This window comes from Roseovarius aestuarii (assembly GCF_019966515.1).
In the GTDB taxonomy this organism is placed as follows: domain Bacteria; phylum Pseudomonadota; class Alphaproteobacteria; order Rhodobacterales; family Rhodobacteraceae; genus Roseovarius; species Roseovarius aestuarii.
This window is the reverse complement of the sequence record NZ_JAIMIB010000001.1, coordinates 172005-285449: the sequence shown is the minus strand read 5'-3', so window position 1 is coordinate 285449 and position 113445 is coordinate 172005. Positions and strand designations below refer to the sequence as shown.

Annotated in this window: 110 protein-coding genes and 1 tRNA gene (2 of these 111 running past the window's edge); 65 read left to right on the top strand and 46 right to left on the bottom strand. The window is 58.6% G+C overall.

The genetic code is table 11. The features are described from left to right. A protein-coding gene (locus LC334_RS01370) for a TRAP transporter large permease (protein WP_085798431.1) crosses the window boundary here: on the bottom strand, positions 1-672 show its 5' portion. Its footprint begins 618 nt before the window's first position; only the first 672 of its 1290 coding nucleotides appear in the window; it begins with the start codon at positions 670-672; its stop codon lies off the left edge, out of view. 107 nt (positions 673-779) lie between these two features. Continuing rightward, positions 780-1820 carry a TRAP transporter substrate-binding protein gene (locus LC334_RS01365; protein ID WP_085798430.1) on the bottom strand — a complete coding sequence of 347 codons (1041 nt, stop codon included), beginning with the start codon at positions 1818-1820 and terminating at the stop codon, positions 780-782. A 174-nt stretch (positions 1821-1994) separates the two neighbouring features. On the opposite strand from LC334_RS01365, the gene pdxR reads away from it, so the two are divergent. Further along, positions 1995-3458 carry a MocR-like pyridoxine biosynthesis transcription factor PdxR gene (gene pdxR / locus LC334_RS01360; RefSeq protein WP_085798429.1) on the top strand — a complete coding sequence of 488 codons (1464 nt, stop codon included), beginning with the start codon at positions 1995-1997 and terminating at the stop codon, positions 3456-3458. Between the two features lie 186 nt (positions 3459-3644). Here pdxR and LC334_RS01355 read toward each other — a convergent pair whose 3' ends face one another. After that, a complete protein-coding gene (locus LC334_RS01355) occupies positions 3645-4427 on the bottom strand; it encodes a Crp/Fnr family transcriptional regulator (RefSeq protein ID WP_085798428.1) in 783 nt (260 codons plus the stop codon). Between the two features lie 61 nt (positions 4428-4488). Further along, positions 4489-4755 (bottom strand): hypothetical protein, encoded by a 267-nt coding sequence (locus LC334_RS01350; protein ID WP_085798427.1) that lies wholly within the window; start codon positions 4753-4755, stop codon positions 4489-4491. A 78-nt stretch (positions 4756-4833) separates the two neighbouring features. Between LC334_RS01350 and LC334_RS01345 the strand changes: the two genes are divergently transcribed. Continuing rightward, positions 4834-5934, top strand: coding sequence for a DUF2254 domain-containing protein (locus tag LC334_RS01345; RefSeq protein WP_176237590.1), 1101 nt, complete (start codon positions 4834-4836; stop codon positions 5932-5934). Between the two features lie 43 nt (positions 5935-5977). Here the strand turns inward: LC334_RS01345 and LC334_RS01340 are convergent, their stop codons facing one another. Both LC334_RS01340 and LC334_RS01335 read right to left on the bottom strand, forming a co-directional pair. Beyond that, entirely contained in the window at positions 5978-6379 is a 402-nt protein-coding gene (locus tag LC334_RS01340; protein WP_223412840.1) for a YidH family protein, read from the bottom strand. Between the two features lie 93 nt (positions 6380-6472). Then, positions 6473-6661: a PLD nuclease N-terminal domain-containing protein gene (locus LC334_RS01335; RefSeq protein ID WP_085798424.1), complete on the bottom strand. Its 189-nt coding sequence runs from the start codon at positions 6659-6661 to the stop codon at positions 6473-6475. A 482-nt stretch (positions 6662-7143) separates the two neighbouring features. On the opposite strand from LC334_RS01335, the gene LC334_RS01330 reads away from it, so the two are divergent. After that, on the top strand, positions 7144-8316 hold the full coding sequence (locus tag LC334_RS01330) for an epoxide hydrolase family protein (RefSeq protein WP_085798423.1): 1173 nt from the start codon (positions 7144-7146) through the stop codon (positions 8314-8316). 129 nt (positions 8317-8445) lie between these two features. Here LC334_RS01330 and metG read toward each other — a convergent pair whose 3' ends face one another. The 3 genes from metG to LC334_RS01315 form a co-directional block, all read right to left on the bottom strand. After that, positions 8446-10158 carry a methionine--tRNA ligase gene (gene metG, locus LC334_RS01325; protein WP_085798422.1) on the bottom strand — a complete coding sequence of 571 codons (1713 nt, stop codon included), beginning with the start codon at positions 10156-10158 and terminating at the stop codon, positions 8446-8448. A 59-nt stretch (positions 10159-10217) separates the two neighbouring features. Next, positions 10218-11456, bottom strand: a complete 1239-nt coding sequence (locus LC334_RS01320; RefSeq protein ID WP_085798421.1) for an MFS transporter — start codon at positions 11454-11456, stop codon at positions 10218-10220. Positions 11457-11520: 64 nt separating this feature from the next. Next, a complete protein-coding gene (locus tag LC334_RS01315) occupies positions 11521-12087 on the bottom strand; it encodes a YceI family protein (RefSeq protein ID WP_085798420.1) in 567 nt (188 codons plus the stop codon). Between the two features lie 483 nt (positions 12088-12570). Between LC334_RS01315 and LC334_RS01310 the strand changes: the two genes are divergently transcribed. The 6 genes from LC334_RS01310 to LC334_RS01285 all read left to right on the top strand — a co-directional run bounded on the left by LC334_RS01310 (position 12571) and on the right by LC334_RS01285 (position 17954). After that, complete coding sequence (locus LC334_RS01310; RefSeq protein WP_085798772.1) at positions 12571-13131, top strand: F0F1 ATP synthase subunit delta; 561 nt, start codon at positions 12571-12573, stop codon at positions 13129-13131. Beyond that, complete coding sequence (gene atpA, locus LC334_RS01305; RefSeq protein ID WP_085798419.1) at positions 13132-14670, top strand: F0F1 ATP synthase subunit alpha; 1539 nt, start codon at positions 13132-13134, stop codon at positions 14668-14670. Between the two features lie 18 nt (positions 14671-14688). Beyond that, positions 14689-15564 (top strand): F0F1 ATP synthase subunit gamma, encoded by an 876-nt coding sequence (locus LC334_RS01300; RefSeq protein ID WP_085798418.1) that lies wholly within the window; start codon positions 14689-14691, stop codon positions 15562-15564. Positions 15565-15584: 20 nt separating this feature from the next. Continuing rightward, positions 15585-17009 carry a F0F1 ATP synthase subunit beta gene (gene atpD, locus LC334_RS01295; protein ID WP_085798417.1) on the top strand — a complete coding sequence of 475 codons (1425 nt, stop codon included), beginning with the start codon at positions 15585-15587 and terminating at the stop codon, positions 17007-17009. Between the two features lie 53 nt (positions 17010-17062). Next, entirely contained in the window at positions 17063-17488 is a 426-nt protein-coding gene (locus LC334_RS01290; RefSeq protein WP_085798416.1) for a F0F1 ATP synthase subunit epsilon, read from the top strand. A gap of 115 nt (positions 17489-17603) precedes the next feature. Then, positions 17604-17954, top strand: a complete 351-nt coding sequence (locus tag LC334_RS01285) for an H-type lectin domain-containing protein (RefSeq protein WP_085798415.1) — start codon at positions 17604-17606, stop codon at positions 17952-17954. A 15-nt stretch (positions 17955-17969) separates the two neighbouring features. Here the strand turns inward: LC334_RS01285 and polA are convergent, their stop codons facing one another. Beyond that, a complete protein-coding gene (gene polA / locus LC334_RS01280; RefSeq protein ID WP_085798771.1) occupies positions 17970-20774 on the bottom strand; it encodes a DNA polymerase I in 2805 nt (934 codons plus the stop codon). Positions 20775-20947: 173 nt separating this feature from the next. Beyond that, complete coding sequence (locus LC334_RS01275; protein WP_085798414.1) at positions 20948-21685, bottom strand: FadR/GntR family transcriptional regulator; 738 nt, start codon at positions 21683-21685, stop codon at positions 20948-20950. An 84-nt stretch (positions 21686-21769) separates the two neighbouring features. On the opposite strand from LC334_RS01275, the gene LC334_RS01270 reads away from it, so the two are divergent. The 5 genes from LC334_RS01270 (at position 21770) to LC334_RS01250 (ending at position 26135) form a co-directional block, all read left to right on the top strand. Next, on the top strand, positions 21770-22546 hold the full coding sequence (locus tag LC334_RS01270) for a DUF2182 domain-containing protein (protein WP_085798770.1): 777 nt from the start codon (positions 21770-21772) through the stop codon (positions 22544-22546). A gap of 3 nt (positions 22547-22549) precedes the next feature. Beyond that, a complete protein-coding gene (locus LC334_RS01265) occupies positions 22550-23254 on the top strand; it encodes a DUF1326 domain-containing protein (protein ID WP_085798413.1) in 705 nt (234 codons plus the stop codon). A gap of 1 nt (position 23255) precedes the next feature. After that, a complete protein-coding gene (locus LC334_RS01260) occupies positions 23256-24359 on the top strand; it encodes a dimethylsulfoniopropionate demethylase (RefSeq protein ID WP_085798412.1) in 1104 nt (367 codons plus the stop codon). Between the two features lie 64 nt (positions 24360-24423). Next, entirely contained in the window at positions 24424-25416 is a 993-nt protein-coding gene (gene acuI / locus LC334_RS01255) for an acryloyl-CoA reductase (RefSeq protein ID WP_085798411.1), read from the top strand. Positions 25417-25622: 206 nt separating this feature from the next. Continuing rightward, on the top strand, positions 25623-26135 hold the full coding sequence (locus tag LC334_RS01250; RefSeq protein ID WP_223412839.1) for a GNAT family N-acetyltransferase: 513 nt from the start codon (positions 25623-25625) through the stop codon (positions 26133-26135). A gap of 1 nt (position 26136) precedes the next feature. Here the strand turns inward: LC334_RS01250 and LC334_RS01245 are convergent, their stop codons facing one another. Beyond that, the gene (locus LC334_RS01245; protein ID WP_085798410.1) at positions 26137-27732 is read right to left on the bottom strand and encodes a GMC family oxidoreductase; all 1596 of its coding nucleotides are present in this window, start codon (positions 27730-27732) and stop codon (positions 26137-26139) included. Positions 27733-27846: 114 nt separating this feature from the next. On the opposite strand from LC334_RS01245, the gene LC334_RS01240 reads away from it, so the two are divergent. From LC334_RS01240 to murD, 13 genes are all read left to right on the top strand, one after another. After that, positions 27847-29079: a TRAP transporter substrate-binding protein gene (locus tag LC334_RS01240; RefSeq protein ID WP_085798409.1), complete on the top strand. Its 1233-nt coding sequence runs from the start codon at positions 27847-27849 to the stop codon at positions 29077-29079. A 192-nt stretch (positions 29080-29271) separates the two neighbouring features. Beyond that, positions 29272-29943 (top strand): TRAP transporter small permease, encoded by a 672-nt coding sequence (locus LC334_RS01235; RefSeq protein WP_085798408.1) that lies wholly within the window; start codon positions 29272-29274, stop codon positions 29941-29943. Further along, complete coding sequence (locus LC334_RS01230) at positions 29943-31301, top strand: TRAP transporter large permease (protein WP_085798407.1); 1359 nt, start codon at positions 29943-29945, stop codon at positions 31299-31301. Before LC334_RS01235 ends, LC334_RS01230 begins: the two co-directional genes overlap by 1 nt. A gap of 10 nt (positions 31302-31311) precedes the next feature. Next, the gene (locus LC334_RS01225; protein WP_085798406.1) at positions 31312-32091 is read left to right on the top strand and encodes an IclR family transcriptional regulator; all 780 of its coding nucleotides are present in this window, start codon (positions 31312-31314) and stop codon (positions 32089-32091) included. Between the two features lie 630 nt (positions 32092-32721). Beyond that, on the top strand, positions 32722-33225 hold the full coding sequence (locus tag LC334_RS23175) for a division/cell wall cluster transcriptional repressor MraZ (protein ID WP_085798405.1): 504 nt from the start codon (positions 32722-32724) through the stop codon (positions 33223-33225). 3 nt (positions 33226-33228) lie between these two features. Beyond that, entirely contained in the window at positions 33229-34212 is a 984-nt protein-coding gene (gene rsmH / locus LC334_RS01215) for a 16S rRNA (cytosine(1402)-N(4))-methyltransferase RsmH (protein ID WP_085798404.1), read from the top strand. Further along, positions 34212-34556 (top strand): cell division protein FtsL, encoded by a 345-nt coding sequence (ftsL, locus tag LC334_RS01210; protein WP_085798403.1) that lies wholly within the window; start codon positions 34212-34214, stop codon positions 34554-34556. Before rsmH ends, ftsL begins: the two co-directional genes overlap by 1 nt. Then, on the top strand, positions 34553-36337 hold the full coding sequence (locus tag LC334_RS01205; RefSeq protein ID WP_085798402.1) for a peptidoglycan D,D-transpeptidase FtsI family protein: 1785 nt from the start codon (positions 34553-34555) through the stop codon (positions 36335-36337). The genes ftsL and LC334_RS01205 overlap by 4 nt, the downstream gene beginning before the upstream one ends. A gap of 21 nt (positions 36338-36358) precedes the next feature. Continuing rightward, positions 36359-37843, top strand: a complete 1485-nt coding sequence (locus LC334_RS01200; RefSeq protein WP_223412838.1) for a UDP-N-acetylmuramoyl-L-alanyl-D-glutamate--2,6-diaminopimelate ligase — start codon at positions 36359-36361, stop codon at positions 37841-37843. Beyond that, complete coding sequence (locus LC334_RS01195; RefSeq protein ID WP_085798401.1) at positions 37840-39279, top strand: UDP-N-acetylmuramoyl-tripeptide--D-alanyl-D-alanine ligase; 1440 nt, start codon at positions 37840-37842, stop codon at positions 39277-39279. Before LC334_RS01200 ends, LC334_RS01195 begins: the two co-directional genes overlap by 4 nt. Further along, the gene (gene mraY / locus LC334_RS01190; RefSeq protein WP_085798400.1) at positions 39280-40362 is read left to right on the top strand and encodes a phospho-N-acetylmuramoyl-pentapeptide-transferase; all 1083 of its coding nucleotides are present in this window, start codon (positions 39280-39282) and stop codon (positions 40360-40362) included. A gap of 253 nt (positions 40363-40615) precedes the next feature. Next, positions 40616-41932 carry a tetratricopeptide repeat protein gene (locus LC334_RS01185; RefSeq protein WP_085798399.1) on the top strand — a complete coding sequence of 439 codons (1317 nt, stop codon included), beginning with the start codon at positions 40616-40618 and terminating at the stop codon, positions 41930-41932. Positions 41933-42206: 274 nt separating this feature from the next. After that, positions 42207-43604 carry a UDP-N-acetylmuramoyl-L-alanine--D-glutamate ligase gene (murD, locus tag LC334_RS01180; RefSeq protein ID WP_085798398.1) on the top strand — a complete coding sequence of 466 codons (1398 nt, stop codon included), beginning with the start codon at positions 42207-42209 and terminating at the stop codon, positions 43602-43604. Here the strand turns inward: murD and LC334_RS01175 are convergent. After that, positions 43599-44129 (bottom strand): gamma-glutamylcyclotransferase, encoded by a 531-nt coding sequence (locus tag LC334_RS01175; protein WP_244900021.1) that lies wholly within the window; start codon positions 44127-44129, stop codon positions 43599-43601. The two genes, murD and LC334_RS01175, sit on opposite strands and share 6 nt — an antisense overlap. A gap of 130 nt (positions 44130-44259) precedes the next feature. On the opposite strand from LC334_RS01175, the gene LC334_RS01170 reads away from it, so the two are divergent. The 3 genes from LC334_RS01170 to LC334_RS01160 are packed head-to-tail and all read left to right on the top strand — an operon-like array spanning position 44260 to position 45779. Next, entirely contained in the window at positions 44260-44718 is a 459-nt protein-coding gene (locus LC334_RS01170) for an RrF2 family transcriptional regulator (protein WP_085798767.1), read from the top strand. Positions 44719-44739: 21 nt separating this feature from the next. Further along, positions 44740-44883 (top strand): hypothetical protein, encoded by a 144-nt coding sequence (locus tag LC334_RS01165; protein WP_223412837.1) that lies wholly within the window; start codon positions 44740-44742, stop codon positions 44881-44883. Positions 44884-44930: 47 nt separating this feature from the next. Further along, the gene (locus LC334_RS01160; RefSeq protein WP_085798396.1) at positions 44931-45779 is read left to right on the top strand and encodes an MBL fold metallo-hydrolase; all 849 of its coding nucleotides are present in this window, start codon (positions 44931-44933) and stop codon (positions 45777-45779) included. A 98-nt stretch (positions 45780-45877) separates the two neighbouring features. Here the strand turns inward: LC334_RS01160 and LC334_RS01155 are convergent, their stop codons facing one another. Further along, entirely contained in the window at positions 45878-47443 is a 1566-nt protein-coding gene (locus LC334_RS01155; protein ID WP_085798395.1) for a 2-isopropylmalate synthase, read from the bottom strand. Between the two features lie 15 nt (positions 47444-47458). Then, on the bottom strand, positions 47459-47815 hold the full coding sequence (locus tag LC334_RS01150) for a cupin domain-containing protein (protein WP_085798394.1): 357 nt from the start codon (positions 47813-47815) through the stop codon (positions 47459-47461). A gap of 244 nt (positions 47816-48059) precedes the next feature. On the opposite strand from LC334_RS01150, the gene LC334_RS01145 reads away from it, so the two are divergent. Continuing rightward, positions 48060-48725 carry an SDR family NAD(P)-dependent oxidoreductase gene (locus LC334_RS01145; RefSeq protein WP_085798393.1) on the top strand — a complete coding sequence of 222 codons (666 nt, stop codon included), beginning with the start codon at positions 48060-48062 and terminating at the stop codon, positions 48723-48725. A gap of 66 nt (positions 48726-48791) precedes the next feature. Here LC334_RS01145 and LC334_RS01140 read toward each other — a convergent pair whose 3' ends face one another. After that, positions 48792-50210 (bottom strand): MORN repeat-containing protein, encoded by a 1419-nt coding sequence (locus LC334_RS01140; protein ID WP_085798392.1) that lies wholly within the window; start codon positions 50208-50210, stop codon positions 48792-48794. A 154-nt stretch (positions 50211-50364) separates the two neighbouring features. Between LC334_RS01140 and LC334_RS01135 the strand changes: the two genes are divergently transcribed. Next, positions 50365-52023 carry an NAD+ synthase gene (locus LC334_RS01135; RefSeq protein WP_085798391.1) on the top strand — a complete coding sequence of 553 codons (1659 nt, stop codon included), beginning with the start codon at positions 50365-50367 and terminating at the stop codon, positions 52021-52023. Between the two features lie 2 nt (positions 52024-52025). On the opposite strand, the gene LC334_RS01130 is transcribed toward LC334_RS01135, so the two are convergent. After that, a complete protein-coding gene (locus tag LC334_RS01130) occupies positions 52026-53519 on the bottom strand; it encodes a diguanylate cyclase (RefSeq protein ID WP_223412836.1) in 1494 nt (497 codons plus the stop codon). Between the two features lie 66 nt (positions 53520-53585). Beyond that, positions 53586-54509: an MBL fold metallo-hydrolase gene (locus tag LC334_RS01125; protein ID WP_442475976.1), complete on the bottom strand. Its 924-nt coding sequence runs from the start codon at positions 54507-54509 to the stop codon at positions 53586-53588. Between the two features lie 97 nt (positions 54510-54606). Here LC334_RS01125 and LC334_RS01120 point away from each other — a divergent pair, with 97 nt between their 5' ends. Both LC334_RS01120 and LC334_RS01115 read left to right on the top strand, forming a co-directional pair. Further along, positions 54607-55035, top strand: coding sequence for a DUF1801 domain-containing protein (locus tag LC334_RS01120; protein ID WP_085798390.1), 429 nt, complete (start codon positions 54607-54609; stop codon positions 55033-55035). Between the two features lie 251 nt (positions 55036-55286). Further along, positions 55287-55763 carry a hypothetical protein gene (locus LC334_RS01115; protein WP_085798389.1) on the top strand — a complete coding sequence of 159 codons (477 nt, stop codon included), beginning with the start codon at positions 55287-55289 and terminating at the stop codon, positions 55761-55763. A gap of 117 nt (positions 55764-55880) precedes the next feature. On the opposite strand, the gene LC334_RS01110 is transcribed toward LC334_RS01115, so the two are convergent. Then, positions 55881-57590, bottom strand: a complete 1710-nt coding sequence (locus tag LC334_RS01110; RefSeq protein WP_085798388.1) for a winged helix-turn-helix domain-containing tetratricopeptide repeat protein — start codon at positions 57588-57590, stop codon at positions 55881-55883. A gap of 118 nt (positions 57591-57708) precedes the next feature. Between LC334_RS01110 and LC334_RS01105 the strand changes: the two genes are divergently transcribed. Further along, on the top strand, positions 57709-58206 hold the full coding sequence (locus LC334_RS01105) for a DUF6647 family protein (RefSeq protein WP_085798387.1): 498 nt from the start codon (positions 57709-57711) through the stop codon (positions 58204-58206). 177 nt (positions 58207-58383) lie between these two features. On the opposite strand, the gene LC334_RS01100 is transcribed toward LC334_RS01105, so the two are convergent. Next, the gene (locus LC334_RS01100; protein WP_085798386.1) at positions 58384-59613 is read right to left on the bottom strand and encodes a helix-turn-helix transcriptional regulator; all 1230 of its coding nucleotides are present in this window, start codon (positions 59611-59613) and stop codon (positions 58384-58386) included. Positions 59614-59749: 136 nt separating this feature from the next. Between LC334_RS01100 and gltX the strand changes: the two genes are divergently transcribed. Then, positions 59750-61075 carry a glutamate--tRNA ligase gene (gltX, locus tag LC334_RS01095; RefSeq protein ID WP_085798385.1) on the top strand — a complete coding sequence of 442 codons (1326 nt, stop codon included), beginning with the start codon at positions 59750-59752 and terminating at the stop codon, positions 61073-61075. A 204-nt stretch (positions 61076-61279) separates the two neighbouring features. On the opposite strand, the gene LC334_RS01090 is transcribed toward gltX, so the two are convergent. Continuing rightward, positions 61280-62458 (bottom strand): BaiN/RdsA family NAD(P)/FAD-dependent oxidoreductase, encoded by a 1179-nt coding sequence (locus LC334_RS01090; protein ID WP_085798384.1) that lies wholly within the window; start codon positions 62456-62458, stop codon positions 61280-61282. Between the two features lie 116 nt (positions 62459-62574). Here LC334_RS01090 and LC334_RS01085 point away from each other — a divergent pair, with 116 nt between their 5' ends. The 6 genes from LC334_RS01085 to LC334_RS01060 all read left to right on the top strand — a co-directional run bounded on the left by LC334_RS01085 (position 62575) and on the right by LC334_RS01060 (position 67433). Continuing rightward, positions 62575-63099, top strand: coding sequence for a redoxin domain-containing protein (locus tag LC334_RS01085; protein ID WP_085798764.1), 525 nt, complete (start codon positions 62575-62577; stop codon positions 63097-63099). 129 nt (positions 63100-63228) lie between these two features. Next, complete coding sequence (gene ftsW / locus LC334_RS01080; RefSeq protein ID WP_085798383.1) at positions 63229-64395, top strand: putative lipid II flippase FtsW; 1167 nt, start codon at positions 63229-63231, stop codon at positions 64393-64395. Beyond that, entirely contained in the window at positions 64392-65492 is a 1101-nt protein-coding gene (locus tag LC334_RS01075) for a UDP-N-acetylglucosamine--N-acetylmuramyl-(pentapeptide) pyrophosphoryl-undecaprenol N-acetylglucosamine transferase (protein WP_085798382.1), read from the top strand. The genes ftsW and LC334_RS01075 overlap by 4 nt, the downstream gene beginning before the upstream one ends. Before the next feature lie 2 nt (positions 65493-65494). Further along, positions 65495-66901 (top strand): UDP-N-acetylmuramate--L-alanine ligase, encoded by a 1407-nt coding sequence (gene murC / locus LC334_RS01070; protein ID WP_085798381.1) that lies wholly within the window; start codon positions 65495-65497, stop codon positions 66899-66901. After that, the gene (locus LC334_RS01065) at positions 66898-67152 is read left to right on the top strand and encodes a DUF2484 family protein (protein ID WP_085798380.1); all 255 of its coding nucleotides are present in this window, start codon (positions 66898-66900) and stop codon (positions 67150-67152) included. Before murC ends, LC334_RS01065 begins: the two co-directional genes overlap by 4 nt. Next, the gene (locus LC334_RS01060; RefSeq protein ID WP_085798379.1) at positions 67149-67433 is read left to right on the top strand and encodes a DUF2484 family protein; all 285 of its coding nucleotides are present in this window, start codon (positions 67149-67151) and stop codon (positions 67431-67433) included. The genes LC334_RS01065 and LC334_RS01060 overlap by 4 nt, the downstream gene beginning before the upstream one ends. Before the next feature lie 61 nt (positions 67434-67494). Here the strand turns inward: LC334_RS01060 and LC334_RS01055 are convergent, their stop codons facing one another. Then, positions 67495-67824, bottom strand: coding sequence for a hypothetical protein (locus tag LC334_RS01055; RefSeq protein ID WP_139836255.1), 330 nt, complete (start codon positions 67822-67824; stop codon positions 67495-67497). On the opposite strand from LC334_RS01055, the gene murB reads away from it, so the two are divergent. The 9 genes from murB to LC334_RS01010 all read left to right on the top strand — a co-directional run bounded on the left by murB (position 67823) and on the right by LC334_RS01010 (position 78300). Continuing rightward, positions 67823-68749 carry a UDP-N-acetylmuramate dehydrogenase gene (gene murB, locus LC334_RS01050; protein ID WP_085798763.1) on the top strand — a complete coding sequence of 309 codons (927 nt, stop codon included), beginning with the start codon at positions 67823-67825 and terminating at the stop codon, positions 68747-68749. The genes LC334_RS01055 and murB overlap by 2 nt on opposite strands. A 102-nt stretch (positions 68750-68851) precedes the next feature. Continuing rightward, positions 68852-69730, top strand: coding sequence for a D-alanine--D-alanine ligase (locus tag LC334_RS01045; RefSeq protein ID WP_244900026.1), 879 nt, complete (start codon positions 68852-68854; stop codon positions 69728-69730). After that, positions 69718-70602: a cell division protein FtsQ/DivIB gene (locus tag LC334_RS01040; protein WP_085798377.1), complete on the top strand. Its 885-nt coding sequence runs from the start codon at positions 69718-69720 to the stop codon at positions 70600-70602. The genes LC334_RS01045 and LC334_RS01040 overlap by 13 nt, the downstream gene beginning before the upstream one ends. Further along, positions 70602-71936: a cell division protein FtsA gene (ftsA, locus tag LC334_RS01035; protein ID WP_085798376.1), complete on the top strand. Its 1335-nt coding sequence runs from the start codon at positions 70602-70604 to the stop codon at positions 71934-71936. The genes LC334_RS01040 and ftsA overlap by 1 nt, the downstream gene beginning before the upstream one ends. 450 nt (positions 71937-72386) lie before the next feature. Then, positions 72387-74024: a cell division protein FtsZ gene (ftsZ, locus tag LC334_RS01030; RefSeq protein WP_085798375.1), complete on the top strand. Its 1638-nt coding sequence runs from the start codon at positions 72387-72389 to the stop codon at positions 74022-74024. A 228-nt stretch (positions 74025-74252) separates the two neighbouring features. Continuing rightward, positions 74253-75173, top strand: a complete 921-nt coding sequence (gene lpxC, locus LC334_RS01025; RefSeq protein ID WP_085798374.1) for a UDP-3-O-acyl-N-acetylglucosamine deacetylase — start codon at positions 74253-74255, stop codon at positions 75171-75173. A 112-nt stretch (positions 75174-75285) separates the two neighbouring features. Continuing rightward, positions 75286-76137: an outer membrane protein assembly factor BamD gene (locus LC334_RS01020; RefSeq protein ID WP_085798373.1), complete on the top strand. Its 852-nt coding sequence runs from the start codon at positions 75286-75288 to the stop codon at positions 76135-76137. Positions 76138-76158: 21 nt separating this feature from the next. Continuing rightward, entirely contained in the window at positions 76159-77808 is a 1650-nt protein-coding gene (gene recN / locus LC334_RS01015) for a DNA repair protein RecN (protein ID WP_085798372.1), read from the top strand. 168 nt (positions 77809-77976) lie between these two features. Next, positions 77977-78300 carry a hypothetical protein gene (locus tag LC334_RS01010; RefSeq protein WP_085798371.1) on the top strand — a complete coding sequence of 108 codons (324 nt, stop codon included), beginning with the start codon at positions 77977-77979 and terminating at the stop codon, positions 78298-78300. A 50-nt stretch (positions 78301-78350) separates the two neighbouring features. Here LC334_RS01010 and LC334_RS01005 read toward each other — a convergent pair whose 3' ends face one another. After that, positions 78351-79727 carry an FAD-binding oxidoreductase gene (locus tag LC334_RS01005; RefSeq protein WP_085798370.1) on the bottom strand — a complete coding sequence of 459 codons (1377 nt, stop codon included), beginning with the start codon at positions 79725-79727 and terminating at the stop codon, positions 78351-78353. Positions 79728-79815: 88 nt separating this feature from the next. Between LC334_RS01005 and LC334_RS01000 the strand changes: the two genes are divergently transcribed. Beyond that, positions 79816-81504, top strand: a complete 1689-nt coding sequence (locus LC334_RS01000; protein WP_085798761.1) for a chloride channel protein — start codon at positions 79816-79818, stop codon at positions 81502-81504. Between the two features lie 118 nt (positions 81505-81622). On the opposite strand, the gene LC334_RS00995 is transcribed toward LC334_RS01000, so the two are convergent. From LC334_RS00995 to LC334_RS00965, 7 genes are all read right to left on the bottom strand, one after another. Then, positions 81623-82999 carry an aminotransferase gene (locus tag LC334_RS00995; RefSeq protein WP_085798369.1) on the bottom strand — a complete coding sequence of 459 codons (1377 nt, stop codon included), beginning with the start codon at positions 82997-82999 and terminating at the stop codon, positions 81623-81625. A gap of 55 nt (positions 83000-83054) precedes the next feature. Further along, complete coding sequence (locus LC334_RS00990; protein ID WP_085798368.1) at positions 83055-84266, bottom strand: aromatic ring-hydroxylating oxygenase subunit alpha; 1212 nt, start codon at positions 84264-84266, stop codon at positions 83055-83057. Continuing rightward, positions 84263-86332, bottom strand: a complete 2070-nt coding sequence (locus tag LC334_RS00985; RefSeq protein WP_085798367.1) for an FAD-dependent oxidoreductase — start codon at positions 86330-86332, stop codon at positions 84263-84265. The genes LC334_RS00990 and LC334_RS00985 overlap by 4 nt, the downstream gene beginning before the upstream one ends. 64 nt (positions 86333-86396) lie before the next feature. After that, entirely contained in the window at positions 86397-87455 is a 1059-nt protein-coding gene (locus tag LC334_RS00980; protein ID WP_085798366.1) for an ABC transporter substrate-binding protein, read from the bottom strand. 13 nt (positions 87456-87468) lie between these two features. Beyond that, positions 87469-88575, bottom strand: a complete 1107-nt coding sequence (locus LC334_RS00975) for an ABC transporter ATP-binding protein (protein WP_085798365.1) — start codon at positions 88573-88575, stop codon at positions 87469-87471. Between the two features lie 10 nt (positions 88576-88585). Continuing rightward, positions 88586-89371, bottom strand: coding sequence for an ABC transporter permease (locus LC334_RS00970; protein WP_085798364.1), 786 nt, complete (start codon positions 89369-89371; stop codon positions 88586-88588). After that, complete coding sequence (locus tag LC334_RS00965; protein WP_085798363.1) at positions 89368-90219, bottom strand: ABC transporter permease; 852 nt, start codon at positions 90217-90219, stop codon at positions 89368-89370. Before LC334_RS00965 ends, LC334_RS00970 begins: the two co-directional genes overlap by 4 nt. A 141-nt stretch (positions 90220-90360) precedes the next feature. Between LC334_RS00965 and LC334_RS00960 the strand changes: the two genes are divergently transcribed. After that, positions 90361-91014: a TetR family transcriptional regulator C-terminal domain-containing protein gene (locus LC334_RS00960; protein ID WP_176237589.1), complete on the top strand. Its 654-nt coding sequence runs from the start codon at positions 90361-90363 to the stop codon at positions 91012-91014. Positions 91015-91022: 8 nt separating this feature from the next. On the opposite strand, the gene cobT is transcribed toward LC334_RS00960, so the two are convergent. Genes cobT through cobS form a run of 3 tightly spaced genes read right to left on the bottom strand, consistent with a single transcriptional unit; the run spans position 91023 to position 94618 of the window. Continuing rightward, entirely contained in the window at positions 91023-92900 is a 1878-nt protein-coding gene (gene cobT / locus LC334_RS00955; RefSeq protein ID WP_085798361.1) for a cobaltochelatase subunit CobT, read from the bottom strand. Then, positions 92897-93598, bottom strand: a complete 702-nt coding sequence (locus LC334_RS00950) for an aspartate/glutamate racemase family protein (protein WP_085798360.1) — start codon at positions 93596-93598, stop codon at positions 92897-92899. Before LC334_RS00950 ends, cobT begins: the two co-directional genes overlap by 4 nt. Before the next feature lie 33 nt (positions 93599-93631). After that, positions 93632-94618, bottom strand: a complete 987-nt coding sequence (gene cobS, locus LC334_RS00945) for a cobaltochelatase subunit CobS (RefSeq protein ID WP_085798359.1) — start codon at positions 94616-94618, stop codon at positions 93632-93634. A gap of 153 nt (positions 94619-94771) precedes the next feature. On the opposite strand from cobS, the gene LC334_RS00940 reads away from it, so the two are divergent. Together LC334_RS00940 and msrB are read left to right on the top strand one after the other, a co-directional pair. After that, entirely contained in the window at positions 94772-94978 is a 207-nt protein-coding gene (locus tag LC334_RS00940; RefSeq protein ID WP_223412835.1) for a hypothetical protein, read from the top strand. A gap of 19 nt (positions 94979-94997) precedes the next feature. Beyond that, complete coding sequence (gene msrB, locus LC334_RS00935; protein ID WP_085798357.1) at positions 94998-95468, top strand: peptide-methionine (R)-S-oxide reductase MsrB; 471 nt, start codon at positions 94998-95000, stop codon at positions 95466-95468. A gap of 394 nt (positions 95469-95862) precedes the next feature. Here msrB and LC334_RS00930 read toward each other — a convergent pair whose 3' ends face one another. The 10 genes from LC334_RS00930 to LC334_RS00885 all read right to left on the bottom strand — a co-directional run bounded on the left by LC334_RS00930 (position 95863) and on the right by LC334_RS00885 (position 102053). Further along, positions 95863-96078 carry a hypothetical protein gene (locus LC334_RS00930; RefSeq protein WP_223412834.1) on the bottom strand — a complete coding sequence of 72 codons (216 nt, stop codon included), beginning with the start codon at positions 96076-96078 and terminating at the stop codon, positions 95863-95865. 484 nt (positions 96079-96562) lie between these two features. Continuing rightward, positions 96563-96901, bottom strand: a complete 339-nt coding sequence (locus LC334_RS00925; protein WP_139836253.1) for a hypothetical protein — start codon at positions 96899-96901, stop codon at positions 96563-96565. 9 nt (positions 96902-96910) lie between these two features. Continuing rightward, positions 96911-97456, bottom strand: a complete 546-nt coding sequence (locus tag LC334_RS00920) for a hypothetical protein (protein ID WP_139836252.1) — start codon at positions 97454-97456, stop codon at positions 96911-96913. 59 nt (positions 97457-97515) lie between these two features. Continuing rightward, the gene (locus tag LC334_RS00915; protein WP_176237588.1) at positions 97516-98703 is read right to left on the bottom strand and encodes a tyrosine-type recombinase/integrase; all 1188 of its coding nucleotides are present in this window, start codon (positions 98701-98703) and stop codon (positions 97516-97518) included. Positions 98704-98867: 164 nt separating this feature from the next. Continuing rightward, positions 98868-98942 (bottom strand) — tRNA-Phe (locus tag LC334_RS00910). A 77-nt stretch (positions 98943-99019) separates the two neighbouring features. Continuing rightward, positions 99020-99202: a DNA gyrase inhibitor YacG gene (locus LC334_RS00905; RefSeq protein WP_085798351.1), complete on the bottom strand. Its 183-nt coding sequence runs from the start codon at positions 99200-99202 to the stop codon at positions 99020-99022. Continuing rightward, on the bottom strand, positions 99199-100224 hold the full coding sequence (locus LC334_RS00900) for a ribonuclease E/G (RefSeq protein ID WP_085798350.1): 1026 nt from the start codon (positions 100222-100224) through the stop codon (positions 99199-99201). Before LC334_RS00900 ends, LC334_RS00905 begins: the two co-directional genes overlap by 4 nt. Then, positions 100221-100799: a Maf family protein gene (locus tag LC334_RS00895; protein ID WP_085798349.1), complete on the bottom strand. Its 579-nt coding sequence runs from the start codon at positions 100797-100799 to the stop codon at positions 100221-100223. The genes LC334_RS00900 and LC334_RS00895 overlap by 4 nt, the downstream gene beginning before the upstream one ends. A 67-nt stretch (positions 100800-100866) precedes the next feature. Beyond that, positions 100867-101085: a translation initiation factor IF-1 gene (infA, locus tag LC334_RS00890; RefSeq protein ID WP_007205486.1), complete on the bottom strand. Its 219-nt coding sequence runs from the start codon at positions 101083-101085 to the stop codon at positions 100867-100869. 83 nt (positions 101086-101168) lie between these two features. After that, on the bottom strand, positions 101169-102053 hold the full coding sequence (locus LC334_RS00885) for a carbon-nitrogen hydrolase family protein (protein WP_085798348.1): 885 nt from the start codon (positions 102051-102053) through the stop codon (positions 101169-101171). Between the two features lie 279 nt (positions 102054-102332). On the opposite strand from LC334_RS00885, the gene LC334_RS00880 reads away from it, so the two are divergent. From LC334_RS00880 to LC334_RS00870, 3 genes are all read left to right on the top strand, one after another. Next, positions 102333-102644, top strand: a complete 312-nt coding sequence (locus tag LC334_RS00880) for an ETC complex I subunit (RefSeq protein ID WP_085798347.1) — start codon at positions 102333-102335, stop codon at positions 102642-102644. A gap of 178 nt (positions 102645-102822) precedes the next feature. Then, positions 102823-103761 carry a polyphosphate kinase 2 gene (gene ppk2, locus LC334_RS00875; protein WP_085798346.1) on the top strand — a complete coding sequence of 313 codons (939 nt, stop codon included), beginning with the start codon at positions 102823-102825 and terminating at the stop codon, positions 103759-103761. A gap of 97 nt (positions 103762-103858) precedes the next feature. Next, a complete protein-coding gene (locus tag LC334_RS00870; RefSeq protein WP_085798345.1) occupies positions 103859-105211 on the top strand; it encodes an MATE family efflux transporter in 1353 nt (450 codons plus the stop codon). A gap of 137 nt (positions 105212-105348) precedes the next feature. On the opposite strand, the gene LC334_RS00865 is transcribed toward LC334_RS00870, so the two are convergent. Then, the gene (locus LC334_RS00865; RefSeq protein WP_085798344.1) at positions 105349-106068 is read right to left on the bottom strand and encodes a Bax inhibitor-1/YccA family protein; all 720 of its coding nucleotides are present in this window, start codon (positions 106066-106068) and stop codon (positions 105349-105351) included. A 132-nt stretch (positions 106069-106200) separates the two neighbouring features. Beyond that, positions 106201-106395 (bottom strand): DUF1127 domain-containing protein, encoded by a 195-nt coding sequence (locus LC334_RS00860; RefSeq protein ID WP_085798760.1) that lies wholly within the window; start codon positions 106393-106395, stop codon positions 106201-106203. Positions 106396-106518: 123 nt separating this feature from the next. Here LC334_RS00860 and LC334_RS00855 point away from each other — a divergent pair, with 123 nt between their 5' ends. Further along, a complete protein-coding gene (locus tag LC334_RS00855) occupies positions 106519-107394 on the top strand; it encodes a LysR family transcriptional regulator (protein ID WP_085798343.1) in 876 nt (291 codons plus the stop codon). Here LC334_RS00855 and LC334_RS00850 read toward each other — a convergent pair. Continuing rightward, positions 107381-108343: an NADPH:quinone oxidoreductase family protein gene (locus LC334_RS00850; RefSeq protein ID WP_085798342.1), complete on the bottom strand. Its 963-nt coding sequence runs from the start codon at positions 108341-108343 to the stop codon at positions 107381-107383. The genes LC334_RS00855 and LC334_RS00850 overlap by 14 nt on opposite strands. Before the next feature lie 311 nt (positions 108344-108654). Here LC334_RS00850 and LC334_RS00845 point away from each other — a divergent pair, with 311 nt between their 5' ends. The 6 genes from LC334_RS00845 to LC334_RS00820 form a co-directional block, all read left to right on the top strand. After that, positions 108655-109026, top strand: a complete 372-nt coding sequence (locus tag LC334_RS00845) for a helix-turn-helix domain-containing protein (protein WP_085798341.1) — start codon at positions 108655-108657, stop codon at positions 109024-109026. Between the two features lie 41 nt (positions 109027-109067). Beyond that, a complete protein-coding gene (hisN, locus tag LC334_RS00840) occupies positions 109068-109874 on the top strand; it encodes a histidinol-phosphatase (RefSeq protein ID WP_085798340.1) in 807 nt (268 codons plus the stop codon). Between the two features lie 294 nt (positions 109875-110168). Then, positions 110169-111506: an 8-oxoguanine deaminase gene (locus LC334_RS00835; RefSeq protein ID WP_085798339.1), complete on the top strand. Its 1338-nt coding sequence runs from the start codon at positions 110169-110171 to the stop codon at positions 111504-111506. 138 nt (positions 111507-111644) lie between these two features. Next, on the top strand, positions 111645-112241 hold the full coding sequence (locus tag LC334_RS00830; protein WP_085798338.1) for a heme NO-binding domain-containing protein: 597 nt from the start codon (positions 111645-111647) through the stop codon (positions 112239-112241). Next, a complete protein-coding gene (locus LC334_RS00825) occupies positions 112238-113284 on the top strand; it encodes a GGDEF domain-containing protein (protein WP_085798337.1) in 1047 nt (348 codons plus the stop codon). The genes LC334_RS00830 and LC334_RS00825 overlap by 4 nt, the downstream gene beginning before the upstream one ends. Positions 113285-113419: 135 nt before the next feature. After that, positions 113420-113445: the 5' end (the start) of a hypothetical protein gene (locus LC334_RS00820; RefSeq protein WP_085798336.1), read on the top strand. 589 nt of this gene lie beyond the right edge of the window; only the first 26 of its 615 coding nucleotides appear in the window; it begins with the start codon at positions 113420-113422; its stop codon lies beyond the right edge, outside the window.

Below are 113445 nucleotides of genomic sequence, written 5' to 3'. Positions count from 1 at the left end.
GGGAATAAGCAGCGCGAAAGAGGATTTGTAGCCGACAATCGCGATGGCTTTGAGGCTGAAGGGTTCCTCGCTGCGTTCGAAATTGTTGCGCCGCGCGATGATGTAATTGATGATCATCAGCAGGATACCAATCATGATCCCCGGCACGATGCCGCCCGCAAACAGGGCCCCTACAGAAATCCCGCCCGCATTGGCCAAAACGATCATCATGATCGAGGGCGGGATGATGCCGCCGATGGTGGAACTGACCGCCGTGATCGCGGCGGCAAAGGCCGGGGGGTAGCCCGCTTTTTTCATCGCTGGCACCAGCAGCGAGCCCACCGTGGCCGTGTCCGCCACAACCGATCCGTTCATGCCCGCAAAAAACATGCTGACCAGCACGTTGGCCTGTGCCATCGAGCCGCGCATCCGGCCGATCAGGCGCTGGCTCAATTCCACCAGCCGGTCGGTAATGGTGGCCGAGGTCATCAGCTCTCCGGTCAGCATGAAGAACGGGATCGCGGTTAGGGGAACCGAATCGATGGCGCTGAACATCTGGCTGGGGATCAGGATCATCGGTGCTGCATCGGTGATCAGGATGTAGACGACCGGGATCAGGATCATCGTGAACCCGACCGGCGCCCCCAGCATGATCAGCACCACCAGTATGATCAGCAGCACAACGCTTTCCATCAGGGATACTTCCTATTCAGGGCTCGGGGTGCCGAAACATTGCCGGATACAGGCAGTGGCGCGAAACCTGTTTCGCGCCACTGCCACGTTAAGGATATCGCCGCCGCTTACAGCGCGCCAGCTTCTTCGAGCTGGGCGATAAAACCGTCCATGCCCTGTTCTTCCAGAACGCGACGGGCGGTCTCGGGATCGAAGCTGCCCTTGGCGTTGAGCCAGGCATCAATCGCGCCCGCGCGCCACTGCACAAGTTCCTCTTCGGTCGGGACATACCATTCGGTAATCTCAGCCTTGATCGCGGTCTCTCCGGCCTCTACCCAAGCCCGGTCAAGCTCCTGCACCTTCTGGCCAAAGGCTTGCGCCGCCGTGTGCAGCCATTCCTTTTCTTCATCGGTCAGTGCATCATACTGGCGCTTGTCCATCGACAATTGGTTGCCAGACCACGAGCCGCCGATTTCAGTGAAGTATTTTGCGACCTCATGCAGTTTGGCCACATGCTGCCAGGGCGTGGCGACATACTGACCCGACACAACACCGGTTTGCAGCCCCTGATAAAGCTGGGACCAGTCATACGGCACCGGTACGGCGCCCCAGTTCTTGACCAGCGTATATTCAATCGGGCTTTTGGTAACGCGCCATTTGACACCTTCCATGTCCGAGGGCACATGCACCGGGCCATGAGCGTTGCCCAATTGACGAAAACCACCGCTGGAATAGACCGTCAAGCAGACATGGCCAGCCTCTTCAGCGGCGATATCGCATTGCTTCTTGGCTAGCCATTCCGACGAAATGCGATCTGCGTCCTCGATGCTTTTGAAGATGTAAGGCAGATCGAAGATAGCCAGTGCGGTGCCGAAATTGCCGAAATTCGCGGTCGAGCTTGTCCACAGTGCCAACAGCCCCTGATTGGCCTGTTCGCCGCAGGATTGTTCACTGCAAAGGGATTTCCGGTAGTGCGGCTCGATGGTCATCTTGCCGCCCGAAACCTCCTCCAACGTCGGGATCAAGGCCTGATCGATGGCATCACCGATCGGCATGCCCAGAAAGCCGACCGTGCCCAATTTCAGCACTTTTTCGGCAGCCACGGACTGCGCAAAAAGCGCCGTGGCTGATGCAAGGCACAATGCTTTGCAAATGGATTTCATCCTCATTGATCTCATCTCCCGTTGAACTTTTTTGCTTGGTTACATCTTTCACCGCGCGTCGGGTCTGTGAAAGTGACAGATGACTTGAAAGTAAGGGACAGATAGGGTTGCATCTGACAAGTCATTCAGGGACCTGATAGAACTTACCTGTTCGCCCGAAACAGCCAATGGGAGAAGCCGTTGAGCTCGACCACGCCGCGCTTTCTGCAGTTGCCAGAAACCTCCAGCCTTAGTCTGCGTGATCAGATTTGCGAGGTGGTGAGTGCCGCGATCATGTCTGAATCGCTGGCCAGTGACCGCCCGTTGCCGTCATGCCGGGAGTTGGCGCAGCAATTTGGCGTGTCGCGAAACACCGTTTTTGCGGCCTATAACCGATTGGTAGATCTTGATTTTCTCGTGTCCCGCGACCGATCTGGCTATTTCGTCAATCCGAAGATGGCGGAGTTGCAGAAACCTCAGGGCGATAGCGATGTGGCCACCCGAGACAGTGTTCCCTGTCCGGTTCGTTTTCCACCTAATGATCTGATGCCGGTGGTTAACCCGCTGGACTGGAACACGTATCCCTATCCGTTCATCTACAACCAGATCGACCCGGATCTCTTTCCGGTCGACGGCTGGCGCGAATGCACCAGGCAGGCATTGGGGCGCAAGACCATGCCCGTCTGGGCGAGCGATTCCGTCGAAAGCGACAGCCCGCAACTGGTGCAGCAATTGCGCCAGCGTCTGCTGAATACGCGCGGTATCTATGCCGAGGAAGATGAGATCCTCATCACCCTTGGTTCGCAGAATGCGCTTTACATCCTAGGCACGATCTTCGCGCGGTCGGGCAAGCCCGTGGCGCTTGAGGATCCCGGATTTTTCGGCGCCCGCAATGCGTTCCGGATGGCAGGTACCGAGCTTATTGGCGTGCCGATTGACGGCGATGGTATCGTGCCTTCGGCGATCCCTGCCGGTTGTCAGTTGGTCTTTACCACCCCCAGCCACCAGTTCCCAACCATGGTCACGATGAGCCAGCAGCGCCGCGAAGAGCTGCTCGAGATGGCCTCCACCAGGGATTTCCTGATCATCGAGGACGACTACGAGGCCGAGATGAACTATGTCGCCAAATCGTCCCCGTCGATGATGTCGATGGATAAGACGGGGCGGGTGATCTACGTGGGCAGCTTGTCGAAAACCGTGTCGCCGGGCATCCGCCTTGGCTTTATTGCGGCCCATCGTGACATTATTCGGCAGGCGCGTATTGCCCGCGGCGTGATGATGCGCCACCCGCCCACGATCGTGCAGGAAATTGTGGCGCTGTTTTTCCAACTGGGCCATTACGACGCCCATCTGCGCAATATCGAGCGGCGTTATCAGAAGCGTTGGCATGCAATGGATCTGGCACTGTCGAAACATCTGGGCATGCTGCAACGCACGAAATCCGAGGGAGGCACATCGTTCTGGCTGACCGGACCCAAGGGCTTTGACGCGTCGGAGCTGAAAGTACGGCTGCAGGCCAGGGGCGTGCTGATTGACCGGGGTCAGGATTATTATCTGGCGTACAATGATAGTCGCAGTTTCCGGCTTGGGTTTGCCTATGTCCCGGTTTCCAAGCTCGAAGATGGCGTCAGGATCATTGCCGAGGAAGTTCGCGCGATTCTGTAGATGTCTGGAAAGCAGGGCAACCCGGACTTTGTGAACTTCGCCAGACCGGCCACTAAAATCATGCCGTTGGGCGGCTTGCCGCCGTGATCCCGATTCTGGTCGTCATCAAAACCTGCTAAATGGCTTCGAGCGAGCACAAAGGTTTGCTGTATTGCTGGAGTCTCATGGCGGCCATCTGGCCCACCTTCAGCTCTGAATAAGCCCGATCGACCGGCTGTCATTTCGTCGTGTGAAATGCAGATAGCCGCTGTCAAATCCGGCTTCAATTTCAAGCTGCGGCCGGTCATGTACAATCAAAAGGGAATTGCGGAATGTGATGATCTTGTCGCGCCGGAGCGCCGAGAGTGTTTTGTTCATATGCACGATCGATATGCCTAGAATGTCAGCGAATTCATCCTGCGACAATGGGATGAGGTAGCTTTCATCGTTTCCCGCGCCGACGATTTCCATACGTGCGATTAATTCACACAACACATGGGCGGTGCGCTGGCGTGCAGATCTGCGGCCCAGAGACACGATCCGCTCGGCCAGCATGCTTTCTTCCTGACCGTTGATCCAGAATAGCGCCGCTGCCAGGTTGGCGTTCCTTGAAAGCGCTCGCTCCAAGACGGTACTGGAGAACCGATAGGCGGTAACATCGGTTTTGCACTTCAGTTCGAAATCCGACGTGGTGAACAAAAGCGCGTTGAAGGCCAGAAAATCACCCGCGATGACGGTGTTTACAATCTGTCTGGAGCCGTTGGCCATGAAGCGCGCCCGCAACGCCCATCCGCTATCGACAAGATATACGTCACCATAGTCTCCATCCTGCGCCACAATGATGGTTCCGGCGTTCAGATCGACTTTGTCAATGCAGATGTCGGACAGGATTTCCACGATCTCTTCGGTCACATTGTAGCACCCTTCAAGTTTCTTGAGGATCGCATTGGTCAAGGAATAGAGCCCCTTCTGTTCACCGGTATTGAGCATGGCGTTGTTCCGGATAAGTGTCCCACTGATCGTGCGGAACGCGCATATAGCAGATCACAAGTCACCTGCGTCCGTCCAGCCTCACGCTGTTTCCATGCACTCTCAACCGGTCCAGTATTGTTGCTGCAACTTGGTTTTTTTCGTCGGTGTGCTGCTCGTGCCGGTATTTGTGGGCGCTGATCGCGGCATCGAATGCATCATCCAGCTCGTCTTCGGTAATTAGGCTTTTCTCGCGCAAAATCAGGATGATGGCTTCAAGCAATGAAAGCGCGCAGATCCCGTATATATCACCGTCGTCCCGGCCTTCGATATCGTGGTTCTCTGACAATTGCGTGCTTCCTCGGCGGTGTATTGGCACGAAGCATAAGGATACCCGCTCCGGGGTCGCTTGTGGCGCTTGGATAGTGTGATTACGCGTCGCGGACCCGAAGGTTCCGGGACCGTCATCAGCCTGGTCTATTCGCTGACGCTTGTGGTCTTCACGCTCGCGGCCGCAAATATCGGGCCGCGCCTTCTGGAGAACTTCACCAATAACCGGGTCAATCAGGTGACCATCGGGTTGCTGGCGGCAACGTTTCTCTACGCACTTATTGTGCTTTACATCGTCGGCGAAAATGAAGTCCCGAAACTGTCCGTGGCGGTCGGCATCATAATGGTGACGATCAGCTTGTTTACATTGATCTATTTCGTCAATGACGCCGCACGCAGCATCAAGGTGGATAGCGAGATTGCGCGGACCCAGAACGCATTGAGACGTGCGGTCGACCGACTTTTGACCGACGAACCCACCGAAAGCGAGGGCGACCGGGACAAAATTCCCGACGGTAGGATTAGAATGGTCTACGCTCCCGTACCGGGTTACGTGAATGCAGTGGACATCGAAGAACTCAAAAGCCTTGCGATCAGGGGCGAAGGGTTCATCAACATGACCGCGCAGCTGGGGGATTACCTTGTCAAAGGTGAACCGCTTTGCGAGTTGATCGACTGCTCGGATGAGTGTGATCCGGCAGATGTCCAACTGGCGATATTGCTGGACAATACGCGGGTGCCGGATGGTGATATAAAGTTCAATCTGCATCTTGGGATCGAAATTGCATTACGTGCGCTTTCGCCGGGCATAAACGACGGCTACACGGCAATCGGTGTCATTGATCACATTTCCGGCTCGTTGGCGATGATACTCCAACGTGGCGTACCCGCGGCGCTTCACTGCGATAAAGACAAGACCCCCCGGGTCTGGATGGAAATCATAAGCATCAAGGATATTTTGGGCCTGGCAATGCACCCCCTGCGCCGCGCCGCGCGCGGCAATATGCTGGTGACGTTGCGCTTGGTGCGCGCCATTGGCAGCCTGCGCTCTGTTGCACCTCAACGTCATCGGGCAATACTTGATAAGCATCTGCGCCTGACCGCCAGCGATGCCAGACAAGCTTTGCAAAACAGAGACGACAGGCGGGAATTGGCGAGCAGAATTCGCGACGCCCGACGCGGCTTTGACAACCAATAGATCGCTTTCTGCGAGAACCGATCAAGAATAGTTTTCCAGTTTCTCAGAGCAACCACAAAAGCCCGCCCGTCGCTATCGACCCGAGCGTAAGAATGAACGCGGTAAACGCCATATTTCTGTGCGATTGTGTTTCAGTATCGTGATTTTCCAGACGTTTCTGGGCTGTGCGGCTGCGGCGCACAGCGGCCCAGAAGATCAAGACTGCGCAAATGACAAAAAGCTCGGCCACCGCTTTTGCGATCATCGGATATTCCGTAGCTCCGAAAACGGCCTTTAAACCAAGAGCAACGCCCAAGCAGGCCATCCCGGTCCGCATCCAGGCGGCGAATGTCCGAGCATTCGCAAGAACCGTCCGGTCTTCTGCCCATTCGGTGCGCCTGTCAGCGATTTTCCCGCAATCGGTCTTTGCGTCGGAAATCGGGTCAGGCATATTACGGCGACTCATTTTGACTTTCTGAGCGCGACTGTAGGCGCAATCTCAAAAAGACCCGTGTGCGAAACATCATGCTCGCCCATGAAACGGATTGCCGCCACTTCGTCACACGCTGCGCTGGCTGGCTCGTGGTCCGGCGACGAGCCAGATTACAAAGCCGATAATCGGAAAGACCAGAACGAGAAGTGTCCAGAGTACTTTTCTGCCAGTCGTAATATCTGACCCGATAATCGCCACTATTGCCCAAACGTTTAGGGCAAGTACCAAAACTCCGCCAACTCCAGCGTATTCCATGTCAACTTCCTCTGTATTACTGGCTGTGTTGGCTGGATAACGTCGGCACCGCGAAAAGGTTTCACAGTTTCACACCAAAACTCCTGCTTCGTCAGAGAAAGCCAAACTCTGGTGCTCGGGCACCTGTACGGCAAGGATCAAATACCCATGCAGAGTATGATCTGAACACTTTTGCGCATACTTGCAATTTTTGGAGACTTGGCTGCCAGAAGTTTCATTGCCGATTGACGTCCGAAAGATACATTGCGGCATTGGTACATGGATCGCGAACAAATCCCGATGCCAACGCCCGCTAGGTTGACCGCTGTCCTGTTTGTTCCCTCTGCGCATACGGCCCGAAGTGGGCACGCTTGTCGTTCCGGATGTCATCTGTCCCTTCGAAATGCCGCACCTGTCTCTCGCCGCGTTCTGATAATTCCCTTTATCTGGGTCTGAGCCATCACGCTTGAGACCTCCTCGTTCAGACCCAGGGAACCGGCGATTTGAAAGACCGACCAGATAGCAGCCCGAATGTGACGCCGTTCAGTTTCCGCGTCCCTGATGACGTTCTGGATGGCATTCTGAACCGTGTCGCGACCTTTCCCTGGCACGAAATGCCCGATGATGGTGGCTGGGATTACGGCGCCAACATGGACTACCTGAGAGAGCTTTGCGTCTACTGGGTGGATGAGTTTGACTGGCGTGCGCAGGAGGCCCGGATCAACTCGTTTTCGCACTTCAAGGCTCCGGTCGATGGCATAGACATGCATTTCATCCATGAGACGGGCAGTGGCCCCAATCCGATGCCGCTGATGATCTCTCATGGCTGGCCCGGGTCGGTGGCCGAGTTTTTTGACCTGATCGAACCGCTGGCCCATCCCGAAAGGTTTGGTGGCGATATTGACGACGCCTTCACCGTCATTGCCCCGTCGCTGCCTGGTTTCGGATTTTCCGGAAGGCCGCCGCGCCCTTATGGGCCACGCAAAATGGCGGCGGTCATTAACTCCCTGATGACCGACGCCCTGGGCTTTGACAGCTATCTGGCCCAGGGTGGGGATTGGGGCGGCGCGATCTGTTCGTGGCTGGGTTATGACCATGCGCCTGCCTGTTCGGCCATCCACATCAACGTCTTGACTATGCGCCATCCAGACGGGCCGCAAACCCCTGAGGAAGAGGCTTGGGAGGCGCAGTTTGACCGCGACCAGATCATGCAAAACGGCTATCGAACACAGCAGGCGACCCGGCCCCAGACGCTGAGCTACGCAATGATGGACAGTCCGGTGGGCATCGCCGCGTGGCTTATCGAGAAATTTCATGACTGGTCGGATGTGCCTGTGGGCGACATCGAAAAGGCGCATAGCAAGGATGAGCTGCTGACCAATATCATGATCTACATCACCACGCGGACCTTCAACACCGCGTCGTGGATCTATTATGGCCGCCGCGAGGAGGGGGGGCGTATCCTCTCACCCGAGGGGCGGCGCGTCGAGGTCCCCACCGGTTGCGCCGTCTTCCCGGCCGAGATGCTCAACTGGCCGCCGCGCACCTACGCCGAGCGCATCTACAATATCCAGCACTGGACCGAAATGCCCCGCGGCGGCCATTTCGCGGCGATGGAAGAACCCGAGATGTTGCTGCAAGATATCCGACAATTCGCCCGCACCCTGCGCCGCTGACCATCGTCAGATTGGCGTCATTCTTTCCGGACCGGGCGCTGCAACGAGGAAGAAGTACACAAGCGGTTATATGCCTGAGTATCATACTGGCCAGAAGCGCTGAATTGGTACGTTACCGCTGTTCGAAAGCTATGTTCGCGTACCCGAGAACCGCGCCTGCCATTCCTCGCGCTGTTCATCAGTGATCTTTGCAAAGAGCACATCCGGGACAGTGAAGCCGTGGCCCGGCGCGAGCGTAGCCAGCGCCGCAGATACATCATCCGGCCAGCTGTCATCGTCGGTCTTCATTGCGGCCAGCATCGCGGCCTGTGCCTCGGGGATGAACGGCGCCGACAGCACTGCGTAAAGGCGGATCAGGTTCAGCGCCAGGCGGATCTGCATCGCGGCTTTGTCCGGGTCTTCCTTGAACGCGGCCCAGGGAGCGGCGGATTGCAGGTACTCGTTGCCCGCCACCCAGATCGCGCGCAGCTCAGATGCCGATTTGCGCACCTCCATCGCCTCCATATAGTCCTCGTAGGCGCGGATGCGGGTGGTGAGTTCGGCAATCAATGCCTCTTCCTGCGGGCCGTATGCGCCGCCAGAAGGTACCACTTCGCTGAATTTCGAGCGGCAGAATTTGGTGACGCGGGAAACGAAATTGCCCAGCACGTCGGCGAGGTCCTTGTTGACCGACGCCTGAAAGTTCTCCCAGGTGAATTCGCTGTCGCTGCTTTCGGGCGCGTGGGACAGAAGCCACCAGCGCCAGTAATCCGAGGGTAGGATTTCAAGCGCGTGATCCATGAAGATGCCGCGCCCCTGCGAGGTGCTGAACTGGCCGCCATCATAGTTCAGGTAGTTGAACGACTTGATGTAATCCACGAGCTTCCACGGCTCGCCCGAACCCAGAATGGTTGCCGGGAAGCTGAGCGTATGGAAGGGCACGTTATCCTTGCCCATGAACTGTGTGTAGGTCACGTCATCGGCCCCCTTGTCGGTGCGCCACCAGCGTTCCCAGTCGCTGCCTTTGCCCGCATCCTGCCACTCCTGCGCGCAGGCAATATATTCGATCGGCGCGTCGAACCAGACGTAGAAGACTTTGCCTTCCATACCCGGCCAGTACTGATCGCCGCGCCTGACCGGGACGCCCCAGTCAAGGTCGCGGGTGATGCCACGATCCTGCAGCCCGTCGCCGTCGTTCAGCCATTTCTTGGCGATCGAGGTGGTCAGGATCGGCCAGTCTTTCTTGCCGTTGATCCATTTGTTCAGATCATCGCGCATTTTGCTTTGGCACAGGTAAAGGTGCTTGGTTTCGCGCACCTCAAGATCGGTCGAGCCGGACACTGCGCTGCGTGGCTCGATCAGATCGGTCGGGTCAAGCTGTTTGGTGCAATTCTCGCACTGATCGCCACGGGCTTTATCGTAGCCGCAATTGGGGCAGGTGCCCTCGATATAGCGGTCCGGCAGGAAACGGCCATCGGCATTGGAATAGACCTGTTTCTCGCTGACCTCGCGAATGAGGCCGGCATCGTCCAGACGACCTGCAAAATGCTGGGTAAGCTTCTGGTTCTGGGCGCTCGACGACCGTCCGAAGTGATCGAAGCTGAGGCAAAAGCCTTGACCCAGACGGTTCTGCACGTCCCACATTTCGGCGCAATAGTCGGCAACCGGTTTGCCAGCCTTGGCGGCGGCCAGTTCAGCAGGGGTGCCGTGTTCGTCGGTGGCGCAGAGGAACAAGACCTCATGTCCGCGACCGCGCAGGTAACGGGCATATAGATCTGCGGGCAGTTGCGAACCTATCAGATTGCCCAGATGCTTGATCCCGTTGATATACGGAATGGCCGATGTGATCAGATGCCGTGCCATGAAATGCCTGCCTTGGTGTCGCGTGTTTGGCCCCGTTTACCCCAGCTTGCCAGGCAGGGCTAGGGGGCCTGATCGTTGTGTTTATCCCGCAGACGGCTGGTCAGGCGGCCAAGGGTAAAGCTGGTGCGCGGACTCCAGATATAAGGCGTGCGATCATCGCGGGTTTTGCGCGCTTTCATTCGGACGATGCTGAAGAACACCAGCAGGAGATGACCGACTGAGATCATCACGAACATCGCGGACGGGCCGTAGGCGTCGATCAGTTTCGAAGCAAGCAGGGGTGCCGCGATGGCGCCGAGCGCATAGAAAAACATTAGCGCGGCAGAAAGTTCGACCCTTTGCGAATTGTCGGCGAAATCATTGGCGTGGGCAGCCGATATGGAAAAGATTGGAAAGCTGGTCAGCCCAAAGAAGAAAGCGGCGATCATGATGCCACTCGGGCCAAGCTGATCGGAATAGGCGCCGAACGCGCATGAGATTACGGCGGCGAATGACAGACCGATCAGCACATGCCGACGATTGAACCGGTCCGCCAGCCAGCCGACGGGGTATTGCGCCAGTGCGCCGCCCAGCACGAAGACGGCGAGGAACCAGGCGATCTGTTCGACCTGCAGGCCGACTTGCTGGCCGTAAATCGGCCCGACCATGCGGAACGAGGCGCTCGACAGAGCGGCCACCAGCACGCCAGCGGCGGCCAGTGGGGAGCATTCCAGCAGCAGCATGGGGCGCAATCGCGGAGCGGCAGGCGTTTCCGGTTGCGACGCCTTGGTTAGCGTCAGGGGAAGCAGAGAAGCACAACAGACGATGGCCAGCAGGTTGTAAGAGACGTAGGAGGCCGGTTCCAGTACGGAAATCAGCATTTGCGCCGCCAATGATGCGCCCATGTCTGCCACCCGGTAGGCGCCCATCGCCCGCCCACGCGTCTTGTTGGTGACTTTGGCGTGCAGCCATGCCTCGATCACCGTGTAGCACCCTGCCACGCACATGCCGGAAGCGATCCGCATCACCGCCCAGGCATAGGCGTCGATCCACAGCATATGGGCCAGCAAACCGATAGCGCCTGCCGAGGTAAAGGCCGCGAAGGCACGCGAATGTCCGACAGAGCCCATCAGGCGCGGTGCCCACCAGCAGCCGATGAAAAACCCGAAGAAATGTGCCGAGCCCAGCAGGCCGATTTCAGCGGTGCTGAAGCTCAGCGCCAATCCTGAGATTGCGTCAAGCGGTCCGACGCCACCGGTGGAAAGCTGCAGCAGAATGACAGACAGGAACAGGGCGGCAAAAGAGATCAGCATGCGCATAATGCGCCCACCATGTCAGCTTGCCCGGTGGATGCCAGTGCATATTCGACATCGGCCTGTCGTTTTAGCGGATATCTTTCATGATCCGAGCAACGATACGAAGTTTGATGTGGTCGCCGACAAGCGCCTTGTAGCCATCCGCCCCGAAACTCGCGCGATTGATGCTTCCGGTAAGTTCTATCAGCAAATTCGAGCGATCGGTCACCGCCGTACCGCGTTGACGGAAGAGGCGTGCATCGAGGGTGACGGGGCGCGTTACACCTCGGACGGTCAAATTGCCCTCCACGGTCGCGTCGCGCAGGGTTCCGCGTATGCGAGTGGAGCGGAAATGGATTTCGGGAAAGCGGGCCGTATCCAGAACTGAGCGGCTTTTCATCGCTTCGGTCGCGAATATGAACCCGGCGCGCGCAGCCCGGGCGTTCAGCGTAACCAGAACGCGGCTCGTGGGTACATTGTCGAGGTCAATCAGCAGATCGGCAGAGGTGACCGGCATTGAACCCGATTTCTCGACCCCATCCAGAAGGTAGTTGAAATTCACGCTCGAACGGGCAACGTCCAGCCGATAATTCTCGGGGCCCGCGTGCAAGGGCAGGGCGAAGAGAGCGAAGATGAGGATCAGGGTGCGCAGCATGCAGCAATGATAGGTTGGTTTTCTGGCAGTAAAGCGAAAGTGCGGTCACGTTTACGTCAGAAACCACTATCTGGTTGGTCAGCCTGACGTTGATGGTCGCGACAGACCGCGATGATGTGTGGCCCCGACATGCCGGGTTCGGCTGAAAATCCGCCAGCTTCGAACGGACGCATGCTGTTAGCGGCAACAGCACTTCACGAAATGTGACGGCGATCACGCCAAGGAATCGCACAAAACGTGAGATTCAGGTCGATAATTACACCGCTTAAAATGATGCAAACGGTCGCATGTTTATCAAGTAATTGAAAACAAACAAATTTCGCATTTCCATTGGTTAATCTAACTGGCTTGCGAGGTGCGCACACCTCTGTTACACCCACGCCGAATTTCGATGTTTTGTAAGAAAACCATCGTCGGGAAACGCCCCCGGAGGCGGCTTATGTGCCGCCCGACAACCGGGGCCAGATTATCGGAAGGGTGGACGTGTCCGAACCAGCTTCGATTTCTTCCGGCATTGCCGCACGCTATGCCACAGCTATCTTTGAGATTTCGAAAGAGGGCAAGTCCCTCAAGAAACTCGAAGAAAACATCAGCGATCTCGACGCAGCGCTGGCCGATAGTGCCGATCTGCGCGATCTCATTAGCAGCCCCGTCGTTTCGCGGGCGGATCAGGGCGCCGCGATTGCCGCGATTGGCAAGCAGATGGGTCTCGAGAGCGTATTGCAGAATGGCCTTGGCCTGATGGCCGAAAAACGCCGCCTGTTCGTGCTGCCGCAGCTTGTCGCGCAATTGCAGGCGATGATTGCCGAAGACAAAGGCGAGATGACCGCAGATGTGACCAGTGCCAAGGCGTTGACCAAGGCCCAGTCAGACAAGCTGGCGAAAACGCTGAAGACCCGCATGGGCAAGTCGATAAAGATCAATGCGACCGTTGATGAAAGTCTCATCGGCGGTCTTGTCGTTAAGGTGGGTTCGAAAATGATCGACACGTCGATCCGCTCGCGCCTCAATTCCCTCCAGAATGCAATGAAAGAGGTCGGATAAATGGGTATCCAAGCAGCAGAGATTTCTGCGATCCTGAAGGACCAGATCAAAAACTTTGGTGAAGAAGCCGAAGTAACTGAAGTTGGTCGTGTGCTGTCCGTTGGTGACGGTATCGCGCGTGTACACGGGCTGGACAATGTTCAGGCCGGTGAGTTGGTGGAATTCCCCGGCTCGATCATGGGCATGGCGTTGAACCTCGAAAGCGACAACGTTGGTGTGGTTATCTTCGGTTCCGACCGGGACATTAAAGAAGGTGACACCGTCAAGCGGACCAAGTCGATCGTGGACGTGCCGATCGGGGACGAACTGCTGGGTCGTGTTGTTGACGCTCTGGGCAACCCGCTGGACGGCAAGGGCCCGATCAAGACCAAGAAACGCGGTCTGGCCGACGTCAAGGCGCCGGGCATCATCCCGCGTAAATCGGTTCACGAGCCGATGGCGACAGGTTTGAAATCGGTTGACGCGATGATCCCGATTGGCCGGGGTCAGCGCGAGCTGATCATCGGTGACCGTCAGACCGGTAAAACGGCTGTTGCTCTCGACACCATGCTGAACCAGAAATCCTACAACGATGCCGCTGGCGAAGACGAGTCGAAGAAGCTTTACTGCGTCTACGTGGCCGTGGGCCAGAAACGTTCGACCGTGGCTCAGCTGGTGAAGAAGCTGGAAGAAGCCGGATCGATGGAATATTCGATCGTTGTGGCTGCGACCGCCTCGGACCCCGCGCCGATGCAGTTCCTCGCGCCTTATTCGGCCACCGCCATTGCCGAGCACTTCCGCGATAATGGCCGCCACGCGCTGATCGTCTATGATGACCTTTCGAAACAGGCCGTGTCCTATCGTCAGATGTCGCTGCTGCTGCGTCGTCCGCCCGGACGTGAAGCCTATCCGGGCGACGTTTTCTACCTGCACTCCCGCCTGCTGGAGCGTTCGGCCAAGCTGAACGAAGATAATGGCGCCGGTTCGCTGACCGCGCTGCCGATCATTGAAACCCAGGGCGGCGACGTTTCGGCCTTTATTCCGACCAACGTGATCTCGATTACAGACGGTCAGATCTTCCTTGAAACGGAACTGTTCTACCAGGGTATCCGCCCGGCGGTGAACACCGGTCTCAGCGTTTCCCGTGTTGGATCGTCGGCCCAGACCAACGCGATGAAATCCGTCGCTGGTCCGGTCAAACTGTCACTGGCTCAGTATCGCGAAATGGCGGCCTTTGCGCAGTTCGGTTCCGACCTTGACGCCGCCACCCAGCAGCTGCTGGCGCGTGGTGCCCGTCTGACCGAGCTGATGAAACAGCCGCAATATTCGCCGCTGACCAACGCCGAGATCGTCTGCATGATCTACGCCGGGACCAAAGGCTATCTCGACAAGATCGACGTCAAGCAGGTTGGCCGCTTCGAGGAAGGTCTGCTGGCGCATCTGCGTGGCAAGCATCAGAAGCTGCTGGACATGATCACCAAAGAAGATCCGAAGATCAAAGGCGAGGCCGAAGATCAGATCAAGGCCGCGCTGGACGAATTCGCAGCCGACTTCGCTTAAGGGAAAGGACGAGGGCACATGCCAAGTCTAAAGGACCTTAAAACACGGATCGAGTCGGTCAAATCGACCCGCAAGATCACCAAGGCCATGCAGATGGTTGCCGCGGCGAAGCTTCGCCGCGCGCAGGAAAAAGCCGAGATGTCGCGCCCTTATGCCGAACGGTTCAATGCCGTGATGGCAAAACTGGCGTCGTCGGTCGGGTCGTCTGACAACGCCCCCAAGCTGCTGAGCGGTACGGGCAGCGATCAGACCCAACTGCTGGTTGTGATGACCGCTGAACGCGGCCTTTGTGGCGGATTCAATGGCAACATTGCCAAGCTTGCGCGCGCCGAGGCGCAAAAGCTGCAGGCCGAGGGCAAGACCGTCAAGATCATTACCGTGGGCAAGAAAGGCCGCGACGCGATCAAACGCGACGTGGGCAATCTCTTTATCCACCATGTTGATCTGACTGAGGTCAAAAATGTGGGCTATGGTGACGCGCAGTCGATCGCCGCTGGCATTCTCGACCGGTTCGAGGCGGGTGAATTTGACGTGGCCAAGATCTTCTATTCGAAGTTCGAGAACGTCGTCAGTCAGATCCCGACGATGCAGCAGGTGATCCCCGCCACTTTCGAGGTCACGGAAGGGGACGACGACAGCTCGTTCTACGACTTCGAGCCTGACGAGCAGGCGATCCTGTCGGATCTGCTGCCGCGCGGTGTGGCCACGGCGATCTTCAGCGCGCTGCTGGAAAACGGTGCGTCAGAACAAGGTGCACGGATGTCCGCGATGGACAACGCGACACGCAACGCGGGCGAGATGATCGACAAGCTGACGATCCAGTTCAACCGCTCACGTCAGGCCGTGATCACCAACGAGCTTATTGAAATCATTTCGGGCGCGGAAGCGCTCTAGAGAAGAACCGGAGACTAAAAATGGCAAACGCAAAAGGCAAAGTGACCCAGGTCATCGGCGCCGTGGTGGACGTTCAGTTCGACGATCACCTGCCCGAGATTTTGAACTCGCTGACAACCGACAACAACGGCAAGGCGCTGGTCCTGGAAGTGGCACAGCACCTTGGCGAAAACACCGTACGCACGATCGCGATGGATGCGACCGAAGGTCTGGTCCGCGGTCAGGAAGTCACCGACAGTGGCAAACCGATCCAGATGCCTGTGGGGAACGCCACGCTGGGCCGCATCCTGAACGTCATCGGCGAGCCGGTGGACGAAAAAGGCCCGGTCAAGGCCAAGGAATACCGCGCGATCCATCAGGAAGCGCCGGCATTTTCGGAACAGTCGACTGAATCCGTGGTGCTTGAGACTGGAATCAAAGTGGTTGACCTGCTGGCGCCTTACGCCAAGGGCGGCAAGATCGGCCTCTTTGGTGGTGCGGGTGTGGGCAAGACGGTTCTGATCATGGAACTGATCAACAACATCGCCAAAGTGCACTCGGGCTTCTCGGTTTTCGCCGGTGTCGGCGAGCGGACCCGTGAAGGTAACGACCTTTACCACGAGATGATCGAATCCAACGTGATCAACCCTGACAATCTGGAAGAAAGCCAGGTTGCTCTGGTTTACGGTCAGATGAACGAACCTCCCGGAGCGCGTATGCGGGTTGCCCTCAGCGGTCTGACCCTGGCCGAGCAGTTCCGCGATCAGTCCGGAACCGACGTTCTCTTTTTCGTCGATAACATCTTCCGCTTTACCCAAGCCGGTTCCGAGGTTTCGGCCCTGCTGGGTCGTATTCCTTCCGCTGTGGGCTACCAGCCGACGCTGGCGACCGACATGGGTGCGATGCAGGAACGCATCACCTCGACCAAGGCTGGTTCGATCACCTCGGTGCAAGCGGTTTACGTGCCTGCGGACGACCTTACCGACCCTGCACCTGCGACCTCGTTCGCGCACCTCGATGCAACAACCGTTCTGTCGCGTGCGATCTCGGAACTGGGCATCTACCCGGCGGTGGACCCGCTCGATTCAACCTCGCGTCTGATGGACCCGGCGGTAGTGGGCGAGGAACACTACCAAGTGGCGCGTGACGTTCAGGGCATTCTGCAACGCTACAAGTCGCTGCAGGACATCATCGCGATCCTCGGCATGGACGAACTCAGCGAAGAGGACAAGCTGACCGTGGCCCGCGCCCGGAAGATCCAGCGCTTCCTCAGCCAGCCCTTCGACGTGGCCAAGGTGTTCACCGGGTCCGACGGCGTTCAGGTGCCACTGGCAGAAACCATTGCGTCCTTCAAGGCCGTGGTTGCCGGCGAATACGATCACCTGCCCGAAGGCGCCTTCTACATGGTAGGCGGCATCGACGAGGTTGTCGCCAAAGCCGAGAAAATGGCTGCTGAAGCCGCCTAAGCGTAGGGTGGGGTTTTATCGCCCCACCGCACATCCAATACGGAGGCCGATAGATGGCTGACACAGTGCAATTCGATCTGGTTTCGCCCGAGCGTCTGCTGGCCTCGGTCGATGCCAAGGAAGTGCAGATCCCGGGGGCTGAGGGTGACATGACGGCGTTGCCGGATCACGCACCCCTGATCACCACTTTACGTCCCGGTGTGCTGAAAGTAACCAGCAACGAAGGCGAGGCGGAATATGTCGTGACCGGCGGCTTTGCCGAGATCAGCCCCGGCGGCATCTCGGTTCTGGCCGAACGTGCTGTGCCGCGCGGCGACATGACCCAGGACGAATTTAAATCGATGATCAATGACGCCAAAGAGAAACTCTCGAAGGCGCAGGAAACCTTTGTCAACGAGCCTGGCCCGGTGGACGACGCCGCCAAGCTGCTGGCAGACATGGTCGCGATGGGTGGCGAAATCGGTCTGACCGCCGACTAATCCCCTCACATAACCACGGGAACAGGGGTCTTTTGGGCCCCTTTTTTCTTTTTTCTTTCGCAATTTCGTCCAAAAGTCGTAGTAGGGACAACCGCAACTTGTTTGTGTGTAAGTGATGAAAAAGTTTTTGAAACAGGCGCTTGGCGTCGATCAGGGCGAAGAAATACTGTTCTCGGATTACGAGGATGGTGGTGAGATGTGGACGGGCCACGGACCCCGCGAACGCCGACATGCCGTGACATTCCGCGAACCGTTCAAATCCACACCGGTTGTGCATGTAGCCTTGTCGATGTGGGATATGGACAGCGCTACAAATGCGCGTGCCGACATCTCAGCCGAAAATGTCACCGCTGACGGCTTTGACATGGTGTTTCGCACCTGGGGCGACAGTCGCATTGCCCGCGCCCGTGGCCGCTGGATGGCAATCGGCGCGGTGGCGCATGACGACGACTGGCAGCTCTACTAACGTATCGAAACGGGGTTAGTGCGCCTCGGCCCAATTCATGCCCTGACCGGCATCGACGATCAGCGGCACGTCCAGATGCACAGCCGGGTCGGCGGCGCCCTCCATGACCGTGCGGGCGGCTTTTATTACATCCTCGGCGGCGGCTTCTTCAGCCTCGAACAGCAATTCGTCATGTACCTGCAGCAGCATCTTGCAGGGGAGGCCCTTGATGGCATCCGGCATCCGGATCATCGCCCGGCGGATAATGTCGGCGGCGGTGCCCTGAATCGGCGCGTTGATCGCGGCGCGCTTGGCGAACCCGGCATGGGGGCCCTTGGCGTTGATCTCGGGGGTGTGGATCTTGCGGCCAAAGAGGGTCTGGACATGCCCGTGTTCCTTGGCGAATTTCACTGTGTCATCCATATAGGTGCGAATGCCCGGGAAACGTTCGAAATAGCGGTCGATAAAGCCCTGCGCCTCGGAGCGGGGGATGCGCAGGTTGCGCGCCAGACCAAAGCCCGAAATGCCGTAGATCACGCCGAAATTGATCGCCTTGGCGCGGCGGCGCACTTCGGGGGTCATCTCATCTAGCGGCACGTCGAACATTTCGCTGGCGGTCATGGCATGAATGTCGAGCCCGTCGGCAAAGGCCTGTTTCAGCGCCGGTATGTCGGCCACATGGGCCAGGATGCGCAGCTCGATCTGGGAATAGTCGAGCGACAGAAGAGTGTTGCCGGGTGTGGCGATGAATGCCTCGCGGATGCGACGGCCTTCTTCAGTACGTACTGGGATGTTCTGCAGGTTGGGATCGGTCGATGCCAGCCTCCCGGTGCTGGCACCGGTTTGAACGTAGGACGTGTGTACACGGGTGGTATCAGGGTCGATATGGTCTTGCAGCGCGTCGGTATAGGTGGATTTGAGCTTTGAAAGCTGCCGCCAGTCCAGCACGCGGGCGGGCAGGTCATGTTCGGTGGCCAGATCTTCGAGCACATCCGCCCCGGTGGCATAGGCGCCGGTCTTGCCCTTCTTGCCGCCTTCAATGCCCATTTCATCAAACAGGATTTCGCCAAGCTGCTTCGGAGAACCGACATTGAAGCTCCGACCGGCGAGTTCGTGAATTTCCGCCTCAAGCCCGGCCATCTTCTGGGCAAAGGCGTTGGACATGCGGCTTAGAACTTCGCGGTCCACCTTGATGCCATGCATCTCCATCTGGCTCAGCACCGGTACCAGCGGGCGTTCGAGGCTTTCGTAGACGGTGGTGACTTTTTCGCGGTGCAGTTGCGGCTTGAAGATATGCCAGAGTCGCAGGGTGATGTCGGCATCCTCGGCGGCATATTTTACCGCGTCGTCAACGGGAACACGGTCAAAGGTGATGGCGGATTTACCGGTGCCTAGAAGGGATTTGATCGGAATGGGCGAGTGGCTGAGATAACGTTCCGACAACGCATCCATGCCGTGGTTATGGATGCCCGCATTAAGCGCGTAGGACATCAGCATCGTGTCGTCGATCGGCGCGATCCGCACCCCGTAACGGGCGAAGATCTTGGCGTCGTATTTCATATTCTGGCCGATCTTGAGGATCGCGTCATCCTCCAGCACCGATTTGAGCGCTTCCAGCACTTCGTCGGTTCCGAGCTGCCCCTCGGCCAGCGTATCGGTGGCAAAAAGATCGCCGCTGCTTTCACCTTCTTTGTGGATGAGGGGGATATAGCAGGCCTCGCCGGGATCAACGCTGAGGCAGATGCCTACCAGTTCGGCCTGCATTTCATTGAGCGAGGTGGTTTCGGTATCCACGGCCACGTAGCCGACATAGGTGATCCGGTCGATCCATTTTTGCAACGCCGTCATATCGCTGACCCGTTCATATCTCTCGGGGTCGATGGCGGGCCATTCGGGCGCGGCGCTGTCCTCGGACGGGGCAGGGGTGTCTTCGATCACCGGGGGTTCCGCCCCAAGCGCGTCGGCGATGCGTTTGCTGAGCGTGCGGAACTCCATTTCGGCCAGGAAACCCAGCAGCGTGTCAGGCTCGGGATTCCTGACCTCAAGGTCGTCAAGGGTGAAATCCAGCGGCGTGTTCAGGTCCAGCTGCACGAGCTTCTTCGACAGTTCGATCTGGTCGCGCTTTTCGATCAGGGTTTCGCGGCGCTTGGGCTGTTTGATTTCGCCCGCGCGGTCCAGCAGCGTTTCCAGATCGCCGAATTCGTTGATCAGCAACGCGGCGGTCTTGATGCCAATGCCCGGCGCGCCGGGGACGTTATCGACGGAATCCCCCGCCAGCGCCTGTACATCGACCACCCGATCAGGCCCGACGCCGAATTTCTCCTCGACGCCCTCCACGTCGATGCGCTTGTTCTTCATCGCATCCAGCATCTCGACCCCGCCGCCGACCAACTGCATCAGGTCCTTGTCGCTGCTGATGATAGTCACGCGCCCGCCCGCGTCGCGGGCCTGCACCGAGAGCGTGGCGATGATGTCGTCGGCCTCGAACCCTTCGATTTCCTTGCAGGCGATGTTGAAGGCTTCAGTGGCGGTGCGGGTCAGCGGGATCTGCGGGCGCAGGTCTTCGGGCATCGCCTCGCGGTTGGCTTTGTATTCGGGGTAGAGATCATTGCGGAATGTGTGGCTGCCCTTGTCAAAGATCACGGCCACATGGGTGGGCGCATCGGGGCCGGCATTATCCTGCACGTATTTCTGCAGCATGTTGCAGAAACCGCTGACCGCGCCGATGGGCAGCCCGTCGGATTTGCGCGTCAGCGGCGGCAAGGCGTGATAGGCGCGGAAGATAAAGGCCGAGCCGTCGATCAGGTGCAGGTGACACCCTTTGCCGAATTGTGTGTCCATGATCGCGCCCCCGCCCGGTTGGTGTTTATTGTTCCGGTATTGCCACGAAGTGAGACGGGGTGCCAGCCGGATCATGGCAGGAGTTGACAGGAGAGGCGGCTGAATCAGCGCAGTGGATATAAAGATAGCGCCCGGGATGCAGGATTGGCAGGGATCGGCCCCAAGAGCAGTTCTTATGTTGCGCGTGTCTTTTGCCGGGCGGCCATCACGTCACGGGCGAGGGTCAGCGTATAGGCTTTTAGCTCTTGCAGCGCAGTCTCAGCAGCGCGGGCGTCCATCGCCTCGATTGCTTCGGCGATACAGGTGTGAAGGCGCACAATTTCTTCGCGCGACCGGGCGGTGAAGGTGATCATGTTCATCAGCGGTTGCATCGCCTCGACCGCGCCCGCCAGTTGGTAAGACAACACCGGGTTGCCCGCGGCATCGACCAGCGCGCGGTGAAAGGTCACGTCCGAGGCGCAGAACGACTCGTCGCTGAGGCCGGGCTGGCCCTGACGGTGAATCTCGGCCCGCATCGTTGCCAGATGATCGGGTGTTCGCCGCTCGGCCGCCAAAGGGGTGCAGGCGCGTTCAAGCGCATAGCGCGCCTCACAGGCCACGTCGAAACTGACCGCATTCATGCTGAGCAGCAGCGTCGCGGTGGTGATTTGCTGGCCATATGCCTCTTCGTAACTCAGCCGGTTCACGAAGGCGCCGCCAAAGGCTCCACGCTGTGTGCGGATCAGTGATTGCGCCGCCAGCCGTTTTAATGCCTCGCGCACGGTGGGGCGCGAGACCTGGAACTGATCGGCCAGCTCGGCCTCGGAGGGCAGTCGTTCGTCCACGATCATATCGCCGCTGACGATGGCATCGCGGATGGCCTGTGCGATCTGTGCCGACAGATCAGCTTTGTTATCTGGATCAATTTTCATTTGTCTTACATTTAAATGTCTGACATTTTAAAAGCAAGTACTGAGTCGGAGATCAACCCGGTGAAAGCCATCCTTCAAACACCGATGCGAAGCCTGCTGTGGCTTGGCTTCTTCGCCACGATTCTGGCGGCATGGTGGGTGATGTATGCGATGGCGGTGGGGATGGATCTGGATATGCTGGGTCGTCCGGGGGCGGCAGGGCAAGCCATGCGCCAGATGGACCCGCGCATGGACATGTATATGCCGATGGCGCATTTCGGGCCTCTTTTTGCGATGTGGGCGATCATGATGGCGGCGATGATGCTGCCGACGCTGGTGCCGACACTGCGCAGCTATGAAGATCTGATGACCAGCGCCAATGGCAGCCGCGCGGGCTGGCTGGGCGTTTTGCTGGGCTATTTCATCACCTGGGTGGGTTTTGCCGCCCTGATCACCGGTGTGCAACTGGCGCTGCTTTTCGGCGGTGTTGTTGACATGCTGGGCATCGCGACATCACCTGTCTTTGCTGGCCTGCTGTTGCTGGCGGTAGGTGCGTTTCAGTTCACCCGCGCCAAAGAAATCTGTCACGGCGTCTGCCACAGCCCGATGATGTATTTCCTGGGCCATTGGCGCGCCGGGTTCGCGGGCGGGTTGCGTATGGGGCTGGGGCTGGGTGCGTTTTGTGTCGGCTGCTGCTGGGGCTTCATGGCGCTTGGTTTCGTGGGCGGGGTAATGAGCCTTTTGTGGATGGGCCTCGCGACGCTCTTCATGGTGCTCGAAAAACTGCCACAGATCGGTCACGCGGTGACAAGACCGATGGGTGTGGCGCTGATATTCAGCGGTCTGGCCGTGCTGGCCCTGCCGCTTGCAAATGGAGGATAATCAATGGCGATCAAACGCAAGCCGGATGCCGACAAACTGCCGGTATCCCAACGGATCGACAACCGGATGCCGAACCCGAAGCGGCGCAAGATGTCGCCGACCGAGTGGGCCATCAAGGGTGAGCTTTTCCTGAATTGCTCCTGCACGGTCTTCTGCCCCTGTGTTGTCAGCCTTGGTAATCATCCACCCACGGAAGGCCATTGCCACGCCTGGATGGCCATTGCCATCGACGAGGGACATTTCGAGGGCGAGGACCTGTCTGGTCTCAACGTCGGGCTTCTGGTCGATATTCCGGGTCGCATGGGCGAGGGCAACTGGCGTGTTGCAGCCTATGTTGACGAGCGGGCCAGCGGTAAAGCCTATAATGGTATCCTACAAATCTTCTCGGGCCAGGCGGGTGGCACCACCGGGCTTTTCACCATGCTGGTTTCCGAAATCATCGGTGCCGAACGCCAAAAGGTCGAGATCGTGCGCGACGGCAAGAAGCGCGGCATCTATATCGGCCGCAAGATTGCGGGCGAGATCGAGATGATCGACGGGCTCAGCCCCGATCATCCGGTGATGGTGACGAATTCCAAATACTGGATGGGGCCGGATATCATTGCCGCGAAGGGCCTGAAATCCAAGGTGCGCGACTATGGCCGGGTCTGGGATTTCGGCGGCAAATCGGCCGAGATCTGCCCGATCGATTGGAAAGGTCCAAAGTAAAATGGCACTGCTTTCGCCATCGCGCCGGGTGCGCCGCACGCCTTTTTCCGAAGGTGTGGAAGCGCAAGGTATCAAGGCCTACACCGTTTATAACCGCATGCTGCTGCCGACGATGTTCGCCAGTGTCGAGGAAGATTATCACCATCTGAAACAGGCGGTGCAGGTCTGGGATGTTTCGTGCGAGCGACAGGTGCAGGTGCAGGGTCCGGATGCGCTCCGTCTGATCCAGTTCCTGACGCCCCGGGACCTTGGTAAAATCAGCCCCAATCGCTGCATGTATGTTCCGGTCACGGATCAGGGTGGCGGCATGCTGAACGATCCGGTATTGGTGCAGGCGGGGCCTGAGACTTATTGGATTTCCATTGCGGATAGTGACCTGTTGATGTGGGTCAACGCAGTCGCCGCGTGTAACGGCTTCGATGTTACGGTCAGCGAACCCGATGTCTCACCTTTGGGCGTTCAGGGACCGAAATCGGATGACTTGATGGCGCAGGTCTTTGGCGACAAGGTTCGCGATCTGACATTCTTCGGCTGTGATCGGTTTAAATTCAACGGCTTTGACTTCCTGATCGCGCGCTCTGGCTACTCCAAACAGGGCGGGTTTGAGATTTACGTTGAAGGCTCTGAGCGTGGCATGCCGCTCTGGCACGCGCTTTTTGAGGCGGGAAAACCGCTTGATGTGCGGGCGGGGGGGCCAAACCTGATTGAGCGGATCGAAAGTGGCTTGCTGTCTTATGGTAACGATATGACAAGCGATAATTCCCCGCTTGAATGTGGTCTGGGCAAGTTTGTCAGCGCGAGCCAACTTGGCACCTGTTTTGGTGGTCGTGCCATGCGCGAGGAGCTTGAAGCTGGCAGTGCGCAGATGATCCGGGCGCTTGAGATTGAAGGTAAAGCGGTTCCCACCTGTGACAGAGCGTGGCCGTTGCGAGCCGATGGCGAGATCGTCGGGCAGGTCACATCGGCGACGTGGTCTCCGGATTTTGCCACCAATGTTGCCATTGGCATGGTGGCCGCAACCCATTGGAACGGTGGGCGCGCGCTGAAGGTCGATACGCCGGATGGACCACGCGAGGCGCGGGTGCGGCACGGATTTTGGAACTGATTATTGGGCGTGATGCCCTGCCTGGGTAATTTCAGGGAAAACTTAAAAGACGAGAGGAAACAAGATGTTCAAGGCACTAGTTGTTGAGAAAGACGAAGAGAGTGGCAAAACCAGCGCTGCCGTGAAAGAACTAGGCGTTGATGACCTGCCCGAGGGTGAGGTCACGGTCGCGGTCGAATATTCGACGGTCAACTACAAGGACGGCCTGTGCATCGGACCGGGCGGTGGGCTGGTGCGCAAGTATCCGCATGTACCCGGCATTGATTTTGCAGGCACGGTTGAGGCGTCGTCTGATGATCGCTACCGCCCTGGCGATAAGGTCGTGCTGACCGGCTGGCGCGTGGGCGAGGCACATTGGGGCGGCTACTCGCAGAAGGCCAATGTACGCGCCGACTGGCTGGTGCCACTGCCCGACGGGCTTGATACCCGTGAGGCGATGGCGGTGGGCACGGCGGGCTTTACCGCGATGCTGGCGGTCATGGCGCTTGAAGATCACGGGCTTGAGCCCGGGTATGGACCGGTGCTGGTCACCGGAGCAGCGGGCGGGGTCGGCAGCGTGGCCACCGCGATTCTGGCCAATCTGGGCTATGAAGTGGCCGGAGTGACCGGTCGGCCTGAAACGGCGGATTACCTCAAATCCTTGGGCGCCACGCAGATCGTTGCCCGCGAAGAGATCAACGAGACCACAAAACGTCCGCTGGAATCGGAATCTTGGTCCGGCTGTGTCGATGCCGTGGGCGGTGCCATGTTGGCGCGGGTGCTCGGGCAGATGAAATACGGTGCCTCGGTTTCGGCAGTCGGTCTGGCAGGCGGCGCTGGCCTGCCCGCCACGGTTATTCCGTTCCTCTTGCGCGGGGTGAACCTGCTGGGCATCGACAGCGTGATGCAACCCTACGACAACCGCGTCCGCGCCTGGAAGCGGATCGCCAGCGACCTGCCGATGGATAAGCTTGAGGCGATGATCCAACCAGCGAAACTTGGGGATTTGCCGGGCCTTGGCGCAGATATCCTGAAAGGACAGGTCAAGGGTCGTGTCGTCGTCGACGTTAACGCCTGACAGGGCAGGGGCCGGGCCTGAAACGGGCCCGGCTCACCCCCCCCGAAAATTCTGTGCTCCGGCTCCGGTTGGGTCAGATCTAGACTTGCTGCAACAGTTCCAAAGAGTTTTTAACCATCTGATCTGAAAACTCTTTTGTTTCTGGCCCAGAGCAAACCTCTCGCACTATATGTTCTGGTGCTAAAGTGGAAGTTTCGGGGGATGCGGTGAACGGTTACGGGAATGGGAACATTACGCTACGCCTGGCGCGGGACGAGAATTTCGAAGGCATCTGGCCGATCCTGCGGAGCGTGATCCGCGCGGGGGAGACCTATGCCATCGACCCGCAGATCAGCCGAGATGGGGCCTTTGATCTGTGGATGCAGTCGCCACGCGCCACCTATGTGGCCGAGGTGGGCGGTGAAATCCTGGGGACCTACTATATCAAGACCAATCACGCGGGCGGCGGTGCGCATGTGTGCACCTGCGACTACCTGGTGGCCGAGGCGGCGCGGGGGCAGGGGCTGGCCGCCTGGATGTGTGAGCATTCGCAGGCCGAGGCGCTCAAACTGGGCTATCGCGCGATGCAGTATAACCTGGTTCTGTCGACCAATACCCACGCCGTTCATCTTTCGCACAAGCTGGGCTTTGACACGGTTGGCCGTCTGCCAACGGCCTTCGATCATCCGAAGATGGGGCTGATTGACGCGCTGGTGATGTATAAATGGCTGGAGTTTTGAGTTACTGATCCTCAAGGATCAAGTCGCTGGCTTTTTCACCGATCATGATCGCGGGGGCGTTGGTATTGCCTGAAACGATTTCCGGCATGATCGAGCAGTCCGCGACGCGCAACCCGCGGATGCCGTGGACGCGCAGCCTGTCGTCGACAACCGCGTCCGGCCCGTCGCCCATCTTGCAGGTGCCTGTTGGGTGGTAGATCGAGGCGGTATTATTGCGCACCCAATCCAGCGTGGCGTCATAGTCATTCATGTCCAGATTGGCGCTAGGGCGAAACTCTTCTGAGATCTTTGTAGTCAATGGCGGGTGTCGTGCGATCGTCCGTGCGATGTTGACGCCGGCAACAATTGTCCGGCAATCGGTCTCGGTGGACAGATAATTGGGAATGATTTTGGGATAGGTCCTCGGGTCGCTGCTTGACAACCTGATCTCTCCCCGGCTTTCGGGGCGCAACTGGCACACCGACATGGTGAATGCCGAGAACTTGTCAGCCCCTTTGCCCGGGTTTTCCGCAGAGAGCGGCTGCACATGAAACTGAATGTCTGGCGTTTCCTGGTCTTCGTTGGTTTTCAGGAAGCCGGTTGCCAGGCTGGCGGCCATCGTCATCGGGCCGGACCGGAACATCAGGTATTTCAGACCGATCCTAGCTTGCCCGAATAGGCTGCTCACCTCATCATTCAACGTCGGTTCATTGCATTTATAGACAAGTCGTGCTTGCAAATGGTCCTGCATCCCCTTGCCAACGCCCCTGAGCTCTTTTTTGATCGTGATACCGTGTGCGTTAAGTTGCTCGGCTTCACCGATGCCGGAAAGCATCAACAATTGCGGAGAGTTGATAGCGCCGCCACTCAGAATGATCTCCCGCTTAGCGGAGATTGTCTTTAGGGCACCACTGCGATCGGTGTAGCTGACCCCGGTTGCGCAATTGCCTTCTATTTCGATTTTATCGACCTGGGCGTGGGTAATGATCTGCAGGTTTTCGCGCGATTTAACAGGTTTGAGATAGGCCACCGCCGAACTGCATCGTCGCCCGTTCTTTGAGGTGAGTTGGAAAAAACCGACACCTTCCTGATTTTCGCCATTGTAGTCCGGGTTGAAAGGATAGCCTGCGGCTTGCGCGGCGGCGACCCAGGCATCCGTGATGGGGCGCTGAATGCGCATGTTCGACACCGATAGCGGTCCGTCCTGCCCATGATAGGCGTCGGCGCCGCGTTCGTTGTCCTCGGCGCGTTTGAACAGGGGCAGGACATCGTCCCATCCCCAGCCCTTGTTGCCCATCTGCCGCCAGCGATCGTAATCCTGTGGCTGACCCCGAACATAGAGCAACCCGTTCAGCGAAGAAGATCCGCCTAACACCTTGCCGCGTGGCCATTCGATGGAGCGCCCGTTCAACCCTGGGTCGGGTTCGGTTTTGTAGCACCAGTCCACCTTCGGATTGTGGATGGTTTTGAAATAGCCCACCGGGATGTGTATCCATGGATTAGTGTCGCGCCCACCTGCCTCAAGTAGAATGACACGGTTCTTGGGGTCGGCACTCAGACGATTGGCCAGAACGCACCCGGCCGAACCTGCGCCGATGACTATGAAATCAGCTTCCATGAAATGTCCTCCCCATGCGGTAGAAAATAATTCTATGCAGATTAGAAAAAATAAGCTAGTGTTTTTTGGAACTAAAAGTCTCAACCAATGAGAAACTCTAAACGGGAGGACCCAATGAGTGTATTCAATAAACTAGACCACATCTCACGGCGCGATGTGTTCAGGCTGGCAGGGCGGTACGGGATGAGCTCGACGCTGCTTGCGGCTGGTGCCTTTGGCGGCGCGATGAGCCTGGGCAATCTGGCGCGTGCCGCTGAATCGACCTACGAAAAACGATTCGCCAAAGAACCGAAGCACACGCTCAAATTCGGTGCTGCAGGCTTCAATGCGCGCAACCTGCTGATCGAGCGCGCTGGTGCACTGGAATTCGCCCGTGACCTGGAAAGCCGCACTGACGGTGAAATCCGCGTTGAATTCATTGGCGATAATCAGATTTGCGGTCAGGTGTCCTGCGTTGAAAAGGCGCAACAGGGTATCGTCGATATCTATGCTGCCTCCACGCAGAACTCTGCCGGTGGCGCGCCTTACCTGAACGTTCTCGACTATGCGTTCATGTTCCGGAGCCGGGCAGATCAATACCACTTCCTGTATCATCCGAAATCCGTCGAGCTGCTGCGCGATCCCTATGAAAAGCGCCACGGTCTGAAATTCCTGTTCTCGCACGCAGAACTGCGCGGAATTCAGCTGGGCCTGGCTTGGGAAGACAAGGAAACCGTGACAAGCATTGAGCAACTCTTTGGCACCAAGAACCGTGTTACGGGCACTCAATTGGGGCGAATCGCCATGACTGCCCTGAACCTGAACCCGGTTCCTGTGGCTTGGGAAGAAACCCTCGACGGCCTGAAACAGGGTCTGATCGATGGTGCGGAAACCTGGGCATCTGCGGTTGCGTACGCCAACATGTCGCCGGTTGTTTCCCAGTCGGTACATCTCGATTTCTTCTGCGGTACAGAGCATACGGCGATGAATGCAGGCGTGTTCGACAGCCTCGGCGGCGAGTTGCAGGATGCTGTCATGGAAAGCTCGTACTGGGCACAGACCCACGTACAGGCGGCCAACGAGGCGGCACTGGTCAAGACGGTTGGTCTGTCCGATCCGCAGCTGCCGAATACGATCTTCGCCCAGAACAACGTGCGCAACGCCTTCTTGTCAAAAGAAGAACGTCGCAAGGCGGAAGAGATGTGCTCGCCCGAGTTCCAGCCCCAGCTTTGGGAAGAATGGCGCGAACGTCTTAACGGCTGGTCCGGTGGCATGGATACGTATCAGGAGATCTACAATATCGCACGCGAGATTGAAGAAGATACCTTGCCAGAGAACGTCGAGCCGCGTCGCTGGTGGAAAGCCTGATACCGGCCTGACATTAAAAATTGGCCGGTTCGTTTCACACGGGCCGGCCTGTTTTACCGCTTTCGGTTTTCTGGATTCGTTGTCGGGCCTCCCCCGAATGGGGAGCACCGGCATCCAGATTTTGAAAGCTCTTTGATCCGACGCGGCTCTTCAGGCAGTTTCGGGTAGGAACACCATAGGGAGGGGCGCCTGATGTCTATCTGGTCAGACATTGTCACGATCATTACCGCGACGCTCAGCGGCGATATTAATTTCAAAGTTGTTCAGGCATACCGGTCCGAGGCCGCCTGGTTCGTTTTTGGCCCTTTGACAGCGATTGGCGCTGTTCTGACGTATTTCCTTTATAAGAAAGCGCCCTGGATCGACCGCAACTTCGAACGCGCGGTTATCGTTTATACCTATATCATCATCGCTCTGATCATCTTTGTCGGTGTGATCCAGCGCTTTGTGTTTTCGTCGCAGGTGCCCTGGTCCACGACGATCCCGCCGCTCTTGTTTATGATCATGGCCTGGTACGGGTGTTCGTATAACGTCAGGCTGCGCACGCATCTCAGCTTCAATGAATTTCGCACCAAAATGGGCCGCTCGGGGCAGCTGACCTGCCTGATGCTGGACAACGTATTGTGGTTTATCTTCTGCATCATCGTCGTCACCACCACAGCGCGCGTGACCGTCAACACCTATGACAACTTCGCCATCGTGCTGGGCACGGATAATGTGATGCGCTGGTGGTTCCTTGTGACCATGCCGCTCTGCTTCATCATGATGGCGGGCCGCGTTCTGGAAAACACGATCGAGGACCTGACGAACTTCCGCACTGGTAAACCGCTTATAAATCAAGCCGTAATCGGGGGAGATGTCTGATGACCGACGGTACATGGATCACACTTATCTCGCTTGGGGTGACCTTTCTTTTCATGCTTGGCACCCCCGTTCTGCTCATCATCTTCTACTGGGTTGTAGGCTGCAGCTTTGTCCTCGATCTGACGCTGGACAATACCGGGTCCGAGATGCTCAACGTCTTCAAGGACGGCTTTGCGCTATTGGCGATGCCACTCTTTATCCTGACCGGTGACCTGATCAACAAGTCCGGGATCGCCAAACGATTGTCCGATTACGCCTATGCCTGCCTGGGCTGGCTGCGCGGCGGTCTTGCCATGGCCTCCATCGGGGCCTGCGGGCTCTTCGCCGCGATCTCAGGATCGAATTCGGCCACAACGGCGACGATCGGCTCAATGCTGCATCCGGAAATGGTTAAGGGTGGCTATGACGAACGCTTCTCCGCGGCGACTGCGGCGGCCGGTGGTACGGTCGGGATCATCATTCCGCCGTCGATCATCTTCATTGTCTACGGCTTCCTGATGAACTTGGAAGTCGGGCAGTTGTTTCTGGCCGGTATCATTCCGGGCGTGTTGATGGTTTTCGCGATGATGATGGTCTGCTTTGTCGTGTGCACGCTGAACAAATGGGGCATTCTGATCAGCATCAGCCCGGCACGGATTGTCAAAACAGCGATTGGCGCCTGGCTTGGCTTCTTTGCCATCGGGCTGGTGCTCTGGGGTATCTACACCGGTAAATTCTCACCAACCGAAGCCGCAGGCGTTACCGTTGGGTTTGGTATCATTGTCGGCCTCGTCAGCTATCCGCTGAACAAGATCATGGGATCGGATTCGACCACGCCGGTCGATCAGAAATCAATCTCCTCGATGTTCGTGGTCGAAGGGTTCACTCTGCCCGAGATCCCGTCCATCGTGGTGAGATCTGCGCAGATTACCGGTATTCTCGCGCCCCTGATCGCGGTGTCGGTCGTGATGCAGCAGATCCTGTCGCTGCTGGGTGCTCAGGAGACAATCGGTGGCTTCGTGACCAGTATGGGCGGGTATTATCCGGTGCTGTTTACGTCGATGGCAATGGTCTTTGTGGCAGGCATGATCCTTGAAAGCCTTCCCGTGACGATCATCATGGCACCGATCCTTGCGCCGATTGCTGCGTCAGTCGGTGTTGATCCGATCCACTTCTCGGTGATCTTCCTGGTTGGTGCGTCGATCGGTTTTATCACGCCACCGTATGGCCTGAATCTTTATGTCGCATCAGGCGTAACGGGTGTTCCCTATTTCCGGCTGTTGCGTTATTCGACGATGTATCTGGGTTCGCTGATCTTGGTGTGGATACTTGTTGCACTGACGCCAGAGCTAGCACTGTTCTTGTTGCCCAACAGATAGAAAGTTGCTCATGCCGCATGACGATCTGAATGCAAAAGAGGGGCAAATCCCGACGAACCTCAGATTGCTCATGATCCTCGAAGAAGTGGCGAGGGCGGGCGTGCCGGTGAAGCCGGCGGCGATCGGTAAGCTCATTGGCCTGCCCAAGCCGACGGTGCACCGCCTGTTTCAGACCGCCGAGGCCGAGGGCTTTCTTCAGCGTGATCTGGATGGCCGCGCCTATGGGCCGGGGCCTCGCCTGCGCGACCTGGCGGTCAACACCATGTCGTCGCAGCACATGCGCACCGCGCGACTGGCGATCCTAAAGGATGTGGCCGAAACGGTTGAGGAAACCTGCAACCTGGCCGCACCCGACCGCGAGGGCATGGTCTATATCGACCGGGTCGAGACCCACTGGCCGCTGCGGATCCAGTTGCCGGTCGGCACGCAGGTGCCGTTCTACTGCACCGCCAGTGGTAAGATGTATCTCTCCTCGCTGAGACCGGCACTGTTGGAAGGTTATCTTTCAGCCGGACCCTTCGAGGCCATGACGGAACGCACGATCACAGATCCCATCGCGCTGCGACGTGAGTTGGAGTTGACGCGCGAGCGTGGCTATTCAATCGACAATGAAGAATTCATGATGGGCATGACCGCCATGGCAGTGCCGATCATTGACGGGCAGGGGCGGTTGATGGCCACGCTTTCGGTGCATGTGCCTTTGCCGCGGCGCTCGCTTGAGGATTTACTGACCTCTCTGCCGGTGCTCAAAGCTGGCGCGGAAAAACTGTCCAGCCTCAGCCGCGGATAACTTATCCTGAAGATATTCCGAGAGGATCCCGGGAATACGTGGGAATACGGTTTGTTTTCTCACCTGACCTTCTGTGATACGAATCAATTCACTGAAAATCCTGATGTTTTCGAAGAATTTTGCCGAGCAGAGCGATCAATTCATCAAAAAATCAAAAAACAGCCGGGAATTTATGGGAATAATTTCTAGTTTCTCCCAGAGAAATAATATCTATATATAGTAAGTATTTTTGGTATTAACACCAATAGATGTGTTTATCGTGCGCATTTATCCACATCATCTTGTTTTTCAAGGTGTCTGAAAACAAGATGATGTGTGATTCTGGTCAATTTTTTGTTGATTTCCATGAAGTACCATGTCATTCCTATAGCCACGATGAGGACGGGAAAGACATAGGGGCAACAAAGAACCCCGAACCAAAACTCCCAAGTCAGGTTTCATACAGGCACCCGTTTTCATCGAAACTAAGGATCCGGCGCGCGGGCGAGCAGACATCCCCCCAGGTGGCGCGTGCAGCTGGACATACCCCGCATAGCGGGACGAGGGCGGCGGATTGGGCAGTGGCAGCAGCTCAATCCGCCGTTTCGTTTTTAAGAGGTTCATTGGGGGTGAAGAGAGGCAGACGGGACAGTGGTTCTCAGCTTCAGAGGCGAGTTCAACCAGAAGGTTGACGGCAAGGGTCGGATGTCGATCCCTGCCGATTTTCGCGCTGTGCTGGCCGATGGTGACCCACGTTGCCCCGATCATCCCCTGCCGCGCCTTGTGGTTCTGCACGGTCCGCATCTGAAGAACTGCCTGCACGCTTACACGATCGAGGACATGGCCGAGATCGAGGCCGGTATTCGCAGGCTCAAGCGCGGTTCGCCTGAGCGCAAGCGCGCCAGCCGCCTGATCCTCGGGAAATCCTGGGAAACCGAGATTGATAAGGACGGGCGCATCGTTTTGCCACAGCGCCTGCGCCAGCAGATTGGGCTGGAAGGCGAGGCCACGATGGCGGCGATGGGCGACTATTTCGAGATATGGAACAGCAAGACCTTCGAGGCGACCGAGGCTCCTGACACCGATGAGTGGCTTGAGGAGCAGGATGACGATTACGATCCTCTCACCCTGATCGACCTCCCAGACGAGGTCTGACGGATGGGGAGCGCTGCCGCCGATATCCCCCACATCCCCGTCCTGATCACGCCACTGATCGAAGCCTGCGCCCCGATCCGGGGTATTTGGCTTGATGGCACCTTCGGTGCTGGTGGCTATGCCCGCGCGCTGCTGGAGGCCGGGGCCGACAAGGTGATTGGTGTTGATCGCGATCCGCAGGTCTTGGAGATGGCAGCACCCCTGATGGCGCGCTATGGCGGCCAGCTGGAACTGGTTGCGGGCGTGTTCTCGAAACTCGACGAATATGCCAGCGATCTTGACGGGGTCGTGCTTGATCTCGGTGTCAGTTCGATGCAACTCGATCAGGCTGACCGCGGCTTTTCCTTTATGAAGGACGGACCGCTGGATATGAGGATGAGCCAGGAAGGCGCATCGGCCGCAGATCTGGTCAACAAGGCATCGGAACGGGTGCTGGCTGATATCCTCTATCTCTATGGTGAAGAACGTGCGAGCAGACGTATTGCGCGGGCTATTGCCAAAGCCAGAGAGCTTGCACCAATCAGAACCACGCTGCAACTCGCGGAGATTATTGAGAAATGCCTGCCGCGCGCCAAGCCGGGTCAGACCCATCCCGCCACCCGCAGCTTTCAGGCAATACGCATCGCGGTGAACGATGAATATGGCGAGTTGGTTGCGGGACTTGAGGCCGCCGAACGGGCGCTGAAACCCGGTGGGCAGTTGGCGGTGGTCACGTTCCATTCCATCGAGGACCGGATGGTCAAACGCTTTCTGCAGGCACGTTCCGATGCGGGCGGACGCGGCAGTCGCCATGCGCCGGCCACTCTGGCCAGCGAGCCTCAGTTCACGCTCAAAAGCCGAAAAGCCATCGGTCCGGATAAAAGCGAGTTGGCGGAAAACCCGCGCTCGCGCAGCGCCAAACTTCGGGTTGCAATCCGCACGGGTGCCGCACCGGGCAAGACCGACCGCAGAGCCATCGGCATGCCACAGCTCAAAGGGGAAATCTAATGCGCAGCTTTTTCTATGTGACGACAGCCCTCTCGGTGATCGGTCTGGCCTTCTGGGCCTATCACGAGAATTACGAGACCCAGGAGGCGCTGAGCCGCGCCGAGACATTGCAGCGCGACATCAGCCATGCCCGTCAACGCCTGCGCGTACTGAACGCCGAATGGGCCTATCTGAATCGCCCCGACCGGCTGCGGGATCTGGCCGAGATCAATTTCGATAAGCTGGGCCTCTTGCCGCTGCAGCCGCACCAGTTCGGCAAGATCGATCAAGTTTCCTACCCGCCAGAAGATCAGTTGCCGATCACCAACCCGGTCGACGTGATGAACATGGAGGTGCCGGAATGATCCGCACACCGCTCCGCCCTCTGGCTCGTATTCTTGACGCGCGGCAAAAGGGTGAAAATCCCGACGCGATCGAACGAGAGAATATCCGCCTGCGTCACGAGGAAATGCGCGATTGCGCCCGCACCCGCGCCGAGGGGCGCTTGCTGGTAATGGGCGCAATATTTTTCTGTGCTTTTGCCCTGATCGGCGGGCGCATGGGCGTGATGGCCAGTTCCGAGCCGACCGAGCCGCGCAGTTCGATCGCCGGCGCCAGCATCGTCGCACAACGCGCCGATATAGTTGATCGCAAGGGCCGCATCCTGGCCACGAATTTTGAAACCCATAGTCTATACGCCCAGCCACAACAGATGATCGAACCGCTGCGCGCTGCCGAAAAGCTGGCCGAAATCTTCCCAGACCTGGATCATGACCGGCTGGTCAAGGATTTCACCGGTAAGCGTAAATTCCTGTGGGTAAAGAAGAAAATCAGCCCCGAGCAGAGACAGGCAGTGCATGAGCTGGGTGAGCCGGGGTTGCTTTTTGGTCCGCGGGAGATGCGCCTTTACCCTAATGGCAAGCTCGCCGCGCATGTGATGGGCGGGGCCAGTTTTGGTCGCGAGGGTGTTCATGCCGCCGAAGTGATCGGCGTAGCGGGTGTCGAGAAATTCTTTGATGATCGCCTGCGTGATCCGGCCCGCAGCCATCAACCGCTTGAACTGTCACTTGATCTGTCGGTGCAGACCGCAACCGAGCGGGTTCTGTATGGCGGCATGAAGCTGATGAATGCCAAAGGTGCCGCTGCGGTTCTCATGGATATCGACAGCGGCGAGTTGATCGCGCTTGCCTCTTTGCCCGACTTTGACCCCAACAACCGTCCGCGTCCCCCGGTCGAGGGCAGCCCATCAGACAGTGCCCTGTTCAATCGCGCGGTGCAGGGCGTCTATGAGCTTGGCAGCACGTTCAAGATATTTACCGTCGTTCAGGCGATGGAGCTGGGTCTGGTCAACCCGTCCACCATCATCGACATCAAGGGGCCGCTGGTTTGGGGTAGACACCGGATCCGCGACTTCCACGATTACGGTAAGGAGCTGAGCGTGGACGGTGTGATTGTCAAATCCTCGAATATCGGTACGGCGCGCATCGCCCAGATGATTGGCGCGAACCGGCAGCAGGATTTCCTGCGCAGCCTGGGACTGTTCGAGCCCACACCGCTTGAGATCGTCGAGGCCAAGGGCGGCAAGCCGTTGCTGCCCCCCAAATGGTCCGAATTGTCGGCGATGACAATTTCCTACGGTCACGGTCTTTCTTCCAGCCCGCTGCATCTGGCCGCAGGGTATGCAGCGATTGCCAATGGCGGCACCCAGGTCACGCCCACGATTCTCAAGCAACCGCGCGGGCAACTAGGCAAGCGGGTCATGTCTGAGCGGTCGGCCGAAGCGGCGCGCCGGATGCTGCGTCGGGTGGTCACTGAAGGGACAGCCAGTTTTGGCGAAGTTCGCGGCTATGCGGTGGCAGGCAAGACCGGTACGGCCGACAAGCCCAAGGAACACGGCGGCGGCTATCACAAGGACAAGGTGATCGCCACTTTCGCCAGTTTCTTCCCGGCCTATGACCCCAAATACGTGCTGGTTGTCACCCTAGACGAGCCGGTCGAAACCTCGGGGCCAAAACCGCGCCGCACCGCGGGCTGGACGGCAGTGCCCGTTGCGGCCGAGATCATTCGTCGCGTCGCGCCCTTGCTGAACCTGCGTCCGGCGATTGAACCTGCCGCATTACACGATATAACTCTTACAGCGAATTGACCCGAGGATAAGGGGGCAAGGGTGGTGGGGCAGATCAAATCCGTGGCCGAGTTGGGCCTGACCGCCCAGGGCGGGCGCAAGGCGAATATCACTGGGCTTGCCGTGGACAGTCGCGAGGTCAAGGACGGCTATCTCTTCGCGGCGTTGCCGGGCACAAGGGTGCATGGCGGCGAATTCATCAAATATGCGTTGCGGATGGGTGCGGGGGCGGTGCTTACTGACGCCGAAGGCGCGCGCATCGCTTATGAAGAACTGGCGGAATCCGAAGCGGCGCTGATTGTCGCCGAAGATCCGCGCCAGACACTGGCATATGCGGCGGCGCTCTGGTTCGGAGCCCAGCCCGAGGTGATGGTCGCCGTGACCGGTACCAACGGCAAGACCTCTGTGGCCAGCTTTGCCCGCCAGATCTGGATGGAAATGGGGTTGGACGCGATCAATCTGGGAACCACCGGGGTCGAGGGTGCGTACGCCGCGCCACTGGCCCACACCACGCCCGAGCCAATTACCCTGCACCGGGTTCTGGCCGAGGCCGAGGCGGCGGGCGTAACCCATGCGGCGATGGAGGCCTCAAGCCACGGCTTGGCACAGCGGCGGCTTGACGGCGCGTCGCTTGCTGCGGCGGGCTTTACCAACTTCACCCAGGATCATCTGGACTATCACGCGGATTTTGAAGAGTATTTTGCCGCCAAGGCAGGGCTGTTTGCGCGACTGCTGCCCGAGGAAGGCACCGCAGTGATCAATATCGACGATACGCGCGGTACCGACGTGGTGGCGATCGCGCAGGCACGGAATCAGAATATCATTACGGTGGGGCGCAGCGAAGGGGCCGATCTGCATCTGGCGGACCAGCGGTTCGAGGCTACCGGCCAGCGGCTGCGCTTTTCATGGCTGGGCGAGGTGCACCAGATGCAGCTTGACCTGATCGGCGGCTTTCAGGGCGAGAACCTGCTGCTTGCCGCCGGGCTTTGTATCGGTGCCGGGGCTGATCCCGACCGCGTGTTTGAAACTCTGCCGCAGATGAAGACGGTGCGCGGGCGGATGCAACTGGCGGCCACCCGTGAAAACGGCGCGGCGATCTTTGTCGATTACGCCCACACGCCCGACGCTGTGGCGACGGCGCTCAAGGCGCTGCGCCCGCATGTGATGGGTCGCCTGATTGCTATAGTTGGTGCAGGTGGCGACCGAGACCCGGGCAAACGCCCGCTAATGGGGCAGGCGGCGGCGGAGAACGCCGATCTGGTGATCGTGACCGATGACAATCCCCGCTCGGAAGATCCCGCCAGCATCCGCGCGGCGGTGATGCAGGGCTGTCCCGAGGCCTCCAATGTCGGTGACCGGGCCGAGGCCATCCTGCGCGGCGTTGATGCGCTTGGCCCCGGTGATGCGCTGCTGATTTCTGGCAAGGGGCACGAAACCGGCCAGATTGTGGGCGATGATATCCTGCCCTTTGACGACACTGAACAGGCCAGCGTCGCCGTGGCGGCGCTGGACGGAGGGTTCGCATGAGCCTTTGGACGGCCTCCGATGCTGCCGTGGCAACGGGCGGACGGGCACAGGGCAACTGGCAGGCCGCTGGTGTTTCAATCGACACAAGGACGATAGCGCCCGGCGATCTTTTCGTGGCGCTCAAGGATGTTCGAGATGGCCATGATTTCGTGGCGCAAGCCCTGGAAAAGGGCGCTGCCGCCGCATTGGTCAGCTATATCCCCGCAGGTGTTCGTGCCGACGCGCCGCTATTGATCGTCGATGATGTTCTGGCTGCGCTTGAGAAACTGGGGCAGGCCGCGCGGGCCCGCACGGATGCCCGCGTCGTGGCCGTTACCGGCTCGGTTGGCAAGACCTCGACCAAGGAGATGCTGCGCGATGTGTTGCGTGCGCAGGGCCGGACCCATGCCGCCGAGGCCAGCTATAACAATCACTGGGGCGTGCCGCTGACGCTAGCACGGATGCCTGCGGATACCGAATATGCGGTGATCGAGATTGGCATGAACCATCCCGGCGAAATCGCACCGCTCGCCCGTATGGCCCGACCGCATGTGGCGATGATCACCACCGTTGCTGCCGCCCATCTGGAAGCATTCGAGAATATCGAGGGCATCGCCGAGGAAAAGGCCGCGATCTTCGAAGGGCTGGAACCCGGCGGCACCGCGATCATCAACGCAGATCTTCCGACCACGCCGATATTGCTTGAAAAGGCTAGAAGCCTTGGCGCAAAGATCGTGACTTTCGGCGAGGCGAGCCATGACTATACCCTCACCCGCGTCAGCCTCAGCGATGACAAGACCGTGGTGCAGGCGCAGGTGGGTGACACCGGCGTGATTTTCAAGATCAATAGTGCCGGGCGGCATTTCGCCATGAACGGGTTGGGTGTGCTTGCCGCCACCGATGCGCTCGGCGGCGACAGCGACATGGCCGCAATGGATATCTCCGGCTGGCAGCCCCCCGCCGGACGCGGCACGCGCGAAGTCGTGGCCCTTGACGAGGCTGACGAAGATCTCACTTTTGATCTGATAGACGACGCTTTCAACGCCAATCCCACCTCGATGACCGCTGCGCTTGAGGTGCTGGCCGCCGCCACCCCCAAGGACGGGATCGGGCGCGTCTCGAAGGGTCGCCGCGTTGCGATTCTGGGCGACATGCTGGAACTGGGACCGGACGAAAGAACCCTGCACAAAGACATCGCCAAACTGCCCGACATTGCCGAGTTGCATGTCATCCACTGTGTCGGACCGCGTATGCGATACCTCTGGCAGGCATTGCCACCGCCAAAGCGGGGTCGGCAGGTTGACACCGCCCGGGAATTGGCAGATCAGGCGCACCGCATCATAGACGCGGGCGATGTGGTGCTGGTCAAGGGCTCCAAGGGCAGCCGCGTCAGCCTGGTGGTCGAGGCCCTGCGCAAGGCGGGCCGGGTGATGGACGCCGAGAAAGGGGATGCATAAATGCTCTATTGGTTGACCTTGTGGTCTGATGGCGGGGATGTCTTCAACCTCTTCCGCTACATCACCTTCCGCTCAGGCGGTGCCTTCATGACCGCGCTGATCTTTGGCTTTCTCTTCGGCAAACCCCTGATCAATATGCTGCGCCGCAAGCAAGGCAAGGGTCAGCCCATTCGCGATGACGGCCCCGAAAGCCATTTCGTCAAGGCGGGCACGCCAACGATGGGTGGTCTGCTGATCGTGGGCGCGTTGTTGACCTCGACGATCCTTTGGGCGCGGCTCGATAATACCTTTGTCTGGCTGGTGCTTTTCGTCACCATGTCCTTCGGCATGATCGGCTATCTGGATGACCACGCCAAGGTTTCCAAGCAAACTGCGTCGGGCGTGCCCGGCAAGCTCCGCCTTGCCATCGGGTTCCTGATTGCAGGGATTGCCGCCTACTGGGCCACGCTGGCGCACCCCGAGGCGCTGCAATACAAGCTCGCACTGCCGGTCTTCAAGGACACGCTCCTGAACATGGGCATCTTTTTCATTCCCTTCGCGATGTTCGTGATCGTCGGTGCGGCCAATTCGGTAAACCTGACCGACGGGCTGGATGGGTTGGCAATCATGCCGGTGATGATCGCGGCGGGCGCTCTGGGAGTGATCGCTTACGCCGTGGGCCGTGTCGACTTCACCGAATATCTCGACGTGCATTACGTGCCGGGAACCGGAGAGATCATGGTCTTCGTCGCCGGCCTCTGCGGCGGCGGGCTGGGCTTTCTGTGGTACAACGCACCCCCCGCGGCAGTCTTCATGGGCGACACCGGATCACTGGCACTGGGCGGTGCGCTTGGTGCCATCGCCGTGGCCGCAAAGCACGAGATCGTGCTGGCCATCGTCGGCGGCCTATTCGTGGTCGAGGCGCTCTCGGTCATCATTCAGGTTCTCTATTTCAAACGCACCGGCAAGCGCGTCTTCCTGATGGCGCCGATCCATCACCATTACGAGAAAAAAGGCTGGGCCGAGCCGCAGATCGTCATCCGCTTCTGGATCATTGCGCTGATCCTCGCGATGATCGGTCTGGCGACACTGAAAGTGCGGTAAGCCACCAGCTCTCACGCCTAATGACCTTTACCCGCGCGATCCGCCCGGCTTGCCGGGCAGCGGCCGACCTACCCCCGGAGGGCGCTTTTGCGACGTCACAATCCGAAGATACGTTGTGGCTTCATCGACCACACCGCACGTAGCTAATGGCACACAACGCCCTCCAGGTCGGCCGCTGCCCTCGGTTGCTTCAGAAATCCGGTTCACTTTTGAGGTACGTTGGTTAGGTTATCCGAAAGGGAAGTGGTGACCATTGATTGATACGATTTGGGTTTGGGCAGTTGAAAACGCGGTAGCGATAGGGCTGATCGCAGGCGTCGTGGCAATTGTTGAGTTTTCTCTGAAACCCTTCCGCGCCTTCTTTGGCCTGTTCAAAATACCGCCAAAGCTTGACCTGTCCGAAGACACCATTGGCAAGCTCAAGGCCGATACACCCGAACACGGCCCCAGACTTACCGTCTCCGACTTCATCCGCATCCGTCGTGAACTCAAGGAAGAACTGCAAGCCGAACTGGACGATGCCGCGCAGGAAGACCGCACACAGCTTCGCGCCCGCATTGCCGAGCTGGAATCGCAGATCGCCAATCCCGAAAAAGCACTGGCCGAAGCGCAAACCCGCATCGCCGAACTTGAATCCCTGCTCGAACGCGAGGGCAACGAGATCGGCGCCGACCGCATCGCCGACGCCATCGCCGCGCTGGAAAAAGGCGACTACTCCATCGCCAAAGACCTCTTTGCCGAAATCGAGGCCCGCGCCCAGCCGGATGTCCAGCGCGCCGCCCGCGCCGCCTATGGCCAGGGCGAAGTGGCCGAGGCCGAAATCCGCTGGCACGACGCCGCCGAGCATTACCGCCGCGCCGCGCAACTTAACCCGACCTATGACAGCTTGGCCAAGGCAGGAGTATTTCTCCGGCGGGATGGTCGATACAAGGACGCGATACGATTCGAGGAAGATCTCGTGGCGTTTGCCAGACAGGAATTAGGAGATGATGATCCGAAGACGGCAACTGCGCTCAGCAACCTGGCCGAAAGCCTCAGGGGGGCAGGGGAATATGATCGCGCCGAAAAGCTATTGAATGAGGCGCTGGAGATAGACAAAGCGACGATTGGCGAGAGGCATCCGGACTATGCCACTGACGTTAATAATCTTGCGGCTGTGTTGCGGGTGCAGGGGCGCAACGCGGAAGCTGAGAAGCTTTACCGTCAGGCGTTGGAGATCGGCAAGGCAACGATTGGCGAGGGGCATCCATTCTATGCCACTTGCCTCAACAACCTCGCGCTTGCGGTGGAGGGGCAGGGGCGCCACGAGGAGGCCGAGGGACTCTACCGTCAGGCGCTTGAGATCGACAAGGCGACGATTGGCGAGGGACATCCGAACTATGCGATCGACCTCAACAACCTCGCGGGTGTGGTGGAGACGCAGGGGCGCTACGAGGAGGCCGAGAGGCTTTACCGTCAGGCGCTGGAGATATTCGAAAAGTCGCTGGGGCCCGAACATCCTAACACGATTGGTACGCGCAGCAATCTGGATGAGCTGCGTGCAAAGAAAAGCGACAACGTCGATCTCTGACACTCTCGCCGACAAATTCTTAACAAGACCCTGCGCGCGGCCCGTTAACCGCCGGGATTACCGTAGTTTGTGAGGCCAAAAGCCATTCCAAAGCCATACATGGGCCAGCCATGGAATTTGCCCGCCAATCCCCTGTTAACTAAGGCTGCGACCCGGCTCAGCCCCGATTTACGCCCGATCCACCGTGCGGTGGATTTACCATTTTCCCCCTCTGGCTTTCGTCACTCTGATCGGATAGCGATTGGGGGGTGATTAAGGATCGGGAAGGGGCCAGATGATACCGGTCAGGGGGTTTGAAACAAAGAACGTGGCGGTGCTCGGTCTGGGCCGCTCGGGGCTCAGTGCCGCACGGGCGCTAAAGGCTGGTGGCGCGCATCCGGTTTGTTGGGATGATCATCCCGAGATTTGTGATAAGGTCGAGTCGGAAGGTTTTGAAATCAGGGATTTTTCCCGCGATGGCGCCTTTGTCGACATAGCCAGTCTGATCGTCAGTCCCGGAATCCCGCATCTTTACCCCGCGCCCAACCGTATCGTTGCAGCTGCCCTTGCCGCTGGCGTACCGGTGGACAATGATATCGGCCTTTTTTTCCGCTCTCTCGGCAATGGCGACTGGCATCAGATGGACCAGCCGCCCAAGGTGATTGCGGTCACCGGCAGCAACGGCAAGTCCACCACCTCGGCGCTTATTCATCATATACTCGAAAACGCGGGAAAATCCGCGCAGCTGGCCGGCAATATCGGACGCGGCGTGCTGGATATCGATCCGCCTGCAGATGGCGGTGTGGTGGTGCTTGAACTCAGCAGCTACCAGACCGAGCTTGCCCGCGCGCTGACCCCGGATATCGCTGTTTTCACGAACTTTTCTGCTGATCACCTGGATCGGCATGGCGGCTTGGGCGGATATTTCGCAGCCAAGCGCAGGCTCTTTGCTGAAGGCGGGCCCGACCGGGCCGTGATCGGTGTGGATGAGGCCGAAGGAGCCTTTCTTGCCGGGCAGCTCTCGGAAGGGCCGGGCGATGACAGGGTGATCCGTATCTCTGTCGAGGGTAAGCTTACAGGTCCCGGGTGGTCGGTCTTTGCCCGCAAGGGGTTTCTTGCGGAATATCGCAAAGGCCGTCAGGCCGGGTCGATAGATATGAGGCAGATCAAAGGGTTGCCGGGCGCTCATAATCATCAAAATGCCTGTGCCGCCTACGCCGCTTGCCGAACCCTGGGCCTGTCCCCGAAGGTGATTGAGGCTGGTTTCAACAGTTTCGACGGGTTGCCGCACCGTAGTCAGGTCATCGCCGAAAGAGATGGCGTCAGTTTCGTTAATGATAGCAAAGCCACCAATGTCGACAGTGCGTTGAAGGCGCTGCAGGCCTTCAGGAACATTCGCTGGATCTGTGGCGGACTGGAGAAAGACGGTGGTTTATCGGGACTGAAACCGGGCCTCGGCAACGTAATCAAGGCCTATGTGATCGGTCGCGAGGCGGCGGGATTTGCCCTGCAGCTCGATGGTGTCGATTGCGAAGTCTGCACGACAATGGACCGTGCTGTTGAACGCGCGATGGCCGAGGCGCGCGAGGGCGAAAGCGTTCTGCTTGCGCCAGCCGCCGCCAGCTTTGATCAGTATGACAGTTTCGAAAAGCGCGGTGACGATTTCATTGCGCAGGTCAGCCGGCGACTATAAGCACTGAATATGCACTTGCAGTGCCTCCAGATGGGCGTCGACCAGTGCCGTTTCGTCAGGCGTTAGACGACAGTGGCGCGGATAACGCGGGACTGCACGATCATTGATGACGGGCGCCTCCCATCCATCGGTCGTGGCAAAGAACCGTGCGGCGCCTTCGGGACCAAACTCACGCAAATAGCCCTGCACGACAACGTCAATATAGCTGAGCAGAAGCGTATGATCCGGCCCCGAGGCCGCGTGATGATCCCCGGGCACCGCATAGACCGCAATGTCGGGCTCGTGATGCAGGTCGTGGGTGATCTGATGAGTGGCGGGCACGCGTTCGTAGGCGCGCTCGCGGTAATCCAGCGCCTCCCAGTCTGCATCCGGCACCGGCGCGATCAGACCATCAATGGCACTGTCCGGGTCAGGAATGACTGTCAGATAGGCAACCTCGCGCAGGGTCGTGTATCGCCAGATGCGCCGCCAGCCGCTAAGCCGCGCGGTTCGCGCCCCATTGAAACCGTGTGTGTCGCGGTTCACGAGGCTGCCATAGCCAAAGAAATATGCATGTGGATTAGATGTTATCTGCCTGTCCTTTGATCTGGGTCAAGTGCGTCATGCCTTTTTGCAGGCAGGATGGTCCAAGATCAAGCACAGGGATTTGGCGCCGATGCGGATAACCAAAAGGTCAAACATCGCCATTCGGGTGCTGATGTTCTGCGGCGTGCATCGGGATCGGTTGGTGACCAAAGCCGAAATTGCGGCGCGCTGCAATACGTCTGAAAGCCATCTGGCGCAGGTGATCAACCAGTTGTCACAGCTTGGTTTTCTCGAAACATCGCGAGGCCGCAATGGCGGTATCCGGCTGGGGCGATCCATGCCCCGGATCGTGATAGGCGATGTGTTTCGCATCATGGAATCTTCGGCGACACTGGCAGAATGCTTCGCCGATGTCGACAATACCTGCCCGCTGGTCGATGCCTGCAAGCTGCGCCCGGCGCTCGCCGATGCGGTCGAGGCGTTTTATGCGCGACTGGATCAGGTGACATTGGAGGAATTGGTCTGCGATAACGCGCCGCTGATCGACGTATTGGGCCCGGTAGGGTGCAGGCAAACCCAGGAAGCATAACTGGCGCGACCTGACCAGAAAATGCCGTTAGTGCTGCCGATTGCAGAACGGGCGTTGTCTGCAACGGACAATCTCTTGATGGTGATCAGGGAAGCAGCGCCAGATTTTTCACGGGAAGTATTGGGGTTGATAGCGGCTGACGCTGCGGGCACGGTAACGCTGTGAATACGATTTGTAGCTCTGGTCTTTTCTGCAGAAAGGAAACCGACAGGATGCTTTGCCGTATCGGTGACGTTGAAATCTGGAGAATCCTCGAAATTCATGCCCCGTTTCTGACGCCTGAGGAACTTTACCCCAATGCACCGTCAGATGTGCGGGCAATCGTCGAAGCGTGTGTTCCCGGCGGATTGTGTCCAGAGACGGGCCGGCTGATCCTGCCGATACAGGGGTTTCTGTTGAAGACACCCACCCATGTCATTCTGGTCGATAGCTGCGTCGGCAACAACAAATCCGTGCCCGGTATGCCAAGTTGGCACAGGCGGTCGGATGGGCGCTTCATGGCGGCACTTACGGCAGCGGGGGTAGGGCCCGAGGATGTGGATTACGTGCTCTGCACCCATCTGCACACCGATCATGTCGGGTGGAATACACGGCTGGAGAATGGGCATTGGGTACCGACCTTCCCCAAGGCGCGTTACCTGATGCCCGCTGCTGATGAGGAGGTGTATCGCGACCACGAGGGCATGATGTATACCGAAAGCGTTTTGCCGGTGATCGCGGCGGGGCAGGCGGACCTGGTGAGCGCGGGGCACATGCTGGGTGATCACCTGACGCTGATCCCGACGCCGGGCCATACGCCGGGTCATGTCTCGGTTCTGATCCGAAGCAGTGGGCGCGAGGCGGTAATCACCGGTGACGCACTGCATTCCACGGTACAGTGTCGGCATCCCGATTGGCATTTCAAGTATGACGCCGACGCAGTGCACGCCGTGCAGTCGCGCCGCGCCTTGCTGGAGAACGCATCCGAACGGCAGTGCGCCGTGTTGGGCAGCCATTTCGCCTTGCCTTCAATTGGCCGGGTACGCGTTAAAGGAGATGCGTTTGATTGGGGGGCAGGCTGAAATCATTTCCGATTTCGTGCCCGCCGCCCCTTTTCTTTTCCACAGCCCTCGGTACCTGTCCTCGGCTTAGAGCCGCGGTACATGCTGTTCAGGCCTGTTCAGGACACGTCCTTGTAGCTGATTTCCTTCTCGTCCTGACCTGTCTTGCCGCGACGTACCAGCAGGCGGTTGAGCGCATTCACATAGGCCTTGGCCGAGGCCACCACCGTGTCGGTATCGGCGGATTGGCCGGTGGCGATGTTGCCGTCCTCTTCAAGCCGCACCGAGACTGTGGCCTGGGCATCCGTGCCTTCGGTCACGGCGTGCACCTGGTAAAGCGACAGGCGCGCACTGTTCGGATGCAGCTCACGTACCGCTTTGAACGTGGCGTCGACCGGGCCGTCGCCGGATTGTTTCGCGACTTTCTCGATACCGTCGATTGCCATCACCAAATCGGCATCGGCCGGGCCGCCGGTGCCGCAGCTAACGCGCAGGGACTTAATGACAAGCCGGTCGTTGGCGGCATCTTCCCCGACGCTGACCAAAGCCACGAGGTCTTCGTCAAAAACCTCCTTCTTGCGATCTGCCAGTTCCTTGAAACGCACGAAGACGTCGTTCAGCTGATTATCCGCCAGTTCATATCCCAGATCTTTCAGTTTCGAGCGCAGCGCTGCACGGCCGGAATGTTTGCCCATGACGATATTGGTTTCGCTCAGGCCAACATCCTCAGGGCGCATGATCTCGAACGTCTCGGCGTTTTTCAGCATGCCGTCCTGATGGATGCCAGATTCATGCGCGAAGGCGTTCTTGCCGACAATGGCCTTGTTCGGCTGGACCTGAAAGCCACTGACGGTCGAGACGCGGCGGCTGAGATGCATGATTTTGGTAGTGTCGATACCGGTGTGATACGGCATGATGTCGCTGCGGACCTTCATAGCCATCACCACCTCTTCCAGCGCGGTATTACCCGCGCGTTCACCCAGCCCGTTGATTGTGCATTCGATCTGCCGCGCGCCGCCAGCCACGGCAGCAAGGGAGTTGGCCGTCGCCATGCCCAGATCATTGTGACAATGGGTGGCAAACACCACCTCGTCCGCGCCGGGAACCTCGGCAATCAGGCGGCGGATCAGATCAGCGGATTCGACGGGGGCCGTATAGCCCACCGTGTCGGGAATGTTGATTGTGGCGGCACCTGCCTTGATCGCGATCTCGACCACCCGGCAGAGGTAATCCCACTCGGTCCGGGTGGCATCCATCGGCGACCATTGCACGTTGTCGCAATAGTTACGGGCGTGTGTCACCGTGTCATGGATGCGGTCGGCCATTTCATCCTGGGTCAGGTTCGGGATGGCGCGGTGCAGGGGCGAGGTGCCGATGAAGGTGTGGATGCGCGGACGGGCGGCATGTTGCACCGCTTCCCAACAACGGTCAATATCCTTGAGGTTCGCCCGCGAAAGGCCGCAAATTACAGCATTTTTTGTGTTCTTGGCGATCTCGCTCACGGCATTGAAATCGCCCTCGGACGCGATCGGAAAACCGGCCTCGATGATATCAACGCCCATCTCGTCCAGCAGTCCGGCGATTTCCAGCTTCTCGTCATGGGTCATGGTTGCGCCGGGGGATTGTTCGCCGTCACGCAATGTGGTGTCGAAGATCACCACCCGGTCTTTGCTATCAGTGCTCATGTCGTCTGTTCCTGTTCAGATATGGTCCTTGGCGGCAGCGGGTCGGTCGCTGTCACCGGAATTGGGTTCGCCTTTGGGTTCGATTAGCAGCACCTTGGCCTCACGTTCTGCGCGGGGTCTGTGTACGACCCCTTGCGGTACAACGACCAGTTCACCGGGGCCGAAACTCACGCTTTCGGCGCCCTCATAATCCATCGTGACTGCGCCGTCGATCACCAGAAAGAAGTCATCGGTGGTGTCATGCTTGTGGAAGGGGAATTCGCCCTGAAACTTGACGACCATCACGTCGTTATCGTTGTAGCTGGCCACCACTTTGGGGTCCCAATGGGTGCCAAAAAGCGCGAGCTTCTCTGCGATATTGATTTTCTGCATGTTGATTTTCCTAAGCGAGCGTTAAGGCGCGAAATGGCACATCCTCTGAGCGGTCGCGCCGGGATGGCACGCTCAGAGGCGGCTCAGGAGTAGTAGGGCAGCACCAAGCGCGCCGGAAATGCGGCGAGCGGCGGTGGTGGTGATATGCCCTTTGGTCATCATGGCAGACATGATAAGCCCGCTTGCAGCGAAATGAAAGACCGTTTTGCATTGATCCATGACGCAACTGTTCTAGGTCTGGGATGTGAAAGAAGCATTGATCATCGGTGCATCGGGCGGAATCGGGTCGGCCATCGCCGCGTCACTGGACGCGCGCGGCGTGGCGGTGACGCCGCTGTCACGGTCGGGTGACAGGCTGGACGTGACGGATGAAGCCTCGGTCGAAGCCGCGCTTGGTCGGCTTGAAGGACCGTTTGATCTGATTTTCGTGGCGTCGGGCGCGTTGGAGATCGCAGGGGCAGAGCCGGAAAAGACCTTGCAGGCGGTCAGTGCGCGATCCATGGCAGATCAGTTCGCGGTCAACTGCATCGGGCCATCGCTGGTGCTTAAACATGGCGTTCGTCTTTTGCCGCGCAAGGGCAGGGCGGTTTTTGCCGCTTTGTCGGCGCGGGTGGGATCCATCGGGGATAACCGGTTGGGCGGCTGGTATTCCTATCGGACCGCCAAGGCCGCGCTTAATCAGATGATCCACACAGCAGCGATCGAACTGGAGCGCACGCACAAGGATCTGATCTGTGTCTGCCTGCATCCGGGCACGGTGGCGACCGATTTCACCGCGAAATACGCTGGCCGGCACAAGACTGTTCCACCCGAGGAGGCGGTGCAAAACCTGCTGACCGTGATTGACGGGCTGGAGATGCAGGATAACGGGTTGTTTTTTGATTGGGCGGGCAAGCAGGTTAGGTGGTAGCACCCCCACCTCTTTTTCTGATGAAACCCGGCGCTGCGGTGTCTTTCAAAACTCCGGAAACTCAGGCTATTCGGTCGTCTCCGATCCGCCCTCTTCGGTCAAGGCGCCATCCTGCCACTCGCCGCTGGTTTCGTCGCCGGTGGCATAGCGCATGGTGCCTTGCCCCTGACGTTTGCCGCGTTTGAACATGCCCTCATAGACGTCGCCATTGAGATAGGTCGCGATGCCGTGCCCGCTGATCTCGCCATTCTGCCATTCGCCTTCGTATTTGAACCCGTCCGGCATGGTGATCGCACCCTGACCGTGGCGCTTGTTTTCCTGAAACTGTCCCTCGTAAACAGTACCGTCCACATACGTGGCGACACCCTCGCCGTGACGCTTGCCGTCGGCCCATTCCCCTTCGTAGCGATAGCCGTCGGCATATGTCATGACGCCCTGCCCATGATTCTTGGCATTCTTGAATTCACCTTCATAGATCAGCCCGTTGGGAAAGGTGTTGCGGCCTTTGCCCTCAATTACGCCGTCGACCCAGCTTCCTTCGTAGGTTGAGCCGTCAGCATAAGTGATCTTGCCATTGCCATGCGCCAGACCATCGCGAAAATCGCCCACGTAGACCGATCCGTCGCGGTAAACGATCTTCCCCTGACCAGAGATGGTTCCTGCCACCCATGAGCCTTCATAGATGTAACCGTCTGAGCCTTTATAGGTTCCCAGGCCATCGCGCAGATCGTCCAGAAACTCGCCCTCGTAGGTATCGCCATTAGCATAGGTTACCCGACCCTGACCTTCGCGCCGTCCGGCCACAAGCGTTCCTTCGTAGACATCGCCATTGGGCTGTGTGAGCTTGCCGATGCCGTTGATCTGGCCGTTTTTCCAACTGCCCTCGTAGACCATACCGTCGGACATGGTCACCTTGCCTTGGCCTTCGCGCGCGCCGCGGGCCACATCTCCTTCATAGACGGAACCGTCGGGATAAGTGATCTTGCCCTTGCCGTCCTTGACCGCGTTCACCCAATCTCCGTCATAGATATAGCCGCCGGGGCTGGTCATGACGCCGCGCCCGTGATGCATGGCGTTACGAAAACCACCCTCGTAGCGCACACCATTGGCATAAAGTGCGACACCCTGACCGGTAATCTTGCCGTCTTCCCATTGACCCTCGTAGGTGCCGCCGTCGCTGAATACGATGATCCCGATCCCATGAGGCTTGCCCTTGGAAAATTCACCCTCGTAGACCGACCCGTTGGGAAAGCGCGCCGTGCCCTTCCCCTTAATCTCGCCTTCAACCCAGTCGCCGGAATACTCATAGCCATTCGGCAGGGTGTAGGTGCCGGTCCCGTGCTGAAGGCCGTTCTTGAACGTGCCCTCGTAGATGCCACCATCGTCATATTGCTTGGTGCGCACCTCGCCGTCCTGCGCGTTGAGTGTGGTGGCCCCGACCAATGCGGCGCCAATAAAAACAGTGGTTGTCAGTGAAAACTTCATCTCTGCCCCGAATACCCCATCCCGCCAGTACTGTGCGAGTGGGGGAAATCTAGTGGACCCGCCGCAGGCTGACAACGGCTTTCGGGCAAATCGGCTTTCCCTTGCTACCCGATCTGTTAAATCTTGCAGAGAATTCAATCATGAGGCTTGGCACATGGCCGACAGGTTTCGCCTGACACTGGCGCAGATGAACCCCACGGTGGGCGATTTGGAAGGCAATGCCGCGCTGGCGCGCAGGGCGTGGGAGGCGGGCCGGCAGGCGGGTGCCAATCTGGTGGCGCTGCCTGAGATGTTCATCACCGGCTATAATACGCAAGATCTGGTGATGAAACCGGCCTTTCATCAGGCTGCCATCGCCAAACTGGAAGAGTTGGCAAAAGACTGCGCTGACGGTCCTGCCCTGGCGATTGGTGGTCCGGCGCTTGAGGGGGCAGGGCTATACAACGGCTATTACATCTTGAAAAATGGACGTACTTCGGCGCGGGTGCTGAAACACCATCTGCCCAATGAAACCGTCTTTGACGAGGTGCGCATCTATGATGCCGCCGACGTGGGTGGGCCTTACGTGGTTGACGACGTGCGCGTGGGCAGCCCGATCTGCGAGGATAGCTGGCACGAGGATGTGTCCGAGACCCTGGCCGAAACCGGTGCCGAGTTCCTGTTGGTGCCCAACGGTTCGCCCTATTATCGCAACAAGATGGAGGTCCGGCAGAACCTGATGGTGGCCCGTGTGGTCGAAACCGGGTTACCGCTGATTTACCTGAACCTCGTGGGCGGACAGGATGACCAGGTATTCGACGGGGGGACCTTTGTCTTGAACCCGGGTGGCGAACTTGCCCTGCAAATGCCGGTCTTTGAAGAGGCGATCGCCCATCTCGACCTGGTGCGCGATGGGCCTGGCTGGCGTGCCGTGCCGGGCGAGTTGGCGCATCTGCCGGATGCCTATGAGCAGGATTATAACGCCATGGTTCTGGCCCTGCGTGACTACATGCGCAAGACCGGGTTCAGACAGGTGCTGCTGGGGCTGTCGGGCGGTATCGACTCGGCCATTGTTGCGACGATTGCTGTTGATGCCCTGGGTCCGGAAAATGTGCGCTGCGTGATGCTGCCGTCGGAATATACCAGCCAATCCTCGCTGGACGATGCCCGGGAGGTCGCAGAAAACCTTGGCTGTCGTTATGATTTCGTGCCGATTTCCGAGGCGCGGGGCGCGATCACAAATACACTCGCGCCGCTTTTTGAGGGCACCGAGCCTGGCCTGACCGAGGAAAATATCCAGTCACGGTTGCGCGGTTTGTTGTTGATGGCGCTTTCCAACAAGTTCGGCGAGATGCTGTTGACGACCGGCAACAAGTCCGAGGTCGCGGTGGGATATGCCACGATCTATGGGGACATGGCGGGCGGCTACAACCCGATCAAGGACATGTACAAGACCCGGGTTTTTGACACCTGCCGCTGGCGTAACGCCAACCACCGCGACTGGATGATGGGCCCTGAAGGCGAGGTGATCCCGCCCAACGTGATCGAGAAACCACCCTCGGCCGAGTTGCGAGAAGATCAGAAAGACAGTGATTCACTACCCGATTACCCGGTGCTCGATGGCATTCTGGAAATTCTGGTGGATCAGGATGGCTCGATCGCCGATTGCGTGACGGCAGGATATGACCGGGCTGATGCGAAAAAGGTTGAACATCTGCTTTATATCAGCGAATACAAGCGCTTCCAGTCGGCGCCGGGCACGCGGTTGAGCAAGCGGGCGTTCTGGCTGGATCGTCGTTATCCGATCGTGAACCGGTTTCGGGATGAAAGCTGAAGCTACGCGTGCCGCGAGGTGGCGACGGTAACGCAGTTCCTGCCATCGTCCTTTGACCGGTAAAGTGCTTCGTCCGCCGCGCTCAACAGATCCTGCGGCAACGGGCCATGATCGGGGAAGGCGGCAACCCCGACCGATATCGTCACGCGCGGCAGGGCACCTGACCCATAGCGCACCTGAATGTCTTCCACGGCGGCCCGCAGCGCCTCGCCGGCCTGGGTGGCTTCCGACAAGGTGGCGCCGGGCAGCAGAACCGTAAACTCCTCACCCCCGAACCGACAGGGAACCTGCCCCTCGCCGAACTTGTCATACATGCACTCGGCGATGGCCCGCAGGACCATGTCGCCGGCGTCATGCCCGTGATTGTCGTTGAACGCCTTGAAGCGGTCAGCATCAAAGGAAAGGAGAGCAAAGGTGCTATCCTTGCGCTGAGCCATTGCAAGCTCGGTCCGCAACGCTTCGAGGAAGTATCGGCGATTATAGAGCCCGGTCAGCGGGTCACGGGTGGATTGATCGTGCAACTCGTCCCGCAAGCGCACATTGGCGATGGCGAGGCTGATATGTTCGCCGCATTGAACTGCGAAATGCTGCGCGTCATTCATGGATTTCCGGTCGGCGGCCTGATCGAATCTGACATGCAGCAGGCCGACCGTATCGCCATGGGCCACGATGGGAATGCACAGATAGTCCCGTGCGTCCGACCCACCAGCTTGTTCCTTCACATGATGACATGAGAAGGCAATGCGCTGCATGTCATAACGATAATGGCGACCCCGCCGCAGCGCCCAACAACTGTCGGGCGCGATATGGTCGTGAAGCCCCGAGGTGCCCCAATCGCAGACACCATCCAGCACGTCGCGGGAATTGGAATAGAGATACAGTTCACCGATGGATCCAGGGAGTAGTTTTGAGATGAATGTGACAACGATTTCAAAGAGTTCTTCGAGACTCTTGCAGCACTGAAGCCATTCATCCAACTCCGCGAGAAGCGTGGCCTCCTCCTGGCGCGCCTGAGTTTCCTGCAGGGCGTTCAGCGCCTGTGTTTCAGCGGTTTCCGCGCGTTGCTTGGCCTCGGCCAGGTCGGCGGCGGCCCGGCGGGACTGACTGACATCGGTGAACGTCACCACGTGTCCGCCATCGGGTAGCGGCCGCGCGTTGGTCGCAACAACACGACCCGAGGGCAGGGTGCGGTCGAATTCAAACGGCGCGCCGGAGGCAAAATGCGCTTCGACCTGATCCACGCGTTCCTGCGAAAGCTCGCCCCGCGCGACGGCGGCTTTCAGAAAATTCCGGCGCCGACGCCCCGGATAAAGCTCATCCCTGCCGATTTCCATGACCGCAAATACGCGATCATTATGCATGATGCAGCGCTCATCAGCCGACCACACCAGAACACCCTGTTCCATTGAATTCAGGATATTCATCGCCAGTTCGGAATCGAGAAGCGGCGACTGTATGTCAGCGCTGACATTCTGCAATGCGTTACCGTCGGCCAAAATCGAACCCCAGATTACTTCCCGGGGGCAATTTAGGGCTATTTGATTGCCAAGTGGTGAACGCGTTCAGAGCGAGAGCTGATAGCTTTCCGGCACGTAGTGGTAACTGTCGCCATGTTTGTCGACATATCCCACGGCGGGCCACGGCATGTGGTATCCAACAAAGGGGATGCGGTCGGTACTCAGCATGTCGAGCAGTTTTCTTCTGGTTGTGGCTGCGGCCGCTTTATCCATGTCGAACTTGACCTCCCAGTCGGGGTGGGCGAGAGACCAGACATAATGATTGGCGAAATCCGCAGCGATCAGAAGCATTTGTCCATCGCTTTCGATCATATAGGTCATATGACCCGGAGTATGGCCGAACGATTCGACCGCAGTGATGCCCGAGATAATGCTGGCGTCCGGAGCAAGCATTGTGGTCTTGTCGGCCAACGGTTTCATGTTACTGTCGAATTTCTGGCTCTCCATGCCAGCCCAAGCGTCAAATTCGACCGCGCCAGTCACGTAGCGTGCATTGGGGAAAGTGGCGCTACCTTCATGTATCAAGCCGCCAATGTGATCGCCGTGCATATGGGTGATCACTACGATATCGATCTGGTCGGGCGCATACCCCGCCGCGCCGAGCGCGGCCGTGATGTCGCCACTGCTTTGACCTGTGTCGAAAAGCACCAGCTCAGCGCCGCTATTGACCACGGTAGGCGTGAAGAAAAATTGCGACTTGTCGGTCGGCAGCTTCGCCTTTTCCGAGGCGTCTGCGAAGTCTTCGGCGCTGACATTCAAACCGAAGATGTTATGCGGGTCGGGCACGGAAAGGCTGTTGGAAAGCAGTGTGGTAACCTCAAACTCGCCCAGCATGAAGCGGTTGAACCTGGTGGTGGCAGGCCCCAGCATGGGGGCTTTGGCCCGGGCCGTTTGCGCAAGGCCTATGAGGGGCAGTGCGGCGGCGGATGCGATAAGGCTGCGGCGGGTCAGGTCGAGGTTGGTCATCATGGCCTCCTTGCTGATTCTGGGAGATGATAGCGCGGATTGGTGACAGGGGTTAGCGCCTCACGTTAAAGTGACGGTGCGGACCGGCGGGAGTAGTGGAATGAGCGACAACAAAACGCAGAAGACCGGACAGGACCCGGCGGAATTCATCGCCCAGGTCGAACCCGAACGGCGGCGGATGGACGGAGAGGTTCTGCTTGAATTCTTCCAAGATGTAACCGGTTTCGAGCCGGTGATGTGGGGGCCATCCATCGTGGGCTATGGCAGCTACCATTATGTTTACAAGACCGGCCGTGAAGGAGATTTCCTAGCCACCGGTTTCAGCCCGCGCAAGGCCAGCCTGAGCCTTTACATCATGCCGGGATACCAGGATTACGGGGAGATACTGAACCGCTTGGGCAAGCACAAGCTGGGGCGGTCCTGCCTCTATATCAACAAGCTGGCGGATGTGGATATGGACGTGTTGGCAGAGTTGATACAGGCGGGTCTGCGCGATCTGGACAAGACCTGGACCGTTCATCCGGTGTGAGCATATCATGCTGCGGGCAAACCGTGTGACTGGTTCGAGTGCGCTATGCCCCAGGTGCAATTCTGGTCAGGTTTGGGCAATCTTGCCCATGCAGCCTATCACAAGATAACCTAAGGTCAGCTGCGGTCGGGGGGCGTTCTGTCGATCACCACCGGGAAGGCGCCGTTCGGGATGACTGCTGCCATCCGGGCGGGTGGCCAGGTGCAGGTGCATCCTCGGCGGTCAGGTGATGAAACCGGGGAAGGGATGACATGAAATATCTGATGGCAAGCGTTGCGTTACTGGCTTCGGCTGGATTGGTGCAGGCGGGGGAAACATTCGACAGCGCGGGCGTGATCAAGGGTAAGACCAGCGCAACATTCCATCCGATCAGTGACGGGCATATGGTTATGGAGTTCACCAACACGCAGACATCTTTCGAGATGGCTGATCCTGCGAATCCGCTGGCCGGTATGACGGGTCGATGTACAGGCGCGATGGAAATTCGCGGATCGGCAGTGTCAGGCGGGGGTGTTTGTATCGCCCAGAGCGACGGCGGCGACATGGCTTTTGTCAGATGGCAAGGGCAGAACCTGTCGGCGGATGGCGCGCTGAACGGATCGTGGGTCATGATCGGCGGCACTGGCAGCATGGCAGGCATTTCGGGGGGCGGACAATATTCCAGCCTGACCGACCGCAGCACCGACGACTATGTGAATACCCTGACCGGGGCGGTGGCGCTTCCCTAGGCTAAGATACCCTGTGTAGGGGTGAAAGGTGCAGTGTCGGCCCTCCTCTTCTCACTTTGGGCCCGCGCTGCACTTTGAGTATCTGTTGTCGACCAAGACAATTTCCTGTTACTAAAACTAGTCCGGCAACCCCGCTAGGCGTAGGTCGTTAACAAACTGATCTGCAACGCCTGGATCACGGAACTTCCCCCTGAGACTGTGTCGCTGCAATCGGATCGAGTAGGTGGGAGCGATTTCAAGAAACATATCGATCACCTTTCGGGCGTCCTCGATGCGGCCCAACCGCACAAGTAACGCGGCCTGCGTACGACGCGCCAGATTGGGCATATCCGTCATACTTTGTATGGCCACTAATCCAGCCTCGAATTCTCCCGCAAAATAATGTGCCCAGGCCAGGGTCCACAGGTACCAGTCCGGGTGATGAGGATTCAGCCGGATGGCAGCCTGAATACGGGCGACGCCCTCGTCTATGCGACCCAGATATACCAGCGCCTCGGTAGAATCGGCGAGGACACCGGCTGAGTTGGGATTGAGCGTGATGGACCGGTTATATTCAATGACGGCCTGCTCAAGATCACCGCTCTGCATGGTCGCATTTGCCAGAACCCAGTGTGCCAACGAACTGTTCGGATCCAGTGCGATCGCCTTCCGGGCCGCGCTAAAGGCCTGATCCAGTGCCTCCTCTTGCGGTTGGTCGCCACACCATGCCCAGCGAAAGCAGTTGATGTGAACCCAGGCCAGGCTGAAGTAGGCCTCTGAGTAGCCTGGGTCGATTGCCAGCGCTTTCTCCGAGAGGTGCAGGGCCAGTTCATTACCCGCCGGCGTGAACTTCAGCCTCTCGGCGCGCCCGCGATTGACTAGTTCATAGGCCTCTAGGCTTTCGGTAGGTTTGCGCAGAAGACGATTGTATTCGGCCTGATTGATGTTTTCCTCAAGCGTCGCGGCGATGGTGCGGGTGATATCCTCCTGCAATTCGAAGATCCCGGCCAGATCGCGATCATAGGTTTCCACCCAGATCGTGTTGCCCGCCGTCGCATCGACCAGTTGTGCTGTGACCCGCAATTTGTCACCGGCTTTTTGCTGGCTGCCTTCCAGGACGTATCGAACACCAAGCTCGCGCGCGACCTGGCGTATATCCGCGGTCTTGTCCCGGTAGTAGAAGCTTGAATTCTTGGCGATGACAAAGAGGTCGGGAAAGTGGGAAAGCCTGGTGATGATCTCTTCGCTGATGGCATCGCTCAGATATCCCTTGTCGGTGCCCTGGCTTTGATCATCGAACGCGAGCACGGCAATTGAGGGTTTTTCCGGCAAGGGAAGGTTCGCCGTTGCCGGATCAAGCGGTTCGAAATCTGTGGCGGTGGTTTGCCAAGTGTAAAGGCCGACGCCCACAACACCTGCCAGCACGATCAGAGACAAAGACACGGACGATCCGAACTTGCGGCTGGTGGTGGGGCTTGAATGCGCGGGACCGTGCGGCCCGTCACCCGACATCGGGATTGCATCGAGCCGGTAACCCTTCTTGGGCAAGGTCTGCACGATCTTATGGTCGGTATCATTCAGGGCACGCCGGATATCGGCGATGCATTGCACCAGACTGTCATCGGTTACGAAGGTGTCGGGCCAGATGTTCTCGATGAGATCCGCCTTTGACACCAGTTCGCCATGGTGGCGTACCAGGTAAGTCAGGATGTCAGTGCTTTGATTGCGCAAATGGAGTGCGGTTCCATTTTCGTTTTTTAACTCTTTGGTCTGCAAAGAAAACGTGAACGCACCAAGACGGAAACCCTCGACGGATTTCGTTTCTTTTTCGTCGTTATCTCGGGACATTTCAGCGGCCTCCGTGCGCTCCTCAACATGCGGGGGTACCGCAGAGTTGGCAACTGAATTCGCGTCGCACACAGCCTTCCCTCGCGCCGATCACTTATCCAAGTAAGGGGAATTACGGATGAAAATGGGTATATTTTTTGCGCTTACACTCATTCTGACTGGCGCAGCTTCCGCATCAGAAAGCGGTAATTCATCTGGCGTTTCACCTGCATTACTTTTCGAGTTGAACGCGTGGCTTGATGCTGAAACCGAATACCTGGAAAGAGACCGTCGACCACTGATCGAGTTTGTTGGAGCTGAGCGGGGAGAAGACCTGCACGGTGTGGCAGATCGTTCGGGTGGCCGAACCCGCGGGCTCTACGACGCGGAGATTGAAACAATTTACTTGGTAGAGCCATGGTCCCCGGATAATTCGCGTGACATCAGCGTCCTATTGCATGAGATGGTGCATCACAGACAGTCTGGTCAGCACTGGTATTGCGACCAAGCACAGGAATGGCGGGCCTATCAGATTCAGGCGCAATGGTTAGCAGAACAAAAGATCGCAGATGACTTTTATTGGCCGGCGGTTTTACTTCAATCAAGTTGTACGAAACGAGATATCCACCCCGAGTGACCTATAAAACATGTCTTTAGCTTGGTCTGCCAAGCATTACAGTGAAGAAAGTGATGCGCTACGCACGAAAGGCAGGTTTGACGGGTCACGTCGAAGCATCATAACACGCAGCTCAAGAACGACTGTGAACTCGAAGTTGACATCTGACACTATCTAGCAGGTTAGCGGAGCGGGGCATTAAGTGGGGCGGGACGGCATTTCGAACATGTGCTGATCGGTGATGTTGAAGATGGCGCCGACGGTTTTGAATACCGAGAGCGCGTCGGTGAGTTCCTGATGGGAACTGACGCCCACTTTCTCGTAGATCGACTGGATCTGGTTGCGGATGGTTTTTTCTGCGCGCTCTGTCTGTTTGGAAATCTCGGCCGGACTATGGCCCATTATCGTGGCGCTGCAGACCTCGGCCTCGCGCGGGGTCAGTTCGAATACGTCGCGCAGCAGGCCCGGATTGACAGGATCGTCGCCTTGGCTGCCCACAAAGATCGCGAACATGCGCCTTGCATCAAAGAGGTCCTGATCAGCCTGGGCCGCGTCGGTCATCGACGGATGAAACGGAGCGATGCAGAGCGAGACCGGCCCATCGCCATGATCAACCCGCAATCCAGCGGGCACCTGATCCTGCTCGATCCCGCTAATCCGGTTTTTGATCTCACTGGCATAGCGTGGCTCGATCATGTGCAGCCGATCGTTGGTGTCGATGCGAAACAGCACCTGTCTCTCCAGCAGCCTGCGCCCGGCGGCATTGGAAAAGACAAGCCTTGCGTCGCGATCGGTGACCAGCATCGGCAGGGCGATGGCATCGAGAAAGCCCTGAAAGGTTTCGGCGGCATCCTTGGCCATGCGCAAGGCACGAGCTATGCGCGTGGCGCGTACCACATGAGGCGAGATCAGTTCAAAGAGCGCCTTCAGCCCGTCGGGGTCGGGGGTATCGTTGCTGCGTTCGTTCTCGAAGAAGATGAACACAGCTTCGCGCGGACCGCTCTGGGCAAATTTCAGTGACACCCAGTGGCCGATCCCCGCCGGTTCAAGCACGGTCTTGTAGGAAGTCGATCTGCGGAATTCGTCATCGGTGAAAATCTCGCGCGAATAGTAAACATCGCCGATCTTGGGATCGATCCGCCGCAAAAGCTCGCGCCGGTGATCGTTCTGGTCATCGGAAATGCCATGCACCTTGCCGTCTTTTGTGTGTTTTTCGTAGACCGCTTGCGAGGCAGTGTTGAAGCCATCGGGGCTGTACATGCCGATGAATTTCTCACTTTCCTGCGTGTAAACCGCCCCCATGAAGCCCGGAAAGCGGCGGTTGAGATCGGCAAGAAGCATTTGCCACTGGCGTTTTTCCAGTGCGGAATCGTAGACCACGCCGATGAGATCGCTGAGGTCCTGAAGGTCGGACCGTGGTAAAGTCATTATAATATAATCCCCAACTACTGCGCGTAGAATGACCTTAGGTGACCGCGAAAATCAACTTTTCCCGCAACGCTGGTGAATTCTGGACAATCTCGTGCGGCTGTGACATCTGCCGGGACGAGCCAGGAGAGAGCCGATGACCACCACCCGTTTTGCCCCGTCGCCCACCGGTTACATCCATGTGGGGAACCTGCGCACCGCGCTGATGAACTATCTGATCGCCGCCAAATCCGGCGGCACGTTCATCCTGCGCATCGACGACACCGATCCTGAACGCTCGAAAGAGGAATATGTCGACGGAATCAAGCAGGATCTGGAATGGCTGGGCCTGCACTGGGACCGGATCGAGCGGCAATCGGAACGGCTGGATCGCTATGCCGAGGCTGCCGACCGTCTGCGCGAAATGGGCCGGTTCTACGAGGCGTTCGAGACGCCCACGGAACTGGACCTGAAGCGCAAGAAACAGCTCAATATGGGCAATCCGCCGGTCTATGACCGAGCCGCGCTGGCGCTGAGCGAGCCAGAGAAAGACGCGTTGCGCGCCGAGCGTGGCAATGGCGTCTGGCGCTTCAAGCTCGATCAGGAGCGGATCGAGTGGACCGACGGCATTCTGGGCGATATCTCGATCGACGCGGCAAGCGTCAGTGACCCGGTGCTGATCAAGGCGGACGGTCAGGTGCTTTATACGATCGCTTCGGTGGTGGATGACGTTGAAATGGGTGTAACTCATGTGGTGCGCGGATCGGACCATGTGACCAACACGGCCACGCAGATCCAGATCATCGAAGCGCTTGGGGGCACGGCGCCCGCATTCGCGCATCACTCCTTGCTGACCGGACCGCAGGGGGAAAGCCTGTCAAAACGGCTGGGTACGCTGGCGCTGCGCGATCTGCGCGAACAGGGCGTGCAGCCGATGGCGCTTCTGAGCCTGATGGCAAGATTGGGGTCAAGCGACCCGGTTGAATTGCGCAGCGAGATGTCCGAGTTGATCGAAGGATTCGATCTTGGTCATTTCGGCGCCGCCCCCACCAAGTTTGATGTGGCCGACCTTTTCCCGCTGACCGCGCGCTACCTGCAAGCCCAACCCTACGAGGTGGTGAAGGAGCGGATCGCGGATCTGGGCGTGCCGGAGGAGATGGCGCTGCATTTCTGGGCTGTGACACGCGACAATATCTCGACGCTGAACGATCTGGCCGGCTGGTGGGCGATGTTCCGCGACGGCGCTGAACCGGTGATTGAAGAGGAGGACCGGGAATTCGTGGCCGAGGCGATGACGCTGTTGCCTGAGGGGCCCTATGACGGTCAGAGCTGGGGCGAGTGGACCAGCGCCGTGAAAGAGGCGACGGGCCGCAAGGGGCGGGGATTGTTCATGCCGCTGCGCAAGGCCCTGACCGGACAGGCGCACGGGCCGGATATGGCGCAGGTTCTACCGCTGTTGCAGAAGATCAGAGCGCGCGGGTGATCTGAAGCTAGCCAAGCTTGAATTGCACATTCCCGCCCCCAGACGGAAGCAATATGGTCGACTTTTTTTGCCTTGATCTATCGTTCGAGTTTGTCGCCCGCGCGGAATCAAGCCCGAAGGGCGCGTCGTCGAGGCGCGGCTTTGAGCAATGTCTGTACAAGGCCAATCGTGACGGGCTGCTGATCCGATTAAGCCTGATCTGCTCTAACGTCGCTGAATGGCCTGCCCGGCGGCCCAGCCAGACGACCATGCCCATTGGAAGTTGTAGCCACCCAGCCAGCCGGTCACATCCAAGGCTTCGCCGATGAAATAAAGCCCGGGCACGGTGGCCGACATCATCGTCTGTGAAGACAGCCCTGCCGTGCTGATCCCGCCCAGTGTGACCTCGGCAGTGCGGTAACCCTCTGATCCGTTGGGTTTCAGAACCAGGTGATGCAGGGCCGCGTCGAGTTCGGCCAGGCGGGCATCAGACTGATCGGCCAGGTTGCCTTCAATCTGCATCTCCTTGCTCAGATGCGCCACCAGACGCGCGGGCAGGTAGTGCGCAAGCTCACTTGCCAGCTTGCGCTTACCCGCCTCGCGACGTCTGTCGCGCAGGAGGTTGGCAAGCGGTACGTCGGGCAGAAGATCGGCGATGATCTCTTCTCCCTCGCGCCAGTAGGATGAGATTTGCAGAATTGCCGGCCCCGAGAGACCGCGATGGGTAAAAAGCAGTGCCTCGTCAAAACTTGTGCTGCCAGCGCTGAGCCGAGCAGGTACCGCGACGCCGGACAGCTCCGCGAAAGGATTGTCCGAAAAGGTCAGTGGCACGAGCGCAGGACGGGTATCAGTGACCGCATGACCGAACTGGCGGGCAATGTCATAGGCCAGCCCTGTCGCGCCCATCTTGGGGATGGACTTACCGCCGGTTGCTACCACGACGTTGCGGGCCGTCATAGTGATGTTCTGTCCGTCGCGGTCGAGGTGGGCAATGAACAGAGTGCCGTCATGGGACAGCTTTTTCATCTCAGTTTTCAGCCACAGCGCCGCCCCGGCCGCCGCCATTTCATTCTGCAACATGGCGATGATCTGCGGTGATTTACCGTCGCAGAAAAGCTGCCCCAGAGTCTTTTCGTGCCAGGTGATGCCATGACGCGCGAGAAGATCAATGAAATCCCATTGGGTATAGCGGCTGAGCGCGGATTTGCAGAAATGCGGATTTGCCGAGATGAAATTGGCAGGGCTGGCATGCAGGTTGGTAAAGTTGCACCGCCCGCCGCCGGATATCCGGATTTTTTCGCCGGGCGCCTTGGCGTGGTCAATCACCAGAACGTCTGGCCCGGCATGTGCCGCGCACATCATTCCTGCGGCACCGGCGCCCAATATCAATGTCTCAACCTGCATGATGGTGCCCTGCCTGAGCCGCGACCCGTCGTCAAGTTTTGGTGAACGCGGTTGCGGCGGGGACATGGCAGGTTATCTGGGCGCTAAACCCGATTAAACAAAACGAGGAGACAGATATGAAAACGCTGGAAGCCGGACAGATTTTCCCCAAAACCGAAATCGCAAGGCTGGGCGGCGGCACCCTGACATTGGGCGAGCCGTCTGGAACCGACAGATGGCAGCTCGTGGTCATCTATCGCGGTTTGCACTGTCCGCTTTGCAAGAAATATCTGGCGCGGCTGGAACAGGTGAAATCACGCTTTCATGACAATGGCATAGATGTCGTTATTGCCTCGGGCGATCCCGAGGAAAAGGCACAGGCAATGGCGGATGAAATTTCGATCACCGTCCCCGTCGGCTATGGGCTGACCATCGAGCAGATGCGATCACTTGGCCTTTACGTGTCAACCCCGCGCGGTCCGCAGGAAACCGACCAACCTTTCCCCGAACCGGGCATTTTCGTGGTCAATAATCAGGGCAAGCTGCATATCATCGATATCTCGAACGCGCCGTTTTCGCGCCCCGACCTCGATGCGCTGGCAGGGGGGCTCGAATTTATTCGCGCCAATGACTATCCGATCCGGGGCGCACATGCTGCATAACCCCTTGCAGTCTTAACCAAACCCGGCTCCGAAACGGCGACACAACCCTTCCCTCATCGGTCTCAAACTGCTAAACTATAGCCAACGACCCCGAAAACGGGGCGAAACTGAGGCTCGTAGGCGGTACAGATGACAGAGATGGTGTATGGGGCGGTCCCGGTTCGGGACGGAGAGCCCATTCTGCCGAAATGGTGGCGGACAATCGACAAATGGTCGGTGTCCTGCGTTCTGATGCTATTTGGTATCGGACTGCTGCTGGGCCTCGCGGCTTCTCCACCTTTGGCGGAAAAGAACGGGTTCCAGCCCTTCCACTATGTCCAGCGGCAGGCGTTTTTCGGAACGGTCGCGTTGTTGGCGATGATGCTGACCTCGATGATGAGCCCCCAACTGGTGCGGCGTCTCGCGGTGATTGGATTCATTGTGACCTTCATCTCGCTGATATTTCTTCCTTTTTTCGGAACGGATTTTGGTAAGGGCGCGACAAGGTGGTATTCTCTAGGCTTCGCCAGTCTGCAGCCCTCGGAATTTCTGAAGCCTGGTTTTGTTGTAGTAGCGGCCTGGATGATGGCCGCCGGGCAGGAAATCAACGGGCCGCCCGGCCTGAGACTGTCGTTTCTGCTGGCGATCATCATCGTCACGTTGCTGGCGCTGCAGCCGGATTTCGGGCAAGCCTGTCTGGTGCTGTTTGGCTGGGGTGTGATGTATTTCGTCGCCGGCGCGCCGATCCTGCTCTTGATGATCATGGCGGCTTTGGTCGTGCTTGCAGGCAGTTTTGCCTATTCGAATTCAGAACATTTCGCCCGTCGGATCGACGGGTTTCTCAACCCGGATGTCGACCCCAACACCCAACTCGGCTTCGCCACCAATGCCATTCGTGAAGGCGGGTTCTTTGGCGTGGGCGTGGGCGAGGGGCAGGTGAAATGGTCGCTGCCTGATGCGCATACCGATTTCATCATCGCGGTCGCGGCTGAGGAGTACGGGCTGATCCTCGTGATGTGCATCATTGTACTCTATGCCGCCATTGTCCTGCGGTCTCTGACCCGGCTCATGCGCGAGCGCGATCCCTTCATCCGGCTGGCGGGCACCGGCCTGATCGCCATTTTTGGTGTACAGGCGATGATCAATATGGGGGTTGCTGTGCGGCTTCTGCCCGCCAAGGGCATGACGCTTCCCTTCGTGAGTTATGGCGGGTCGTCGCTGATCGCCACCGGTATTGCCGTGGGGATGCTGTTAGCGTTCACCCGCAGCAGGCCGCAGGGTGAGATCGGAGATATCCTGAGAGGGCGGGTGAGATGACGGCACAAGCGCCGCTGCTGGTGATTGCGGCGGGAGGCACCGGCGGGCACATGTTTCCGGCGCAGGCGCTGGCCGAGGTCATGCTGGAACGCGGCTGGCGGGTCAAGCTTTCGACCGATGCGCGTGGCGCGCGTTACACCGGCGGATTTCCGCATACCGTTGCCGTCGAAGAGATTGCCAGCGCTACTTTCGCACGCGGCGGACCGCTGGCCAAGCTGGCAGCACCATTTCGCATCGTAAGCGGTGTTTTCGGCGCCTGGAGGAAGATGCTGGCGGATAGGCCCGCCGCGGTCGTGGGCTTTGGCGGTTATCCGACGATCCCAGCCCTGGCGGCGGCGCAGCTGCTGCGCCTTCCACGCATCATCCATGAACAGAACGGCGTGCTGGGCAAGGTCAACAAATTCTTCAGTACGCGGGTAAGCCGCGTGGCCTGTGGTACATGGCCTACGAAGCTGCCCGATGGTGTCGAAGGCGTGCATGTGGGCAATCCTGTGCGTGCATCGGTGCTGGAACGGGCCAACGCGCCATATATCTGCCCCGGCGATTACCCGATGTCGATCCTCGTGATCGGTGGCAGCCAGGGCGCGCGGATTCTGTCGGACGTCGTGCCGCCCGCGATTGCGTCCCTGCCGGTCGACATGCTGCGCAACATCCGGGTCAGTCATCAGGCGCGGGACGAAGACGGCCAACGCGTCGCGCAATTCTACGCCGATCACGATATCGACGCCGATGTTCAGCCCTTCTTTCGGGATGTCCCACGCCGGATGAACGAGGCGCAATTGGTGATCAGCCGGTCGGGCGCGTCGTCGGTGGCCGATATCAGCACCATCGGGCGCCCTTCAATTCTGATCCCCTATGCGGCGGCAACCGGTGATCACCAATCGGCCAATGCGCGCGGGCTTGTTGACGCGGGAGCAGCCATCCTGATCCCCGAGAAACGGCTTGAGGTCGCAGCGCTTTCGCAGCAAATAGCCACGGTTATCGACAACCCTGACGGATCGTCCAAAATGGCACGCGCAGCGTTTTCCTGCGCCATGCCCGAGGCACCACAGACGCTGGCGGATATGGTCGAGGAACTGGCGAGCAAGAGGGTATAGACATGAATGCGGCAACCAAACTTCCCGGCGACGTTGGCCCGATCCATTTCGTGGGCATCGGCGGCATCGGTATGTCGGGCATCGCCGAGGTGCTGTTGAACCACGGTTATACCGTGCAAGGCTCGGACCTGAAACGCTCGAAACTCACCGACCGGCTGGCTGATGCCGGGGCTCAGATTTTTGAGGGGCAGCGTGCCGACAACCTCGAAAATGCCGAGGTGGTGGTGATCTCGTCGGCGATCAAGCCGGGCAACCCGGAGCTTGACGAGGCGCGCGCGCGCGGCCTGCCGGTGGTGCGCCGGGCCGAGATGCTGGCGGAACTCATGCGGCTGAAATCCAATGTCGCTGTCGCCGGCACCCACGGCAAGACCACGACCACAACGATGGTGGCGGCGCTGCTGGATCACGGGCAGTTCGATCCGACGGTGGTCAATGGCGGCATCATCCACGCCTATGGCTCGAACGCGCATGTGGGCGATGGCGAATGGATGGTGGTCGAGGCTGATGAAAGCGACGGCACCTTCAATCGGCTACCGGCGACCATCGCGATCGTTACCAATATCGACCCTGAACATATGGAGCACTGGGGCACCGAAGAGGCATTGCACAAGGGGTTTCTCGATTTCGTCTCGAATATTCCGTTCTACGGACTTGCGGTCTGTTGCACCGATGATCCGGATGTACAGACACTGGTGGGCAAGATCAGTGACCGCCGCGTCATGACTTATGGTTTCAACGCGCAGGCGGATGTCCGCGCGGTCAATCTGACGTACAAGAAAGGCATCGCGCATTTCGATGTGGTGCTACAGGCCGAGGGCATGATAATCGAAGGTTGCACCCTGCCAATGCCCGGTGATCACAATGTCTCGAACGCGCTCTCCGCTGTCGCGGTGGCACGCCATCTGGGCATGAAACGCGATGAGATTCGCGAAGCGCTGGCTGCCTTCGGTGGCGTCAACAGGCGCTTTACCCGTGTGGGTGAGGTTGGCGGTGTGACCATCATCGACGATTACGGCCACCACCCGGTAGAAATCACCGCGGTTCTCAAAGCCGCCCGGCAGGCGACCGAAGGCCGCGTGATCGCAGTGCATCAACCGCATAGATACACCCGCCTGAGCCACCATTTCGAAGATTTTTGCGCCTGTTTCAATGAGGCCGACGTTGTGGCGATCGCCGAGGTGTTTTCCGCCGGTGAAGACCCGATCGAAGGCGCCAGCCGGGATGACCTGGTGGCGGGTCTTATCCGTCACGGCCATCGCCACGCCCGCGCGCTGGAAGATGAGGATGATCTTGAGCGCCTCGTGCGCGAGCAGGCCAAACCCGGCGATCTGGTGGTTTGTCTGGGTGCCGGTACGATCAGCGCCTGGGCCAATGCCTTGCCCGCGCGGCTGATGAAAGGCGCGGCATGACGGCGCTGTTTGTCGTGTCATGCCTCTGGGTGCTAGCCGCCTCGGTCGTGGCGCTGTTGCCGCTGCGATACCAATATGCGCCAGGTATCATGTTGTTGCTGGCGGCGCCGGTGCTGATCTATCTGATCGGCCGGAACGTAGGGTCTTGGGCGGGCGCCGCCGCCGCATTAGCTTTCATTTCTATGTTCCGGAAACCGTTGCGCTATTTCGCGCGCCGGGCTATGGGCCTTTCGGTGGAGGTACGGAAATGAGTCTGTCGTTGATTCTGGCGTGTATTTGGGCGTTGCTGGCGAATGTGCTGGCGATGATACCCAGCCGAGACAACCATTGGCGCCGCGCCTATTTTCTGATTGCGGTCGGTGTTCCCATCCTGGGGTATGTCACCTATGAGAACGGCCCGTTGCTGGGTTTTCTTGTCCTTCTCGCAGGCATGAGCATATTGCGCTGGCCGCTCATCTACTTCGGTCGCTGGGTCAGGGGCATTTTCCTGCGTAAGCGAAGCGCAGAGGCGACTTTGCCGCCTGAGGGATAAAGTGGGCGAACGCATCCCGCCCTAATCTTCCCGGTATGAGATTGCTGGATCTGGCACGTAATCATGGCAGATATCCCTGACGACTGAAAAAGAAATCCTTCAGATTGTCGCTCTGTGTTTTGCCGTGACAGCGTTTTTCTTGCTGTATTTCATCGCACGAAAACTTAGTGGAATCTCGTTGTTTCTGACGTGGCTTGTCCTGATGTTTTTGTTCGGGCTGTCGGCTGAACTTCACCTGCTGGCCGAAACCGCGACCTCGTGGAACTTTGCATTTGTTGTTATGTTTCAATCGTTGCTTTTGATGCTGGGCGGTACCTTGGGCACGATTTACAACATTTATAAACGCAACATGGCTTGACGTGGCGCGCCCGACGCGGCAATCCCGCGCCATGACCGTACTTCCTGTTCCCCGAGGCAAGCTCACCCCCAACCGTCCGCTCAATGACCTCACATGGCTGCGGGTAGGCGGGGCGGCGGACTGGCTGTTCCAGCCTGTGGATGAGGATGATCTGGCCGACTTTCTGGCTGGTCTCGATCCTGCCATCCCGGTTTTTCCGATGGGTGTCGGCAGTAACCTGATCGTGCGGGATGGTGGTTTGCGTGCAGTGGTGGTCCGGTTGGGGCGCGGCTTTAACGCGATAGAATTAGACGGCAATCGCGTGACCGCCGGGGCGGCCGCATTAGACGCCCACGTGGCGCGCAAAGCGGCGGATGCCAGCATCGACCTGACATTCCTGCGGACGATCCCCGGTGCCATAGGCGGCGCGGTTCGGATGAATGCGGGTTGTTACGGCAGCTACACTGCCGATCACCTGGTCGAGGCACGGGTGGTGACACGGGCAGGCAAGGTCGAAACGCTTATGCCCGAGCAGCTCAATTTTCAATACCGCCATTCCGACCTGCCCGAGGGCTGGGTGATTACCGAAGCTACGTTCGAAGGCGAAAGTGGCCTACCCGAAGACCTGCACGCCCATATGACGGCGCAACTGAAAAAGCGCGACGAAACCCAGCCCACCAAGGACCGCACCGCTGGCAGCACCTTTCGCAATCCGGCTGGCTTTTCCTCGACTGGGCGCGACGATGATGTGCATGATCTGAAGGCGTGGAAGGTGATCGACGATGCGGGGATGCGCGGGGCCACGCTAGGCGGCGCGCAGATGAGTCCCAAACATTCCAACTTTCTCGTTAATACCGGGAGTGCCACCGCTGCCGACCTTGAAGGGTTGGGCGAAGAAGTTCGAAAAAAGGTTTTCCAAACCAGTGGAATAGAGTTACATTGGGAAATCATGAGGGTCGGCGAAACGATCCCGACATAAGTCAGTAGGCAGTTAACAAAAACAAGGACCAGAAACAGGTCCGGCATATTGAGGCACAAGGTGGTTGGTTCGAGCAGAACAACCCTGAATGTGGCGGTGATCATGGGCGGCCCCTCGGCTGAACGAGAGGTGTCGCTATCGTCCGGGCGCGAATGCGTCGCCGCATTGCGGGAAGCAGGCTATGAAGTGGTTGAGGTCGATGCGGGCCCCGACCTTGCCATGCGGCTTTCCCACATTTCCCCAGATGTTGTGTTCAACGCGCTTCATGGTCGCTGGGGCGAAGATGGCTGTGTGCAGGGCATGCTGGAATGGATGCGCATTCCCTATACCAATTCGGGGGTTTTGGCCTCGGCCCTAGCGATGGACAAGGAAAAAACCAAGGCTGCGTATCGTGCAGCGGGCCTGCCGGTGGTCGATAGCCTGCTGGCTGACAAGGACGAGGTTGCTGCGCGCCACGTGATGGCGCCGCCCTATGTGGTCAAACCGTATAACGAAGGATCCTCTGTCGGGGTTTATATCGTCAACGAGGCGGCGAATTCTCCGCCGCAGCTTTCCGATGAGATGCCTCAGACCGTGATGGTCGAAGCCTTTGCGCCGGGGCGCGAACTGACCACCACCGTGATAGGCGACCGCGCCTTGACAGTGACTGACATCATTACTGAGGGTTGGTACGATTATCATGCCAAATATGCAGAAGGCGGCTCCAGCCATGTGGTGCCCGCCAATATTCCGCGGGAGATTTTCGATGCTTGCATGGACTACGCTCTGCGTGCCCATCAGGTGCTAGGCTGTCGCGGTGTCAGCCGTACCGATTTCCGCTGGGATGAAGCGCGCGGGCTGGCGGGGCTTATTCTGCTGGAGACCAATACACAACCCGGCCTGACGCCCACATCGCTCTCGCCCGAGCAGGCACAGGCGGTTGGCGTGTCCTTCCCCGAACTTTGCCGCTGGATGATCGAGGATGCCTCATGCGACAGGTAGGTTCGCGCCCCGATCCCGCCCCGTCGCGCTGGTCCTACCGGTATCAGCGGTTGATGCTGACGCCGTTTTTTCGCAAGGTGCTGCGTGTCGGAATTCCGTTCTGCCTGGCATTCGGTACAGCGACGGCCTATCTCTCTGACGAGGTCCGGCGCGAGCGGTTGGTGCTCGCTTATACCGACATTCGCCACCGGATCGAAACACGACCCGAGTTCATGGTCAACCTGCTGGCGATCGAGGGAGCCAGTGCGGGTGTTCAGGAAGAAATCCGCGAAATCTTTCCTATCGAATTCCCCATTAGCTCATTCGATCTGGAGCTTGATCATATCCGCAATCTGATCAAGGACCTGCCCCCTGTGGCCGATGTCAGTGTGCATATCCGGCAAGGTGGCATGTTGATTGCCAAGGTGGTCGAACGCGAACCGGTCGCGCTTTGGCGCAGCCGCGACGGGCTGGCTATGGTTGATGTCGACGGCGTGCGCGTGGCCGAGTTGGATAGCCGCACCGACAGGCCCGACCTGCCCGTTGTTGCAGGACTGGGCGCTGATAAAGCCATCCCCGACGCGCTGAACATTCTGACCGCCGCCGCCCCGCTTGTCGGTCGCGTGCGTGGGTTGGTGCGGGTGGGCGAACGTCGTTGGGACCTGGTGTTGGACCGGGATCAGCGCATCCTGTTGCCCGAGCATAACCCGGTGCGCGCAGTGGAGCGGGTGATCGTTCTTGGCGAAGTGCAGGACATGCTTGAGCGCGACTTGGTCGCCGTAGATATGCGCATGGCCATGCGCCCGACGATCAGGATGAACGAACGCGCGGTCGAGGAATGGTGGCGCGTCAGAAAGATTTCAGCAGATATTTCGGCGGGGGGCGGAAATTAATGATCGAACTTTACGAAACCCAGCGGGCGATGCGCAACATGCGCAAGGCAGCAATGCAGCGCGGCGTTGTCGCGGTGCTTGATGTCGGCACATCAAAAATTGCCTGCCTTGTCCTGCGCTTTGACGGTACCGACCGGCTGGCCGAGGCCGAGGGGATCGGCGGTATGGCCGGACAGGCGGGTTTCCGGGTGATCGGAGCGGCAACGACGCGCTCGCGTGGTGTCCGGTTCGGTGAAATTGAAGTGATGCAGGAAACCGAACGTGCCATTAGGACAGCTCTGCAGGCGGCGCAGAAAATGGCCAATATCCGCGTCGATCACGTCATCGCGTGTTTTTCCGGCGCCCAGCCGCGGTCCTACGGGCTGGCGGGCTCGGTGGAACTCGACGGGGATGTGGTGTCGGAACAGTGTGTCAGCCGCGTGCTGTCGGCCTGCGATGTGCCCGATTACGGCGAGGGCCGCGAAGTGCTTCACGCCCAACCGGTCAATTTCGCGCTGGATCACCGGTCGGGTCTGATCGACCCGCGCGGGCAATTGGGTCAGGTGCTGTCGACCGATTTGCATTTGCTTACGGTGGATGAGATTGCGGTGCAGAACCTTGCCCATTGCGTAAAGCGCTGTGATCTTGAACTCGCCGGTCTCGCCAACTCGTCTTATGTCTCGGGCATTTCGTCGCTGGTCGAGGACGAACAGGAGCTGGGCGCAGCCTGTATCGATCTGGGCGGTGGTTCAGCTGGCGTGTCTATCTTCATGAAAAAGCACATGATTTATGCCGATAGCGTGCGTATAGGTGGGGATCATGTGACGAGCGATATCTCGATGGGGCTGCAGGTGCCTACGGCCACGGCCGAGCGGATCAAAACCTTCTATGGCGGTGTGGTTGCCACCGGCATGGATGATCGCGAGATGATAGAGATCGGCGGCGACACAGGCGATTACGAGCATGATCGCCGCACTGTCAGCCGCGCCGAACTGATCGGGATCATGCGCCCGCGGGTCGAGGAGATCCTCGAAGAGGTGAGGGCGCGGCTTGACGCGGCCGGGTTCGAACATCTGCCAAGTCAGCAAATCGTTCTGACCGGTGGAGGTAGCCAGATCCCCGGTCTTGACGGGTTGGCCAGCAAGATGCTGGGTCAGCAGGTCCGTCTGGGCCGTCCGCTCAGGGTGCACGGATTACCACAGGCAGCGACCGGGGCGGGATTTGCCAGTGCGGTCGGAATGTGCCTGTTTGCCGCCAATCCCCAGGACGAATGGTGGGATTTCGAAATTCCGGTTGATCGCTATCCCGCGCGGTCGCTGAAGCGCGCGGTCAAGTGGTTCAAAGATAACTGGTAGCCAGATGAGTCCGATATCGGGCTGTGCTGGGCAGTTTTGGCGCAAAAATGTCGGCAATTACGGCCAAAACCACTGTTTCCGATTCGGAAACGCAGGTTTATGCCTGTTTTTCACGAATCGCGTGACGCTAAGCGATTGTTGTGATAGAATTTTTTCTAAGGCCCAAAGAGGCCGAAACCGAGGATGAGCAGACATCCTTACATCTGATGGTTGAACGAATGCGCGTGACGCGTGTTTATGGTGGTGAGGAGTACTTGTGGATAGCTGAATCCGGAACCGCGATATCTGGCCGTGTTGGCGAAATAACGCGTTGGAAGTCAAAGTACTAACCATATTTTGTGTCTACAGGGTGGTTTTTTGATGACGGAAACGGTAACCAAAGGTAATGATATCCCTCATTAAGCGGAACTCGGCCTGCGCGGGCAGGCTTAACAGCAGGCGGAACGAAAAATGACATTGAACCTGACAATGCCAGGACATGAAGAGCTGAAACCCAAAATTACCGTGTTTGGTGTCGGCGGCGCAGGCGGTAACGCTGTGAACAACATGATCGAGAAAGAACTTGATGGTGTTGAATTCGTCGTGGCCAACACGGATGCACAGGCCCTTAGCCAGAGCAATTCGGAAAGCCGGATCCAACTGGGCGTGAAAGTGACTGAAGGGCTGGGCGCAGGGGCCCGTGCCAGCGTCGGTGCCGCGGCGGCCGAGGAAAGCATCGAGCAGATTGTCGATCACCTGGCGGGGGCACATATGTGCTTCATCACCGCCGGTATGGGCGGGGGCACCGGTACGGGTGCTGCGCCGATCATCGCACAGGCCGCCCGGGAACTGGGTGTTCTGACTGTTGGCGTTGTTACCAAACCCTTCCAGTTCGAAGGCGCAAAGCGCATGAGGCAGGCCGAGGATGGTGTTGAATCTCTTCAGAAAATGGTCGATACGCTGATCATTATTCCGAACCAGAACCTGTTCCGATTGGCGAATGAGAAAACCACCTTTACCGAGGCGTTTTCGATGGCCGATGACGTCCTTTATCAGGGCGTCAAAGGCGTGACCGACCTGATGGTTCGCCCGGGTCTTATCAATCTCGACTTTGCCGATGTCCGCGCGGTGATGGACGAGATGGGTAAAGCCATGATGGGCACCGGCGAGGATAGTGGCGAAGATCGCGCCATTCAGGCCGCCGAGAAAGCCATCGCCAACCCGCTGCTGGACGAAATCAGCCTGCGCGGCGCGAAAGGTGTACTGATCAACATCACCGGTGGTCACGATCTGACGCTGTTCGAACTGGATGAGGCGGCCAACCGCATCCGCGAAGAAGTGGACAGCGATGCCAACATCATCGTCGGCTCCACGCTAGATACCGCGATGGAAGGTGCGATGCGCGTCAGCGTTGTCGCCACCGGCATCGACGCCACCGAGGTGGTCAGCGACATTCCGGTGCCGCGCCGGTCCCTGGCTCAACCGCTGAAGCAGTCGGTCGAGGCCGAGCATCGCGATGAGCCTGAAACTCAGGAAATGCCAGCAGTGGCGATCGCGCGGTCCGAAGAAGAGCCTTCGCTTTTCAACGACATGGATACGCAACGTGTCGCTGCCGAAGATCAGATGGAGGAAATCTTTGAACCCTCCTTCGAGCGCCGCGCTGAGCGTGTCGAAGACGATGTGCCGCCGCCAGCCTACCGACCGCGCGTTGAAGAATTCAATCCGCGGGCTGAGGAGCAAGACAATCTGGAAGAGTTTGTCGCGCCGCGGGCCCAAACCGCCGGAACGCCGTCACCCGATGCGATGGCTCGTCTGCAGGCTGCCGTGGCGAAAGTGCCCCAAGGTGGCGGTGGATACCAGCGGCCGCAGGAGCGTCAAAGCGCGCCAGCAGAGCGCACTCTGAGCGAGCGCCCGCGCTTCGGCATCAACACGCTGATCAACCGCATGACCGGTCATTCAAGCGACGCCGACACTGCGCAGGCGGCGCGCCCTGCGCGGCAACAACCCTCTATGCAGTCCCCGCAGGCACAGCGCGCACCGGCGGAATCGCATGCCGAGGAAGATGAGCAGATTGAAATTCCGGCCTTCCTGCGGCGTCAGGCTAACTGAAATCAGGTCAATTCGAAATTCGGAATGGGGCTGCCAAAGGGCGGCCCTTTTTCTTTTAAAACAATGCCTTGAGGTGAATAAAAACCTGTTCGGCGAATAACCGCCATCGCCGCGATACGTGATGTTTCAATCCGTTGCAAAGTTTGAGTTTACCATTCGCAGGTGCAGCATTAAGCCCCTAATCCAATAACGCGGGTCACTCTCCGCGTGGGGATCTTGAGGGACGACTTGCAGAACACGATCAAATCACCACTGTCCTTTGACGGCGTCGGCTTGCATTCGGGTACACCGGTGCGTCTGACGGTATTGCCCGCACCGGCGTCGCACGGTGTGGTTTTCCGCCGTGTGGATGTGGTGGATGCCTCAAATGAAATTCCCGCTCTTTGGAACCACGTACGCCAGTCGCCGCTCTGCACGCGGCTGGTGAATAGCGATGGCGTTTCAGTATCGACCGTAGAACACATAATGGCGGCGCTTGTCGGCTGTGGAGTGCACAATGCCGTGGTCGAGGTGAACGGACCCGAGGTGCCGATCCTTGACGGCAGTTCGGCTGTTTTCGTGCGCGGCCTTCTGAGCACAGGATTGAAACGGCTGGACAGCCCTGTACTGGCCCTTCGGGTATTGAAGCCAGTCGAGGTGCGCAAGGGTAAGGCGATTGCGCGGATATCCCCGCACGAGACATTGCTGATCGAATTCAACATCGAGTTCGAAGATGCCGCGATTGGTGAACAGAAAAAGACGCTGAACATGGCGAATGGCAGCTTTGTGCGCGAGTTGTCGAACAGCCGCACCTTCTGCCGCAAGGCTGATGTCGATCAGATGCGGGCCAACGGGCTGGCGCTTGGTGGCACGCTGGAAAACGCCGTCGTGTTCGATGGTGACAACGTCCTTAGCCCCGGCGGTTTGCGCCATCGGGACGAGGCGGTGCGCCACAAGATGCTTGATGCGCTTGGCGATCTCGGTCTCGCGGGCATGCCGATTCTGGGTCACTATCAGGGTTTCCGTGCTGGCCACGCATTGACCAACAATCTGCTGCACGCGCTTTTTGCGGATAAGAACGCCTATGAGGTGGTCGAGTGTGACCCGAACATGGCCGCCCGTCTGCCCGGCGCTGGCGTGCATTGGGGTGAAATTCCCGAGGTTGCCTGAGCTTTGTCGGTGAATTGCACCAAAGGCGTTTTGCCCCAGAAAATTCTGTGCTAGGACCATTGCCAAGATTGGGGTAACACCCGGCAGGGTGCAACAGAGGTGAGTTACTTATATGACAGTCCGCAAGTACCGGGCACAGTGGGTTGGCGCGTTGATCCTGGCAATTGCCGTTGCAGGATGCAGCGGCAACAGGGGTAAGATCGAACGCGGCGATCTCGATTTTGAGAACTTCACCGCCAAACAGATTTTTGAACGCGCCGAATATGATCTGGCGCGCAATGATGCGGATACCGCTGCCAAGCACTTCGCCGAGGTCGAACGCCTTTATCCTTATTCCGAATGGGCCAAGCGTGCGGTGATCATGCAGGCTTTTGCCTATCACCAGGACGAAGACTATGAAAACAGCCGCTCTGCCGCCCAGCGGTTCATCGACTTTTATCCCACTGACGAAGATGCTGCGTATGCCCAGTATCTTCTGGCGCTTTCCTATTACGACCAAATTGATGAGGTTGGCCGCGATCAGGGCCTGACCTTTCAGGCGCTGCAAGCGTTACGCGAAGTGATCGAACGCTACCCGGATAGTGAATATGCCAGTTCTGCGGTGTTGAAGTTCGACTTGGCCTTCGATCATCTGGCTTCGAAGGAAATGGAGATTGGCCGCTATTACCTGCGCCGCGATCACTTTGGGGCTGCGATCAACCGGTTCCGCGTCGTGGTCGAGGATTTCCAGACCACCACCCACACTCCCGAAGCACTGCATCGTCTGGTCGAGGCGTATCTGTCGCTGGGCCTGAACAATGAGGCACAGACCGCCGGCGCTATACTTGGCCATAACTTTCGCTCCACCAAGTGGTACGAGGACAGCTACAAGCTGCTGACGGGTCGCGGCCTCGAACTCGAAGCCGCGGGAGACAGCTGGCTGCGTCAGGTCTATCGGCAGATGATCCAGGGCAGGTGGCTGTGATCCGCGCCTGAAGGGGGCAGGGTGCTTAGGTCTCTCGATATCCGAGATATGCTGATTATTGACCGGCTGGAACTGGCGTTCCGGCCCGGTCTCAACGTGCTGACCGGGGAAACGGGTGCGGGCAAATCGATCCTGCTGGATTCGCTGGGGTTTGTTCTGGGTTGGCGTGGCCGGGCCGAACTGGTGCGTGCAGGTGCGGACCAGGGTGAGGTGCAGGCGGTGTTCGAGCTCGGTCCCGATCATCCGGCGCGCGCGGTCCTGCGCGAGGCGGGGTTGCCGGAAGAGGACGATCTGATCCTGCGCCGCATCAATACCAGCGAGGGCCGAAAAACAGCCTGGGTCAATGACCGGCGTTGCTCGGGTGAGGTGTTGCGCCGCTTGTCTGAAACATTGGTCGAACTGCACGGGCAACATGATGATCGCGGCCTGCTGAACCCGAGTGGTCACCGGATGTTGCTGGACACGTTCGGCAATCTTGGCAGCGCGCGAGACAAGGTGCGCCATGCCTGGCGCAAGGTATCAGATCAACATGACGCTCTGAAAAAGGCGCAGGGTGCGCTGGAAAAGGTGCGCGCCGAAGAAGATTTTTTACGCCATGCGGTTTCCGAGTTGGATGCGCTTGACCCGCAGCCCGGTGAAGAAGCCGAGTTGGATACACGGCGCCGTCTTATGCAGGGGGCGGAACGTATTCGCGAGGATATCGCCAAGGCCGCGCAGGCTTTGGGCGGTGAGGGCGCCGAAGGTCGCGCTGGCGACGCGCTACGCTGGCTTGAAGGGGCTGCGGACAAGGCAGAAGGCCAGTTGGATGAGCCCATCGCTGCCCTTGGTCGCGCGCTGGTCGAACTGGATGACGCCTCGATGGGGGTCACCCGCTGCCTTGAGGCGCTGTCTTTCAATCCGCTGGAGCTGGAACAGACCGAAGAGCGGTTGTTCGCGATACGCGCCCTGGCGCGCAAACACGACGTCGCGCCCGATGATCTGGGCGGTTTTGCCGATACGCTGCGGCGCAAAGTTTCGGCGCTGGAGCAAGGCGATGCGGATATCGAAGCCCTGAGCCGGGATTTGGCCGAAGCGCAGAAAAGCTATGATGCCGCGGCAAAGACGTTGAGTGACGCCCGACATAAAGCCTCAAAACACCTCGACAAGCAGGTCATGGCCGAACTTGCGCCGTTGAAAATGGATCGAGCGGTTTTTGAAACCGTCATAACTAACGCCGAACCGGGCCCAGCCGGGTGCGATGATGTGAGTTTTGCCGTCGCCACCAACCCAGGTGCGCCGTCGGGGCCCCTTGCGCGTATCGCTTCTGGCGGCGAGCTTAGCCGCTTTCTGCTGGCGCTAAAGGTGTGCCTGACCGGTGGAGATAGCGGGCTGACGCTGATCTTTGACGAAATCGATCGTGGCGTCGGCGGCGCCACAGCCGATGCAGTCGGTCGGCGGCTGAGCCAGCTGGCAGAACAGGGCCAGGTTCTAGTGGTCACGCATTCGCCGCAAGTGGCCGCGCTGGCCGCCCATCACTGGCGGGTGGAAAAACGAACCATTGGAAACGAAACCCTGTCTACTGTTACCGATCTGGAAACAGGCGATCGCGTGGATGAAATCGCGCGTATGCTCTCGGGTGACACAATTACGCCACAAGCTCGCAGCGCGGCAAAGGCGCTGTTGAGAGTGTAACACATTGTTAAACATGATAAATACATGAATTTCGAGGGTTGTGCTGTGATCAGAGGCACAATCCAAATGTGACGAAATTGTGCGTTGTGCACCATGAATTTGTCTTGATGTCGCCCCAATCTGTGATATCCGGAAAAAACTGGAAACCATTGGTTGGGGTACTTAGTAATGCTTTTCTCAAGAAAAGACGCGCTGTTTTGCGCGCGATCGATCTTCACAATTGCAATAGTTGCGGTTTTCGCGATTTGGGTTACCGAGGCTCAGGCTTCGGCTTCTGGCGGCGGTAATTCCGGCGGTGGTGGCGGAAACTCTGGCGGTGGCGACTCGGGTGGACCGGGTGCATCAGGCGGAGGCGAGGGCAGTGGACGCGATAGTCGTTCGGGCCAGCGTGACGGCGGCACCGTGAGCAGAAGCAAAAGCGAGATCGTGGAACCGCTGGGATTTGTCGTATCTGACGATATCTGCACCGGTGGCAAATTCGGAAAGTGCTGATTTAGCACTTTTCACACGTCATTCTCGATCAGGATTGCCGTTGCGGAGTTTTAGTTCCGCGGCGGCACAAGCTTACCCGGATTCATGATGTTTTCGGGGTCGAGTGCTTGCTTTATCGCGCCCATCATTGCCCAGCCAGACCCGTGCTCGCGTTCCATGTAGTTGAGCTTGCCCAACCCCACCCCATGTTCGCCCGTGACTGTGCCACCAAAGGCGAGCGCGCGTTCGACCATCCGGTTCGATGCCGCCTTGACCGCTGACACCTGGGTCGCGTCGGTGTCGTCAAACATCAGGGACGTATGGAAATTCCCATCGCCCACATGGCCAACAATCGGTCCGTGGATGCCGGATTTTTCCAGATCCAGGCAGGTCTCCTCGATCACCTGCGCGAGGTTGGAAATGGGCACGCAAACATCTGTCACCAGCACCTTCGCGCCTGGTCGTGATGCCTTGATGGCGTGATAGGCGTTGTGCCGCATTGCCCAGAGCGCGTTGCGGTCTTCTGCCTTGGTGGCCCACTCAAAACCGGCGCCACCGTGGCTTTCGGCGATGGCGCCGAAGGTTTCGGACTTTTCCGCTACGCCGGCGTCAGAGCCGTGAAATTCAAGCAACAGATGCGGTGCCGCATCCAATTCACTACCGGAATAAGCATTCACCGCCTCGACCGAGGCCACATCGACCAGCTCGATCCGTGCCATCGGGATGCCCATCTGGATTGTATCAATCACTGCGGCAACCGCATTTCCCACGCTCGGAAAGGCGCAGACCGCGCTTGCCACGGCTTCGGGTTGGCCCTGCAGGCGCAGCGTCAGTTCGGTAATCAGGCCCAGTGTCCCCTCGGAGCCGACAAAAAGCCCCGTCAGATCGTAGCCCGAGGAGGTTTTGCGTGCGCGGCTGCCGGTACGGATCACTTCGCCGCTTGCAGTTACGACCTCCAGCGCCAGCACGTTCTGACGCATCGAGCCGTAGCGCACTGTCGTGGTGCCGCTGGCGCGGGTGGCCGCCATGCCACCGAGCGTCGCGTTGGCACCGGGATCGACCGGGAAAAACAAGCCGGTGGCGCGCAAATCCTCGTTTAATGCTTCGCGTGTCACGCCGGGCTGAACCGTCACATCCATGTCCGCCTGCCGCACCTCAAGGATATTATTCATGCGGCTGAAATCGACACAGATGCCCCCTTTCGGCGCCTGTGCCTGTGCTTCCAGCGAGGTGCCAACACCCCAGCCGATCACCGGGATGCGATGCCGGGCGCAGGCCTGCACGATCTTCGCCACTTCTTCGGTGCTTTCGGGATAGGCGACCGCATCGGGTGGCATAAGTGGGAAATGGGTTTCACTCTGCCCATGTAATTCCAGTTCAGACTTGGAGCATGACACCCGTTGGCCTAGAAATGTGGATAACTCGGCAATGACTGTCTGAATGCCCATTAGTGGCCCTTTCGTTTTCTTGCCGGACACTCTAGGCGAGTTGCAGCGCCGGGGAAAGCAGAGCGGCAGGGCAGGAAAGAAACGGCGAATGTTGGAACCCGAAAAGTCGATCTGGGCGGAAAAGCGCCGCGCGGCGGCGCAGTCCGCCCGCAAGGTCTGGCAGGTGCTGCTGACCCGGGGGCCAAGCCAGTTTCAGTTCTGGATCATCGCGCTGATCATCGGAATTGCCGCCGGTTTCGCCGCACTTTTCTTTCGCAAGGCCATCAATGCGCTGCAATATCTGGCCTATGGTGCCGAGGATATGGCCCGTATCCATAGCTATGCCGCGACGCTGCCATGGTACTGGGTGCTGATTGTGCCGATCATCGGCGGGCTGGCCGTGGGTCTGATCCTGCATCATTTCACTCCCGATGCGCGGGCGCGATCGGTTGCCGACGTGATCGAAGGCGCCGCGCTCAACGAAGGCCGGGTCGAGAAAAGGGCAGGGCTGGCCTCGGTTGCGGCGTCGCTCATCACGCTGGGCATGGGCGGGTCGTCGGGACGCGAGGGGCCGGTGGTGCATATGGCGGGGATCATCTCGAGCTGGGTCAGCAATCGGATCAATGCCAATGGCATCACCGGGCGGGACCTTCTGGGCTGTGCTGTTGCTGCGGCGGTTTCGGCCTCGTTCAACGCGCCGATCGCCGGCGCACTTTTTGCGCTTGAGGTGGTGCTGCGGCATTTTGCGCTGCACGCCTTTGCGCCCATCGTGATTGCGTCGGTCGCGGGGACGGTGATCAACCGGCTGGAATTTGGCGACATCACCGAGTTTAACTTGCTGCAATCCGGCATGCTGGAATTCTATGTCGAACTGCCCGCCTTTCTGATTCTCGGACTGATCTGCGGGTTGGTGGCAACGGCGCTGATGCATGCGGTCTTCTTCGCAGAGGATTTTGCCACCCATGTCCAGCGTCGCATCAATCTGCCGCGATGGTTACGCCCGGCGGTTGCCGGGGCGTTGCTAGGGGGGCTTGCGATTTGGTTTCCGCACATCATCGGTGTCGGCTACGAGACCACCACCGCCGCCCTGTCCGGTGAATTGCTGCTGCACGAAGCGGTCGTGTTTGCCGTGCTCAAGGTTGTCGCCGTTGCTGTAACCTTTGGCGGGCGTATGGGGGGCGGTATCTTTTCGCCATCGCTGATGGTGGGGGCGCTGACCGGGCTGGCCTTTGGCTGGATCGCAACCGCGATCTTTCCCGAAGTGTCTGGGTCGCACACGCTTTACGCGCTGGCAGGGATGGGGGCGGTGGCCGCCGCCGTTCTGGGCGCGCCGATTTCCACGACGCTTATCGTTTTTGAGCTGACAGGGGACTGGCAAACCGGCCTTGCGGTGATGGTGGCCGTGTCGATGTCTACTGCGTTAGGATCGCGGCTGGTGCGGCGCTCTTTCTTCCTGACGCAGCTCGACCGCCGCAAGATCCGGCTTGCCGCTGGTCCGCAGACCTATTTGCTTGCCATGTTCCGTGTTGCTAAATTGATGCGTAAATCCGGCGACCCCAAGGCCGCCCCGGAAGAAGAATGCTGGGAGATGATTGAGGATGGCGTTTATATTGACGGTAACGCGACACTTGAGGCGGCGATGCCGATCTTTGACCGCTCCGGAGCACGCTTCATCCCGGTTGTCACGCTGGGCGGGGAAGACCAGCCACCAGAGCTATGGGGCGCGCTTTTTCATGTCGACGCCCTGAAGGCCTATAACCGGGCGCTGGCAGCGGTATCTGAGGAAGAACATAGTTAGAGCGATGGTGAGAAAACTGGAAACGATTTTCGGCGGCCTGCGGTCTGGATTCCACTCCAGACTACAAAGTCGAACGGCAAGCTCGGGCCAATTAGCTGAGCTCGATACTGTCTAAACCTTAACCTGCTTGGATTTCCGCCGCGGCTAACGCGATCCCTTTCTCCATGATATCAAACATCTGGTTGATCTGATCCTCCGAGATGATCAGCGGTGGCGAGAATACGCACATGTTGATAAGCGGCCGAAGCAGCAGGCCCATATCCTGGCAATGATGATCTATTCGCGCGCCAATGGCCCGGTCTTGCTCAAGACCATTTTTCACACTGCCGTCGATCGAACATTCAACGCAGCCCACCAGCCCCATGCCGCGTGTGTCGCTTACGATCGGGTGGTCGCGCAAAGCGTCAAGCCGCTCCTGAAACAGTGGCGCGACGGATCGTACATGGTCCAAAATTCCATCACGCTCGAAAATCTCGATGTTCTTCAACGCCGCTGCGGCAGATACCGGATGGCCGGAATAGGTAAAACCGTTCGAGAATGTCGCACCTTGGGAATTGTCGCCCGAGATGCTGTCGATCAGTGCATCTGAGATGATGCAGGCCCCCATCGGCACATAGCCCGAGGTCAACCCCTTCGCCGTGGTGATTATGTCTGGCACGATGTCAAATACCTCTTCCGAGGCGAACCAGTGACCCAAACGCCCCCAGCCGGTGACCACCTCGTCCGAGATGTAGAGAACGTCATGCTTGCGACAGACCTCAAGACAGCGCTTGTGATAGCCCTCGGGCGGCACGATCACACCGCCCGACGCCAGAAGCGGCTCGGCAATGAAAGCGGCAACCTTGTTGGCGCCAATATCATGGATCGCGTTTTCCAGATCGGCGATTTTTTCATCGAGGAAATCCGCGATACTCATGCCGTCGGGGCGGATATGCGAGTTCACGTTCGGCAGGAAATACGCAAGCTCTTGCGCCTGATCAAGCCAGCCCTTGTCGCGTTCTTTGCCGCTGACGCTGGCGGCCAGATAGGTGGACCCGTGATAGGCTTTCTGCCGCGAGATGATGACTTTCTTTTCCGGTTTTCCCAGCACGTTGTTTCGGAACTGAACGAACCTGACGGCCGTATCGACGGCAGTTGATCCGCCGGTAGTAAAAAACACGCGGTTAAGATCGCCGGGTGTGCGACGGGCAACTTCGTGGGCAAGGCGCGCGGGTGCGGAATTTGTGTTACTGAAGGGCGAAAAATACGCCATGTCTCGGGCCTGTTCGGCCATGGCATCGGCGATTTCCGTGTTCCCGTATCCAACCTGTACGCACCACATTCCGGCCGGTCCGTCGATCAGGCGCTTGCCGGTTTCGGTGGTAATATGAATCCCGCTCGCAGCTTCGGTGAAGGTACGGCGATTGTTGCCGATCTCGCCCATCCCTTCCCAGGGATGGACGAAATTGGCGTTGTCCCACTGCCGTATGGTTTCGAAATCATTCAATCGGGTCATTTGTAGCTTTCCTTAAAGACTTATGGGCCGTTGCCTGATCCTGTCGCTTTACGGGTCAGGCGGCCGGGAGGCCCGTCATGGCTCTGTAAAAATTATAGAAGTCATGAATAGCCCACTCCATCTCGGCCAGAGGGCCAGGTTGGAAGAAGTGCGAATTCACGCCTGCCTGATTGTGCCGGATGATCCGCTCGTCATCCTGCGAGGTGACGTGCCAGAGCCATGTCAGCGCCTCCGGATCATAGTCGCGGCCCTCTTCGGCGTCGTTACGCACCATCCAGACCACCTGAATGTCGGTCTCCTGCACCGAACGCGGCACAAAGCGATAGCCGACAAGGTGATCGGAATAGACCAGCATGTAGTTAAGGATGCCCAGGCTGACATCGGTCGCACCGCCGTCAAAGTCGGTCAGAGTGCCCAGAAGGGGGGCCAGCGGTTCACCACTCTGACTGCCGGTTTTGTAGCCATCGAACAGTGGATAGCGGCGGTAATAGACATCCGTGCCGGGGGCGATGGCATCCGGTCCGGTCAGGTTCAGCTCGGTCGTGGGTAGCCCCGACACGGCGGCGCGTTTTTGCATGGCGGGCAACAGTGCTTCCATCTGCAGTGGGGATTTCAGCGTGTGCGAGCGGGCGTATTCCTGATGGGCCGGCGCGCAGTGATAGCATTCCAGATAGTTTTCTACCGCCAGCTTCCAGTTTGCCGGCACCGGGTAATGCGCCGTATGAACCACCTTCAGATTTTCAAAACCAAACGGTGCGGTCAGCGGGGCAAGCTGCGCGAGAGCGTCGTCAATGGGCGGCGCATCGGCACTGGGGCAGACAAGGATCATGCCCTGAAACAGACGCACCTGGGCCTGCCGCAAGCCCCAGTCAGCCGGGTCGAAATCAGCCCCCATCTCGCGCCCGGCTCGCAGGGCGCCGGACAGTTCATAAGTCCAGGCATGATAGGGGCAGACAAAAACCCGGGCCTTACCGGAGGATTCGGTGCAGACGCGCGAGCCGCGGTGACGGCAAACGTTGAGATGCGCGCGAATATCGCCCTCGCGGTCGCGCACGATGATCAGCGATTCCGGCCCGTAATCGAATAGGAAGTAGTCACCGGGATCAGGGATCTGGGTTTCGTGACCGACCCAGATCCAGTTGCGGTTCCACACGGCGGCGATGTCATGGTCATAGATCATCTGCGAGGTGTAGAACTCGCGCGGTAGCGCATAACCTGGCTGGTGCTGCGCAAAGAGGTCACCCAGTTTATCGGAAAGCGGTGTCATCCCGTGGCTCCATCTGTGAGAGAGACGATTTCGCGGCGGAACCAGTCCTTTTCTACCTCGACCGCGGAGCGTTCGAAGTTACGGGCGGCCATGTGCCCGGTGTAAACCGCGTCGGCTATTAACGCTGGTCCGGCGGCATCGCCGATTAGCTCCAGCGTTTTCAATCCCATGTCCTTAAGAGCGTCATAAAGGGCGGTGTTGCGTAGGCGTTCGGTGACCAGCAGGGCGGAGTTGCACGCGATGTCACTTGCCTTGCTGGTAAACCCGCACGTGATCTGCAAACCGCCCGGCTGAACGCCCGCCAGCGTATGGTTGCAGATGATCTCAACCCCAAGCTCCAGCAGGCGCGTCTGAATACGATGCTGCTCCAGCGTGTGAGTAGTAAAGATCGACACCAGGCTTTCCGGCGTGACAAAGACGACGCGGTGCCCGTCCTGCGCCAGTTTTTCCGCCAGCACCCCGGCGATATAGGCGTGATCGTCGTCATAGATGGCCACCGGCCCGTCGGGCGTCGTTTGGCCTGCCATGATGTCGTCCGGTGTCAGGATCGTCGCATCGGCATCAATTGTCGGCGGTTGACGCTGTGTGTTTGTTCCGACGCCATCGCGCCGCCACTGCGCGCCTGTAGCAATAAAGACATTTGGAATACCCAGCTCCAACACCTCATCCGGACCCAGATGGCTTTGGGTGAATATCTGCACATTTCCGCGCTGACGCAGGTCGTGCAATCGGTAATCCGCGACCCTGATCCACGCGCCCAGCCCGGGCAGGCGGCTTTCGCGCAGCGCCCGACCGCCGGGCTCTTCCCCGGCCTCAGCCAATGTCACTTGATAGCCGCGGCGCGCCAGCTGCATGGCACATTCCAGTCCGGCGGGCCCGGCACCGATCACAAGTGCTTCGGTTTCATTTGCTTTGGGCGCGATCTTCTCGGGATGCCAGCCCCGCCGCCACTCCTCGCCCATAGTGGGGTTTTGTGTGCAGCGGATGGGCGCGCCGATATTGTCGGCCATGACGCAGATATTGCAGCCGATGCATTCGCGGATCTCGTCAATCCGGCCCTCTTCGATCTTCACCGGCAGGAAGGGATCGGCAATCGACGGGCGCGCGGCGCCGATCATGTCGACAACCCCCTTGCGGATCATCGAGACCATCATATCGGGCGAGGTGATCCGCCCGACACCCACCACCGGTTTGCTCGTCACGGATTTGACGAAGCCGATATAGTCGTTCTGATAGCCGTCCTGCGGCTGAAACCGTGTCGTGGCGGAATCATTGTCCCATCCGGCTACATTCACGTCCCAGATATCGGGCAGTTCGGCCAGCATCTCAATCACGGCGCGGCCTTCCTCGGCTGCCTGCATCCCGTCCGATCCCAGCATATCATCGACGGCAAAGCGGAACGCAACGCCGCAGGTATCGCCCACCGCTTCGCGGGTTTCCTCCAGCAGTTCTCGCGTCAGGCGCACCCGGTTTTCCAGGCTGCCGCCGTATTCGTCGCTGCGCTGGTTCATATGTGGCTGCAAAAAATGGTGCGCCAGCGTCATGTGATGCCCGGCATAGACATAGATGATGTCAAACCCGGCGTCCCGCGCCCGGAGCGCCGCGTCGCGATGCCAGCGGCGCAGGTTTCGGATGTCGGATTTGTCCATCGCGCGGGCCTGGCGGGGATGCGAAAAATCCACCGACATGTCCGACGGCGCAAAAATCGGCGCACGGGTTGTATGGTTCATCGCGTGATTGCCGTTATGCGCCAGTTCGATCGCGGCCAGCGATCCCTTGTTGTGGATGGCATCGGTCATCAGCCGTAAGGCGGGCATGTCGCGGGCGTCCCAAATGCGGTTTTCGGCATAGGGCGACAGATCCGAGGTCGGGTGAATCTCGGTTTCTTGCGTGCTGACGACCGCCCAACCGCCCTCGGCCTTGATCCCGCGCATGGCGGCCTCGGCACGGGGTCGGATATGACCCATGCCGTTGCAATGGGGCACTTGGTAAAAGCGGTTCCGCGCTGTGACCGGGCCAATCCTGACCGGTTCGAAAAGCACAGAATAGGGGGTCGCCTCGGACATGAGCACGCCTTTTCATGATATACGTCCGGAAGCCGGTTAGGCACCCGGGACAGGGGTTACAGGATCAGAATCCAGCCTTGATCCGCTCAAACTCTTTCAGCATCTTGGCTTCCAGCGCCGGATCAACCGCGTCGAAGAACAGGCTGCCTTCGAAGAAGGCCTTGGGATCGTCAAAACCATATTGCGTAATCAGATCCTGATCGGAAATCTCGTAGGCCTTGGCGTTGGCGTGAGGATAGCCCCAGTTTTCGATGATGTACTGACCGCTGGCGGCGTCCGACAGCGCGTTGAGATGATCGTAGATCTGATCAACCGGCGTGGTCGAGGATTTCAGATGCACGTAACCGCAGACCCAGGTGGCGATGCCCTTGTCCACGTCACGCATCATCTTGGCCGGGGTTTCGTTCCAGATCAGGTTCAGTTCGGACTGGTTCCAGGCCCAGCCCATTTCCAACTCGCCGCTGGCCATGGCCTGATCCATCTGCCCGGCATCAGACCAGTAGAAACGGATGTTGGGGTGAATCGAGCGCAGGTAATCTGATGCCTGCTGAAACTGTTCGTCATTCAGCTTGGTGTAGTCTGCCGCGTTGCCGGTTGCCAGCGACGCCAGCGCATAGGCGCTTGAGGCCGCATCGGGAATGGAAATCTTGCCTTGATAGGCAGGATCGGCCAGCAGCTGCAGCGAAATCTGGTCATCGGCAATCTTGTCGGTGCGATAGATCAGGCCGGTATTGCCCCATTCAAACGGCATCATGTAAACGTTGCCGTCGATCACGATGCCATCCACATCCTTGATCTCGGCCAGCATCGCATTCCAGTTGTTCAGCTTGGACGAATCCAGCGGTTGAAGCAGGTCTGCGGCAACCCATTTGCGCACGGCATCCGAGCAGGGATGCGCCAGATCAGCCTCGAAGCCCGACTGCAGCTTGGTAAACGCCTCTTCCTGGCTGCCGAAGAACGTGTAGGTGGGGGCAGTACCGTGCTTTTCCATATAGGCCCCGAAAAAGCCCTGATCCTCGTAGCCGGACCAGTCAAACACCGTCAGTGCGGCACCATCGGCCAGCGCGGTACCGGCGCCAAGTGCCGTTGAAAGGGCCAGTGCCCCGATTGTGGTAAGTTTCATGATATTCTCCCTGTTATGTATTGGATTGGTTTTGGCCCAGATCAATGACCGAGGCGCTTTGCACACCGAGCCAGACCGCGTCGCCCGGCCGGTAGTCAACGGTGTGAAAATAGTTGGGCACAGAGGCCGATATTGGTCGTGCCACGCCATCGACTTGCACATGGTAGTGAACGTTTTCGCCATAGAACGCGACATCCCGGACCGTGCCCTGAACCGTGCCGTCATACCCGTCGGGTTCCTGCGCGGAAATCTCAAGCTGTTCGGGCCGGATGCCGATCTCGATGGCGCGACCGGTCTGTTCGACATTAGGGTTTTTCTCGATCGTCATGGCGCAGAAACAAGGCGTCGAGATCGTGAGCGTATCGCCTTTTTCGGCGGTCAGTTCAGCGGGCAGGAAATTCATCTCACCGATGAAACTGGCAATCTCGCGATTGCAGGGTTTGGCATAAAGCGTGGGCGGCGCGTCGACCTGTACCAGACGCCCTTCGAACATCACGCCGATGCGGTCCGACATGGTCATGGCCTCATACTGGTCATGGGTCACCATGACGAAAGTAATGCCCAGTTCCTGTTGCAGGTGCCGCATCTCGAATTGCATCTGCTCGCGCAGTTTCTTGTCGAGCGCCGACAAGGGTTCATCCAGCAACAGCACCTTGGGCCGCATCACCAGTGCCCGGGCCAGGGCGACCCGCTGCCGTTGCCCGCCCGATAGCTCGGTGGCACCGCGTGATTGCAATCCGCCCAGTTCGACCATCTCCAGCGCCTCGCTGACGCGGGTGTCGATTTCGGATTTCGATATCCCTCGATTGCGCAGGCCATAGGCGACATTGTTGCCGACATTCAGATGCGGGAAAATCGCGTAGCTCTGGAACACCATGTTGGTCGGGCGCTTGTTGGCGGGGATTCCCTCCATGTCCTGACCGTCGATGATCACCTTGCCGGCAGTGGGTTCCTGAAACCCGGCGATCATACGCAGGGCAGTGGTCTTGCCGCAACCGGATGGTCCCAGGAGCGAAAAGAATTCACCCTCGCGCAAGTCCAGGTCGAGGTTCGAGACCGCAACGAACTGGCCAAAGCGTTTTTCGATACCTTGCAGCCGGATGATGTTTTTTTCGGTCATAAGCGGTGCCTCATATCGTCGACTTGGCCGAACGGCGTCGGAAATATTCAGCCACAACCAGCAGGGCGACCGAGGCCAGCAACAGCAACGACCCCAGTGCCAGCGTGTTCGGCAGCTTGGCTGGAAAGCGGATCTGGCTCCAGATGTAGACGGGCAGGGTGGGCTGGTTGCCCGACAGGAAGAAGGCCAGCACGAATTCGTCGAAACTGACCGTAAACGTGACCAGCAAGCTGGCGACGATCCCCGGCGCCACGATGGGAAGCGTCACCCGGCGGAAGGTCTCGACCACGCCTGAGCCCAGATCGAACGCCGCTTCTTCCAGCGAGGCATCGAAATCGTCAAATGCCGATTTCATGATCGACACAGAGAAGGGCAGCGCCAGAAATGTGTGCCCCAGCATCACCGCGGTCAGCGACGGCTTGATCCCGATCGAGATGAACAAAACCAGCATCGAGGATGCCACGATGATGCCCGGGATCACCAGCGGCAACATCACCAACCCTTCCGAGGCCTCCTTGCCGCGGAAGCGGTAGCGCACATAGGCGCGCGCCGCGAAAAGCCCCATCGACGTGGCCAGCAGTGCCGCAACCAACCCGACCAGAAGGCTGTTCACCAACGCCTGTATCAAGGTCTCCTGGCCGCCCAGTTGGCGATACCATTCCAACGTCCAGCCCTTGATCGGAAAGGCCACGATGGTGCCGGAGTTGAACGAGAAAAGCGGCAGGAACAGCACTGGCAGGTAGAGAAACACCAGATAGAGGAACGCATACAGCGCAAGTCCGGAAGGGCGGGTCATCGGATGCGCCTCCCCAATCCGGAGGCCGAGAGGACAAAAAGGATCGCAACGAAGCCGACCGACATCATCGCCAGCAAGGATAGTGTTGCTCCCAATGGCCAATTGTTGGCGGCCCCGAACTGCACCTGAATGAGATTGGCAATCATCTTGCCATCCGATCCGCCCACCAGCGAGGGCGTCACATAATCCCCAACCGTCGGGATAAAGATGATCAGACAGGCCGCGATGATGCCCGGTATCGTCAGCGGCAGGGTCACGCGCAGGAAACGCTGCACCGCGCTGTTGCCAAGGTCTGTGGCGGCCTCAAGCAGGCTCGGGTCGATCTTCTGCAACGAGACATAGATCGGCAGAATCGCAAACGGCGCCCAGGCATGGGCCAGTGTCAGCACAACGGCAAATTCGTTATAGAGCAGAAAGGTCAGTGGCTCGCTTATCATACCAACGCCCAGCAAGGCCGAATTCAGAACCCCGTTGAACCCGAGGATCAACTTCCACGCAAAAACTCGCAACAGATAGCTTGACCAGAATGGAATGGTAATCAGCAGCAGCCAGAGCGTCTTGCGCTCGGCTTTGAGCGCGATGAAATACGCAATCGGATAGGCGAGGGCCACTGTCACGATGGTCACCGCCCCGGCAATCAGCACCGACCGGATCATCAGGTGCCGCACCAGCGGATCCGTGAAAGCTTCTTTGTAGTTGGCTAGCGTCAGCGTGCGATCGACCGACACATAGGTCTGCGTCCATAGCGAATAGGCCACCAGGATCGCCAACGGAGCAGCCACCAGAAAGCCGACATAGAGTGTCGCCGGGGCGCTAAGCGTCAGACCTTTTGCTGCATCGCTTCTCATGTCGGTCGTGCGCCTCCCAACGCCCTGACAGAATGTTCCATACTTAATGGACGATCGTCCATTAAGTATTGCCCTGAGTCCCGGCCTGTGTCAATCTTTCTGAAGATGGGCCGCGATTGGCCGCCCTTGGAGGCACTGCATTTGACGTCCACCAGCCCAGATATTAATGGCTCTGCCGCCCGGAAAACCTCGCGGCGTGATCCTGAAAACAGCAGGCGTGCCCTGATCGCAGCCACCCTTGATACGATTGCCGAGATCGGCATTACCGATACGACCGTCAGCAAGATCATCGAACGAGCCGAGCTGTCACGCGGCATGATTCACTTGCATTTCGGGGGCAAGAACCAGTTGCTTGTCGCGGCGGCTCAATCCTTTGGCGAAGAGTATTTCGAGGAGCTTGAGCGTGGCATTCAGGACGCTGCAGGTGACCCGGAAGCCATTATCATGGCAGTGATCCGGGCCGATTTGGGCGAGGCCCTGATGAACGAGCGTTCGACAAGGATCTGGCATGCGTTCCGCGGTGCTGCACATGCGAATGACGGGATCGCACTTTACAGTAGCACCCGTGATAAACGGCTCCGTGACACGATCCGCTCTGCCTTTCGGGACATCGCCCGCGATTACGACGAAAAGGATGACCCGGTCTTGGCTCGTGACGCGACATTCGGCCTGATCGTGCTACTCGAGGGCATGTGGGTTGACTATCTGTCAAATCCGCATGCGTTCTCGCGCGAGGCGGCTGTTTCAATCATTCGCCGCTTCATCTCGGGGCTTTTTCCGCGCCATTTCCGGTGAAACCGATTTTAGCTCGCTTTTCTCATGCCCATCACCCGGGCACGCGCCCTCGGGTCGCTGTCGAAGAGCGCCGCCAGCTGTTCGGTCATGGCGCCCGCCAACTGGTCCACGTCGGTAATGGTGACCGCGCGGTTATAATACCGCGTCACGTCATGGCCGATACCAATGGCCAAAAGCTCCACCTGACGGCGCTTTTCGACCATCGCAATCACATCGCGCAGGTGTTTTTCCAGGTAGTTCGCCGGGTTGACCGACAGCGTTGAATCATCCACCGGCGCGCCATCGGAAATCACCATCAGAATTTTACGCGTCTCGCGCCGCATCACCATTCGCCGATGCGCCCATTCCAGTGCCTCACCGTCGATATTTTCCTTCAGCAGGCCCTCTTTCATCATCAAGCCCAGATTCTGCCGGGTCCGGCGCATCGGCGCATCCGCCGATTTATAGACGATATGGCGCAGGTCGTTGAGCCGCCCGGGTAGTTGCGGCCGACCCTCGCCAAGCCAGTTCTCACGGCTTTGCCCGCCTTTCCAGGCGCGGGTGGTGAAGCCCAGAACCTCGACCTTGACGTTGCAACGCTCCAGCGTACGCGCCAGAACGTCGGCACAGATCGCGGCGATTGAAATGGGCCGCCCGCGCATCGAGCCGGAATTGTCCAGAAGCAGCGTCACCATGGTATCCTGAAACTCAGTATCTTTTTCGACCTTGAAGCTCAGCGGTGTTGTCGGGTTGGCGACCACGCGGGCCAGACGCCCGGCGTCAAGCGTGCCTTCCTCAAGGTCAAACTCCCACGCGCGGTTCTGTTGTGCCTGCAACCGGCGTTGCAACTTGTTGGCCAGACGGCTAACCGCGCCTTTCAGCGGTTCAAGCTGCTGGTCGAGATAAGCGCGTAGCCGCTCCAGTTCGACCGGTTCGGCCAGATCCTCGGCGTTGATCTCCTCGTCGAACTCGGTGGAGTAGACGGAATATTCCGGATCGGCGTCGGAAATCGGCTGTGGGGCAGGAGGTTCAAGCGGGGCTTCGCCCTCGGGCAATTCGGTCTCATCGCCCATTTCCTGATCAGCCATGTCGTCCATGCTGACCTGCGCCTGAGACTGGTCCTGCTGATCGTCCTGAGACTGCTCGGGGTCGGCATCGGCCTGATCCTCGTCCCCGTCATCCTCGCCGGTGCTATCGGGTTCTTCCTGCTCTTCACCGCTGTCTTCGGCTTCTTCCTCGTCATCATCATCCAGATTGTCCGGGTCGTCGCCAAGCTGATCGCCATAGCCCAGATCCTCGATGATCTGGCGGGCGAACTTGGCGAACTGGGTCTGGTCGGCCAGGATGTCCTGCAGGTTTTCCAGCGTGCCGCCGGCCTCCTGCTCGATAAACCCTTGCCACAGCTCCATCACGTTCTGCGCCGCGGGCGGCAGATCGCGCCCGGTGGCCAGATGGCGGATCAGGTATCCGGCAGCGGTGGGCAGGGGCACCTGTGCGGCCTCGCTGACCTGATCATAGCCCAGACGCAGCGCCTCGGCCTCGATCTTACTGTCGATATTGCTGGCGGTGCCGGGCATCACACGGGCGCCCACGGCCTCGCAGCGGGCGGTCTCCATCGCGTCGTAGAGTTCCTGCGCCATCTGGCCCTGTGGGTTGTAGCGGGCGCTGATGGCGGCATCGTGATACTTGTGTCGCAGCGCCAGAGCGTCTGCCGTGCCGCGGGCCAACAGCACCTCTTCGCGGGTCATCCGGCGCGACACCTGCGGCAGCCGCATCGCGTCACCACTGACACCCGCCGGATCGACCGAATAGGTCACTGACAGTTCAGAGTCGTCGGCCATCACTTTGGTTGCTTCGGCCAACGCCTTCTTGAACGGGTCGGCGGGGTTGTCGTTGGGCTTTTTCATCCAGCGGTCTCCAACTCGTCCAGACCAATTTCGTCGCAGGCAAGGCGCGCCAGTAGGTCCACATGCACCTCAAGCGCGTCGATCACGCGATAGTCGGTTTTTTGCCCATCAAAGGCAAGGTTGAGATCGGTTCCGGCCAGCACGACCGCGTCCGCGCCATGATCGCAGATCAACCGCTGTCCGGCATCCAGAAAATAGTCGCGATCTGCATCCGTGGCGGCACCTGCCAATGCCATGTCAATGTAACGCTGCCCCAGCTCGTCCAGCTTATCCTCGATGGCCACGGCATCGGTCTGGCTGAGCTGCCCGTAAAGCTTGGTTGCCATCACCACCCGCGTGCCCAGAAGGCCCACACGCCTGAGGCCCTGACCGGCGAAATAGCTGTCGAGAGGGGTAACGCCCGAGACCAGAGGCAGTGACGAGAGTGCCACTGTCTCATCGTAGCAGAAATGCCCGCCCAGTGAGGTGATTGCTGCACAGTCAGCGCCCGCTGCCTTCAGCCGGTCAATTAGTATGGCATAGATTTCTGCCTGCGCTGCGCGATTATCCTCGCGATTGTTTTTCACCAGCGTCGGCGCATCCGCCTGCACGATGGTCAGGTCGAGCTTTTGACCCTTTGCCGAGACGGCCGCCGCCAACCGCTGGTAATACACCACCGTCGCCGCCACGCCGATACCGCCGATCAGTCCAATATGCATGCCTTACCTCGCGAGATAGGGCGAGCGTGCCCGTTATCCCAGGCTCATGCTCGCCGCGCTTTCCGGCAATTCCTCGTCAAAGCAGCGCTGATAGAATTCGGCCACGGTCTGGCGTTCCAGCTCGTCGCATTTGTTGAGGAAGGTGAGGCGGAAGGCATAGCCCACGTTGCGGAAAATATGGGTGTTCTGCGCCCAGTTGATCACCGTCCGGGGGCTCATCACCGTGGAAAGCTCACCATTCATGAATGCCGTGCGGGTCAGGTCTGCAACGGTCACCATCTGGGAGATCGTCTTGCGGCCCTTTTCGTTGTTGAAAAGGGGGTTTTTCGCGATCACGATGGCGGTTTCCGCGTCATGGCTGAGGTAGTTCAGCGTGGCGACCATTGACCAGCGGTCCATCTGCGCCTGGTTGATCTGCTGAACCCCGTGATAAAGCCCGGTGGTGTCGCCCAAACCGACTGTATTCGAGGTCGCAAACAGGCGGAAATTCGGGTTCGGCGTGATAATCTCATTCTGATCAAGAAGTGTCAATTTGCCGTCATGCTCCAAGACGCGCTGGATCACGAACATTACGTCCGCCCGGCCCGCATCATATTCGTCAAAGACGATGGCGACGGGGTTGCGCAGCGCCCAGGGCAGAATGCCCTCGTGAAACTCGGTCACCTGCTTGCCGTCACGCAGCTTGATCGCATCCTTTCCGATGAGGTCGATCCGGCTGATATGGCTGTCGAGGTTCACGCGCACCGCGGGCCAGTTCAGTCGCGCGGCGACCTGCTCGATATGGGTCGACTTGCCGGTGCCGTGATAGCCCTGGATCATCACTCGTCGGTTATGGGAAAACCCAGCCAGGATCGCCAGCGTCGTATCGGGATCGAACTTGTAGGTGCTGTCGAAATCCGGCACCCGGTCGGTCTTCTCGGCGAAACCTTTGACCACCATATCCGTGTCGATGCCGAACACTTCGCGAACCGAAATCTCTTCAGTCGGTTTGGCATTCATGTCAATCGTTCCGTCAGCCATTGGCGGGGTCCTTCAATCGGGTCTGTCATATCGCGCCCGTCGTGCCTGAATTCACGGCTAAGGGCAAGGGGAAGGGCGATCGGTTCGTGTCAAAATCATGGGGTGTCGCGCCGCATGCAGGTAGAGCCAGTTGCGAGGCAATCAGCTGGCCAGATGTCTGGTGCGGTGGATCGCTTGGATGGGTTGAAACTTTCCGGGCGCCGCATCCGTGCCTTATGCGATGGCAAAGGGATTGAGTTGGAAAAGAGGATTGATGTTGAAGGTCTTGGCACCGTTCTCTTCGCGATTTGTAACGTTTCTCACGCGATCTTGCAGGAGCGTTTGTTGCGCCATAACCCGTTTGCCCTCACATTCCAGTAAACAAAATGGGAGCATCATCATGCACCGACGTCACTTCATCACCTCCGTGTTGACCACGGGCACGGCCATCGCGCTGGGGCTGCGCACCAATGCCGCTGGCTCGTTCGAGGTCAGCTACAGCGATGCCGAATGGCGCGCCATGCTGACTGACTTGCAGTACAAGGTCATGCGCGAAGAGGGCACGGAAAGGGCGGGCAGCTCGCCGCTTGATAAACTCTATGATACTGGCACGTATCATTGCCGCGGCTGCGATCAGGCCCTGTATTCGTCGAAGCATAAATACGACAGCGGCACTGGCTGGCCGAGCTTTTATCAGGCGCTGCCGAACGCCATCGGCACTAAGGAAGACCGCAAGCTGTTTTCGGTGCGCACCGAATGCCATTGCAGCCGCTGCGGAAGCCATCTGGGACATATCTTCGATGATGGCCCGGCGCCCACCGGCAAGCGTCACTGTCTGAATGGCGTTTCTCTGACTTTCGTGGCAGCCTGAACGTCTGGTGCTTGTGTTCTCCGGTTCCGAAAGGCTGGTTAGAAAAGCGTTGCGCTCGGATGTGCGTAGAACCAGATGAAGAATAATGCGACTTCGCACCCAACATACCGGGTGCGATGTTCGCGGTTGTTCTTTCCATCGGGTATTTCTTTATGGATTGCTCCCAGTTGTGTCCCAAAAATAGGGGTATTTGGTATCGGTAGAAAACAAGTGTTTCGATGAGCATGTCCAAAGCGGAACCCAGGAGGATGGCAGCGGGAAAAACTGCCCTGCATGAGATGGAGCTGGAGAAGGGGAACTTTCTTTTTGAATTGGCGCTTGCACCGTCTCAGGCACGGCTGCCTTTCTATGTTCCGCAACCAGAAACTCGGCAGTGAGGACAGAATGGTGTCAACTAGGAGGTGCCGCCGCGTGCTGTACAATGGCCCGCAAGGTACGACGCCCAGTGACCACGACCTGGCCAACCGAACCCAAAATGACGAATGTAGTATTTGTCATGCATGTACTTCAGATCGTCTTCCCAATCCGAAATCGCACCCTCATAGCCGCGCGACTGCATCTTTTTGAAGTTTTTAGCTAAACCGGCAAGGTGGTAGGCGATTTTTCTCAACCTCAAGGCAGACTTTGGTTCGCCCCACATTCGAAGCGTTGAAATACCATCGACTGGCGGAAGCTGTCCCGAGAAACAGCGATCCAGGATCAACTGTCGTGTTGACGCGGGTAAGCCACTTGTTTTCCCGACGGTATAGGCATCTTCATTCCCCTCGAATAATACGCGGATGTCTTCGACCTTCCAAACCGTCGTTCACGGCCCCAACTTCTGGGGCTTAGGAAAGCGTCCGTCTTTCACACCTTGCCACCAAGTAGATTTTGAGACTGGAATGGGGCCAGTAGGTGCGAGAATGTGAGACAGACGGATAAGTCCAGTCTCGGGAAACCTTTTTTGATCTGACACGATGTAACCTCGTTCGTTGTTGTGGTATGAGGTTTGACAGCGATGTGTTCTTTGGTGGGCGAATTGGAATTCACCCAATCGAATAGCGGCAAGTATAAGAATTCATACGGCTTTGTATTTTTATTCGTTAAACGAATAACTAGCTATCCGGCTTCCAGTCCCTGAGGAGGTACTTAGCGCCCGTTTTGAGGTATTTCCGAATCGTGTCTTGGGATAAGGAAAGCCCCAACAAATCTGCGAGTTCTTGTATCTCGCGTGGGATTGGGCTGCGTCGATTCTGCGTATCATATCCGTATTCGGTGATCGCGATGGCCGTCAGAAGTTTTGACATGGAAGCGATTTCACGGCCTTCCAGTGACTTGTCAGAAACTTTGCCATCATCCTTCGGAATATCGTTTGATTGAGGTGTTTCGCCTGAATCACGTTGTGCAATTCGGTCCAGCATTCGCAGAAACCCTTGATGAGCATCCAAATTCACGGATGTCGCCTAAGCCGCTAAATCACGTGCAAATGTCCTTGCGCGTCGGTTGTGCGGTGAGAATGTACGCTTCACCAGTTTATGGCGCCGCCAAATGAAATTATCTGCTGAAGTTTTGTTCTTATGCCCAATGTTTTCAGGGTCAAGCCGCTCCTTGAAAACTTTGTGGGGTTCGACGCCGACCGACAGCTGCGTGATTTCCTCAAGCTCAAAGATTGGTATGCGCTCCCAATAGTCAAAGTCTGCTATGAGATAGCGGCGGCCCAAACCAGCTTGATGCCAGACAAAGATGCCCTCTGAAAGCCGTTTGGCTTCTTTTTGCCACGCTACCTGTTGCGTCGCTGCAATTTCCTCCAACTCCCTCCCGGATGGGCCAAATCTCCCCTGAAACCAATCCAGATCGTGATTATCCAGTTCGGAGCGAACGCTTTCCAAGAGGTGATCTCGCCGCGTTTTAATGCGATGTAAGCTTTCAAGGTATTCTTCACCTAGCATCGGCGGTTCATCCGGGCTGATCCAGCTGTGCATAGGATCAACTGATGCTTTGTAGATCAAGGAAACAATGACTTGTTTTGAAATGTCAGGGCCTCATGAAATTGGGTGACGGCGGGATATTAACTTGCACGGGCTTTAGCCAAGAATCTAGCCCACCAGTCGGCCAATTTCACTCTTTCTTCCCAGTGCGTACCTCTGTCGTAAGCTTTGCGCACTTGATTGCTTTCGACATGGGCCAAGGCGCGCTCAATTGCATCGGGGTGCCATAGATTGCTTTCATTCGCTAAGGTGGAAAAGGTCGCACGAAACCCGTGTGCCGTCATTTCTTCGTCGGAATACCCCAATCGGCGCAGAGCGGCGTTCTGGGTGTTTTCGCTCATTGGCCGGTGAAACGAGCGAAGACTTGGAAACAGAAAGCTACCATTGCAGTTGATACGGCGCAGATCATCCAAAAACGCCAACGCCTGCTTAGGTAACGGAACGCTGTGCGGGAGACGCATCTTCATGCGGTCGGCAGGGATTGTCCAAACGGCATTGCCAAAATCAATTTCGGTCCATTCCGCACGGCGCAACTCACCGGGGCGCTGGGCCAAGAGGGCCTGCAATTGCAAAGCAATTCGCGTCGTGACTTGGCCTTCGAATCCGTCAATGGCGCGGAGCAATGCGCCCAGCGCTGTTTTTTCGATGATTGCGGCGCGGGATTTCGGCTTCGGGCGGATCAGAGCATCACGCAAAGCTTGCGCCGGATCAAACTCGGCCACACCACTAGCAACTGCAAACCGAAACACAGCGCTAATCTTCGCACGTAACCTTTGCGCTGTCTCGTAATTTCCCTTTGCTTCAACCTTGCGCAAGCAGTCCAAGATCATTGGCGGCCTTATTTCGATGATCGCTACGTTTCCAAAATCCGCCTTGGCCATGTCCAAGAGCCAAGCGTTTTTCGTTTGCGTTGCTTTGGCGCGCCCTTCCTGCCGTCCTTTTTCAGGAAAGCCGTCAGCCAGTTTCTCGAATATGTGCTCTGCAATCGCACGGCGCGCCTGTTTCTCAGCTTGCTTTGCTGCTCCGGGATCAATCTCTTTGGCAAGCATCGCTTTTGCTTTGTCACGCGCTTCTCTCGCATCGGCAAGCAGAACAGCAGGGTAGGGGCCAAAAGAAAGCCTCTTTTCACGCCCTTCGAAGCGATACTTCAAACGCCACAGGCGCGAACCCGTTGGCGTCACTTCAATATATAGCCCGCCAGAGTCGCTGACCTTGTCGGTCTTTGCTTTGGGTTTGAGGTTTCTAAGTTTCGCATCATTCAATGGCATTGGGGGCATCCTACAAACAGCTAATCCAACAATGTCCCCAATTATGCCCCCAAAGCGGAGGCATTTGGTTGGACCGTGGAAAACTCCATCGGACAACCGGAAGCACGAAAGCCCAACTTTATAGGGCCTTATTGTATGTAGTCGCTTGTCTTTGGATATTGAAGTGGTGCCCGGGGGCGGAATCGAACCACCGACACGAGGATTTTCAATCCACTGCTCTACCCCTGAGCTACCCGGGCACGGGGAACGCTTTGCGTTCGGGTTCCGGCGTTCTAGGCGAGGTCGGGCAGGCTGTCCAGAGGCGTTTGCAACTTTTTCAGTGCGGTTTCGACGCCTGTTGCATCGCTTGCTCGACGGCCTCTTCAATGTCTTCGGGTTCTTGTGAGGGCACGGCGTAATCACCCTTAAGCCATTTGCCCAGATCTATATCGGCGCAGCGTTTGGAGCAGAAGGGCCGATAGGCCTGATCCGGGGGCTTTTCGCAGATGGGGCAGGTCATGTCAGTATCTCGCTCAGGGCCACGCGGTCACGTTTGCGCTGTAGCTCAAAATGACCCAGGGGCGTCCAGCCGACAAGGGCTGTTTCAACGGTATCGGCCCGGAAAGCCGCCCGCAGGGCGGTTTCGAACTGGCGGCGGTCTTTCTTGTTCATCGGCGCCAGATCTAGCGTGATCTGGCCCCCAAGCCCGCGCAGGCGTAACTGCCGGGGTAACTCGCGGGTGGCGGCCAGATTGGCCTTGAGCCCTGCTGCAGGTGAGGTATCGCCGCCTGTATTCACATCCACGGCGGTTAGTGCGCGCGTGGGTTCGACAAACATAAATGCCCCGCCGGATAGCGATGCTTTGGGGCCGCGCAGGGTGTCGATCTGATCGAGTACGCCGAGATCAGCGAAAGAGCCAGCGTCGCTACTGATCTCTGCGGGCTGGGTCCATTCGCGCCAGGCGAGGGTATGGGGATCATCACCCTCCAGCAGTTTTTCCGGTTCTTTGCCGTCTGCGTCGTTGCTGATGGCGCAGGCCAGATCGCGCATTGCTGCGATGTCCTGAGCGATGTCCTCGGCGTTGGCGTCGGCGCAAGATGATCTGAGGATCACGCCCACCTCCTTGCCCGCCATTTCCTCGTGGGCGATTTCGAGCAGCGCGTCGCGGGTTTCATCCTCGCGGATTGCGCGTGACACGTTGATGCCGGGCGCCGAGGGGGTGACGATGGCGTAGCGGCTTTTGAACAGAAGTTTCGCGGTGACCGGGATGGCTTTGCCGGGTTCGGCATAGCCGGTGACCTGCACAATCAGGCTGTCGCCGGGCGCTAGCCCCTTGATCTGGCGCAGGAAAGCCGTGCCATCGGGGGTGTTCATGAACATGCCGCCCTGACCCTTGACGGGCCGTCCGGCCGTGGCGCGGTAGATGGTGCCGGGGACTGGGGCGTCGTGTTCGATCAACAAATCCTCAAGCCGGCCATCGACCAGTAGGGCGGCGGTTTTTGCTGTGTTCAGATGGTCAAGGGCTACGATACGTCCCTTCATGGCATGTCCTTATGTAACGGATACCCGGCGGCGCGCAGCAGGCCCGCGGTCTCAGCCAAGGGCAGCCCCACGACGGCGGTAAACGAGCCTTGTATCCACGGAATGAGCGCGCCTGCGGGTCCCTGAATGCCGTAAGCCCCGGCTTTGCCCTGCCAATCGTTGGTGGCCAGATAGGCGTTCAACTCTTCATCAGACAGCCGTTTCATCTTGACGGTTGTGACCACATCCTTTTCCCAGATGCGATCTCCGCACCGCAGGGCGACGGCGGTGATAACCTTGTGGCGCCGCCCGGACATGGCGAGCAGAAATTCGGCGGCCTCGGCAGCGGTGTCGGGTTTGCCGAGGATGCGGCGTCCGAGGGCCACGGTTGTGTCGGCCGAAAGCACGATGTCACCGGACTCTGCCGGAACGGCAAGCGCCTTTTCACGCGCCATGCGAATGCAGTAGGGGCGGGGCAGTTCCGATTTGAGCGGGGTTTCATCGATGTCGGGGGGGCGGACTTCATCCGCCACCACGCCGATCTGCGCCAGCAGTTCCCGCCGTCGCGGACTGCCGGATCCCAGGATCAGCCGCATGTTCTTGTTCGTTGTCCGCATCTACTTTGATAATCAGCCGTCACTTTTCGGGATGCGGACACGTCGCTTATTTGAAGCGATAGTTGATCCGGCCCTTGGTAAGGTCATAGGGGGTCATCTCGACCTGTACCTTGTCGCCCGCCAGAACCCGGATACGGTTCTTGCGCATTTTCCCCGCCGTGTGCGCGATAATCTCATGGCCGTTTTCAAGCTCGACCCGGAATGTCGCGTTGGGCAGGAGTTCCTTTACGACACCGGGAAATTCGAGCAATTCTTCCTTGGCCATGGTCTCTCCTATTACAGTTTTTCCGCCACGTGGCGGATCGCGCCCCTAAATGGGCCTGTTTGACGTGATTTTCAAGGGGATAATCACCCGAGCGGTTCAGATGTGACATGGCCGTCGCGACCGGTTTGTTCACGCCAGTGGGTGCGGCCCAGCACGCGGCCATCCTTGCGGACATTGGCAATGGTCGCCAGATCGACCTCGGCATAGGTCCAGCCGGGTTGGTTCAGCGTGCCCTCGGCCACTATGCCGGTGTCGGGAAAGCCTGCGTCGGGGGGTGCGAAAATACCGCCCATGCCGGTGTTCATGTCTACGACCGGATTCCAGGGGGCAGGCCCGACAAGTGAGGCCATGACCGAGACGCACTGATTTTCCAGCGCGCGCGCCATTGCGCCGATCCGTACTCGCCAATAGCCCGATAGTGCCTCGGTGCAGGAGGGGACGAGGATCAGGTCGGCATCGGCCAGAGCCCGGCCCAGGAGCGGGAATTCGCTATCATAACAGGTCAGGATCGCGATTTTGCCCAGGCTGGTTTCGAACAGGCGCAAGGGGCCGCCGGAGGCCATCTGCATCGGGTCACGCTCGAACCGGGTCATGATCTGCTTGTCCTGAACGCCGCGTCCGCCGGTGGGTGAGAAGAGGTGGGTGCGATTGACCGGGCGGTTGCTGACGGCATCATCAAAAACCGGGCCGGATCCCGACAGGATATAAACGCCATACTTCGTGGCCAGATCGGCGTGAAGGTCATTGGCGTCATCGATACGGTCCGAGACCGCACGCAGGGAGTTTTCGAGATCGCCCGCGATATCCGGGCCCGACAGCATCGCGAGTTCCATTGCCCCATATTCGGGGAACACCAGAAGCTCCGCACCGTTTTTCGCCGCCTCGGCCACCCAATCGGTGATTTTCTCGGCATAGCTGACCCAGCTATCCGGGGGATCGAGCGGGTAGGCGGCTGTGGCGATTTTCATCTGGATCTCCGGGTGATGATATCGTGGGCTTTCTAAGCGCTGGAGAGCCAATGCGTAAGCACTTATTTGCAGTAACGCCCACGACCGGGCAGGGGCTTTCAAACGGAGTTCGCTCGGCTCACGCCGTTCAGTTTTGCGCTCAGGGCACGCAGCCCCTGGGGGACGTCCCCCAGCCCCCCGATCCGATGGGAGTGGGAAAGTCTGCCGCGTGCCGTATTTGTCTACTTGCCGCGCGGCGCTGATTTTGGGATAACACCTTCAGAAACAGGAGCCTGCCCCATGTCCGCCCGTATTTACAAACCTGCCCGCAACGCCATGCAATCCGGTACCGCCAAGACCAAGCACTGGGTGCTGGAATATGTGGCGGATGAAGCGCGCAGCGTCGATCCGTTGATGGGCTGGACATCATCATCGGATACGCAGGCGCAGGTCAGGGTGCGGTTTTCGTCTAAAGAGGCGGCGTTGGATTATGCTGAAGAGAAGGGCATTGATGCAATCGTGCAGGAACCGAAGACCCGCAAGCCCAACATCCGGCCCGGCGGCTATGGTGAGAACTTCGCGACAAACCGCCGCGGGGCGTGGACGCATTAAGGCGCGCCAGGCGCCCTGAGTCTTTGATTTGCGCAACTTAGAGTCTGGTGGCTGTGGCGGACACGGACAGACCTTTCTGTCCAGTTAGCCGGAGTGTGTTAGCGGATTTGACCCGGATCAAGGCGGCTTGTGCCATCTCTCGTTACCCTGCTGATCGGACACGAGAAGGAGGCGCCTTATGACGACAGTCGAAACGAAGACCAATTCCAGAAAAAAGCCAGAAGTAGCGCCGGATGTTGCGCCGGAGAGCACATCCGAGACCGATGATGTGACAAGCCTGCGCAAGGCGTTCGAGAACGGCAAATACCCCTACGATACCAAGCTGGGTCGTCGTCCGTATGAAGATCAAAAGGCAAAGCTTCAGGCTGAGTTGCTGAAGGTACAGCATTGGGCACAGGAGACGGGCCAGAAGTTCGTTCTGTTGTTCGAAGGTCGTGATGCGGCGGGCAAGGGCGGCACGATCAAGCGATTTACCGAGCATCTGAACCCCCGGTCGGCGCGCGTTGTTGCCCTGAACAAACCCACAGATGAGGAACGTGGGCAATGGTTTTTCCAGCGATATGTTGACCATCTGCCAACCAGGGGTGAAATGGTGTTCTATGACCGCTCCTGGTACAACCGGGCCGGCGTTGAACGGGTAATGGGCTTTTGTGAGCCGACAGAATATCTGGAATTCATGCGCCAAACGCCCGAATTGGAGCGCATGCTGGTCCGGTCGGGCATCCGGCTTTACAAATACTGGTTTTCGGTGACGCAAGATGAACAGAAACGCCGCTTTGACAGCCGCGCCACGGATCCGCTCAAGCAGTGGAAGCTCAGCCCGATTGACCGACAGTCACTGGGCAAGTGGGATGACTACACCGAGGCCAAAGAGGCGATGTTCTTCTACACAGACACGGCTGACGCACCCTGGACCGTGATCAAGTCGAATGACAAGAAACGTGCGCGTCTCAACTGTATGCTGCATTTCCTGAATTCGGTGGATTATCCAGGCAAGGATCTTGAAGTCTCGACGCCGCCCGATCCGCTGATTGTCAGTACGGCGCAGCATGTCGTGCACCAATCCGAACATATCCTGGGGACCGCCCTGCATCCCGATCAGCGCAAGCAACGCTAAAGCATATGTGACGATAAGGCCGCCTCTGGGCTGGTCTCTACCAGATGGGTGTCACACCTGCCTTGCCTTTGCCGAAGGGCGGGCGTAGGGCGGGATTATGCAACAGCCCTCGGGATATATTCATCACGCAAAGCGTGTGCTCAGCCTTGGCCTGCCGCTGATCGGCAGCCATCTGGCGCAGTTTGCCGTCACGCTCAGCGATGCGGTCATGCTGGGCTGGTACTCGGTCGAGGCGCTGGCCGCCGAGGTGCTGGGTGGGACGCTGTGGTTTGTTCTTTTTATCGTGGGATCGGGCTTTGCCTTCGCGGTGATGCCGATGGTTGCTGCCGCCAACGCGGCCGAGGACGAAACCCAGGTGCGCCGGATCACCCGCATGGGCATGTGGGCCTCAGTGATCTTTGGCGTTGCGATCCTGCCGTTGACGATCTGGTCAGAGGCACTGTTTCTGGGGTTGAGGCAGGACCCGGAAACATCAGCGCTGGCAGCCGACTATCTGACCATTGTGGGCTGGTCGATCGTACCCGCCCTGCTGGTAATGGTGCTGAAATCTTTCCTGGCGGCCCTAGAGCGAACCCAGATCGTGCTGTGGGTAACAGTTGGCGCGGTCCTTCTGAATATCGCGGTTAATTATTTGCTGATCTTCGGCAATTGGGGCTTCCCCGAGATGGGCATTCGCGGGGCTGCAATCGCCTCCTTGACGGTCAGTACCGCATCGCTCGTGGTGCTGGTGGGGTATGTCATGCTGGTCACACCGCAATTCGCACTTTTTCAGCGGCTCTGGCGCCCGGATTGGGAGGCGCTGGCACAGGTTTTCCGTCTGGGCTGGCCGATTGGGTTGACCAACCTGTCGGAAGTGGCGCTGTTTGCAGCATCCTCGATAATGATGGGTTGGTTGGGCACCTTGCAGTTAGCGGCGCATGGGGCCGCATTGCAGGTGACATCCGCCGTATTCATGGTGCATATCGGCTTATCCAACGTCGCCACGGTGCGTGCCGCTCAGGCTTCAGAGCGGCGCGATGTTCAGGGGCTGCGCGATGGCGCAAAAGTGGTGATTGCGATGTCGATTCTTACGGCGCTATTGACCGTCATTGCCTTTCTGGTGGTGCCGGAGTTTCTGATCGGCCTTTTCATGCATCCTGATGAGCCCGACCGCGCCGGGGTGATCGTCATCGGCGTCGGCTTGTTGGCCGCCGCCGCGCTGTTCCAGTTTGCCGATGCGGCGCAGGTGATGGCCCTGGGCCTCTTGCGCGGGCTGCAGGACACCAAGGTGCCGATGATCATCGCCGCGGTCAGCTATTGGCTGATCGGCGTGCCTGTCAGCTATGGGCTGGGCTTTACCTGGGGGATGGGCGGTGTCGGCATTTGGCTGGGTTTGGCGGTGGGGCTGGCGATTGCCGGGGTCTTGATGATGGTGCGGTTCTGGGGTTGGTCGGTGCGCAACACGGCTTGAGCCGTGGTCAACTTTGATCCGTTTATCCGTTTCGGCAAAGCAGCCGCTGATCCGGGTGCTCCAAGGTCATTACAGTGATGGAATCAAAAGGGCCGGTCGTTGAGACCGGCCCTCTTTATCTCCGTATGCTCCTGCGATTACTCGCGGTTGCCAAGAAGCTGCAGCAGGAACATGAACATGTTGATGAAGTCCAGATAGAGGTTCAACGCGCCCATGATTGCCGCCTTGCCCAGCCATTCCGTGTCACCGTGGTGAGCATGAGCCAAGTAGGTGTTCTTGATGTTCTGCGTGTCATAGGCGGTAAGGCCCGCAAAGATCAGCACACCTAGGATCGAGATCGCGAACATGATCGCGGGCGAGCCCAGGAAGATGTTGATGATCGAAGCCACGATCAGGCCGATCACGCCCATGATCAGGAAGCTGCCCCAGCCCGAGATGTCTTTCTTGGTGGTGTAGCCCCAAAGCGACAGGCCAGCGAAGGCGATTGCGGTCGTCAGAAAGACCTGCGCGATCGAGAAGTCGGTGAAGATCACGAAGATATAGCTGATCGAGACGCCCATGACGGCGGCGAAGAAGTAAAAGAACAGCTGCGCTGCTGCGGCCGACAGTTTGTTAATCATCGCGCTGAAAGCGAAAACCAGGATCAGCGGCGCAAACATCACCACCCAACGGGTCATGCCCGTGAACAGCGTTTCCATCATAGCGGCGTTGTTGCCGATAGCCCAGGCCGCGGCGAAGGTGATCAGCATGCCGACGGACATCGTGCCGTAGACCTTGTTCATATGGGCGCGCAGACCCTCGTCAATCGCGGCTGTACGCGTGCCTGCGCTGCTCCGGATTGTGTCAAATTCAGCCATCTAAACCTCCGATAAGTGTTCTGGCTGGCCCCGAAATGGAACCGTTGCCGTCAATATCGGTTAGTTGGCCTGTGTTTTCAAGGTTTTCCGACGCCGGAAACATAGTATTTTAAAGGCTATTCAGCGCAGATTTTAAGGCAGATCCCAAAAAGGCCTCCGGGATTCCCGCAGCGCATCGTCGCGGCTGAGCCCGATATCGTCCAGTGCGGCGTCATCAAGCCGGGCCAGTACCCGTCGTTGGCGGTACACAGTCAGCATGTCAATAAACGAAAAGCGCCGGGATGGGGTGGGGTGGCAGGGATGGCTGGTATTGGACAGGAATGCCATGTCGTTTCCTTTCGAATTCTTGATGCATTGATCTCTTTGCATTTCATGTCTTGATATTTATGCCAACCTCAGTCCATATTGAAAGCGAATGTTTGTGACGGATACCATCAAGGAGTGTGATGAATGAGAAATCTCGACATAACCACGTTGCGATCCTTTGTGGCGCTTTCCGATTATGGCGGTGTCACTCGGGCGGCCTCGGCGCTCAACCTGACGCAGTCGGCGGTGTCGATGCAGCTTAAGCGGCTTGAGGAGCTTCTGGGGGTTGATCTGCTGGACCGAAGTAACCGCAAGATCGCCCTGACGCCATCTGGCGAACAATTGCTCAGCTATGCCCGTCGGCTGGTAGATCTGAACGATGAGGTGGTTGGGCGGCTCACAGACCAGGTCTGGGAGGGGGAGGTCACCTTTGGCGTGCCGCATGACATCATCTATCCGGCGATCCCACGCGTGCTGAAACAGTTCAATGCCGCGTTCCCGAGGGTCAAGGTGCTGTTGAATTCATCCTATTCCACCGCCCTGATCGAAGCCTATGGCCAGGGCGAGATGGATCTGATCCTGACAACGGAAACCATCGTCGGCCCCGGCGGCGAGGTTTTGACTGAAATGCCGCTTCGCTGGTACGGGGCCGTCAATGGTTCGGTCTGGAAAAAGCGCCCGCTGCAACTGGCCAATTGCCGCAACTGCCTGTTTCGGGCGGGCGCAATCGAAAAGCTGGAACAGGCCGAGATCGATTGGGAAAACGCCATTGATTCAAATTCCGACGGCGCGATAGAGGCAACGGTGAGCGCCGATCTCGCGGTCACGACCATCCTCGAAGGCAGCGCGCCGCGCCATCTTGAGCTGGTCCCTGCAGCGGCAAACCTGCCGGATCTGGGCACGCAGAAGGTCAACATGTATGGCGGGCGCACACCGCGCAACGAATTGGTAGAGCAACTGGCGGTCATGGTCAGAAACGGCTTTTGCGCCAGCGAGACCGCAGTCGTTAATCAATCGTGACGACGACCTTGCCGGTTGATTTGCGGCTGCGCAGCAGCTCCAGCGCATCGGCGGCCTGTTCCAGCGGAAAGACCTGGCAGATATGGGGTTTGATCCGACCGGCTTCGTACCATTCCAGTAGGGTTCGCAGACTATTTGTCACGATCTCGGGGCGAAATTTCAGATATCCGCCCCAGTAAAGCCCCATAACGCTGATATTCTTCACCAGGAGGTGGTTGGCGGGGATTTGCGGCACCTCGCCGCTGGCAAATCCTATGGGTAGAATACGCGCTTCGGGATTGCACGCCCGAAAGGCCGCCTTGAACTGATCGCCGCCGATCGGGTCGTAAACTACATCGACACCGCCAAGCGCTTTGCAGACATCGCGGATATCTTGGGTTTTGGCGTCGATCAGATGATCGGCCCCGGCGGCACGCGCAACCTCAAGTTTATCGTTGCCGCGGGCGCAGGCAATGACCGTCGCGCCCATCAATTTTCCAATCTCGACTGCGGTCAACCCCACACCCCCGGCCGCGCCGAGCACCAACAGAGTCTCGCCACGTTGAAGTCGCGCCTTGTAATCCAGCGCCACATGGCTGGTACCATAGGCGATCTGGAATGCGGCGGCGTCGGTGGGGTTCATTGTTTCCGGCAGCTCGACGACACGATCTGCGGGAAAGCAGCCGTACTCGGCCAATCCGCCCTGTCCGGCGAAGACAGCGACACGCGTGCCGACCGGGGGTGCTGCTGTGTCCGGGCCAAGCGCGTCAATGACGCCCGCCACCTCCATACCCATGGTGAACGGTGGGGCAGGCGTGTCCTGATACTTACCTTCGATCATTAGAAGATCCGCGAAGTTCAGGCCGCAAGATTCTGTTTTTATACGGATTTCCCCTGACCCAGGTTTTGGCATTTCGGCGTGTGACAGTTCGGGAAGGGTATCAAAAGACTTTATCTGAAACGCGCGCATCTGGAGCTATTACCTTTTTCGGAGCAGTGGATCTTGTGTTGATGCGGCCTAGCCGCCCTGGGCCGAGTTTGTCAAATACCGATAGCAGGGGCGAATGGACCTATTCAAAAGGATAGGGCGCAAGTCTAGATTGTTTCTCATTAGCATAGGTCACGTTTCCGGATAGTAATATTTCTTGTATTTTAACGGCATAATGTTACCTTTGCGGCGCGCTGCAGGGATGCGTGGCGTAATGAACGGTAAATATTGGCTCCACCGCGCCTGTTGTTTCGGGTGTCGGATGTTTGGGGCAGCTAAAGGAAGGAATAACCATGCCGCACCCCGTCGACGTACATGTCGGTAAACGAATTCGCCATCGTCGCTGGCTTGTCGGAATGACGCAGCAACAACTGGCCGAGAGTGTTGGAATAAAGTTTCAGCAAATTCAAAAATACGAAACCGGTGCCAACCGCGTAAGCGCCTCCCGGCTTTGGGATATCGCCGACGCGCTTGATGTCGAGGTCAGTTTTTTCTTTGAGGGGTTGGACAGCGAAAGCTCTGACCGGGATGAGGGAAGTTCAGTACCGTCCGACTTGCTGGGGGATAAGGAAGCGCTTGATCTGGTGCGGTCTTACTATGCAATTCCGGAAAACCAGCGCCGTCGCCTGTTTGATCTTGCCCGGGTGCTGAGCGACGTCGCTTGAGGTCGCGCTAAATTCTGTCTACTCATGCTGCTGATCGTGGCATGAGGGACAGTTTTTCATTGGACATCGAAGATATTGTAAAAACCGCGCATGCGGTGGCAGATGCCGCGCGCGAGACTGTTCTGCCGTATTTCCGCTCAGAGTCTCTGACCGCGGATAACAAGGCCGGGCAGGGGTTCGACCCAGTAACCGAGGGGGACCGGGCCACAGAACGTGCGATGCGCGATGTGCTGGCGCGGATGCGTCCGCAGGATGGCATTCTGGGTGAGGAGTACGGCACCCAGGCCGGTGAAAGTGGTCTGACCTGGGTGCTTGATCCGATCGATGGCACACGCGGTTTCATGTCTGGCACGCCAACCTGGGGTGTGCTTATCGCCGTATCTGACCAGAACGGCCCATTCTACGGGATTGTCGACCAGCCCTATATCGGAGAACGATTTGAAGGCGGTCTTGGCCATAGCCGGGTTGTCGGACCAATGGGGGAACGGCAACTACGGGTGCGCGGCGAGCGGTCGCTTGATGACGCAGTGCTCTACACAACGTTTCCCGAGGTGGGCACACCCGAAGAAGGCTCGGCCTTCAAGGCCGTGGCGAGCAAGGCCAAACTTACACGCTACGGGATGGATTGTTATGCTTATGCGCTCTTGGCGGCGGGGCAGATCGACCTGGTCATCGAGTCCGGATTGCAAATCTATGACATCCAGGCACCGCTTGCAGTGATTGAGGCCGCCGGCGGCATCGTCACCGACTGGCAGGGCGGTCCGGCACATCAGGGCGGTCGGGTGCTTGCGGCGGCGGGACGGCAGCAACATGAGGCCGCGCTGGAGATATTGTCTCGCGTGGCGTGATTTATCACACGTCGCGGTTTTGCAGTGTTTTGATCTTGATTGGCTACTGGTCGGTTTGATTTCAAGAAGAGGTTTCGGAAGGTCTCTCGACGCCGAAAAAGGGCCAAACACGCCGCGCTTCGTCGGTGCCACGCTCGGCGTTGATGTGACAATAGAACCATGCCGCCAAAGTGGTTCCGTCTGCATCGCTATGACGATATTATCGACTGATAGAGCGGTTCTTTGCCCCTTTCCACCGCTCTGAATGCACATGTGTCCGAGGGGGTCGGCACAGTCGAAACAGGGGATATTCCAATGGCTGAAATACTGATCAAGGATGCTGATCACGTCCTCACAATGAACGATGCGCGTCAGGAATTGGCGAAGGTCGACATTCTGATCCGCGATGGTGTGATCGCAGAACTAGGGCAGGGGCTGCAGACCGGCGGAGAGGTCGTACCGGCGCGCGGTTGTGTGGTGACGCCCGGGTTGGTCAATACTCATCACCATCTCTACCAGTCCCTGACACGGGCAGTTCCTGGTGCTCAGGATGCACTGCTTTTTGGCTGGTTGCAGACGCTCTATCCGATCTGGGCGCGCTTTGGCCCCGAGGAAATGCGTGTCTCGGCCCTGACCGGGTTGGCGGAACTGGCGCTGTCAGGCTGTACGCTCAGCTCCGACCACCTCTATCTTTACCCGAATGGCTCCCGGCTTGACGATACGATCGAGGCGGCACAGGAGATCGGTCTGCGGTTTCATCCCACCCGCGGCGCGATGAGCATCGGCGAAAGTGCGGGTGGTCTGCCGCCAGACACACTGGTCGAGGATGAGGCTGCCATTCTGGACGATTGCATCCGTGTGATAGATGCGTTCCATGACCCGAAAGAAGGCTCGATGTGCCGGGTAGGTGTCGCGCCGTGCTCGCCGTTCTCGGTCAGTCGTGAGTTGATGCGAGATGCTGCCCTGCTGGCGCGCGAAAAGGGTGTGATGCTGCATACCCATCTCGCGGAAAACGACGAGGATATTACTTACTCGCTGTCGAAATTTGGCTGCCGGCCCGGGCAATTTGCCGAAGAACTGGGATGGACCGGGAATGATGTCTGGCATGCACATTGTGTAAAATTGAACGCAGATGAGATTGACTTGATGGCTAAAACGCGAACCGGCGTGGCGCATTGCCCCTGCTCAAATTGCCGTCTGGGCTCGGGCATCGCACCGATCCGGAACATGCGCGATGCCGGTGTGGCGGTGGGGCTGGGCGTGGACGGGTCGGCGAGCAATGATACGGGCAATATGGTGTTGGAAGCGCGCCAAGCGATGTTGTTGCAGCGCGTGGCGCGGGGCGCAGATGCTATGAGCGCCCGGGAGGCGCTGGAGATTGCGACGCGCGGTGGTGCCCGAGTGCTGGGTCGGCAGGATTGCGGGCAACTAAGCCCCGGAAAACGCGCCGATATCGCCATCTGGGATTGCAGTGGAACAGAGGCGGCGGGCAGTTGGGATCCTGCCGCCTTGCTGCTGGCTGGTCCCCATCGGGTGCGCGATCTGTTTGTTGAGGGCCGGCAGATCGTTCGGGGCGGGTTTTTGACGACGGTAGATCTGCCCGTTCTGATCCGGAAACAGAATGACTTGGCGCGCGGTCTCGCCGCAGCTTGATTAGGCGAAACAAAGCCAGGCGATCCAGTCATTGACGGGCGTTTCGCGCGCCACCCTGATGTAATGCCGACAATTTGAAGTGTTGGGGTGTTATTAACTAAGCCCTGCCATCCTGCGCGGGTTTAAGCGGAGCAGGACATGCACGGGTCAATCAACAGGGCTATTGAGCGCTTTGTTCGCGATACATATGGGCGCGACGTCTGGATCGAGTTGACGAAAAAGTTGCAACTCGGGTTCGTCGAATTCGAGCCGATGTTGAATTACGAAGACGATCTGACGATCAGATTGCTGGACGAATTATCGCGTGAATTGAGCCAGTCCAGGGCTGATATATTAGAGGATATCGGGACCTACCTCATGTCGCATGCGAATTTCGAACCGCTGCGCCGTTTGCTGCGTTTTAGTGGCGTTACATTTCTCGATTTTCTGCATTCTCTCGATGATCTCCAGGCGCGCACGCGCCTCGCACTGGCGGATCTGGAGTTGCCGATGCTGGAGCTGCGTGAATTCGCGACTGATTTCTTTTGCCTGACAGTCCATTCGGAACAGGCCCGGTTGCCAGGATTTGGGCACGTCGTGACCGGCTTGTTGCGGGCGATGGCCGACGATTATGGCGCGCTGGTCTTTTTGCAGCACAAAGGCGGGCGTGACGGGCGCGAGATCATCGAGGTACGGTTGTTGGAAACCGCCTACGCGTCCGGCAGAGAATTCGAACTGGGGGCGCGCGCCGGATGACACAGAATGCCAGTATTCAGCAACTTGGCCATCTGCTGAACATAATCTGCCCGATGCATGCGGTGTTGGATCATACCGGCCACATCGTGCATGCGGGGGCCTCGACAAACAAGCTGCTCCGGACTGAAGATGCCACTGGCGCCCGGTTTCTGGAAATTTTCGAACTGAAACGACCGCGCCGGGTATCGACGATGCAGGAGCTTTGCGCGATCGATGGTGTCAAATTGCATTTGCAGCTTCGTGCCGCACCACGTACCGAGCTCAAGGGCGTGCTGGTGCCATTGGGCGACACCCCGGCTTTCGGGCCCGCGGGCGGTGCAATTGTCAATCTGTCTTTCGGCATTTCGGTATTGGAGGCGGTTAAGGATTTTTCCCTGACCAGTGCCGATTTTGCGGTGACCGATCTGGCGGTCGAAATGCTCTATCTGGTCGAGGCTAAATCGGCTGTGATGGAGGCCTCGCGCAAGCTGAATCTGCGCCTGCAGGGTGCCAAGATAGCGGCCGAAGAACAGGCGTTTACAGACACGCTGACTGGGTTGGGTAACCGCCGCGCTATGGATCAGGTGCTAAGCCGGCTGATGGAGACCGAACAGGATTTCGCCCTGATGCATCTGGATCTCGATTATTTTAAGGCGGTCAATGACAACATGGGGCATGCGGCAGGAGATCATGTGCTGCAACGGGTGGCGGAACTCATGGTGGCTGAAACCCGGGGGGATGACACGATTATTCGGGCTGGTGGCGATGAATTTGTCCTTGTCTTCGCCCGGTTGATTAACCAGGAGCGGGTGTCGGAAATCGCCAATCGCCTGATATCGCGGTTGGAAGAGCCGATACTGTTCAACGGGCGGGAATGCAGGATCTCGGCTAGCATTGGGACAACGATCAGCGGTAACTACAAGATGCCGGCCCTCGAGCAGATGATGGATGATGCGGATGTCGCCCTTTATGCCGCTAAAAGGCGCGGGCGCGGGCAGCATGTGCTTTTCGACCCTTCATTGCGGGGCGGTGACAGCGTTGTCACCATGCATCAGGCGCGATAACCGGCCAGGAAAGCGCATAGCTGCTTTGCCACATTCGGGGATAGCCCACACGGGATTGTCATACGCCAGTCACTCGACAAAGCGGGGCAATCCGGCTAGCTCTGACAGCATCGAAATCAGACCTTCCGGCGTGCCATGAAAATCGTTGCCAGTTTCCTGCT

What these genes read in the sequence shown, in the direction of transcription:
- LC334_RS01365 (WP_085798430.1), bottom strand. Translation starts at nt 1,820, where the DNA reads ATGAGGATGAAATCCATTTGCAAAGCATTGTGCCTTGCATCAGCCACG.
- LC334_RS01355 (WP_085798428.1), bottom strand. Translation starts at nt 4,427, where the DNA reads ATGCTCAATACCGGTGAACAGAAGGGGCTCTATTCCTTGACCAATGCG.
- LC334_RS01340 (WP_223412840.1), bottom strand. Translation starts at nt 6,379, where the DNA reads ATGAGTCGCCGTAATATGCCTGACCCGATTTCCGACGCAAAGACCGAT.
- LC334_RS01335 (WP_085798424.1), bottom strand. Translation starts at nt 6,661, where the DNA reads ATGGAATACGCTGGAGTTGGCGGAGTTTTGGTACTTGCCCTAAACGTT.
- metG (WP_085798422.1), bottom strand. Translation starts at nt 10,158, where the DNA reads ATGGCACGGCATCTGATCACATCGGCCATTCCGTATATCAACGGGATC.
- LC334_RS01320 (WP_085798421.1), bottom strand. Translation starts at nt 11,456, where the DNA reads ATGCGCATGCTGATCTCTTTTGCCGCCCTGTTCCTGTCTGTCATTCTG.
- LC334_RS01315 (WP_085798420.1), bottom strand. Translation starts at nt 12,087, where the DNA reads ATGCTGCGCACCCTGATCCTCATCTTCGCTCTCTTCGCCCTGCCCTTG.
- atpA (WP_085798419.1), top strand. Translation starts at nt 13,132, where the DNA reads ATGGGTATCCAAGCAGCAGAGATTTCTGCGATCCTGAAGGACCAGATC.
- LC334_RS01300 (WP_085798418.1), top strand. Translation starts at nt 14,689, where the DNA reads ATGCCAAGTCTAAAGGACCTTAAAACACGGATCGAGTCGGTCAAATCG.
- atpD (WP_085798417.1), top strand. Translation starts at nt 15,585, where the DNA reads ATGGCAAACGCAAAAGGCAAAGTGACCCAGGTCATCGGCGCCGTGGTG.
- LC334_RS01290 (WP_085798416.1), top strand. Translation starts at nt 17,063, where the DNA reads ATGGCTGACACAGTGCAATTCGATCTGGTTTCGCCCGAGCGTCTGCTG.
- LC334_RS01285 (WP_085798415.1), top strand. Translation starts at nt 17,604, where the DNA reads ATGAAAAAGTTTTTGAAACAGGCGCTTGGCGTCGATCAGGGCGAAGAA.
- polA (WP_085798771.1), bottom strand. Translation starts at nt 20,774, where the DNA reads ATGGACACACAATTCGGCAAAGGGTGTCACCTGCACCTGATCGACGGC.
- LC334_RS01275 (WP_085798414.1), bottom strand. Translation starts at nt 21,685, where the DNA reads ATGAAAATTGATCCAGATAACAAAGCTGATCTGTCGGCACAGATCGCA.
- LC334_RS01270 (WP_085798770.1), top strand. Translation starts at nt 21,770, where the DNA reads ATGCGAAGCCTGCTGTGGCTTGGCTTCTTCGCCACGATTCTGGCGGCA.
- LC334_RS01265 (WP_085798413.1), top strand. Translation starts at nt 22,550, where the DNA reads ATGGCGATCAAACGCAAGCCGGATGCCGACAAACTGCCGGTATCCCAA.
- LC334_RS01260 (WP_085798412.1), top strand. Translation starts at nt 23,256, where the DNA reads ATGGCACTGCTTTCGCCATCGCGCCGGGTGCGCCGCACGCCTTTTTCC.
- acuI (WP_085798411.1), top strand. Translation starts at nt 24,424, where the DNA reads ATGTTCAAGGCACTAGTTGTTGAGAAAGACGAAGAGAGTGGCAAAACC.
- LC334_RS01245 (WP_085798410.1), bottom strand. Translation starts at nt 27,732, where the DNA reads ATGGAAGCTGATTTCATAGTCATCGGCGCAGGTTCGGCCGGGTGCGTT.
- LC334_RS01240 (WP_085798409.1), top strand. Translation starts at nt 27,847, where the DNA reads ATGAGTGTATTCAATAAACTAGACCACATCTCACGGCGCGATGTGTTC.
- LC334_RS01235 (WP_085798408.1), top strand. Translation starts at nt 29,272, where the DNA reads ATGTCTATCTGGTCAGACATTGTCACGATCATTACCGCGACGCTCAGC.
- LC334_RS01230 (WP_085798407.1), top strand. Translation starts at nt 29,943, where the DNA reads ATGACCGACGGTACATGGATCACACTTATCTCGCTTGGGGTGACCTTT.
- LC334_RS01225 (WP_085798406.1), top strand. Translation starts at nt 31,312, where the DNA reads ATGCCGCATGACGATCTGAATGCAAAAGAGGGGCAAATCCCGACGAAC.
- rsmH (WP_085798404.1), top strand. Translation starts at nt 33,229, where the DNA reads ATGGGGAGCGCTGCCGCCGATATCCCCCACATCCCCGTCCTGATCACG.
- ftsL (WP_085798403.1), top strand. Translation starts at nt 34,212, where the DNA reads ATGCGCAGCTTTTTCTATGTGACGACAGCCCTCTCGGTGATCGGTCTG.
- LC334_RS01205 (WP_085798402.1), top strand. Translation starts at nt 34,553, where the DNA reads ATGATCCGCACACCGCTCCGCCCTCTGGCTCGTATTCTTGACGCGCGG.
- LC334_RS01195 (WP_085798401.1), top strand. Translation starts at nt 37,840, where the DNA reads ATGAGCCTTTGGACGGCCTCCGATGCTGCCGTGGCAACGGGCGGACGG.
- mraY (WP_085798400.1), top strand. Translation starts at nt 39,280, where the DNA reads ATGCTCTATTGGTTGACCTTGTGGTCTGATGGCGGGGATGTCTTCAAC.
- murD (WP_085798398.1), top strand. Translation starts at nt 42,207, where the DNA reads ATGATACCGGTCAGGGGGTTTGAAACAAAGAACGTGGCGGTGCTCGGT.
- LC334_RS01170 (WP_085798767.1), top strand. Translation starts at nt 44,260, where the DNA reads ATGCGGATAACCAAAAGGTCAAACATCGCCATTCGGGTGCTGATGTTC.
- LC334_RS01165 (WP_223412837.1), top strand. Translation starts at nt 44,740, where the DNA reads ATGCCGTTAGTGCTGCCGATTGCAGAACGGGCGTTGTCTGCAACGGAC.
- LC334_RS01160 (WP_085798396.1), top strand. Translation starts at nt 44,931, where the DNA reads ATGCTTTGCCGTATCGGTGACGTTGAAATCTGGAGAATCCTCGAAATT.
- LC334_RS01155 (WP_085798395.1), bottom strand. Translation starts at nt 47,443, where the DNA reads ATGAGCACTGATAGCAAAGACCGGGTGGTGATCTTCGACACCACATTG.
- LC334_RS01150 (WP_085798394.1), bottom strand. Translation starts at nt 47,815, where the DNA reads ATGCAGAAAATCAATATCGCAGAGAAGCTCGCGCTTTTTGGCACCCAT.
- LC334_RS01140 (WP_085798392.1), bottom strand. Translation starts at nt 50,210, where the DNA reads ATGAAGTTTTCACTGACAACCACTGTTTTTATTGGCGCCGCATTGGTC.
- LC334_RS01135 (WP_085798391.1), top strand. Translation starts at nt 50,365, where the DNA reads ATGGCCGACAGGTTTCGCCTGACACTGGCGCAGATGAACCCCACGGTG.
- LC334_RS01125 (WP_442475976.1), bottom strand. Translation starts at nt 54,509, where the DNA reads ATGATGACCAACCTCGACCTGACCCGCCGCAGCCTTATCGCATCCGCC.
- LC334_RS01120 (WP_085798390.1), top strand. Translation starts at nt 54,607, where the DNA reads ATGAGCGACAACAAAACGCAGAAGACCGGACAGGACCCGGCGGAATTC.
- LC334_RS01115 (WP_085798389.1), top strand. Translation starts at nt 55,287, where the DNA reads ATGAAATATCTGATGGCAAGCGTTGCGTTACTGGCTTCGGCTGGATTG.
- LC334_RS01110 (WP_085798388.1), bottom strand. Translation starts at nt 57,590, where the DNA reads ATGTCCCGAGATAACGACGAAAAAGAAACGAAATCCGTCGAGGGTTTC.
- LC334_RS01105 (WP_085798387.1), top strand. Translation starts at nt 57,709, where the DNA reads ATGAAAATGGGTATATTTTTTGCGCTTACACTCATTCTGACTGGCGCA.
- LC334_RS01100 (WP_085798386.1), bottom strand. Translation starts at nt 59,613, where the DNA reads ATGACTTTACCACGGTCCGACCTTCAGGACCTCAGCGATCTCATCGGC.
- gltX (WP_085798385.1), top strand. Translation starts at nt 59,750, where the DNA reads ATGACCACCACCCGTTTTGCCCCGTCGCCCACCGGTTACATCCATGTG.
- LC334_RS01090 (WP_085798384.1), bottom strand. Translation starts at nt 62,458, where the DNA reads ATGCAGGTTGAGACATTGATATTGGGCGCCGGTGCCGCAGGAATGATG.
- LC334_RS01085 (WP_085798764.1), top strand. Translation starts at nt 62,575, where the DNA reads ATGAAAACGCTGGAAGCCGGACAGATTTTCCCCAAAACCGAAATCGCA.
- ftsW (WP_085798383.1), top strand. Translation starts at nt 63,229, where the DNA reads ATGACAGAGATGGTGTATGGGGCGGTCCCGGTTCGGGACGGAGAGCCC.
- LC334_RS01075 (WP_085798382.1), top strand. Translation starts at nt 64,392, where the DNA reads ATGACGGCACAAGCGCCGCTGCTGGTGATTGCGGCGGGAGGCACCGGC.
- murC (WP_085798381.1), top strand. Translation starts at nt 65,495, where the DNA reads ATGAATGCGGCAACCAAACTTCCCGGCGACGTTGGCCCGATCCATTTC.
- LC334_RS01065 (WP_085798380.1), top strand. Translation starts at nt 66,898, where the DNA reads ATGACGGCGCTGTTTGTCGTGTCATGCCTCTGGGTGCTAGCCGCCTCG.
- LC334_RS01060 (WP_085798379.1), top strand. Translation starts at nt 67,149, where the DNA reads ATGAGTCTGTCGTTGATTCTGGCGTGTATTTGGGCGTTGCTGGCGAAT.
- murB (WP_085798763.1), top strand. Translation starts at nt 67,823, where the DNA reads ATGACCGTACTTCCTGTTCCCCGAGGCAAGCTCACCCCCAACCGTCCG.
- LC334_RS01055 (WP_139836255.1), bottom strand. Translation starts at nt 67,824, where the DNA reads ATGGCGCGGGATTGCCGCGTCGGGCGCGCCACGTCAAGCCATGTTGCG.
- LC334_RS01045 (WP_244900026.1), top strand. Translation starts at nt 68,852, where the DNA reads ATGGGCGGCCCCTCGGCTGAACGAGAGGTGTCGCTATCGTCCGGGCGC.
- LC334_RS01040 (WP_085798377.1), top strand. Translation starts at nt 69,718, where the DNA reads ATGCGACAGGTAGGTTCGCGCCCCGATCCCGCCCCGTCGCGCTGGTCC.
- ftsA (WP_085798376.1), top strand. Translation starts at nt 70,602, where the DNA reads ATGATCGAACTTTACGAAACCCAGCGGGCGATGCGCAACATGCGCAAG.
- ftsZ (WP_085798375.1), top strand. Translation starts at nt 72,387, where the DNA reads ATGACATTGAACCTGACAATGCCAGGACATGAAGAGCTGAAACCCAAA.
- LC334_RS01020 (WP_085798373.1), top strand. Translation starts at nt 75,286, where the DNA reads ATGACAGTCCGCAAGTACCGGGCACAGTGGGTTGGCGCGTTGATCCTG.
- LC334_RS01010 (WP_085798371.1), top strand. Translation starts at nt 77,977, where the DNA reads ATGCTTTTCTCAAGAAAAGACGCGCTGTTTTGCGCGCGATCGATCTTC.
- LC334_RS01005 (WP_085798370.1), bottom strand. Translation starts at nt 79,727, where the DNA reads ATGGGCATTCAGACAGTCATTGCCGAGTTATCCACATTTCTAGGCCAA.
- LC334_RS01000 (WP_085798761.1), top strand. Translation starts at nt 79,816, where the DNA reads ATGTTGGAACCCGAAAAGTCGATCTGGGCGGAAAAGCGCCGCGCGGCG.
- LC334_RS00995 (WP_085798369.1), bottom strand. Translation starts at nt 82,999, where the DNA reads ATGACCCGATTGAATGATTTCGAAACCATACGGCAGTGGGACAACGCC.
- LC334_RS00990 (WP_085798368.1), bottom strand. Translation starts at nt 84,266, where the DNA reads ATGACACCGCTTTCCGATAAACTGGGTGACCTCTTTGCGCAGCACCAG.
- LC334_RS00985 (WP_085798367.1), bottom strand. Translation starts at nt 86,332, where the DNA reads ATGTCCGAGGCGACCCCCTATTCTGTGCTTTTCGAACCGGTCAGGATT.
- LC334_RS00980 (WP_085798366.1), bottom strand. Translation starts at nt 87,455, where the DNA reads ATGAAACTTACCACAATCGGGGCACTGGCCCTTTCAACGGCACTTGGC.
- LC334_RS00975 (WP_085798365.1), bottom strand. Translation starts at nt 88,575, where the DNA reads ATGACCGAAAAAAACATCATCCGGCTGCAAGGTATCGAAAAACGCTTT.
- LC334_RS00970 (WP_085798364.1), bottom strand. Translation starts at nt 89,371, where the DNA reads ATGACCCGCCCTTCCGGACTTGCGCTGTATGCGTTCCTCTATCTGGTG.
- LC334_RS00965 (WP_085798363.1), bottom strand. Translation starts at nt 90,219, where the DNA reads ATGAGAAGCGATGCAGCAAAAGGTCTGACGCTTAGCGCCCCGGCGACA.
- cobT (WP_085798361.1), bottom strand. Translation starts at nt 92,900, where the DNA reads ATGAAAAAGCCCAACGACAACCCCGCCGACCCGTTCAAGAAGGCGTTG.
- LC334_RS00950 (WP_085798360.1), bottom strand. Translation starts at nt 93,598, where the DNA reads ATGCATATTGGACTGATCGGCGGTATCGGCGTGGCGGCGACGGTGGTG.
- cobS (WP_085798359.1), bottom strand. Translation starts at nt 94,618, where the DNA reads ATGGCTGACGGAACGATTGACATGAATGCCAAACCGACTGAAGAGATT.
- LC334_RS00940 (WP_223412835.1), top strand. Translation starts at nt 94,772, where the DNA reads ATGTCTGGTGCGGTGGATCGCTTGGATGGGTTGAAACTTTCCGGGCGC.
- msrB (WP_085798357.1), top strand. Translation starts at nt 94,998, where the DNA reads ATGCACCGACGTCACTTCATCACCTCCGTGTTGACCACGGGCACGGCC.
- LC334_RS00915 (WP_176237588.1), bottom strand. Translation starts at nt 98,703, where the DNA reads ATGCCATTGAATGATGCGAAACTTAGAAACCTCAAACCCAAAGCAAAG.
- LC334_RS00905 (WP_085798351.1), bottom strand. Translation starts at nt 99,202, where the DNA reads ATGACCTGCCCCATCTGCGAAAAGCCCCCGGATCAGGCCTATCGGCCC.
- LC334_RS00900 (WP_085798350.1), bottom strand. Translation starts at nt 100,224, where the DNA reads ATGAAGGGACGTATCGTAGCCCTTGACCATCTGAACACAGCAAAAACC.
- LC334_RS00895 (WP_085798349.1), bottom strand. Translation starts at nt 100,799, where the DNA reads ATGCGGCTGATCCTGGGATCCGGCAGTCCGCGACGGCGGGAACTGCTG.
- infA (WP_007205486.1), bottom strand. Translation starts at nt 101,085, where the DNA reads ATGGCCAAGGAAGAATTGCTCGAATTTCCCGGTGTCGTAAAGGAACTC.
- LC334_RS00885 (WP_085798348.1), bottom strand. Translation starts at nt 102,053, where the DNA reads ATGAAAATCGCCACAGCCGCCTACCCGCTCGATCCCCCGGATAGCTGG.
- LC334_RS00880 (WP_085798347.1), top strand. Translation starts at nt 102,333, where the DNA reads ATGTCCGCCCGTATTTACAAACCTGCCCGCAACGCCATGCAATCCGGT.
- ppk2 (WP_085798346.1), top strand. Translation starts at nt 102,823, where the DNA reads ATGACGACAGTCGAAACGAAGACCAATTCCAGAAAAAAGCCAGAAGTA.
- LC334_RS00870 (WP_085798345.1), top strand. Translation starts at nt 103,859, where the DNA reads ATGCAACAGCCCTCGGGATATATTCATCACGCAAAGCGTGTGCTCAGC.
- LC334_RS00865 (WP_085798344.1), bottom strand. Translation starts at nt 106,068, where the DNA reads ATGGCTGAATTTGACACAATCCGGAGCAGCGCAGGCACGCGTACAGCC.
- LC334_RS00860 (WP_085798760.1), bottom strand. Translation starts at nt 106,395, where the DNA reads ATGGCATTCCTGTCCAATACCAGCCATCCCTGCCACCCCACCCCATCC.
- LC334_RS00855 (WP_085798343.1), top strand. Translation starts at nt 106,519, where the DNA reads ATGAGAAATCTCGACATAACCACGTTGCGATCCTTTGTGGCGCTTTCC.
- LC334_RS00850 (WP_085798342.1), bottom strand. Translation starts at nt 108,343, where the DNA reads ATGCGCGCGTTTCAGATAAAGTCTTTTGATACCCTTCCCGAACTGTCA.
- LC334_RS00845 (WP_085798341.1), top strand. Translation starts at nt 108,655, where the DNA reads ATGCCGCACCCCGTCGACGTACATGTCGGTAAACGAATTCGCCATCGT.
- hisN (WP_085798340.1), top strand. Translation starts at nt 109,068, where the DNA reads ATGAGGGACAGTTTTTCATTGGACATCGAAGATATTGTAAAAACCGCG.
- LC334_RS00835 (WP_085798339.1), top strand. Translation starts at nt 110,169, where the DNA reads ATGGCTGAAATACTGATCAAGGATGCTGATCACGTCCTCACAATGAAC.
- LC334_RS00830 (WP_085798338.1), top strand. Translation starts at nt 111,645, where the DNA reads ATGCACGGGTCAATCAACAGGGCTATTGAGCGCTTTGTTCGCGATACA.
- LC334_RS00825 (WP_085798337.1), top strand. Translation starts at nt 112,238, where the DNA reads ATGACACAGAATGCCAGTATTCAGCAACTTGGCCATCTGCTGAACATA.